This is a genomic window from Methylobacterium sp. SD274 (genome assembly GCF_017355285.1).
In the GTDB taxonomy this organism is placed as follows: Bacteria; Pseudomonadota; Alphaproteobacteria; order Rhizobiales; family Beijerinckiaceae; genus Methylobacterium.
In genome coordinates this window covers 1-115,343 of the sequence record NZ_JADIJP010000004.1, presented here as the reverse complement: position 1 = coordinate 115,343, position 115,343 = coordinate 1, and the positions used below count along the sequence as shown (strand labels likewise).

At 66.2% G+C, this 115,343-nt stretch carries 89 protein-coding genes, 3 tRNA genes and 2 pseudogenes (1 of these 94 running past the window's edge); 44 read left to right on the top strand and 50 right to left on the bottom strand.

Annotated elements, in window-relative coordinates:
- The 4 genes from IPV08_RS05510 to IPV08_RS05495 form a co-directional block, all read left to right on the top strand.
- Window positions 1-532: the final stretch of a Wadjet anti-phage system protein JetA family protein gene (locus IPV08_RS05510; protein WP_207411088.1), read on the top strand. The gene continues 893 nt to the left of window position 1, outside the view; only the last 532 of its 1,425 coding nucleotides appear in the window; the start codon falls outside the window, past its left edge; its stop codon occupies window positions 530-532.
- Between the two features lie 175 nt (window positions 533-707).
- Window positions 708-977: a hypothetical protein gene (locus tag IPV08_RS05505; RefSeq protein ID WP_056422735.1), complete on the top strand. Its 270-nt coding sequence runs from the start codon at window positions 708-710 to the stop codon at window positions 975-977.
- An 84-nt stretch (window positions 978-1,061) separates the two neighbouring features.
- Complete coding sequence (locus IPV08_RS05500) at window positions 1,062-1,697, top strand: DUF4194 domain-containing protein (protein WP_207411087.1); 636 nt, start codon at window positions 1,062-1,064, stop codon at window positions 1,695-1,697.
- 181 nt (window positions 1,698-1,878) lie between these two features.
- On the top strand, window positions 1,879-5,334 hold the full coding sequence (locus IPV08_RS05495) for an SbcC/MukB-like Walker B domain-containing protein (RefSeq protein ID WP_207411086.1): 3,456 nt from the start codon (window positions 1,879-1,881) through the stop codon (window positions 5,332-5,334).
- 152 nt (window positions 5,335-5,486) lie between these two features.
- Here the strand turns inward: IPV08_RS05495 and IPV08_RS05490 are convergent, their stop codons facing one another.
- From IPV08_RS05490 to IPV08_RS05465, 6 genes are all read right to left on the bottom strand, one after another.
- Window positions 5,487-6,425 carry an ABC transporter ATP-binding protein gene (locus IPV08_RS05490; protein WP_207411085.1) on the bottom strand — a complete coding sequence of 313 codons (939 nt, stop codon included), beginning with the start codon at window positions 6,423-6,425 and terminating at the stop codon, window positions 5,487-5,489.
- A 25-nt stretch (window positions 6,426-6,450) separates the two neighbouring features.
- The gene (locus IPV08_RS05485; RefSeq protein ID WP_056423304.1) at window positions 6,451-6,720 is read right to left on the bottom strand and encodes a hypothetical protein; all 270 of its coding nucleotides are present in this window, start codon (window positions 6,718-6,720) and stop codon (window positions 6,451-6,453) included.
- 178 nt (window positions 6,721-6,898) lie between these two features.
- Window positions 6,899-8,617, bottom strand: coding sequence for a SpoIIE family protein phosphatase (locus tag IPV08_RS05480; protein ID WP_207411084.1), 1,719 nt, complete (start codon window positions 8,615-8,617; stop codon window positions 6,899-6,901).
- Complete coding sequence (locus tag IPV08_RS05475; protein ID WP_246747812.1) at window positions 8,614-9,471, bottom strand: GGDEF domain-containing protein; 858 nt, start codon at window positions 9,469-9,471, stop codon at window positions 8,614-8,616. The genes IPV08_RS05480 and IPV08_RS05475 overlap by 4 nt, the downstream gene beginning before the upstream one ends.
- A 5-nt stretch (window positions 9,472-9,476) precedes the next feature.
- A complete protein-coding gene (locus IPV08_RS05470) occupies window positions 9,477-9,872 on the bottom strand; it encodes a DUF1987 domain-containing protein (protein WP_056422718.1) in 396 nt (131 codons plus the stop codon).
- A 13-nt stretch (window positions 9,873-9,885) separates the two neighbouring features.
- Complete coding sequence (locus IPV08_RS05465; RefSeq protein WP_056422713.1) at window positions 9,886-10,437, bottom strand: SiaB family protein kinase; 552 nt, start codon at window positions 10,435-10,437, stop codon at window positions 9,886-9,888.
- Between the two features lie 340 nt (window positions 10,438-10,777).
- Between IPV08_RS05465 and IPV08_RS05460 the strand changes: the two genes are divergently transcribed.
- From IPV08_RS05460 to IPV08_RS05435, 6 genes are all read left to right on the top strand, one after another.
- Window positions 10,778-11,851 carry an HD domain-containing phosphohydrolase gene (locus tag IPV08_RS05460; protein WP_348646079.1) on the top strand — a complete coding sequence of 358 codons (1,074 nt, stop codon included), beginning with the start codon at window positions 10,778-10,780 and terminating at the stop codon, window positions 11,849-11,851.
- Window positions 11,852-12,152: 301 nt separating this feature from the next.
- Complete coding sequence (msuE, locus tag IPV08_RS05455) at window positions 12,153-12,776, top strand: FMN reductase (protein ID WP_207411081.1); 624 nt, start codon at window positions 12,153-12,155, stop codon at window positions 12,774-12,776.
- A 96-nt stretch (window positions 12,777-12,872) separates the two neighbouring features.
- Window positions 12,873-13,661, top strand: a complete 789-nt coding sequence (ssuC, locus tag IPV08_RS05450; RefSeq protein ID WP_207411080.1) for an aliphatic sulfonate ABC transporter permease SsuC — start codon at window positions 12,873-12,875, stop codon at window positions 13,659-13,661.
- Window positions 13,662-13,714: 53 nt separating this feature from the next.
- On the top strand, window positions 13,715-14,560 hold the full coding sequence (locus tag IPV08_RS05445; protein WP_207411079.1) for an ATP-binding cassette domain-containing protein: 846 nt from the start codon (window positions 13,715-13,717) through the stop codon (window positions 14,558-14,560).
- A gap of 46 nt (window positions 14,561-14,606) precedes the next feature.
- The gene (gene ssuD, locus IPV08_RS05440; protein WP_056422701.1) at window positions 14,607-15,770 is read left to right on the top strand and encodes an FMNH2-dependent alkanesulfonate monooxygenase; all 1,164 of its coding nucleotides are present in this window, start codon (window positions 14,607-14,609) and stop codon (window positions 15,768-15,770) included.
- Window positions 15,771-16,022: 252 nt separating this feature from the next.
- Entirely contained in the window at window positions 16,023-16,997 is a 975-nt protein-coding gene (locus tag IPV08_RS05435) for a sulfonate ABC transporter substrate-binding protein (protein WP_207411078.1), read from the top strand.
- Here IPV08_RS05435 and IPV08_RS05430 read toward each other — a convergent pair.
- From IPV08_RS05430 to IPV08_RS05415, 4 genes are all read right to left on the bottom strand, one after another.
- Window positions 16,960-17,721, bottom strand: coding sequence for a hypothetical protein (locus IPV08_RS05430; protein WP_207411077.1), 762 nt, complete (start codon window positions 17,719-17,721; stop codon window positions 16,960-16,962). The two genes, IPV08_RS05435 and IPV08_RS05430, sit on opposite strands and share 38 nt — an antisense overlap.
- Before the next feature lie 179 nt (window positions 17,722-17,900).
- The gene (locus IPV08_RS05425; protein ID WP_207411076.1) at window positions 17,901-18,935 is read right to left on the bottom strand and encodes a GGDEF domain-containing protein; all 1,035 of its coding nucleotides are present in this window, start codon (window positions 18,933-18,935) and stop codon (window positions 17,901-17,903) included.
- A 334-nt stretch (window positions 18,936-19,269) separates the two neighbouring features.
- Window positions 19,270-21,474, bottom strand: a complete 2,205-nt coding sequence (gene pbpC / locus IPV08_RS05420; RefSeq protein ID WP_207411075.1) for a penicillin-binding protein 1C — start codon at window positions 21,472-21,474, stop codon at window positions 19,270-19,272.
- Between the two features lie 4 nt (window positions 21,475-21,478).
- The gene (locus IPV08_RS05415) at window positions 21,479-26,719 is read right to left on the bottom strand and encodes an alpha-2-macroglobulin (RefSeq protein ID WP_246747823.1); all 5,241 of its coding nucleotides are present in this window, start codon (window positions 26,717-26,719) and stop codon (window positions 21,479-21,481) included.
- Window positions 26,720-26,998: 279 nt separating this feature from the next.
- Here IPV08_RS05415 and IPV08_RS05410 point away from each other — a divergent pair, with 279 nt between their 5' ends.
- Window positions 26,999-28,423: a serine protease gene (locus IPV08_RS05410; RefSeq protein ID WP_207411074.1), complete on the top strand. Its 1,425-nt coding sequence runs from the start codon at window positions 26,999-27,001 to the stop codon at window positions 28,421-28,423.
- A gap of 66 nt (window positions 28,424-28,489) precedes the next feature.
- Here IPV08_RS05410 and IPV08_RS05405 read toward each other — a convergent pair whose 3' ends face one another.
- Window positions 28,490-28,645 (bottom strand): hypothetical protein, encoded by a 156-nt coding sequence (locus IPV08_RS05405; RefSeq protein ID WP_018046049.1) that lies wholly within the window; start codon window positions 28,643-28,645, stop codon window positions 28,490-28,492.
- A gap of 188 nt (window positions 28,646-28,833) precedes the next feature.
- Entirely contained in the window at window positions 28,834-29,883 is a 1,050-nt protein-coding gene (locus IPV08_RS05400) for a cysteine synthase A (protein WP_207411073.1), read from the bottom strand.
- 189 nt (window positions 29,884-30,072) lie between these two features.
- Between IPV08_RS05400 and IPV08_RS05395 the strand changes: the two genes are divergently transcribed.
- The 5 genes from IPV08_RS05395 to IPV08_RS05375 all read left to right on the top strand — a co-directional run bounded on the left by IPV08_RS05395 (window position 30,073) and on the right by IPV08_RS05375 (window position 31,731).
- Window positions 30,073-30,149: transfer RNA gene (locus IPV08_RS05395), tRNA-Arg, on the top strand.
- 272 nt (window positions 30,150-30,421) lie between these two features.
- The gene (locus tag IPV08_RS05390) at window positions 30,422-30,670 is read left to right on the top strand and encodes a hypothetical protein (protein WP_056423291.1); all 249 of its coding nucleotides are present in this window, start codon (window positions 30,422-30,424) and stop codon (window positions 30,668-30,670) included.
- 95 nt (window positions 30,671-30,765) lie between these two features.
- The gene (locus IPV08_RS05385) at window positions 30,766-31,053 is read left to right on the top strand and encodes a hypothetical protein (RefSeq protein WP_207411072.1); all 288 of its coding nucleotides are present in this window, start codon (window positions 30,766-30,768) and stop codon (window positions 31,051-31,053) included.
- A 76-nt stretch (window positions 31,054-31,129) separates the two neighbouring features.
- Window positions 31,130-31,465 carry a hypothetical protein gene (locus IPV08_RS05380; protein ID WP_207411071.1) on the top strand — a complete coding sequence of 112 codons (336 nt, stop codon included), beginning with the start codon at window positions 31,130-31,132 and terminating at the stop codon, window positions 31,463-31,465.
- A gap of 77 nt (window positions 31,466-31,542) precedes the next feature.
- Window positions 31,543-31,731, top strand: a complete 189-nt coding sequence (locus IPV08_RS05375; protein ID WP_207411070.1) for an Rmf/CrpP family protein — start codon at window positions 31,543-31,545, stop codon at window positions 31,729-31,731.
- Between the two features lie 71 nt (window positions 31,732-31,802).
- Here IPV08_RS05375 and IPV08_RS05370 read toward each other — a convergent pair whose 3' ends face one another.
- The gene (locus IPV08_RS05370) at window positions 31,803-32,054 is read right to left on the bottom strand and encodes a hypothetical protein (RefSeq protein WP_311276877.1); all 252 of its coding nucleotides are present in this window, start codon (window positions 32,052-32,054) and stop codon (window positions 31,803-31,805) included.
- 236 nt (window positions 32,055-32,290) lie between these two features.
- Between IPV08_RS05370 and IPV08_RS05365 the strand changes: the two genes are divergently transcribed.
- The 4 genes from IPV08_RS05365 (at window position 32,291) to IPV08_RS05350 (ending at window position 38,064) form a co-directional block, all read left to right on the top strand.
- The gene (locus IPV08_RS05365; protein WP_207411069.1) at window positions 32,291-32,953 is read left to right on the top strand and encodes an HAD family hydrolase; all 663 of its coding nucleotides are present in this window, start codon (window positions 32,291-32,293) and stop codon (window positions 32,951-32,953) included.
- Between the two features lie 140 nt (window positions 32,954-33,093).
- Window positions 33,094-33,546 carry an anaerobic typically selenocysteine-containing protein gene (locus tag IPV08_RS05360; RefSeq protein ID WP_156467635.1) on the top strand — a complete coding sequence of 151 codons (453 nt, stop codon included), beginning with the start codon at window positions 33,094-33,096 and terminating at the stop codon, window positions 33,544-33,546.
- Between the two features lie 231 nt (window positions 33,547-33,777).
- Window positions 33,778-35,592 carry a M10 family metallopeptidase gene (locus IPV08_RS05355; RefSeq protein WP_207411068.1) on the top strand — a complete coding sequence of 605 codons (1,815 nt, stop codon included), beginning with the start codon at window positions 33,778-33,780 and terminating at the stop codon, window positions 35,590-35,592.
- A 558-nt stretch (window positions 35,593-36,150) separates the two neighbouring features.
- Window positions 36,151-38,064, top strand: coding sequence for a methyl-accepting chemotaxis protein (locus IPV08_RS05350; RefSeq protein ID WP_348646078.1), 1,914 nt, complete (start codon window positions 36,151-36,153; stop codon window positions 38,062-38,064).
- Window positions 38,065-38,186: 122 nt separating this feature from the next.
- Here the strand turns inward: IPV08_RS05350 and IPV08_RS05345 are convergent, their stop codons facing one another.
- Window positions 38,187-41,942, bottom strand: a complete 3,756-nt coding sequence (locus IPV08_RS05345) for an AAA family ATPase (protein WP_207411066.1) — start codon at window positions 41,940-41,942, stop codon at window positions 38,187-38,189.
- A gap of 844 nt (window positions 41,943-42,786) precedes the next feature.
- On the opposite strand from IPV08_RS05345, the gene IPV08_RS05340 reads away from it, so the two are divergent.
- From IPV08_RS05340 to IPV08_RS05320, 5 genes are all read left to right on the top strand, one after another.
- A complete protein-coding gene (locus tag IPV08_RS05340; protein ID WP_207411065.1) occupies window positions 42,787-45,753 on the top strand; it encodes a calcium-binding protein in 2,967 nt (988 codons plus the stop codon).
- 775 nt (window positions 45,754-46,528) lie between these two features.
- Window positions 46,529-50,059: a PAS domain S-box protein gene (locus IPV08_RS05335; protein WP_207411064.1), complete on the top strand. Its 3,531-nt coding sequence runs from the start codon at window positions 46,529-46,531 to the stop codon at window positions 50,057-50,059.
- A gap of 207 nt (window positions 50,060-50,266) precedes the next feature.
- On the top strand, window positions 50,267-51,664 hold the full coding sequence (locus tag IPV08_RS05330) for a calcium-binding protein (protein ID WP_207411063.1): 1,398 nt from the start codon (window positions 50,267-50,269) through the stop codon (window positions 51,662-51,664).
- A gap of 513 nt (window positions 51,665-52,177) precedes the next feature.
- Window positions 52,178-53,422 carry a calcium-binding protein gene (locus IPV08_RS05325; RefSeq protein WP_246747811.1) on the top strand — a complete coding sequence of 415 codons (1,245 nt, stop codon included), beginning with the start codon at window positions 52,178-52,180 and terminating at the stop codon, window positions 53,420-53,422.
- Between the two features lie 354 nt (window positions 53,423-53,776).
- Complete coding sequence (locus tag IPV08_RS05320) at window positions 53,777-55,177, top strand: calcium-binding protein (RefSeq protein WP_207411061.1); 1,401 nt, start codon at window positions 53,777-53,779, stop codon at window positions 55,175-55,177.
- Window positions 55,178-55,249: 72 nt separating this feature from the next.
- Here IPV08_RS05320 and IPV08_RS05315 read toward each other — a convergent pair whose 3' ends face one another.
- The 3 genes from IPV08_RS05315 to IPV08_RS05305 form a co-directional block, all read right to left on the bottom strand.
- Entirely contained in the window at window positions 55,250-56,230 is a 981-nt protein-coding gene (locus IPV08_RS05315; RefSeq protein ID WP_207411060.1) for a catalase family peroxidase, read from the bottom strand.
- A 245-nt stretch (window positions 56,231-56,475) separates the two neighbouring features.
- Complete coding sequence (locus tag IPV08_RS05310; RefSeq protein WP_207411059.1) at window positions 56,476-57,702, bottom strand: exonuclease SbcCD subunit D C-terminal domain-containing protein; 1,227 nt, start codon at window positions 57,700-57,702, stop codon at window positions 56,476-56,478.
- Window positions 57,703-57,811: 109 nt separating this feature from the next.
- On the bottom strand, window positions 57,812-58,204 hold the full coding sequence (locus IPV08_RS05305) for a hypothetical protein (protein ID WP_207411181.1): 393 nt from the start codon (window positions 58,202-58,204) through the stop codon (window positions 57,812-57,814).
- A 297-nt stretch (window positions 58,205-58,501) separates the two neighbouring features.
- On the opposite strand from IPV08_RS05305, the gene IPV08_RS05300 reads away from it, so the two are divergent.
- Window positions 58,502-59,437 carry a L,D-transpeptidase gene (locus tag IPV08_RS05300; RefSeq protein ID WP_056422644.1) on the top strand — a complete coding sequence of 312 codons (936 nt, stop codon included), beginning with the start codon at window positions 58,502-58,504 and terminating at the stop codon, window positions 59,435-59,437.
- Window positions 59,438-59,638: 201 nt separating this feature from the next.
- Window positions 59,639-60,175 carry a DNA starvation/stationary phase protection protein gene (locus IPV08_RS05295; RefSeq protein ID WP_056422641.1) on the top strand — a complete coding sequence of 179 codons (537 nt, stop codon included), beginning with the start codon at window positions 59,639-59,641 and terminating at the stop codon, window positions 60,173-60,175.
- 101 nt (window positions 60,176-60,276) lie between these two features.
- On the opposite strand, the gene IPV08_RS05290 is transcribed toward IPV08_RS05295, so the two are convergent.
- The 8 genes from IPV08_RS05290 to IPV08_RS05255 all read right to left on the bottom strand — a co-directional run bounded on the left by IPV08_RS05290 (window position 60,277) and on the right by IPV08_RS05255 (window position 67,345).
- Window positions 60,277-60,474 (bottom strand): hypothetical protein, encoded by a 198-nt coding sequence (locus tag IPV08_RS05290; RefSeq protein ID WP_056422637.1) that lies wholly within the window; start codon window positions 60,472-60,474, stop codon window positions 60,277-60,279.
- 357 nt (window positions 60,475-60,831) lie between these two features.
- Entirely contained in the window at window positions 60,832-61,194 is a 363-nt protein-coding gene (locus IPV08_RS05285; RefSeq protein ID WP_280136526.1) for a DUF6481 family protein, read from the bottom strand.
- A gap of 176 nt (window positions 61,195-61,370) precedes the next feature.
- Complete coding sequence (locus IPV08_RS05280) at window positions 61,371-61,580, bottom strand: cold-shock protein (RefSeq protein ID WP_056423281.1); 210 nt, start codon at window positions 61,578-61,580, stop codon at window positions 61,371-61,373.
- Window positions 61,581-61,856: 276 nt separating this feature from the next.
- Window positions 61,857-63,140 (bottom strand): cation:proton antiporter, encoded by a 1,284-nt coding sequence (locus IPV08_RS05275; RefSeq protein WP_207411058.1) that lies wholly within the window; start codon window positions 63,138-63,140, stop codon window positions 61,857-61,859.
- 123 nt (window positions 63,141-63,263) lie between these two features.
- Window positions 63,264-64,295 carry a Gfo/Idh/MocA family oxidoreductase gene (locus IPV08_RS25035; RefSeq protein WP_348646077.1) on the bottom strand — a complete coding sequence of 344 codons (1,032 nt, stop codon included), beginning with the start codon at window positions 64,293-64,295 and terminating at the stop codon, window positions 63,264-63,266.
- Between the two features lie 97 nt (window positions 64,296-64,392).
- Window positions 64,393-65,568 carry an ABC transporter permease gene (locus tag IPV08_RS05265; protein WP_207411057.1) on the bottom strand — a complete coding sequence of 392 codons (1,176 nt, stop codon included), beginning with the start codon at window positions 65,566-65,568 and terminating at the stop codon, window positions 64,393-64,395.
- 25 nt (window positions 65,569-65,593) lie between these two features.
- Window positions 65,594-66,079 carry a DUF4112 domain-containing protein gene (locus IPV08_RS05260; RefSeq protein ID WP_056422622.1) on the bottom strand — a complete coding sequence of 162 codons (486 nt, stop codon included), beginning with the start codon at window positions 66,077-66,079 and terminating at the stop codon, window positions 65,594-65,596.
- Window positions 66,080-66,175: 96 nt separating this feature from the next.
- A complete protein-coding gene (locus IPV08_RS05255; RefSeq protein ID WP_207411056.1) occupies window positions 66,176-67,345 on the bottom strand; it encodes an aminotransferase in 1,170 nt (389 codons plus the stop codon).
- A gap of 389 nt (window positions 67,346-67,734) precedes the next feature.
- Between IPV08_RS05255 and IPV08_RS05250 the strand changes: the two genes are divergently transcribed.
- The 3 genes from IPV08_RS05250 to IPV08_RS05240 all read left to right on the top strand — a co-directional run bounded on the left by IPV08_RS05250 (window position 67,735) and on the right by IPV08_RS05240 (window position 72,858).
- Window positions 67,735-67,875: a hypothetical protein gene (locus IPV08_RS05250; RefSeq protein WP_200919012.1), complete on the top strand. Its 141-nt coding sequence runs from the start codon at window positions 67,735-67,737 to the stop codon at window positions 67,873-67,875.
- A 272-nt stretch (window positions 67,876-68,147) separates the two neighbouring features.
- Window positions 68,148-69,563, top strand: coding sequence for an MdtA/MuxA family multidrug efflux RND transporter periplasmic adaptor subunit (locus IPV08_RS05245; protein WP_207411055.1), 1,416 nt, complete (start codon window positions 68,148-68,150; stop codon window positions 69,561-69,563).
- 181 nt (window positions 69,564-69,744) lie between these two features.
- Window positions 69,745-72,858 carry an MdtB/MuxB family multidrug efflux RND transporter permease subunit gene (locus IPV08_RS05240; RefSeq protein ID WP_207411054.1) on the top strand — a complete coding sequence of 1,038 codons (3,114 nt, stop codon included), beginning with the start codon at window positions 69,745-69,747 and terminating at the stop codon, window positions 72,856-72,858.
- Window positions 72,859-73,178: 320 nt separating this feature from the next.
- Here the strand turns inward: IPV08_RS05240 and IPV08_RS05235 are convergent, their stop codons facing one another.
- The gene (locus IPV08_RS05235) at window positions 73,179-73,556 is read right to left on the bottom strand and encodes a DUF559 domain-containing protein (RefSeq protein ID WP_207411053.1); all 378 of its coding nucleotides are present in this window, start codon (window positions 73,554-73,556) and stop codon (window positions 73,179-73,181) included.
- A gap of 476 nt (window positions 73,557-74,032) precedes the next feature.
- Here IPV08_RS05235 and IPV08_RS05230 point away from each other — a divergent pair, with 476 nt between their 5' ends.
- Together IPV08_RS05230 and IPV08_RS05225 are read left to right on the top strand one after the other, a co-directional pair.
- Complete coding sequence (locus IPV08_RS05230) at window positions 74,033-77,305, top strand: efflux RND transporter permease subunit (RefSeq protein WP_207411052.1); 3,273 nt, start codon at window positions 74,033-74,035, stop codon at window positions 77,303-77,305.
- A 281-nt stretch (window positions 77,306-77,586) separates the two neighbouring features.
- Window positions 77,587-79,023 (top strand): efflux transporter outer membrane subunit, encoded by a 1,437-nt coding sequence (locus IPV08_RS05225; protein ID WP_246747819.1) that lies wholly within the window; start codon window positions 77,587-77,589, stop codon window positions 79,021-79,023.
- An 87-nt stretch (window positions 79,024-79,110) separates the two neighbouring features.
- Here IPV08_RS05225 and IPV08_RS24895 read toward each other — a convergent pair whose 3' ends face one another.
- Window positions 79,111-80,607 carry an endo alpha-1,4 polygalactosaminidase gene (locus IPV08_RS24895; RefSeq protein ID WP_281435315.1) on the bottom strand — a complete coding sequence of 499 codons (1,497 nt, stop codon included), beginning with the start codon at window positions 80,605-80,607 and terminating at the stop codon, window positions 79,111-79,113.
- A gap of 274 nt (window positions 80,608-80,881) precedes the next feature.
- On the opposite strand from IPV08_RS24895, the gene zwf reads away from it, so the two are divergent.
- Complete coding sequence (gene zwf, locus IPV08_RS05215; protein ID WP_207411050.1) at window positions 80,882-82,405, top strand: glucose-6-phosphate dehydrogenase; 1,524 nt, start codon at window positions 80,882-80,884, stop codon at window positions 82,403-82,405.
- A 240-nt stretch (window positions 82,406-82,645) separates the two neighbouring features.
- Here the strand turns inward: zwf and IPV08_RS05210 are convergent, their stop codons facing one another.
- The 3 genes from IPV08_RS05210 to IPV08_RS05200 form a co-directional block, all read right to left on the bottom strand.
- On the bottom strand, window positions 82,646-83,425 hold the full coding sequence (locus tag IPV08_RS05210) for a restriction endonuclease (RefSeq protein WP_207411049.1): 780 nt from the start codon (window positions 83,423-83,425) through the stop codon (window positions 82,646-82,648).
- A gap of 804 nt (window positions 83,426-84,229) precedes the next feature.
- Complete coding sequence (locus IPV08_RS05205) at window positions 84,230-84,724, bottom strand: MucR family transcriptional regulator (RefSeq protein WP_056422588.1); 495 nt, start codon at window positions 84,722-84,724, stop codon at window positions 84,230-84,232.
- Window positions 84,725-85,288: 564 nt separating this feature from the next.
- Complete coding sequence (locus IPV08_RS05200) at window positions 85,289-85,951, bottom strand: class II aldolase/adducin family protein (protein WP_056422585.1); 663 nt, start codon at window positions 85,949-85,951, stop codon at window positions 85,289-85,291.
- A 99-nt stretch (window positions 85,952-86,050) separates the two neighbouring features.
- On the opposite strand from IPV08_RS05200, the gene IPV08_RS05195 reads away from it, so the two are divergent.
- Window positions 86,051-88,663 carry a bifunctional acetate--CoA ligase family protein/GNAT family N-acetyltransferase gene (locus IPV08_RS05195; protein ID WP_207411048.1) on the top strand — a complete coding sequence of 871 codons (2,613 nt, stop codon included), beginning with the start codon at window positions 86,051-86,053 and terminating at the stop codon, window positions 88,661-88,663.
- A 16-nt stretch (window positions 88,664-88,679) separates the two neighbouring features.
- On the opposite strand, the gene IPV08_RS05190 is transcribed toward IPV08_RS05195, so the two are convergent.
- From IPV08_RS05190 to IPV08_RS05175, 4 genes are all read right to left on the bottom strand, one after another.
- The gene (locus IPV08_RS05190; RefSeq protein WP_246747810.1) at window positions 88,680-89,408 is read right to left on the bottom strand and encodes an ABC transporter permease; all 729 of its coding nucleotides are present in this window, start codon (window positions 89,406-89,408) and stop codon (window positions 88,680-88,682) included.
- A 221-nt stretch (window positions 89,409-89,629) separates the two neighbouring features.
- Entirely contained in the window at window positions 89,630-90,985 is a 1,356-nt protein-coding gene (locus tag IPV08_RS05185) for a hypothetical protein (RefSeq protein ID WP_207411046.1), read from the bottom strand.
- A 344-nt stretch (window positions 90,986-91,329) separates the two neighbouring features.
- Window positions 91,330-91,686 (bottom strand): hypothetical protein, encoded by a 357-nt coding sequence (locus tag IPV08_RS05180; RefSeq protein WP_207411045.1) that lies wholly within the window; start codon window positions 91,684-91,686, stop codon window positions 91,330-91,332.
- 169 nt (window positions 91,687-91,855) lie between these two features.
- Window positions 91,856-92,341, bottom strand: coding sequence for an SRPBCC family protein (locus IPV08_RS05175; RefSeq protein ID WP_056422573.1), 486 nt, complete (start codon window positions 92,339-92,341; stop codon window positions 91,856-91,858).
- Between the two features lie 511 nt (window positions 92,342-92,852).
- Here IPV08_RS05175 and IPV08_RS05170 point away from each other — a divergent pair.
- The 3 genes from IPV08_RS05170 to IPV08_RS05160 all read left to right on the top strand — a co-directional run bounded on the left by IPV08_RS05170 (window position 92,853) and on the right by IPV08_RS05160 (window position 95,414).
- Window positions 92,853-94,427 (top strand): 2-isopropylmalate synthase, encoded by a 1,575-nt coding sequence (locus IPV08_RS05170; protein WP_210348223.1) that lies wholly within the window; start codon window positions 92,853-92,855, stop codon window positions 94,425-94,427.
- A 103-nt stretch (window positions 94,428-94,530) separates the two neighbouring features.
- A tRNA-Lys gene (locus IPV08_RS05165) sits at window positions 94,531-94,606 on the top strand.
- A gap of 241 nt (window positions 94,607-94,847) precedes the next feature.
- Complete coding sequence (locus IPV08_RS05160) at window positions 94,848-95,414, top strand: metallophosphoesterase (RefSeq protein WP_207411044.1); 567 nt, start codon at window positions 94,848-94,850, stop codon at window positions 95,412-95,414.
- A 90-nt stretch (window positions 95,415-95,504) separates the two neighbouring features.
- On the opposite strand, the gene IPV08_RS05155 is transcribed toward IPV08_RS05160, so the two are convergent.
- The gene (locus IPV08_RS05155) at window positions 95,505-95,849 is read right to left on the bottom strand and encodes a hypothetical protein (protein ID WP_207411043.1); all 345 of its coding nucleotides are present in this window, start codon (window positions 95,847-95,849) and stop codon (window positions 95,505-95,507) included.
- A 145-nt stretch (window positions 95,850-95,994) separates the two neighbouring features.
- On the opposite strand from IPV08_RS05155, the gene IPV08_RS05150 reads away from it, so the two are divergent.
- Together IPV08_RS05150 and IPV08_RS24455 are read left to right on the top strand one after the other, a co-directional pair.
- The gene (locus IPV08_RS05150) at window positions 95,995-96,441 is read left to right on the top strand and encodes a hypothetical protein (RefSeq protein WP_246747809.1); all 447 of its coding nucleotides are present in this window, start codon (window positions 95,995-95,997) and stop codon (window positions 96,439-96,441) included.
- A gap of 312 nt (window positions 96,442-96,753) precedes the next feature.
- A pseudogene (locus IPV08_RS24455) lies at window positions 96,754-96,929 on the top strand (IS630 family transposase); the annotation flags it as partial.
- 387 nt (window positions 96,930-97,316) lie between these two features.
- Here the strand turns inward: IPV08_RS24455 and IPV08_RS05145 are convergent.
- From IPV08_RS05145 to IPV08_RS05100, 10 genes are all read right to left on the bottom strand, one after another.
- The gene (locus IPV08_RS05145) at window positions 97,317-97,553 is read right to left on the bottom strand and encodes a DUF2171 domain-containing protein (RefSeq protein WP_056422565.1); all 237 of its coding nucleotides are present in this window, start codon (window positions 97,551-97,553) and stop codon (window positions 97,317-97,319) included.
- A 12-nt stretch (window positions 97,554-97,565) separates the two neighbouring features.
- Window positions 97,566-98,120, bottom strand: coding sequence for a ferritin-like domain-containing protein (locus IPV08_RS05140; RefSeq protein ID WP_056422562.1), 555 nt, complete (start codon window positions 98,118-98,120; stop codon window positions 97,566-97,568).
- A 213-nt stretch (window positions 98,121-98,333) separates the two neighbouring features.
- Window positions 98,334-99,236, bottom strand: a complete 903-nt coding sequence (locus IPV08_RS05135) for an NAD(P)H-hydrate dehydratase (RefSeq protein WP_207411042.1) — start codon at window positions 99,234-99,236, stop codon at window positions 98,334-98,336.
- Window positions 99,236-100,000 (bottom strand): histidine phosphatase family protein, encoded by a 765-nt coding sequence (locus IPV08_RS05130; RefSeq protein WP_207411041.1) that lies wholly within the window; start codon window positions 99,998-100,000, stop codon window positions 99,236-99,238. The genes IPV08_RS05135 and IPV08_RS05130 overlap by 1 nt, the downstream gene beginning before the upstream one ends.
- Before the next feature lie 289 nt (window positions 100,001-100,289).
- Entirely contained in the window at window positions 100,290-100,502 is a 213-nt protein-coding gene (locus tag IPV08_RS05125) for a hypothetical protein (RefSeq protein WP_056422550.1), read from the bottom strand.
- A 454-nt stretch (window positions 100,503-100,956) separates the two neighbouring features.
- Window positions 100,957-103,311, bottom strand: coding sequence for a calcium-binding protein (locus tag IPV08_RS05120; protein ID WP_207411040.1), 2,355 nt, complete (start codon window positions 103,309-103,311; stop codon window positions 100,957-100,959).
- Between the two features lie 856 nt (window positions 103,312-104,167).
- Entirely contained in the window at window positions 104,168-104,644 is a 477-nt protein-coding gene (locus tag IPV08_RS05115; RefSeq protein ID WP_207411039.1) for a RidA family protein, read from the bottom strand.
- Window positions 104,645-104,660: 16 nt separating this feature from the next.
- Window positions 104,661-105,731 carry a tryptophan 7-halogenase gene (locus tag IPV08_RS05110; protein ID WP_207411038.1) on the bottom strand — a complete coding sequence of 357 codons (1,071 nt, stop codon included), beginning with the start codon at window positions 105,729-105,731 and terminating at the stop codon, window positions 104,661-104,663.
- Window positions 105,732-105,742: 11 nt separating this feature from the next.
- Window positions 105,743-107,707 carry a CTQ-dependent glycine oxidase GoxA gene (goxA, locus tag IPV08_RS05105; protein ID WP_207411037.1) on the bottom strand — a complete coding sequence of 655 codons (1,965 nt, stop codon included), beginning with the start codon at window positions 107,705-107,707 and terminating at the stop codon, window positions 105,743-105,745.
- Window positions 107,708-107,991: 284 nt separating this feature from the next.
- Complete coding sequence (locus tag IPV08_RS05100; RefSeq protein ID WP_207411036.1) at window positions 107,992-108,435, bottom strand: hypothetical protein; 444 nt, start codon at window positions 108,433-108,435, stop codon at window positions 107,992-107,994.
- Between the two features lie 53 nt (window positions 108,436-108,488).
- On the opposite strand from IPV08_RS05100, the gene IPV08_RS05095 reads away from it, so the two are divergent.
- The 3 genes from IPV08_RS05095 to IPV08_RS05085 all read left to right on the top strand — a co-directional run bounded on the left by IPV08_RS05095 (window position 108,489) and on the right by IPV08_RS05085 (window position 111,643).
- Complete coding sequence (locus IPV08_RS05095; RefSeq protein ID WP_207411035.1) at window positions 108,489-108,764, top strand: hypothetical protein; 276 nt, start codon at window positions 108,489-108,491, stop codon at window positions 108,762-108,764.
- 525 nt (window positions 108,765-109,289) lie between these two features.
- A complete protein-coding gene (locus tag IPV08_RS05090) occupies window positions 109,290-110,642 on the top strand; it encodes a DnaB-like helicase C-terminal domain-containing protein (protein WP_207411034.1) in 1,353 nt (450 codons plus the stop codon).
- A gap of 924 nt (window positions 110,643-111,566) precedes the next feature.
- A tRNA-Met gene (locus tag IPV08_RS05085) sits at window positions 111,567-111,643 on the top strand.
- Here the strand turns inward: IPV08_RS05085 and IPV08_RS05080 are convergent.
- Window positions 111,644-112,018, bottom strand: a complete 375-nt coding sequence (locus IPV08_RS05080) for a helix-turn-helix transcriptional regulator (RefSeq protein ID WP_207411033.1) — start codon at window positions 112,016-112,018, stop codon at window positions 111,644-111,646.
- Window positions 112,019-112,042: 24 nt separating this feature from the next.
- Complete coding sequence (locus IPV08_RS05075) at window positions 112,043-112,228, bottom strand: type II toxin-antitoxin system RelE/ParE family toxin (protein ID WP_348646082.1); 186 nt, start codon at window positions 112,226-112,228, stop codon at window positions 112,043-112,045.
- 322 nt (window positions 112,229-112,550) lie between these two features.
- Between IPV08_RS05075 and IPV08_RS05070 the strand changes: the two genes are divergently transcribed.
- On the top strand, window positions 112,551-112,739 hold the full coding sequence (locus tag IPV08_RS05070) for a hypothetical protein (RefSeq protein ID WP_246747808.1): 189 nt from the start codon (window positions 112,551-112,553) through the stop codon (window positions 112,737-112,739).
- Window positions 112,740-112,850: 111 nt separating this feature from the next.
- On the opposite strand, the gene IPV08_RS05065 is transcribed toward IPV08_RS05070, so the two are convergent.
- The 3 genes from IPV08_RS05065 to IPV08_RS05055 all read right to left on the bottom strand — a co-directional run bounded on the left by IPV08_RS05065 (window position 112,851) and on the right by IPV08_RS05055 (window position 114,732).
- Window positions 112,851-113,057 carry a hypothetical protein gene (locus IPV08_RS05065; protein WP_207411031.1) on the bottom strand — a complete coding sequence of 69 codons (207 nt, stop codon included), beginning with the start codon at window positions 113,055-113,057 and terminating at the stop codon, window positions 112,851-112,853.
- A 274-nt stretch (window positions 113,058-113,331) separates the two neighbouring features.
- A complete protein-coding gene (locus IPV08_RS05060) occupies window positions 113,332-113,781 on the bottom strand; it encodes a hypothetical protein (protein WP_207411030.1) in 450 nt (149 codons plus the stop codon).
- Between the two features lie 411 nt (window positions 113,782-114,192).
- Entirely contained in the window at window positions 114,193-114,732 is a 540-nt protein-coding gene (locus tag IPV08_RS05055) for a hypothetical protein (protein WP_207411029.1), read from the bottom strand.
- Window positions 114,733-115,121: 389 nt separating this feature from the next.
- Here IPV08_RS05055 and IPV08_RS05050 point away from each other — a divergent pair.
- A pseudogene (locus tag IPV08_RS05050) lies at window positions 115,122-115,343 on the top strand (hypothetical protein); the annotation flags it as partial.

Below are 115,343 nucleotides of genomic sequence, written 5' to 3'. Positions count from 1 at the left end.
CGATTCCGACCGGATCGAGCGCACGGCGGCGGCGCTACGGGCGGTGGGGGCTGCCGAATGGTCGGATTCGGCGCCCCTCGCCCAGGTCTCGCTGCTACGTCCGCCGATCGGGGAGCCGCATTTCTATACGCCCCGGATGAGGCGGGCAGCGATCCTGTCCGAGCCGCTGCCGGAGATCCATCTCGACCCGGCGATCGAGGCCTTCATCCTGGCCAAGGACGCCTTCCGCCAGCGGGTGATGGTGACGCCCGAGCGCGTCATCGCCTTCGTCGAGCGCAAGCTCGGGACGAACCCCGCCATCCGCGGATCCGAGATCGTCGTGGCGGATGTGGACGAGTTCGTGGTGTTCCAGCGTCTACGCGAGATCGACGTGCTGTTCGACGGGCTCCTCAACGATCGCTACCGCCTCACCCGTGTCGCGGGCCGTGTCTCCAACGGCTGGCTCGATTGTCCGGATTTCATGGTGGAGCGGTCGTCCCCGCCCCCAACACGCGGGCCAGCGAGCGCGGGCGAACGGCGACCGCGGAGATAAGACCCCGCGCGTCGTCCCGTACGGTGGGGAGGACCGAATGTTTGCGTGCATTGCACAATTGTCGTGACAGACGAGATGTCATCACAAACGTGTCAATGCCCTTGGCAGACTTGAAGAGTCGGATCATCCTCTTGGTATACCCGCATCAAAGCGGGACTGGTAAGGAGGTTAACCCATGAGTACCGGCAAGTGCTTGATCAAATCCGCCTGGATCGCCGTCGAGGTGGGGAAGGAGCGAACCGAGAGGGTTCTCGTCGTCGAGACCTACATCGCCGTCAGCCCGCTGGAGCGGAATTTCGACGGTGACCGTTATTCCAAGGTAGTGGAGGAGGTGCAGCGCGTGCTCTCCCAGAACCCCTCCATCGACCGTGCCTCGATCCTGAGCATGCATCGCGACACGGAATGCCTGTCGTTGTTCAAGGCCTCCCCGGCGAAGGCCGCGTGAGAAGAGGGTTTTGTGTCGCGACGGCGATCCGAGTAACGAGGCGGGGTGACGGGGCACCGTGTCCCGCTCGACCGGACCGTCTGAATGATCGAGGCCTTCCGCGCCATCGTCGATGGCGACGAGCCACCGCCTCCGGGTGCCCGTGCACCGTCCGAGGAGGATCTCATCCGCGCGCTTCAAGTCGTGCTGAAGAGCCAGTGCCTCTATGCCGATACGCCCGGTATCGGCCGGTCTTACGAGATCGCCCGGTATTACGCGCCGTTCTTCAAAAGCTATTTTGCCTGTCTCGGCTACTCGTTCGAGGTCTCGCCCCGCGACCAGATGGTGTTCCTGCGCGTGCCCGCCGACGGCGTACGCCATGACGGGCAGGCCGAGCGCCTGCGCAAGGACGAGACCCTCGTGCTGCTGGCCCTGCGCCTCGCCTATGAGGAAGGCCTTCGGGAACACCGCGTCACCACTGACGGTGTCGTGGAATGCACCACCGACGACATCGCCGAATCGATCCGCACCGCCGCCCGCAGCGAGGCGCCGGAAGAAGCGCGCCTCACGGAGATCCTGCGCCTTTTCGCCCGCAAGGGTGCCCTTCGCCTGGGCGAGCGCGACAAGGTCGAGAAAATCACGCCGTTGATGATCCTTCCCGGTGTCTCGGTGCTCTCGCCCGATTCCTGGATGGAGCAGGTCCGCGCCTGGGCAGCGGCGCGAATGGACGATGACGGCTGAGCCCGATCAAGGGCGGCATCCACATCGGGGTTAAGATTTCACATGAAACATGCGTGGCAGGGCTCGAAGCCCCGACGTCGCCCCCTGTGAAAAAGAGGACGATGGGACCGTCGACTTGCATCGTCGGGCCGCCCCGTCCATGCCGTGGCTCCGTCATTTCCATCGAGGACTTGCCCGCCCGGTGTATCGGCTCACCGACATCGCCCTCTCGAATTGGTACCTGATCCGCCGCGAACAGATCCGGATCCGGGGAGCGGCTGCCTTGGTGGGGCCGACGGGGGCCGGCAAGTCGACGATCTTCGACGCTGTCGGCACCGTGCTCGCCGGCAACAACGCCAGCCGCCTCGCACTCAACGCGTCTGCCTCGGGGCGCAGCGCCCGCACGGTCCGCGATTACTGCCTCGGCTGGATCAGCGACCCCGCCGAGGGCGGTCGTCCCACCCGCGAGGCCTGCGAGACCCTCATCGTCCTCGTCTTCGAGAACGAAACCACCGGACGCGTCGTCTCCGTCGGTCTCGCGCTCGCGGCCCGGGCCGAGGACAGTCGCGAGACCACCCTCTCGCGCTTCATCGCGGTCGGACACCGGTTCGAGATCGCCGATTACGTTCGCGAGACCGCCGAGGGCAGCTACGTGGCGCCCTGGCCGGAGATCGCAAAGGATCTCCGCATCCGGGCGGACAGGTTCGAGGAGTTCCGCTCATCGGGCGAGCGTTTCACCGCCGACGTCCTGGCGCTGATGCGCGAGGGCGCGCCGAGCCCCGAGCCGCGCCACTTCCTGCGTACGTTCTCCAACGCCGTGGCCTTCAAGCCGATCTTCGATTCCTCCGCCTTCGTGCGCTCATTCGTCCTCGAACCCGAGCCTCTGGACGTCGCGCGCATCCGCCAGTCGGTGGAGAACTGGCGCCGTCTCCTGGAGACCATCGAGGAATTGGAGCGCCGGCTCTCCCATCTCGGCCGAATCCTCAAGCGCTACGAAACCTGGGCGGAAGCCAGCCTCTCGGCCACCCTCGACGAGTTACGAGCGGCCGGCGCCGACCTGCGCCGCCGCATCCTCGACTACAGCCAGGCCCGCTCTCGCCTCGGCGACGTGGCGGAACGCCTGCGCATCGCCCGCGAGAGCGTGAGCACCAGCCAGGGTTTCGTGCGCGAGATCGACGGCGAGATCGCGGGCAAGAAAGCGATGCTGGCCGGGAGCCAGGGGGAGGGGCGGCTCGCCGCCTCCAATGCCGGCCTCGCCATGCTGGCGCGCGACAAGCGCGACCTCGCCACCCGCGTCGCCGATCTGGTGGGGCTGGTGCAGGAGGCGGGCAAGCTCAACGTCGTCTTCTCCGAGATCCAGCGCATCGATCCGGAATCGGCGCGGATCGTGGCCGCCTGCTCGCGCTCCGGCCTGCGCCGCGATGCGCCCCCCGAGGAATCGCTTCGCTCGGACGGACAACTCGGCCCCCTTCTCACGGCCCTCGCTTCCCTCTCCGACATCGCCACCCCCCTCGATACCGCTGCCGAGGACATGGCCCTGCGTGCCCGCGCCCAGGAGAAGGAGGCGCATGCCCTCTCGGCCGAAGTCGGCAGCGGGCGCGCGGGCGGCGCGCGCCTCTCCTCGGACACGGCCGCTTTCCGCGACGAACTCGCCCGGCTCGGGATCGAGGCGACGCCGATCTGCGAACTCGCCGAGATCACCGATCCGAAATGGGGACCGGCTCTGGAGGGCCTGCTCGGAGGCGCTCGCGAAGCTCTCGTCGTCGAACCGGACCGGCTGAATGAGGCCTTCGCCCATCTCGAAGCCCGCAAGAGCCAGTTCTATCGCTGCCTGCTGGTGAAGACGACGGACACCGCGCGCCGCCGGGGCGGGCGCGACGACGAAGGGCCGATCTCGCTGATCGAGACTCGCGATCCCCATGCCCAGGCGTTTCTCGCGGCCCGGCTCGGCGGCTACGATCTCGCCCCCAACGACGCGGCCTTGGCCCATATGAGCCGCGCCGTGGCGCCGAGCGGCCGCTCGACCTCCGGCATGGCCTATTCCGTAGTGCGGCCGGTTCAACTGATGATGACCCGTGGCAGCCGCGGTCCCACGGCGGAGAGCCGGCAGAACCTGGAACACGCGGTCAATGCGGCACGGCGCCTGCGCGGCGCGGCCGGCGTGCTGCGCGAGGCCGCCCGCATTGCCGCCATGCTGCGGGTCCGACTCGCCGACGCCAATCTCGACATCGTCTCCCTGCGCCAGGAGGCTGACGCGATGGAGGGACGGCGACGCAGCCTCACCACCGAGCGCGAAGCCGTGGAGAAGGCCGATACCGGCGCGCTGGAGGCCGAGATCAAGGAGCTCGCCAAGGAGCGATCGGCCTATCTCACCGAACTCGTTCAGGTGCTGGAGCCGAAGCGCGACGCGCTGCTCGGCGAGGAAGCGGGCCTGAAGGCGAAGGTCGCCACCGCGCGGGAGGCGATCCGCGCCGCGCTTCAGGCAAGGCGCGGCGCCCATGCCCGCTGGATCGCGGGGGATTCCGTGCGCATCCGTCTCGTCCGGCCGGACGGGTTCGATCCGCTGGCGGTGGCCAAGGCGCGGGCCGACGCGGCGGGCCTCGAATCCAAGGAGTTGGCGGCTTTGGCCAATGCGGCGCGCGGCGTCGCCCGCGAGGCGATGGAGACGGCGCGCACGCAAGGCCGTGCCGCAGAGCGCGATCTCGCCGAATACTGCGTTCAGTGGCGCATCGAGAACCCCCTGGGTAACGGTGATGCTCCGGCCTCCTTCGGCTTTTCCTGGGTCGCCCGCGCCCATGACGAGGTGGCGGGCCACGAGCTGCGGCGCTACCGCGACCAGGCCGTGCGCGCGGAGAGCGAGATGCGCCGCCTCATGACCGAGGACCTACTGACTCGCCTCGCCGACAAGTTCGAGCGGGTCCGGACCCGACTCGATGCCCTGAACGAACGCCTCTCGACCCAGACCTTCACCGGCCAGACCTACGCCTTCGAGGCCACCGTCGATCGTCGCTACGCCGCCGTGCATGCCCTCGCCACCGAGGTGGCGCGTTCGGCCGACGCAGCGCAGGCGATCCTGCCGGGGGAGGGCGAGGACGTACCCCCGGGGCCGCTCGCTGCCGCGATCGAGGAGATCACCGCCCTGATCGCCGGGGACGAGAGCGCGGCGCGGCTTGCCGATTACCGCAATTACTTCGTCTACGAGATCGGCATGCGCGACAAGGCGGGTAACCGCACCACCATGTCGAACCGAGCCTTGCGTGGCTCGGGAGGCGAGGCGCAGGCGCCGTTCTACGTCGCCATCGCCGCGTCACTCGCCTCGGCCTACTATCCCGGCGACCGGCCCGGCGACGAGAATCCCGGCCTCGGACTCTGTCTCCTCGACGAGGCCTTCTCGAAACTCGACGTGCGCAACTCCCAGGCTTTGGTGGACCTCTACCAAGCCTGGGGATTACAGCTTCTCATCGCGGCGCCCGAGGACAAGCGCACCACGCTCACCGAAGTGATGGACACCATCGTCACTGTCTACAAGAGCCCGGATCTGACTTCGGTCCGGATCGAGGCCGAGCATCCGCTCGAGACGGCTAAGCGCGCGCTCGCCGCCATCAACCCGGAACGCCAGGGTATCGAGCGATTCCAGGTCTCCGACGCGGCGGAGTGAGGGGCGTGGCCGGAGGCACCTCCTCACCGTCGCTTTGGCTTCGCCTCTGGCGCACCGAAGGCCCGACGGGGTGCCTTCGGGTCCTTTCCCCGTAGGCGGGGAGAGGGGAAAGGGTGCCGGATGCGATGCGCTTTGCTGTGACGAAGGCGCGATCAGACCTGACGCGAGGCAGCGTCTCGGATCGCGGCAAGAGTCAGGATGGCGGGGGCATCGCTCCCGGTTACCGCGAGGTGATCGGCGCCGCTGGATAGGAGCAGCGCCAGGGCGTCCTTCAACGACGTTTCCGCGGTGACGCCCGGCGCATCGCCCGGATCGCCCGGAACCGCGATCGCGCCCGCTTGGCTCAGGGCCAACCGGCGCAAAGCCCGGTCTTCACCGACGAAGCTCTCCACGAATCGGTCGGCTGGGGCTGCGAGCAGGCGGTCCGGCGTGTCGGCCTGGACGATCCGGCCCTCCCGCATGAGCACGACGCGGTCGCCCATCCGCATCGCCTCGTCGATATCGTGGGTGACGATGATCACGGTCTTCTTGAGCCGGCGCAGGATCTCGCCGACCTCTTCCTGAAGCCGGTCGCGGGCGACAGGGTCCACGGCGCCGAAGGGTTCGTCCATGAGGAGCACGTCAGGGTCCGCCGCCAGGGCGCGGGCGACGCCGACGCGCTGGCGCTGGCCGCCTGACAATTCGTCGGGCCGTCGCTGGCGATACGCGTCCGGGTCGAGGCCGACGAGGTCGAGCATCTCGTCCACCCGATCTGCGATCCGGGCGCGTGTCCAGCCCAGGAGGCGGGGCACGGTGGCGACGTTCTCGGCGACATTCCGGTGCGGGAACAGACCGATGCCCTGAAGCACGTAACCGATACCACGGCGCAGCCGCACCGGCTCGACCTCCGCCACGTCGCGTCCGTCGAGGAGGACACGTCCGGCATCCGGCTCCACCAGACGGTTGACCATGCGCAACGTCGTGGACTTGCCGCAGCCGGAGGGACCGATGAGGACGCAGGTCGTCCCGGCGGCGATGTCGAGGTCGATCCCGTCGACGGCGGGCCGCTCTGCGCCGGCAAAGCGGCGCGAGACGCCCTCGAACCGGATCATCGACCGAGCCTCGCGGTCTCTGGCGTCAGCAGCCGAGGCAGATCGAGCCCATGGTGGTCCGCATCTTCCGGTCCCAAGCCTTGTCGCGCGCTGCGGATATCTTCTGGGCCTTGAGCATGTCGGCTTCGGTGGAGGCCCGATTGAAGGTGGAGCCCGGCGGCTTGGTCACGCCCATGGCAGTGGTCATGCGCTTCGGCGCAGGCTGCTGTGAAATGTTCGAGGGCTGCGCCTGAACGGGCACGGCGACGAGCAGGCCCAGACAGACGGACGCGGCAAGGAAGCGTGTCATGATCAATCTCGACTTTTGAAACATATAATGACGCAGTAGCAGGCCGCGGATACCAGCGTTCCCGGTCCGCCATGCTTGGTCCGCCATGACGGCAAGGTTATGGCTTTCCGAGGCGGTCTACTGACGACAGCGCAGACAGTGCCGAATCCTCACGCGGTCTTGCGTGTGCCAGCGCACCGGTCGATCACCGGTTGTCCTCAGCGGCGTCAGGCGAGGTGGGACGTATCGGCCGGAACGCGACCAGGGTCATGTCGTCCCGGCGGCTTTCGAGCCCCCGATAGGCAACGAGCTCAGCCTCGAGAATGCTGATCTGCCGGCGGAGTTCCTCGTCGCGGCTGCGAACGAGAATATCCGACACGCCACGATGCCCGAGGAGCCGGCGTTGCGCGCCGGGGGGGGCCATCTGGTCGGTGAGGCCGTCGGTCATCAGGTAGAAGGTGTCGCCCGGCGCCACGTCCAGAATGATGTCCTCGGTCGTGAACCGGGTGCTCCCGTGCCGTGGGTAGCCGAGCCCGTGCCGCGCGCCCTTGATCCGGGCGAGGCCCGCTTCCGTGATGCTGGTGAGCGCCAGTCCGGCGCCGGCGAAGCTCAGCCTTCGTGCCGCGGGGTCCCAGATGCACACGCCGCAATCGAGCCCATCGTCGGATTCCGCACCGCGCCCGTCCTGGCGCAACTGGACGCGGACCATCTCGTCGAGGGCCGTCAGGATCTCGGCGGGCGAGCGCAGGCCGCGCTCGTGCAGCAGCCGGTCGAGCGCGGTGGCGACGATGAGGGTGATGAAGGCGCCCGGCACCCCGTGGCCGGTGCAATCGGCCACCGCGACGATGCTGAGGTCGTCGAGGCGTTCCAGCCAGAAATAGTCGCCGCCGACTTGATGCAGCGGCTCCCACAGAACGGCGACGTCAATGCCGGCGCCGGCCAGTGCCGCCCGGTCGGGCAGGACGGAGGTCTGGATCCGGCGGGCGTAGCCAATGCTCTCCATCACCTGATTGTTGGCGTCCGCGAGCTTGGCATGAGCCTGTTCGAGCTCGGCGAGAAGCTGCTTCGCCTCGTCGCCGGCGCGCAGGCCCTCTACCATACGGTTGAAGGCCGAGGAGATGACGTCGATCTCGTTGCTGGCCCGGACGGCACCGTCGAACTCCACCAACGACCAGCGTTTGTGCTCGACCTCGCGCATGGCGAGCAGCAGCCGCTTCAAGGGGGCGAGGACGTGTTTGCGGACATTGGCATGGAGGGTCAGCACGAAGGCGAGCATCAGGATGAGGGTCGCCCCCAACGCCAGGAGCGTCTGTTGCTCGGCGTTGCGGCGCAGGGCTTCGGTGGACAATCCCAGCGTCAGTCGCCCCGCGGATTCTGCGCGCCCCGCCACCGTGACGGTGCTGGAGGCGCGGATGAGTTCGAGGCCCCGACCGGCCGGTATCTCGCCGACGGACATCACCAGCCCGCCTGCCGCGTTCCAGGCGCGCACGAACTGGAAGGCCGGATCGAGGGTGAGGGCCTGGATCTGCGCTGTGAAGACGTCCGGGCGCTCGCTCCAATCGGGGCGGGCGATGGAATGGGCGGTCAGAGTGACGAGGAGGTTCGCCCGTTCGGTATAGAGCCTGAGGCTGTCGGTGTAGTTCACCCAGGCGATGCCGATCTGCGTCGCCAGCACGACGATGGCGATCACCGGGTAGATCCGCAGGAACAGGGTGTGGGCCAGACTGTCGAGGTCGCGTCCCTGCGCAGAGCCGCGCAGCGCCCCAGGCCGCATCGTGCCGGGCGCGGATGCCGAGGCGTCGGCGAAACCGGCGAGTTCCCGGAAGTCGTCGCCGCTAAGGGGACCGCCGCCCCTCAAGGAGCGCTTGCGGGGGGGAGAACCCATGGCGGGCGATGCCACCTCGGCCCCCGGATCGGAGGTCATGGCGGCGAGACGGTCCGGATCGAGCTGCGGAACGAGCGGACGCAGCCGCGTCCGGCATGTTTGGCGGCGTAAAGCGCGGCATCGGCCCGGCCGAGCGTCTGTTCGAAGGTCTCGGTTCCCTCGATGGCCGCGACGCCGATGCTGACGGAGAGTGCCAGCGGTCCGCCGGGCCATTCCACGCCGGTCTCGTCGACGAGACGGCACAAGTCCTCGGCGACCACGAGCCCGGCATCGGGTTCGATCTCGGTGAGCAGGATCGCGAATTCCTCGCCGCCCATGCGGCCGATCACGTCCACCTTGCGCAGCCGCTTGCGACAGGTCTCGACGAAGCAGATGAGGGCCGCGTCCCCGGCGGCATGGCCGAACTCGTCGTTGAGGCGCTTGAACCGGTCGAGATCCGCCATGAGAAGGCAGGCCGGAACCCGGTCGCGTTCGTATCTCAGCCATTCACGCCGGCTGATTTCCATGAAGCGGCGACGGTTCACCGCGCCGGTGAGATCGTCGGTATCGGCCAGGCTCCTCAGCTTGGCTTCGAGACGGGTCCGATTCTCGATTTCGCCGGACAGCGCCTCGTTGAGGGCCTGGAGGTCGCGTTGCTGCTCCGCGAGGCGGCGGTTCGCCCTCTGCAGGTCGAACTGCATCCGGTCACTCAACCTCACGAGGCGGCGCTGCTCGTCATAGCTGCGGCGGTAGGCCTCGGCGAGTTGCTGAACGCCGCCCGCGACCTGCGCGAGGCCCGCCAGCATCCCGTTGGTCTTCACCAGGACCGCTTCTTCGGTGTCGTAAAGACTGAACGCTTCGCCGACGGCGGGTGGATCGCCGATCTGCGCAACGATCTCAGGCTTGGTCTTCATCCGCATCAGTGCCCCGTCTGCGCGGTCTCGACGAGATCGAACCGTGCGTGGGTGAAGTCCGACGCGAAATCCTCCCCGGCCTCGGCGATGGTCTCGTCCCCCTCGGCATGGAGCCAGCGGATGGTGACGCTACGGCCTGCCTCGGCGGCGTCCTCGAGAGGCATGAACAGGTTCATCAGGCCCTTCGCGCTCGAAGAGTTGAAATAGACGAGGGCGACTTCGAACACGATCGGATCCGTGCTCGATGCGGCGAGGTAGGTCCGCAAGGCCTGGAGCAGGGGGCCGAAGAAGGCCGCGGCATCCTCCGGGTACGATTCACCGGCCAGCCTGAAACGGCCGGCGGCGAAGTCGAAATCCACCTCGGGGGATCGGGGGGTGGCTGGAATCTGAATCCGGTCCATTGCTGGGGCGCCGTCAGATGAAGGCTTTGAGGCAGAACAGACTGCGCTCGCTGCCAAGGTCGTGAAATTCGAACTCGACCGGTGCGCTCGACCGGCGGGCGATCTCGATCAGCCCGATGCTGCCGCCCAGACTGCCTTCATCGGGGGCCTGGCGTAACTTTTCGCGGTAGAAACGCTTGAGTTCTTCGCTCGACATGCCGGCAATATGGTCCAATCGCTCGCGCAGGATAGCGGCATCGGCCTTGGGAATCTCGTTGCCGCACACGACGAAGAAATGTCCGTTCTCGACGCCCACAACGATCATTCCCGCGCTGATCATACCGCCGGAGGCCCGGTCCGTGGGAAGTTTGTCGGCCGAATACCGGATGATGTTCTGGGCCTGCTCGACGAAGATCGAGAACACCCGCTTGGCGATGGTGGCGTCCGTCTCACCCTGGATCATCCGAAGCTTCAGGACTTCCCCGAGCGAGAACAGGACATTCTCCGAAAGGTCGCCGCCGAACGAAAGGATGATGCCGTTGCGCTTCGACGTCTCGAAAAAGGATTTGAAATCCTGCGCGAGCAATGCGTCCTCCCTGGACAAGGCGGATGGTGATGCCGGAGCGGCGTCCAAGCACACGATCCGGAAGCATTAGCTCCAAAGCGTCTACGGAGAGTTATCGCTCCGGCGCTAGCCCGAGAGAAGCACAATTCGTTCCACCCGATTAACCACGGTGTGCCGGGCCAGGGTCCGTCATGATCCGGAAGGGGGACTTCCCAATTCCGAAGTCTTGTCGTCAAGTCATGAGCCGTTGAGCCGACCGGTCGAGAGAAACAATTTATAGGGATTTGACACTGTAGAAGTCGCGGGTGCGCGTTGGCGTGGGCACGAATCCAGACCTCGTCGGTCTGAAGTGGATCGGATCGTGACGCAAGAGAAGTCCGTCCTCATCGTATCGGATCGGCCGGACCGGGTAAGGCTGCTGGCGCGCGCCATCACCACGATTCTCCCTTGCCGCAGCGTCCTCGGCGACCAGTCGATACCCGCCATCCTCCCCGTCGTCGCAGTCATCGACATGGACCCTCGGGAAGGCGTGGCGGCAGCCTGGGCGACCCGCCTCCTCATGTTGCGCGTGCCCTGCCTCGTCCTCACCGGTTCGCCTGCCGACATCCCGCACAAGGCGAATCCGGCCCTGCGCATCGCCGCGGCCGATACGCCGCGCCCAACCATCCTCTCCCTCCTCCTCAGCCTGATCGACGCCGGCCGGAAGATGCGGACACGGTGCGACGGCGAGAACGCCGCTGTGGAAGCGAAGGCGCATCGCGCCTGTTCGGTCGTGGCGGGCATGTTCCATGCGGCGCAATTCGATCAGTCGATCTCGGCCGACGAGGTCGATGCCGGCACAGACGTCATTCTGGAAGCCGTCTCGGAGGGTGGGATCCGTGCGTGGCTCGACGTGCTCGGACGCTACGACGAGTTGCTCTATCAGCATTCTCTCAGCGTCGCCGGGTTCGCCGCGGCCTTCGGCTTCCACCTCGGGATTCCGCGGGCCGACCGGAAGCGCCTGACCAAGGCCGCGCTGCTGCACGATATCGGCAAGGCCAAGATCCCCCTCGCCATCCTCAACAAGCCCGGCGCGCTGACCTCGGACGAACTGGCCATCATGCGGACTCACGCCGCCGCCGGCGCCGACATGCTCACCGGGCAGGAAGGGTTCGATCAAGCGATGCTCGATGTGGTCAGGCATCACCATGAGATGCTCGACGGCAGCGGTTACCCGTCCGGCCTCACCGGCGATGCGATTTCCGATCTCGTCCGCCTCGTGACGATCTGCGACATCCACTCCGCCCTCACCGAACGGCGCGCCTATCGCAAGCCGCTCCCGCATGCCGAAGCCCATGCCATCATGCTCGGGATGACGGGCAAGCTCGACATGCCGCTCCTGCGGGCCTTCCTGCCCATCGTCAGGCTCTCGACCCCCGACGACGCCCTGGTCTAGGGATTACCGCGTTCGGTTTACCGAACCCGGACCCGTTTGCGGGACCCGTTCACTTGGATCGATGTCGCAGGACGGCCGCAATTTTTGCAAGAAAGTTCTAGTTCAAAAGTTTTATCTCTTCGTGTGAGATCTAAGCGAAGACCCATCTCCCTCGCCTTGTTCTTTTAAAAGCACGTTTCGTTGACCCGGATCGTCGCTGCGATCACAGTTCGGCAACGATGCCGGGGCGCATTCGACGATCGGACGGAACGTTCTGATCGATGCCCCCGGCACATTCCCGAACCCGATCGGTAGGCGCTCGATGTCTCTACAAGGCAGCTCTTTCTCAGGCCCGCTCCCCCGCATCGTCGGCTTCAGCGCCAATCTCCAGCGTCCCTCCAAGACGCGGGCGCTCGTCGAAGCGGTGGCCGAGGCGACCGGTGCGCGGCTCCGCGCCGATATCCGCCTGTTCGACGTCGTCGATGCCGGGACCGGCCTCGGCGCGGCCTGGTCGCGCGATCAGCTTTCGCTGCCGGCCCGGCGTATCCTGGAGGCGATCGAGAACGCCGATGCGCTCATCGTCGGGACGCCGGTCTACAAGGGCGCCTATACCGGCCTGTTCAAACACCTGTTCGACTTCGTCGATCCGGCGGCTCTCGTGGGCAAGCCCGTCGTGCTGTCGGCCACGGGCGGAGGCGCGCGTCACGCCCTCGTCGTCGAGCATTCCCTTCGGCCTCTCTTCGGCTTCTTCAGCGCGCAGACCGTCCCGACCTCCGTCTATGGCAGCGACGCGGATTTCGCCGACGGAATTCTCGTCGACGAGGGCGTGCGGGGCCGCGTTTCCGATGCCGCGTCCCAGCTCGCTGCGCTGCTCGGCGCACGGGCGAAGCCCTCGGCTTCGTTCGAGGCCGCGCCGGCCGCCGCCTTCGCCGCTCCGAACCGATAGCCCGCTCGGACGACCGGGGGCGCCGGCCGGGCGATGCGCCCGACGGCGCCGAGATCGGCGCCTCCTACAGAGCCTCAGTCAATAAGGGCTGGACACATGTCACGGCAGACAACCATCGGTTCCGACATCCTCGGCCGCCTGACACCCTGGCTCGTGCCGGTGGCGATCATCGCCGGCTGGCAGGCGGCGGCCTCGACCGGCCTCGTTTCCACCCGCTTCATGCCCGCGCCCTCGGACGTGATCGCCGCGGGCTGGCAGGCGAGCAAGACCGGTGAGCTTTGGGCCAATCTCTGGATCAGCTTCCTGCGGGCGGCCGTCGGCTTCCTCATCGGTGGCAGCATCGGCTTCGCCCTCGGTCTCGCCAACGGCCTGTCGCAGCTCTCCGAGAAGCTCACCGACACGACCCTGCAGATGGTGCGCAACATCCCGCACCTGTCGCTGATCCCCCTGGTCATTCTCTGGTTCGGCATCGACGAGGAGGCCAAGCTCTTCCTTGTGGCCATCGGCGTATTCTTCCCGATCTACGCCAACACCCTGCACGGCATCCGCTCGGTGGATCCGCAACTGGTGGAGATGGGCCGGGTCTACGGCATGTCGCCCACGACCCTGTTCCTTCGGGTGGTCCTGCCCGGTGCGCTGCCTTCGATCTTCGTCGGCCTGCGCTACGCGCTCGGCATCATGTGGCTCACGCTCATCGTCGCCGAGACGATCTCGGCCTCGTCCGGCCTCGGCTACATGGCGATGCAGGCGCGTGAGTTCATGCTGGTGGACGTGGTGGTGCTGGCCATCGTCATCTACGCTCTCCTCGGCAAGATCGCCGACACCCTGACCCGGCTGCTGGAGCGTTCGTTCCTCGCCTGGAACCCGGCCTACCGGAACATCTGAGGGCATCGACCCGACATGCCCCTGTTCTTCGATCAACCCTACGGACGACGTCCATGACCGCCTCCACCCTGCTTCGGGCGTCCGACGCCCCTCTCGCGCCGCCCCGCGAGGTGCCCGTCGCTCCCCCGCTTCGCCAGTCCACGCGCCCTGCGCCGACCGCAGGCACAGGGGTCGCCGTCACCCTGCGCGGCCTGGCGAAATCCTTCGACGGTCATCAGGTGATCGAGGGGCTCGACCTGCACATCCCGGCGGGCCAGTTCGTGGCCATCGTCGGCCGTTCGGGTTGCGGCAAAAGCACCTTGCTGCGCCTGATTCTCGGGCTCGAACAGCCGAGCGCCGGGCGGATCGACCTGGAGAACCCGGGGGCGCGCTCGGCCACCAAGCGCATCATGTTCCAAGAGCCGCGCCTGCTGCCCTGGGCCCGGGTCGCCGACAACGTCGCCGTGGGGCTCGGCGGGGCCGGGCGACGCCAGGAACGGCGCGAGCGAGCGGCGGCCGTGCTGGCCGAGGTCGGCCTCACCGACAAGGCCGGCAACTGGCCGGCGACCCTCTCCGGCGGCCAGCGCCAGCGCGTCGCCCTGGCGCGCGCCCTCGTCAGCCGGCCGGGCCTGCTCGCCCTCGACGAGCCTCTCGGTGCACTGGACGCCCTGACGCGCATCGACATGCAGGACATGATCGAGCGGATCTGGCGCAACCAGGGCTTCACCGCCATCCTCGTCACCCACGACGTCGCCGAGGCGGCAGCCATGGCCGACCGCATCCTCGTGGTGGAAGAGGGCCGCGTCGCCCTCGACCTGACCGTGGACGTGCCCCGCCCGCGCCGGCGCGGCGACCCCGAACTCGCGCGGCTGGAAGGCCGTATCCTCGACCATCTGCTGAAGGACCGTGCCCCGGTCTGATCCCCGGACGCGCGCGATCCCACCGGCACAACACCAGGAGCATCCCATGACCGCAGAGACCGACGTCCTCTGGTTCCTTCCCACCCATGGCGACGGCCGCTACCTCGGCGCGCAGGAAGGCGCCCGCGACGTGTCGCTGGCCTATCTCCGCCAGATCGCGCAGGCCGCGGACGAGCTCGGCTATTACGGCGTGCTGCTGCCCACCGGCCGTTCCTGCGAGGATTCCTGGGTCATCGCCTCGGCTCTCGCGGCGCTGACGAAGCGCCTGCGTTTCCTCGTGGCGGTGCGTCCCGGCCTGCAGGAACCGTCCATGGCCGCCCGCATGGCCGCGACCCTGGACCGGATCTCGGACGGGCGCCTCCTCATCAACGTCGTCACCGGCGGCGACCCGGTGGAGCTGCGGGGCGACGGCGTCTTCCTCGACCATGACGAGCGCTACGTTGTCACCGACGAGTTCCTGCATGTCTGGCGCGGGCTGATGTCCGGCGAGACGGTGAATTACGAAGGCAAGCATCTCAAGGTGGAGGACGGCCGGCTCATCTTCCCGCCGGTCCAGAAACCCTATCCACCGCTGTATTTCGGCGGCTCCTCGCCGGCCGGCATCGAAGTCGCGGCCGAGCATTGCGAAGTCTACCTGACCTGGGGCGAGCCTCCGGCGGGCGTCGCCGAGAAGATCGCCAAGGCGAAGGAAGCCGCCGACCGCAAGGGCAAGACCTTCTCCTACGGCATCCGCCTCCACGTCATCGTCCGCGAGACCGAGGGCGAAGCCTGGGCGGCGGCCGAGAACCTGATCTCGCGCCTCGACGACGAGACCATCGCGCGGGCGCAGGCCACTCTCAAGCGCCAGGATTCCGTGGGCCAGAGCCGGATGATGGCGCTCCATGGCGGCGACCGCACAAAGCTCGAAGTCTCGCCCAACCTCTGGGCCGGCGTCGGCCTCGTGCGCGGCGGCGCCGGCACGGCGCTCGTCGGCTCGGCCGATCAGGTGGCGGACCGGATGAAGGAGTACATCGACCTCGGCATCGATCGCTTCATCCTCTCCGGCTACCCGCATCTGGAAGAAGCCTACCGCTTTGCCGAACTCGTCTTCCCGAAGCTGCCGCTTCGCGCCACCACCGGCGTTCCCCCGAGCAACGCCCGCAACAACGGCCCGTTCGGCGAAGTCATCGCCAACGACATCGTGCCCAGCCGCCGCATCGCGGCGCATTGAGGGAGAGCATCGCCTCTCCCCGCTCGCGGGGACAGGGCTGCGGCGACCCCGTCGTCGGCGCGGCGAGGCGGCAGCCGATGGTGAGGGGCTGACGCCGAAGGAGGTTCCTCCGGTGAGTCCCCCTCACCCTCGTTCCGGCTTCGCCTCCACTCACCGGATGACCGACAAGGTGCATCCGGTCCTATCCCCGCCCGCGGGGAGCGGCGGCGCTCTCACCGGACACCTGTTCCAAACGCTGTACGAGGACATTCCATGCCCCGTTCCACCGCGCGCACCCTCTCCCCGCCTCGGCAGACGACCCTCGCCTTCCTCACCGCCCTCGCATTCCTGATCCTCGGCACGCTGCTGGCGCGCGCCGAGGACAAGGTCATCCGCATCGGCTACCAGAAATACGGCACGCTGGTCCTGCTGAAGGGCAAGGGCCTGCTGGAGAAGAAGCTGGCGCCGCTCGGCTACCGGGTGAGCTGGGCCGAGTTCCCCTCGGGGCCGCCACTGCTGGAGGCGTTGAATGCCGGGGCCATCGATCTCGGCTCGGCCGGGGAGGCGCCGCCGATCTTCGGGCAGGCCAACAACCCGGATTTCCTCTACGTCGCCCACGAGCCGGCGGCTCCCTTGGGCGAGGCGATCCTCGTCGCCAAGGACAGCCCGATCAAGACCGTCGCCGATCTGCGCGGCAAGAAGATCGCCCTGAACAAGGGCTCGAACGTCCATTACTTCCTGGTCGAGGCCTTGGCGAAGGCCGGCGTGCCCTACGAGGCGGTGACGCCGGCCTTCCTGGCGCCCGGCGACGCGGTCGCGGCCTTCTCGCGCGGCGCCGTCGATGCCTGGGTGATCTGGGACCCCTTCCTCGCCTCGGGCGAGCGGGCCACCGGCGCGCGGACTCTCGTCAATGGGACCGACATCGTGCCGAACCGGCAGTTCTACCTGTCGACCCGCCCATTCTCCGACGCCAACAAGGAGGCGCTCGATACCACCCTCGCGGCTATCGGCGAGATCGACGCCTGGGCCAAGGACAATACCGACGCGGTGGCAGGCGAACTGGCCCCCGCCATCGGCATCCCGGCGCCGATCCTCACAATCGCCCTCAAGCGCCTGACCTACGGCGTGACCCCGCTGGACGCGGCCGTCATCGCCGACCAGCAGAAGGTGGCCGACACGTTCCACCGCCTCGGCCTGCTGCCCAAGCCCATCACGGTCTCCGACGCAGTGCGGAAATCCGGGAGCTGATGGGGCTCAACCGCCCGGCCGGCGCCGGCATGAGCCGGCGCAGGACGAGGTGGGTCGTCCCGCACAGGACGAGGGGGATGACGACGAGAAGGCTCGCGAACCAGGCCCAGGCCGGCATCATCGTCTGGGCGACGGCGTCGCTCATGCCCCAGACGTAGTTGATGTTGACGGGGTCCAGCCCGGCATCGGGGCGCGGACCGGGCATCAGGAAGAAGCACACGAACAGCACCGCGACGGCGAGGCCGGACCATGCCGCCCAGGCACGCCGGTCATAGCCGAGGCGCCAGACCAGGTAGACGAGCAGGAACGGCAGCCAGCCGTGGAACAGCGAGAGCCCGCGCAGGAACAGCGGGTTCTCGGCCTTGAACATGTAGGCGGTCATGCCGGTAAGCGACACGCCGCCGAGTTCGGCGAGAAAATCCACCACCCAGAGCAACTGGGGTGCCAGGATGCCCACCGTCGGCATGGAGACCAGGAGCGGGCTCTCCCGCCAGATCCCCACCAGGGTGAGCAGCAGGGCGACGTCGCAGAAATAGAGGAAGTTGGTCGGCCCGTACCAACTCCAGTAGACGGGCACGAGCACCGCCATGAAGGCCGTATAGGCGAGCTTGAGGGCCAGCGGCAGGCGTTGTGCGCTCGCCGGTTCGAGAGAGGCGGCGGCGTCGGCCAGGGTCGCTTCCGCGACCGCGAGGGGATCGGTCGCCGGGACCATGCTACCGCTCATGTCCGATCCTCATTCATGTCCGCCGCCCCTTCGTCCGTCGAATCGATCGGCCGCTTCAAAGCTTGGCCCAGGCGGAGGACACACGAATTCGCGCGCCTTCGGCGTGACGCGCCGCACGCGAGGGGCGTCATTGCTGAGGGCCGGCTTCGCATGCGAGCCGCGATGAGCCTTCACGGCGGTCAGGCCGCGGCGCGGTCGCGTCCCGACGCCTTGGCCTCGTAGAGGGCCTCGTCGGCCCGCGCGATCGCCCGGATGAGCGACGTTTCCCCCGCCGCGACCATGCTCACCCCCATGCTGGCGGTCCAAGTCGGCAGGTCCGGCAGCGCCCGGAAGGCACGTCGTAGATCGTCCGCGAAGGCGAGGGCGGTCTCGCGGGCGGTGTCGGCGAGAACGACGATGAACTCGTCGCCACCCAGGCGCACGAAAAGGTCCCGGCCCGAAAGGCGGCGCATGGTGCAGGTGGCCAGGGCGACCAGCACCGCGTCGCCCGCCGCATGGCCGTAACGGTCGTTGATGGACTTGAAGTGATCGACATCGATGGCGATCACCGCCGTGTCCAGGGCGACGATAGCCGGCGAATCCGCCGTGAGGCCGGCGCGATTGAGGGCGCCCGTCAACGTATCATGCAGGGCGAGACGGCGAAGAACTGCTTGCGCCCGTTCGCCCGGCATCGAGATGAGGCCGAGATTGAGGATGGGGAGCAGGATCTGGTCCGCCAGCAGTGGCACCAGGGCCACGGCATAGGGGATCTCACTGTGGTTCGTCAGGATGACCAGCGTGAGCAGATAAGCGGGGATGTATCCGAGGAGCGCCAGTCCGGCGATGCGGCGCCCTCCCATGACGTCGCCGCGCCGGCCGCTCACGAGAACCGAGCCGATCGCCAGCATGACGACCGCCAAACCCAGGATGCCGCCCATCTGCGCGGCCGTCCGGTCCAGCAGAAGGGCGGGGCCGAGATATCCGAGGCCGGGCAGCAGGATCAGGGGGATCGCCCAGGGGCGACGCTTTGGCAGACCGTCGAACCGGTCCACACCGGTGAGGACCAGGAGAGAGGAAGCGCCGAGCAGCGCGTGCAGGACCGCGATCGCAACCGGATGATCGCCCACCACTCCGAAGCCGATCATGATCGCCGCGTAGATTCCGGAACTTGCCGCCCAGTCGAGCAGGAAAGATTGTCCGGTCCGGTTGCGCCACAACGTCAGATAGACCGTCATGAAAGCAACGCTTATCAGCGTGCTGCATAGACTAAGGGTCGGCACGTCGGGAATCGGAAACATGAAGGCGACTTCGTAGCGGCACGGACCGAAACTGTCTTAACGGCAAAGCCTTAAGAGCGCATCACCGAAGGATCCGGTCCAGCTGAATCCTGGCGACAACTGTCGCGAGGTTGGTGTGATGTGATAAATACCGGCGCTCTGCTCGTGGCGATTGAGCGAAGGCAATCCATCGCCGGTGCACTAAGTCGTCGCGAAGCATCGTTGCTCGTCGAGCGCGTGTAAGCCTTTCGCGCGACTTTCAAGGTCGCGCCACGACCCGCCGGGTCGGCGGTCACTCCAGCCTCACCACCACGCTGTCGCTGGCACCCGACGCGTCCATCACCGAGATCCTGGCGAAGCCCGCGCCGTCCGGTGACCATTCCGATTGGCGCCGGGCGCTCTCGGCGACGGGCAGGCTGTTGACCATCCAGGTGAGGGGCGGCACCCCGCCGAGCGCCTTCAGGGCGAGGCTCGGCGCGGGGCCGGGCTCTGCGAGGCCGAGATCGATGCGGGCGCCATCCGGCGGGTAGGCGATCTTGAGGGCCGAGCCCAGGGCCGCCGACAGGGTCTTGGGCACGTCCTTGCGGATGTGGCGCAGGGGCGGCGGCAGGCCGGCGGTGGTGGTCACCAGGGCGTCGCGGGGCATCGGCACGGAATCGGGCTCGCCGCCGAAGCGCGAGAACGCGTCGAACAGGATCGGCGCGGCCACCGCCCGCCCGACGAGACCCGGCACGGCGTTGCCGTCCGGCCGCCCGACCCAGACCGCGATGGTGACGCGCCGGTCGAACCCCACCGCCAAAGCATCACGATAGCCGTAGGATGTGCCGGTCTTGAACGCGATCCGGTTGGGCAGCGCGTTCTCCGGCGGCGGCGCACCGCGCAGGGTATCGGCGACGTACCAGGCCGCCACCGGTTCGGTGACGCGCAACTCCGGCGGGGGCGATGCGGCCGGCCCGTCGAGGCGGCGGATCAGGTCGGGCACCGAGCCTCCACGGGCGAGGCCGGAGAACAGCCGCGCGAGGTCGGTGAGGGTGATGCCGAGGCCGCCCAGAGCCACCGGCAGGCCGGGTGCCGTGTCGCGCGGCAGGTCGATCCGCGCTCCCGCGCCGCGCAGGCGGGCGACGAAGCGGGCGGCGCCCACCGCCTCCAGCAGGTCCACCGCCGGCACGTTCAGGGAGAGCTGGAGCGCGCGCCGCGCCGTGACGGTGCCCTGGTAGCTGAGGTCGAAATTCTCCGGCGCGTAGGAGCCGGCAAAGCGCACCGGCCGGTCGTCGAGAAGGGTCTCGGGATGGGCGATGCCGTTCTCGAAGGCCAGCGCGTAGATGAACGGCTTCAGGGCCGAGCCGGGCGAGCGGATCGCCCCCGTCATGTCGATGGCACCGGAGCGGCTGGCGTCGAGATAGCCGGCGCTCCCTACCTGCGCGATCACCGCGCCGGTGCGGTTATCGATGGCGAGGATCGCCGCCGAGATGTCCGGCCCGATGGCCGCGGCGCGCTCGGCGGCCAGCCGTTCGAGGCTCGCCTGCAGCCGCCCGTCGAGGGAGAGGCGCTGGACCCGCGCGGCGGGATCGGCGGCCACGGCCGCTTCTGCCGCATGGGCCGCCAGCATCGGGAAGGGCTTTCGCTGGTCCGGCACCGGTTCTGCCTTGGCGGCCTTCGCCTCGGCGGGCGTGATGATTCCGCGCGCGGCGGCGATGTCGAGCACCCTGTCGCGCGCCTGCCGGGCGCGGGCGGGGTAGCGATCCGGCCGGCGCGCCTCGGGCGCCTGCGGCAGGCCGACGAGGAGGGCTGATTCGGCGAAGGAGAGCCGGGCGGGCTCGCGCCCGAAATAGGCGAAGCTCGCTGCCCGCAAGCCCTCCACCGGGCCGCCATAGGGGGCGAGCGCGAGATAGAGGTCGAGCACGCCGTCCTTCCCCAACCGGCGTTCCAGCTGGACCGCCCGCACCATCTGCCGAAGCTTTGCGCTGAGCGAGCGCTCGGGGCGCGGCTCCACGAGGCGAGCTACCTGCATCGACAGCGTGGAGCCCCCGGAAACGATTCTGCCGTGGCGGAGCCATTGCCAGGCGGCGCGCAGGGTCGCGGCGGGGTCGATGCCGGGATGGTCGGCAAAGCGCCGGTCCTCGTAGGCCTTCAGCATGGCGAGCATGCGCGGATCGACGTCCGCCCCCATGACCGGCAGCCGCCAGCGCCCGTCGGCGGTGGCGAAGGGGCGCAGGAGATGGCGGTCCCGGTCGAGGATGACGGTTGATCGGAGGCTCGCCTGGGTCAGGTCGAGGGGCGGGAGGGTCGCGACGAAGCGCCAGAGGGCGAGGGCGGGGAGGAGGATGAGGAGGGCGATCACGCCGCCGGAAACCCTCCCCCCCTTGCGGGGGAGGGTGCCTGCGGAGCAGGCGGGAGAGGGGGCGACCTCTCCGGAACTGGCGCTCCCCTCTCCCGACCCACTTCGTGGGCCACCCTCCCCCGCAAAGGGGGGAGGGGAGGGGATGTCGCGTTCCATGAGCCTACTTCGCGCTCACCTCGACCGAACCGAAGGCGGTGCGGCCGAAGCGTTCGGGGCGGTACATGTCCTCGATGGTGGCGCCGGGATGGACATAGGTGCCGGGTGAGACCGCCCGCACGGTGTAGGCCACGGTGAAGAAGGCGGATTGCTCGGGGCTGCGCTCGTAGGCCGCCACGAAACGATCGTCTCGGAACTCGGTGCTCACCGGCTGCACGTCCGACTTGGCGAAAGCGAGCCCCGCCAGGGCATCGGAATCGAGGAGCTTCGGATTGTCGATCTCCAGCCCGGCGGGCAGGCGGTCCACCAGCAGGAGGCGGCCGGCGCTGGCCTTGGCCTCGGCCACCTTAAGCACCACCACGAGGCGGTCGTTCTGGCGAACTCCTTGCGTGAGATCCACCACCGTGCCGTCGAGGCGATGATAGGTTCGCTCGATGGAGTAACCCCGTGATTCCGCCGGCTCCGGCGCGATGGGATTGCCCGACACGCTCACCACAGTCTGGGCGGCGCCCGTCCCGTCATTGGTGATGGTGACGGGCCTCGCGTCGAGGGCGGGGGCGCGGTAGAGCCGCGAGACCGGGCCCGATTGCCGCGTGCCGTCGACGCTGAAGCTCAACGCTTCCGCGTCCTTGGCGAGCCCCTCGGCGGCAAGCACCATCCAGGCATTCTCCTGGGTGCTGGTGAGGCGTCCGCTGGCCCGCTCCTGGGTGATGACCTGACCCAACGGCCGGATCGTCTCGCGGGCGAGGCCCGTCTCGGCGGCGAGAGCGAGAAGGCCGGCCCCGTCGCGCAGGCGCGAGCCGTAATCGGCGCGATAGGTCGAGGTGTCGCGCGCGGATCCGAGCGCGGTCACCGCCGACTCGAACGCCTTGGCCGCGCGGCCCCGGTCGCCGAGGAGGGCGAGAGCCGCCGCGATCTGGCCGCGTCCGAGGGGGGTCGCGAACTCACCGAGCTTGGTGTCGGCGAGGTAGCGCAAGTCGCCCATCACCGGGCGCCCGTTCCGGGCCAGCACGTAGGCGGCGTAGGCGATGTCCATGCCGCCGTCACGCACCTCCGTGGTGTTGGCTACGGTGTTGCGCAGGCGGTCGAGGGCATTGGCGAAGGCGGTCTGCGGCACCGCGAATCCGCGTTCACGGGCGCGGGTCAGGAAGTCGGTGACGTAGGCGTTGAGCCAGACGTCGCTCGACCCCCCGACGCTCCACAGGCCGAAATCGCCCGAAGCGTCCTGGCGCGAGAGCACGCGGTCGATGGCCTCGCGCACCCGCTCGTCCACTTTGTCGTCGATGCCGAGCCTGTCGAGGGAGGCGAGCTTGTTGACGTAGAGGAGCGGCATCGCCCGGCTCACCGTCTGTTCCGAGCAGCCATAGGGATAGCGGTCCAGTGCCTGGAGCAGGGCGGGCACGTCGAGGGCGGCGAGCGAGGAGGCCGTCACCGAGACCGAGCCGGTGCCGGGGAGGATGTCGGCGAGGAGGTCGCCCGTCACCTGCATGGTGGCGCCGGGTTCGAGGGAACTCACCGAGCGGCGGACCAGCGCGCCGGTGCCGGGGCCGATATTCAGCGAGAAGCTCTGGCCGACGGTGCCGGTAATGCCGGGGCCGGAGAGGTTCACGTCGAGCCGCGACAGGCCGGGGCCGGCGGCGGTGATCGGGATCACCAGGGAGCCCTTGGCGCCGGCCTCCAGCTTCATGGTGCTGTGGACCGCGCCGGCCGAGACCAGGACCGGGCCGGTGAGGTCGAGATCCACGGTATAATCGCCGGCCTGTCCCTCGACATTGTCGATGGCAATGAAGAAGCGCGAGCGGTCGCCGACATTGAGGAAGCGCGGCAGGGTACCGGTGAGCACGACGGGATCTCGGATGATCACGTCGGCCTGCGCGGAGCCGACCTTCGCTCTGCTCCAGGCGGTCACCATCACCCGGCCGGTGCCGTTGAAGGCGGGCAGGGGAAAGTCGACGCTGGCCCGGCCATCGGGGCCGACGCGGACCACACCGGAATAGAGCGCCAGCGGCGCCTGGGTCGGCGGAGAATCGGAGAGTTCCGCCGCGCCGCCGTCACCGCCCGAGCGGATCGCGCCGAGCGTGCCCTGCATGCCGTCGATCAGGTATCCGTAGAGGTCGCGGATCTCCGGTCCCAGCGCCTTCTGGCCGAAGAAATAGCCGAAGGGATTGGGCGATTCGTAGCGGGTGAGGTTGAGGATGCCGACATCGACCAGGGCCACGCTGATCCGTGCTTCCTCGCCGGAGGAGAGACCGGCGAGCTGGATCGGCAGGGTCAGGGTTTCGCGGGGCCGCGTGGTCACAGGCGCCCCTACGGTCACGGCGAGGCTGCGCTTGTCGGTATCCACCGAGAACCAGGCGAGGCCCAGTGCCCGGCCCGGCAGGCGCTTGGCCGCCTGGTCGAGCGGACGGTAGGCGGTGGCGACGAGATAGGCGCCCGACCCCCATTCCGCCTTCACGGGAATATCCACGGTGGTCCCGCTGTCCGACACCGTGACGTCGAGGATGTCGTGGACCTTGTCGCTCACCACGGCGAGGGTGGCCGTGCCCTTGAAGCGCGGCTGGAGACGGGCCCTCAGGGTCTCACCGGCGGCATAGCTCGGCTTGTCGAGCTTCAGGTCGAGGAGATCGGGCACGTCCGCGGTCTCGGATCCGCCCCAGCCCACGGTGAAGGTGACGCTGACCGTGGCCTCGGGCCGGCCGGCGACCAGGGCTTCGAGGCGGTAGGTGCCGAAGCTGACCGTGGAACTGACCCGGCCCGGCGCGTCGGCGGCGAGGTCGAGCCGCCCGTCGGCGATGCGCCGCGTCGAGGTCACCGGCTCGAACGACCAGCGCCCGCCTTCGCGGTACCATTGGTAGTTCCGGTCGACCTTGGACAGGGTCCAGGCGACGCCGTTCTGTGGGATTTTCCGTCCGTCGGGGCTCGCCATGACCACGTCGAACGTGGCGACACCGCCTTCCGGGAGGTCGCCCGAAAAATTCTTGCGGATGGCGAGGACGGGGCCGGAAGGCAGGATCGGCAGGGTGACGCTTCGGCTCAGCGCCCGTCCGCCCGGCTCGCCGACCTGCAGCGTGATCTTCGCCTCGATGGGGCGCGGAGCGCTGAGTGCCTGGACCGGCACCGTCACGGTCGCCGATCCCTTGGCGTCCGTGGTGGCCTTGGCCTCGATCTCGGCCGAGGTCGCCTCCACCTTCTCGTCGTCGAGGCCGATGGAGAACCCGTCGAGCCCCTTGATCCCGCTCGTCGCGGCGGCCTGGACCAGGACCGTGCCCGACACGTCGAGGCCCGAGCCCGGCGCGCCGTAGAGATAGCGCGCGGCGACGTCGATGGTCGCAGGCTCGCCCTTCGTCAGGGTCGGGCTCTTCGGGGTGAGGGTGACCTCCAGGCGCTCGGGGACGTAATCCTCGACGAGGAACGTTGCCTCGCCGACAGGCGGCGCCTTCGCATCGGTATAGGCGGCGATCCGCCAGGTGCCGTGCATCGCGCCCGGCATCAGGGCGAGGGGCAGGGCACGGCCGCCGAGGCCGGCATCGGCGACCTGGACGCGGCGATACTCGACCCCGTCCGGACGCTTCACCACCAGGGTGAGGGGAAGGTTCGGCACGGCGATGCCGGCGGCGTCGCGCAGCAAGGCCGTAACTTGAACGGTCTCGCCGGAGCGATAGACACCGCGCTCGGGGAAGACATAGGCCTCCACCGCACCCGGCTGCGGACGGCCCTTCACGCCCCGGTCGGTGAGATCGAAGGCGCTCTGAGAGAAGTCGAGGAAGCCGTAATCGTCGCCGAGTTGGGCGACGACGAGGCCGGGGGCGATCCCGCCCTCGCCCCGCGCGAGGCCCGGATCGAAGGCGACGTGGCCCTGGCCGTCGGTCTTCTTCGTGGCCAGCACCTCGTTGTTGCGGGCCACGAGGCGGATCTCGGCGCCGGGCACCGTCTTCGCGCTGGCGAGCGAGCGGGCGAAGACGTGGATGCCGTCGCGGCCCTTGAAGGCGGTGAGCCCGAGATCCGAGACGACGAACCATTGCGTCGCCTGGGCCTCGTAGCCGCCATCCTCATCTGTCGAGGCGGCGACGCCGCTGGCCTGGGCCAGCATGATGTAGATGCCGGGCTCCAGCTTGCCGACCGCCTGCAGCACCGGAAAGGCGGTGATAGCCTCGTGATTCAGTTCGGCCTTGGCCGTGTCGAGGGTACCCTTCCAGACGCGCATGCCCTTCTGATCGGCGATGGTCTTCGCGGTCATGCCACTGAGCTGACCGAGGAACTCCTCCGAGCGCAGGGACGGCAGCAGGCCACGGTCGCCGACGCGTAGCACCTCCACATCGATTTTCGGCGCGTTGACCGAGACCAGCGGTACGCCGGCCTGTCCGGTGCGCGGCAGGACGTAGTTGCGCCCGGTGAAGCGCACCTGGGGCGAGCGGTCCCGCACGTAGACTTCGTAATCGGCCGATTTCAGCAGGGCCTCGCCCACGGAGGCCGGGATGCCCGAGCGCAGCACGAAGGCGTAGCGCTCGCCATGCTTCAGCCCGTCGACGCAGATCTGCTGGCCGCTGCCGGTGACGGCGGCGTTGGAGGCGCCCGAGACGGCGACGAAGGGCGTGAAATCGGTCTTCGGGGCCAGGCTCTCGGAGAACTGGAAGCAGACGCGCGGGGCGGCGGCGTCGGAATCGACCTTGTAGTCGAGGATGCGGAAGCCGTGCTCAGCGCGCAGACCCTCATAGGTTTCGCGCACCGTGGCATCGTCGGCGAGCGCGAGGCTGGCGCGGTAGGCCTCGAGCGAGGGCCGCCATTCGGATTCATCGGCATAGACCTCGCCCAGCGTCGCCAGGGCCTCTGCCTCGGCAGCGGCACCGCGCGCCTTCAGATAGGCCTGATAGGCGGCGGCCCGAGCCTGGCCGCGCAGGCGCTGGCGGAAGGAGTAGTCCCCGGTCTGGTCATCATTGCCCACCGTGCTCGCAGCGCGAGCATAGGCGATCCAGTTCTGCGGGTCGCCCGCATCGGCGGCAATGGCCCCGGCGAGGGGCTTGAGGGCATCGGCCGGCTTCTCGGCCTCCACCAGGGCCTCACCCTCGGCGCGCAGCTTGGCCGCCGGTTTGGCGGGACCGGGGGCGGCCTCCGACCGCAACGTCGCCTCGAGACGGAATCCGTCACTGGCCAGCGCGTCACGCTGAAAAGCCTTGGGTAATGGCGCTGGTTTCGGGGGTGCGATCCGCGCCACCGGACGGTCGGGCGCCTGGGCGAGAGCCGGCATCGCGACCAGACCGCCGAGCGCCAGAGTACCGGCGAGAACGCTTCTGGCAAAGACGGTTATGGAAAAATGGGCGGTCGCGCGCCCGAGCCTGGTTGATCCCGACATCGCCCACCTCGTCTTCGGCGGCATCCGATCCCCCCTCGGTGCCGCGCCGGACCCTAGCACCTCGCGCGCGCGCCGCAATGACGCGCTCGCTCTGACGATCGGCTGGAAATCCGGCGATCCCTCTGTCACACCTTCGCAAACGGCATCGGCACAGGCCATCGGGGAGCGTGGACCATGACGCAGCGCGCGCGATTCGCAGGGGTTGCGGCGGCTCTGGCCCTCCTCGTCCTGCCGGTTCAGGCGCAAGGCCCCGCCCAGGCGCCTGCCCGTGCGGCACCGGCGGCCGACCCCGCTTTCGAGGCGGCGAAGGCGGCTTTCGAGCCCCTGCCGGAGGCGGAGAGGAAGGGCCTGCAGGACGCCCTGGTCTGGACCGGCGACTATAACAGCGTGATCACCGGCACCTTCGGGCGACGCACCTACGACGCCTTGCTCTCCTACCAGAGGCGCGCCGGACACCCCGCACCCGGATTCCCCGACGCGGGGATGCGGGCGGCGATGCTCGCCGCGGGTGATGCCGCCCGGAAGGCGGCGCGCTTCACCGTGAAGCCCGATCCGGCGAGCGGCGTCATGATCGGCGTGCCTGAGCGGCTGCTCGCCAAGCGCAGCCCTCAGGCCGGCGGAACCCGCTGGCAAAGCGGGGATGGCCGCGTCACCCTCGACACCAAATCCTTCGCCCCGGAGGAGACCAGTCTCGATGCCCTATTCGCCCGCATCACCGCGCCGGGCGCCGACCGCAAGGTCACCTACAAGATCAAGCGACCGGATTTCCTCGTGGTCACCGGCGAGACGGCGACGGGCAAATCCTACATCCGCTATGCCGCCGCCCCGGGGGGAGTTCGCGGCTTCACCATCGGCTACGACAAGGCCCTCGGGCTGGATGTAGACCGCTTGGTCATCGCCGTCGCCAACAGCTTCGTACCGTTCCCGGAGACGGCCGATGCCGCTCCTGCCCAGGTAGCGGTCAAGCCCGGTGGGACACTCGACAGGTCCACGCCGGCTCTGGCGGTGAAAGCCCTGCCGCCTCTGGTCCGCGCCGCTGTGACGACAGGCATCGGCCTCGTCGTCGCCCCGGGGCGTGTCCTGACAAGCTCCTCGGTCCTGGAGACCTGTGCGGCACCACGGATCGCCGGCGCGGCAGCACGCATCGTCAAGGTGGATTCAGGCCGCGGTCTGGCACTTCTCGAAGGGACCGGCGCGAAGGGCCGCGTTGCCACCCTGGCCGCGAAAGGGAGCGCGTTGACGCCGGGCGATGCGCTCGTGGTCCTGGGGGCCGATGGGGGAGGGGGGATCGCCGTCTCGTCGGGCCAAGCCGCCGGGGATCGGCTCTCCGCGCCGCTTCAGCCCGGATCGTCGGGGGCCATCGTGCTCGACCGGGACGGAGCATTGGCGGGCCTCGTTTCCCGCTATCCATCGTCGCCCCGTCTCGTCGCCGGTGTGGCGCCGCCAATGAGCTACCCGATGGTCGATGGCCGCGTGGCCTTCGCGTTCCTGGCCGAGAACGGCATCTCGCCGGGGGCGGCCAGCGGCGGATCGGGTTCCACCCTCGGCGCGGTCGCCTCCAGGGTGGCTGACTCGGTGGTCGGCCTCACCTGTCCATAAGGATCGCGTTGTCCCGGATGCATGACCTGCGGGGCGCCGGAACGCCCCGCAGGTCCGGTCGTGCGGTCAGAGGCGTCCCGTGACCAGAAGCACGATCAGGATGATGATGAGGATACCGCCCAGACCGAAGCTCTGCCCGCGATAAGCGCCGCCACCGAGGAAGTTGCCGCCGCCGAGGACGGCGAGGATCAGAATGATGAGCAGGATGGTGGTCAGGGTCATGGGAAAGAAACTCCGGTCACGCCCAACCAACATTGCTTGAGCTTGACCGGTGCAACGTCCATCCGCCGATTCCGTTCAACGCGACCGCGTCACGATGATGCAGATTGATGACGGTGTTGCAGGAAAGTCGATTTCAGCCCCAGCCGCACGGTCGGACGGTCACGAGACGCACCCGTCGCCGTCCGGTATCAGGCCCGCCAGTCGGGGAGATCGCCCGCCGTTTCCGTGAGCCAGGCCGGCACCGGTAACCCGCGCTCGGTGAGGAAAGCCGGGTTGAACAGCTTCGATGCGTAGCGCGCCGCCCCGTCGCAGAGAATGGTCGCGATGGTGTGGCCGGGGCCGAGAACCCGCGCGAGCCGGATCGCGCCGGCGACGTTGATCCCCGATGAGCCGCCCAGGCTGAGTCCTTCCTCGCGCATCAGCCCGAACACGATGTCCAGGGCCTCCGTGTCGGAGATGCGGAAGGAATGGTCCGGCCGGAACCCTTCGAGATTGGCGGTCACCCGGCCCTGGCCGATCCCTTCGGTGATCGATGAGCCTTCGGCCTTCAGCGTGCCGGTGGTGTAATAGGCATGTAGCGCCGATCCCTCTGGATCGGCGAGCGCGACGGTGATTCCGGGCTTAAGCGCCCGCAAGGCCTGGGCGGTGCCGGCGAGGGTGCCCCCCGTTCCGGCGGCGCAGACGAAACCGTCGATCCGCCCCTCCGTCGCGGCGAAGAGCTCGGGGCCGGTCGTCTCCACATGCGCCTGGCGGTTGGCGACGTTATCGAACTGGTTGGCGAAGAAGGCGCCGGCCGGTTCGGTGGCAGCGAGGCGCTCGGCGAGCCGGCGCGCCACATGCACGTAATTGTCCGGGTTGGAGAACGGCACGGCCGGGACCTCGACGAGGCGGGCGCCGGCGAGGCGCAGCGTCTCCTTCTTCTCGGCCGATTGCGTCTCCGGGATGACGATGACCGTGCGGTAGCCGCGGACCGAGGCGACGAGGGCGAGCCCGATGCCGGTATTACCCGCCGTCCCCTCGACGATGGTGCCGCCCGGCCGGATCGACCCGCGCCGCTCCGCATCCGCGACGATGGACAGGGCCGCCCGGTCCTTCACCGACAGTCCGGGATTGAGGAACTCGGCCTTGCCGAGGATGGTGCAGCCGGTGAGGTCCGACGCCCTGCGCAGGTGGATCAGCGGCGTTCCGCCGATGGCGGCGAGGACATCGCCGGAGAGGGAAGGGGTGCGCGTGGTCATGACGGGTCGGGCGTCTCCTGCGATGTGAGGAGCAACGAGCATGACCGACACGGCGTCCCGCGACCACCCACGATCACGCGGATCGCAGAAAGGTACGCCTATCGGTCGAGAAGGGGTTGCCAAGCTGAAAAGGAGATTCTAGACACCCCCACCGACGGCGGAGCGCACAACTCTCCCCCGGTCAGGTCGGCGCCCGTAGCTCAGCTGGATAGAGCACCAGACTACGAATCTGGGGGTCAGAGGTTCGAATCCTTTCGGGCGCGCCAACACTTAGCTAGGTTTCCAGTCTAGCCTGAAACTGCCAGGAGCCATGCCACGGGTAACACCGCGAGCGCCCTGGGAAGTTCACCCTACCCTATCTCGTTCTTGATCCTGCTTCATCGTTCAAGCGACTGACTCGCTGTCCAATCGATTCGGGCGTGGCCTTCCGTGCTGCGCCGTTCGGGACGGATGAAACCAAGGCTATTCTGACGCTTTGATCGATTACGATCCGCCATGGGTTGGCGATCGTTGGCGAACGAAGCCGAAGGAGGGAAGGGTGCCGAGACGTGTCGCGGAGCTGAGGGGAGATCCGGCATTCGGTCAGGCCGTGCATGCGGTGCGGGGAGCCGCGAGCGTCTTGAGCGGACGTGCCGTTACGCAGGAGGAAGCGGAGCTGCTGGTGAGCTTCGCACTTGCCGCCTATGCGAATGCGGGCGGTCTGACCGAGCCCAGCCTGAGCCGCCTTTCGCAATTCTCGAACACGCTGCCGCCCGAGGAGAAGTTCGAGACCCTGCTGAAACACTGATGTCGTTTCGAGACTTGTCGAGCCAAGCGACAGAGGCCGGCTCTCGTCAAAGAGCCACCTCGCAAGATCCGATCTCCAACATCAGGACGCTTTCCGTGCAGGATACACCCGAAGCCGATAAGGCCGCGCGCGACATCGCGGAGAATGTTCTGGCTGCCTATGTCAGGCAGGTGAATTCGCGGATTCACCCGGGCGTCGAGCAGACGCTCGTCACGCGTCTGGCCGAGGCCATCCGTCCCCGGCTGGATGCTTCGGCGGAAGACCTTGTTGCGATCGCCAATGCGGTACTCGACGATGTCGAGTTGACCGCCCCCGAGATGCGCGGACCCAGGATGACATCCCTGAACCCGATCGACAGATCCGTCACGGCGGCTTTGCGCTGACGGTCGGCGCAGCCGGCGAGAAGCGTCCCGCGCGTGGGGGCATGGGTCGAGCACCTGACGGGGGAGACCATCTGCCATGAGCCGGAGCCGGGATACCTCCTCCACCGCTCTGGATGTGGTTGGCCGGCTGTCGGAAGTTTCTCGGCTCGCGGGCCAGCTGGCAGACCGTGTCCTCAGCGCCCAGATCGCCAGTCAACCCATTCCCGAAGCGCAGATCCATGCGCTGCTCGATGCCGCCATCATCCTCGATGCCTATGCGATGAAGCTGCCACCGCTGCTCGAGCAGATGATCGGCAAGGTCGAGGATAACGAGAGGGACAATCCGGCGGCGGGTTGCAAGGCCGATGGTGCGGGGGTGGACGCCGAGCGCCAGGCTTGGCCGTCGCCCCACTCCGAGGGGACAAAGGGCTGAGAGAACCCTTTGGTCGCGGGATCATCGACCGGTTTGTCCGAGTTGATCGATCACACCCATAGCACGGAGGCAGTTCCATGGCCGACATCCGTCATTCGCGCCCCGACCCTATCGAGCAGGGCGCGCAGGCCCGCATCCATGGTCATCCCAAGGATGCATGTCCCTATCCTCGCGATAGCGAGGAGCGTTTATCCTGGATGGAAGGGTATGACGGCACGCCGCGCGAGGAAGAGCCGGTCCGGCCATCGTACGAAAGGCGTCTTTGAGCGGAAGCCGGGCGCGGCCCATCGCGTGAGAGAACGAAGGGCCGCGTCTGTAAACAAAGCGCGATGAACGGTCAGGCCGCCGTCCGCGCCTCGTAATAGAACGCGGCAATTTCATCGATCAAATCGCGCTTCTGCTCATCGATTAGATCCGAGAGGATGTCGTCACCTTCCCGGTCGATGGCCGATAACAGGCGGATGTCGGGGAAAACTCCCTCGAACGTCACCAGCACTTCCGCCTGGGCGTAGGGATCATGGGGGTCGAGACAGTGATGGCTCATCATTGGGCAAACGGCGCTCACTTCGGTCAAGAACGAAAATGCCATACACGCGGTCCGCCCAGGATAATATATAGCATGATAATGCTTATTTGCGCATCGGGGCGGCACGCCGCCACGCTCTGACCCATTTTGGAGGGGAGCGGCGGCGCGTCGGATACCGCAACGCGGCCCCCGTTTCGACCGCAACGCGACCCCCCCTTCGACCGCCATCCATCGGTCCTTGGCCTCGGTCCGGCGGAACGGCGCATCCTCCCGATGGTTGTCGGCGCGGAGGGCCACCAATGCGCGCAGTGATTTTCGATATCGACGGGACGCTGCTCGACAGTGTCGACCTGCATGCCCAGGCCTGGGTCGATGCCTTCGCCCATTTCGGGGTGGAGACCGATCCCGCTCTGGTCCGGCGCCAGATCGGCAAGGGCGGCGACGAGCTGATGCCGGTCTTCCTGCCGCCGGATCGCGTCGCTCGCGAGGGCGAGACGATCGAGGCTTACCGCTCCGACCTGTTCAAGCGCGAGTACCTGGATCGGGTGCGGCCGTTCCCCGGGGTGAGAGCTTTGTTCGAGCGGATCAGGGCAGCGGATCTACGGATCGCCCTGGGGTCCTCGGGCAAGAAGGACGAAGTCGAGCATTATCAGGAGTTGCTCGGCATCGCCGACCTCGTCGACGTCGTTACGTCTTCGGATGATGTGGAGCGCTCCAAGCCCCATCCCGACATCTTCGAATCGGCCCTGAAGAAACTCGCGCCCCTCGAACCTCGATCGATCGTCGTGGTCGGCGATACGCCCTACGATGCGGAGGCCGCGGCCAAAGCCGGTCTCTCGACGATCGGCGTCCTCTGTGGCGGCTTCCCCGCTGCGGACCTGTCGAAGGCCGGCTGCATCGCGATCTATCGAGACCCGCAGGATCTGCTCGCCGGTTTCGATCGCTCTCCCCTCGTCGCCTGACATCGCCCCATCGGTCCGACACTCCGTCGGAGCGCAGGTCAGGGGCTCGCTTCGTCGCAGCCTGGAACAGGGGCGAGTGGTCGTTCTTATCAGAATGACGCTGCGCACCGCCTGGATGCGAAGTAACGGAGCTAATAAAGATGATGACGATTCGTCGAAGCCTTGCCGTAGCGGCGGCCGTACTCATTGCGGGTCCGGCTTATTCCCAAAGCAAGCCTCTGGCGCCACCGGCAACCGATGCGATGCCGCCGGTCGAGCTGACGGTTGCACTCGAGAATGGAAAGCCCGTCTGCAGTCCGGCCGAGTTGCGGCTGCCCGCCGACACGAATGTGGAGCTTCATATCGTCAGCACGGCGAACGCGCCTGTAACGATCACCGCCGAGGGACAGTTCGAGAACGCCAAGGTGCTGCACGCGGATGGCGACCTCGTCCACGTCATGAGCGAGAAGGGCTACACCGTGAAGCAGAACGGCAAGGGCGTGCTGCGGTTGCGGACCATGAAGGCGGGCGAGACCGCCTATGGCTGCACCAGCACCCGTAATGCCGATGCCCCCTTCGTCGGCAAGCTGATCCTGACGCCACCCGCCGGATGACCAGATGGCGCTCCGGCTCAAAGCCGGGCGCCGTCATCCTCTTGGCCGGCTGCCCTGCCCCCGGCAACTCTTCGGAGATCAGCCTGTCCGGCCACCATTCTCAGTGTCGTTAAGCTATGTCTTAACCGGAAAGCCTCAAGAACCCAGTCTTGAGCGCTGTCGATGCGAGCCATCGCCCTGACCGGCCATCACGGCGCGAACAATCATGCTCGATTGTGAAGGCGCGAGACAATGGCCGTACCGGGTTCAGCACCAGCCAGCCGCAGCGACGGCAAGACCGCCCTGCTGTATCAATTCAAAGATCGCGACGGGACGTACCATTTCGCCGGGGAGGACCATATCGACGGGGTCCTGATCGGCGCGAAATGGACGATCGGCACGCTGACCTACAGCTTTCCCGCGAGCGGGAGCTTCTACGAAGGGTCCGGTTACGAGGAAAATCCGGGTCAGTTCGGAGACCCCCTCTACCACCAGGCCTTCAATCCGCAGCAGCAGGAGGCGACGCGCTACACCCTCGACCTCGTGGCTTCCTACACCAACCTGAATTTCCAGGAGATCACCGAGACCGCCACGACCCATGCCGAGCTGCGCTTCAGCCAGACCTTCTGGAAAGAGGAGGGCTCGGCCCATGCCAACTTCCCGTCGAGCAATCTCCAAGCCGGGGATGTCTGGTTCGGAACCTACTCCGACCAGCCGTTCTACAGCGTTCCGGCGATCGGAAACTGGGGCCAGGCAACGAACATGCACGAGATCGGGCATGCGCTCGGCCTGAAGCATGGCCATCAGGATTATACCTACGTCCCCCTGAATGGCGACCTCGGTCTCGCCGGTAGCCCGCCCCGCTACGGCACGGCGGCGCTTCCCCTGGAGAAGGACGGGCAGGATTGGTCGCTGATGACCTACCGGTCCGACCCGACCAATTTCGATCATCCGTTCGAAGGCGAGGGGTTCAACCAGCCTCAGACCTACATGCAGGACGACATCGCCGCCCTGCAATTCCTCTACGGCGCCAATTTCGGGACCCAGAGTGGCAACACGACCTATCGCTGGGACACCAAGACCGGCGAGATGTCCATCGACGGCATCGGCCAGGGTGCTCCCACCGCCAACAAGATCTCCATGACCGTCTGGGACGGCAACGGTCGGGACACCTACGATCTCTCCAATTATGCGACCGCCCTCGACGTGGATCTCCGCCCGGGGGCTTTCTCGACCTTCTCCACCGCGCAGCTCGTCAACCACCAAGCCTATAGCGGCGGCGACGCGATCGCGGTCGGCAACGTCGCCAACGCGCTCCTGCACCAGGGCGATCTCCGCTCCCTGATCGAGAACGCCATCGGCGGCCGGGGGCATGACCGGATCGTCGGCAACACGGCCGATAACCGCCTCGACGGTGGCCTCTCGTCCGACAAGATGTTCGGCCTGACCGGGAACGACACCTACCTCGTCGATGACGGGCGCGACGTGGTGGTGGAGTGGGCCGGCCAGGGAACCGACTACGTGCGGAGCAGCGTCTCCTACGCGCTCGGCGAGAATGTCGAGCACCTGATCCTCATCGGCAATGCCGCGACGAAGGCCACCGGCAACGATGGGGCGAATGCGCTGCGCGGCAATGCGGGCGACAATGCCCTCAATGGCGGGTCCGGACACGACCGGCTCTACGGCAATGACGGCGCTGACACGCTCCTCGGCGGCCTGGGCAACGACCGGCTCGAAGGCGGCGCCGGCAACGACAGGCTCTATGGCGGTTGGGGCAACGACGTTCTCATCGGCGACCGGGGCGACAACGTCCTGATCGGCGGGCGCGGAGACGATCAGTTCTTCCTCGGCGCGGGAGCCAACCGCTCGGTTCTCGACATCCATTCGGGACACGACACGCTGTTCGATTTCAGCGCCTCGAGCGGTGACCGGATCGATCTCTCCGGGCAGAGCTATGCCGTCGGGCGATCCTCCGACGGCTATGCCCTGCTCACCCTGTCGGGCGGCGGTACGGTCGAGCTCGACCATATCCGAGTCTCGCAGGTCGATTCGGGTTTCTTCGTCTGAGAACAGACCTCGCTGAGTCTGACTCATCGAGGCCTGCCCGCGCGACGGCGCGGGGGCGGTCGTGCGCCGGATCTCACTCATCCTGACCTATGGGTCGGGGTCGGTGAGACCGGGTATGAGGCCGTTCATGCCGCATGGTCCGCTTGCAAACCCCATCTCGCCATGGCGGCCGATTGCCCTCCAGCCCGGTCACTCGGCCGCCGACGCTTGTCCAAGGGGCTCTCAGGGAAAGGCGGCCGATTTCTCGCTGCTCTTCCACAACGATCGACAAAAGCCCCACAATGCCGGGTGAGACCTGTTCGCTCTCTTCAGTCTGCAAACAAGCCGATGACTATTGCTGAATGTTAGCCGCCACATAAAGTAAGAATTAATTAATACTTAAGCTTCGTGGGCGATATCGCGCTTGCACATGCAAATGGAAGGCGCAGTCTTCCATGGGTAAGACGGCAACGAATAGGCTATATAATGCTACTTAACAGGGCCGTGAAAGCAGCGACCTCTCGCAATACTCTCTTCGGAGGATTTTCCGGCGTCGCTTCCAAAGCGACGGCGTCGATCGTGATCTCCCTGTTCCTGGTCCTGATCTGCCTGTCGCTATACTTGTTCACGAGCCAGTCTCAGGAAGTCGAGAGGGCGGTCAGGCTGAGCGCGACCAATCTCGGAAACGCCGCGTCCCGGAACGTCAGCAATTGGCTGATCGGCAAATCCGACTTGGCGGAAATGGCCACCCAGCAGATCGTCAAGGGAATGGACGACCGTCAGATCGACAAGGTTCTGGGATCGCCGGCCATGACCAAGTCGTTCATTCTCAGTTCCTTCGGGGACGTCCGGGGGAATTACACGAAGATCCCGAAGGGCCCCATCAGGCCAGGATACGATGCACGCGAGCGTCCTTGGTTCAAGGCTGCGGTCGAAGCCGGGGGCGTCGCCATGACGGACCCCTATATTGCCGCCAGCACCCAGGAAATGACCATCACGATTTCAGCGCCGGTCTATGACGAGACGAAGGAGCTGTTCGGCGTGATCGGCAACGACTTCAGTGTCGATGTCCTTTCGAAGATGATCAACGAGGTCGATATCGGTGGTTTCGGCTACGCCTACCTGGTCTCGAAGACCGGTAAGATCCTCGTCCATTCAAAGGCCGAGCTCCTCGGAAAGCCGCTTTCCGACTTGGTCTCCGGACCCCTTCCGCCGATCGGACCGGCTTTCACGGAGGTGACGGAGGAGGGCCGTTCTACACTCATGACCTTCGTTCGCGTGCCCAACCTGCCGCCCGCGATGGAATGGTACGTTGCCTTGTCGATCGATCAGGCCAAGGCGTTCGCCCCCGTCCAGCGCCTCAAGTTCGTGATGATCGTCGCAACGCTCTCGGCCCTGGTCATCATGGCCCTCGTCGTCAGCCAGCTCCTGTCACGCACGGTCGCCCGTCCGCTGGGAAGTCTCGTGAAGGTTCTGGAGCACATGTCCGCCGGTCACATCGACACCGAGATCAAGGCCGCCGCCCGGAACGACGAGATCGGCGCGGTCGGGAGAGCGGTGGAGGGCATCAAGACGATGGTCGGCCAGAAAGCCGCCGACGTGGCCGACCGTGATCGGATCGCCAAGGAAGCCGCTCTCCGGGAGCGCCAGAGCACGATGATGGCGATGGCCGACGATTTCGAGAGGTCCTTCAGCAGTGTCATCGGGCTCGTCGCCTCGTCGGCCACGGAGCTTCAGGCCACGGCCCAGACGATGACATCGGCCGCCAGGCAGACGGCCGGTCGGTCGACCACCGTGGCGGCGGCGGCCGAGGAGGCGGCGACCAACGTCAACACCGTCGCGGCCGCGGCCGAGGAACTGGGATCGTCCGTGCAGGAGATCGGGCGTCAGGTCGATGGCTCCGCCAATCTCGCGCAATCCGCCGTGTCCGAGGCCAGCGAGACACGCCGTCTCGTGGAGGAACTGAGCGGCAGCGTCGCGCGCATCGACGCGGTGGTCGAGATGATCTCGATGATCGCGAGCCAGACGAACCTGCTCGCCCTCAACGCCACCATCGAAGCGGCGCGGGCCGGGGAAGCGGGACGCGGATTTGCCGTCGTCGCCGCCGAGGTCAAGGAACTCGCCAACCAGACGGCCCAGGCCACCAAGGAGATCTCCGGGCAGATCGCGCGTGTCCAGGGCTCCACCGAGCAGACGGTCCATGCGATCGGCGAGATCGCAGGCCGCCTCCAGGAGATCAATGGTGTCGCGACCGCCATCGCTTCCGCGGTGGAAGAGCAGGGGGCGGCGACCCAGGAGATCGTGCGGAACGTGGCCGAAGCGGCCGCCGGAACGAAGGAGGTGACCTACAACATCTCCGGCGTGGCAGGCGCCGCCGAGGAAACGGAAGCCGCCGCCGCCCAGGTGCTCGTCTCGGCGTCCGAACTCTCGCGTCACTCCGAGTATCTCTCGAGCGAGGTCGGCCGCTTCCTGGCGACCGTGCGGGCCGCCTGACCCCGAGGGCAACACGTCGTCGGGTTTGGACGGACGAAAATGGAAGGGGTGGGACGCCACGGGACGGCGTCCCACCCCTCGTGCCCTTGGAGGAAGCCGGACGGCGCCGGCCAGACCCGGCCTCACCCCGCCCCAGCCTCCACGACACTCACCACGCTGCGGCCGTTGCCGCGTTTCTCCACCCGGACCTGCACGGCGATGCGCTCGATCATCGCCGCCACATGGGTGATGACGCCGACCTTGCGGCCGCGGCCCTGGAGCGTCTCCAGGGCGTCCACGGCGAGGTCGAGGGTCTCGGCGTCGAGGGAGCCGAAGCCTTCGTCGATGAAGAGCGTGTCGACGAAGGAATCGCGGCCCTCCAGGCCCGACAAGGCGAGGGCGAGGGCGAGGGAAACGAGGAAGCGCTCGCCGCCCGACAGGCTGCGGGTGGCGCGCACCTCCTCGCCCATGTCCCGGTCGACCACGTGGAGGGAGAGGTTGGCCGGGTCGCCGCGCACCAGCCGGTAGCGCGGGCTCAAGGCCAGCAGGTGCTCGTTGGCGAGCCGGACCAGGTGCTCCAGCGTCACCCCTTGCGCGAAGAGGCGGAACTTGATGCCGCTGGCCGAGCCCACGGCGTCGTTCACCGCCTCCCAGACAGAGAAGTCGGCGCGTGCCTCGGTGATCGCCGCCTCCAGCCCCGCCGCGCGCAGGCGCGCCGCGTCGTCCCGTTCGAGATCGGCCGTGATGGCGCCGAGACCCTGTTGATGGGCGGTGATCGTCTCGCCGAGGCCGGACGCCGCCGCTTGCGTGGCGGGACCGTCGATCTCGGGCGCGTCGAGCAGGTTTGCGAGGTCGGCCCGCCGCGTCGCGAGGGCGGTCTCCGCTTCGCGGGCTTCCGCCATGCGCGCATCCACGGCGAGGCGCAGGGAGGAGCGGATCTCCGGCGCGAGGGCGAGGGCCTCCCGCACGGCCTCGACGCCGCGCGGGGCGCAGGCGGCCGTGAAGACGGCATCGGCCTCCTCGCGCAGCCGCCGGGCCGCGTCGCGGGAAGAGGTCCCGTGCTCGGCCGCCGTCACCGCCGAGGCGAGGGCGGCGAGGGCGGCGGCGCGGGCCTCCTCCGCCCGTTTCAACGCATCGCGGGCGAGCTTGCGCGCGTCGTTGGTCCGGGTCCGATGCAGGCCGGTCTCCTCGCCGCCGAGGAGGGGCGCCCGTTCGGCCCGCAGCTCGGCGAGCTTTTCGGAACGGGCCAGCGCCTGGCGTCCGGCCGCGTCCGCGGCGGCACGGGTGAAGCCCAGGGCCTCGACCGCGCCGGCACGACGCGACGCGAGGGCCTGGACCTCCCGGTCGAGCTCTTCGCGCTGCCGGTCGAGGGCGCGGTGCGCGGCGGCGATCTCGGCCACGCGCCTGGCCGCGCCGGCCCCGTCCCGGTCGAGATCGGCCAGCGACAGGCCGGCGCCCGCCAGATAGGGCGCGATCTCGCGGCCGAGGGAGTCGAGCCGCTCCGTATGGCCCGAAACGCGGACCGTCCCGCCGTTGGCGGTGAGTTCGGCCAGACGCAGGGCCTCGCGCTCGGCGACGCAGGCCAATTCCGCCGCCTCGATCTCCCGGCCCCCGGCCTCGATCCGCGTCGCGACGGCGTCGATCTCGCCGCGCAATGTCCCGGCCCGCTCCAGCGCGGCCAGCAGCGGCTCGCGTGCGACCTTGAGGGCGTCGATCAGGCCCGTGAGCATGGACACCGCCTCGGCATCGAGCCTTGTCGGGACATGTCCGCCGACCGCCGCATCGCCATGGGTGGCGAGGAGGTGCGGGTGGAGAAGCGCATAGGCGGCGTTGGCGCGGTCCAGCGTCTCGATGGCGGCTGCCGCTGCCTGCTCGGTATTGCTCAACCTCGCGCTAGCGGCGGCGCGTGCCGACGCTGCCTCCGCCTGGGATTGTCCGGCGGCGGCGATGGCCGCATCCTGCTCCGCGCGCTGCGCCTTCAACGCCGCCGCGACCCGCCCGAGCCCATCCTGATCCTGGTCCCGGGCATGCGGATGATCGGTGGCGCCGCAGACCGGGCAGGGCTGATCCTCGATCAGCAGGCTGCGCAGATGCGCGGCCTGCTGCGAGACGGCCTCCTCGGCCAGCTCCGCCAGAGGGGCGACGGCCTTTCGCAGCTCGACCGCGCGGGCCTGCCGGGCGGCGGCCTCTTCGCTGGCCAACCTCGCGGATTCGAGGGCCAACCTCGCGGATTCCGCCTCTGTCCTGGCCCGTTCGAGGGCGAGGGACGCCTCCGCGTGGCTGCGCGCGAGGGGCAGCGCCTCGCGCAGCTGCTCGGCGAGCCGGTCGATCGTGCCCGAGCGCGCCCGTGCCGAGGCTTCGCCGACCTGTTCGAGCTCGGTGCTCAGCGCTGCCCGGCGCTCGGCTGCTTGCGTCCGCGCCGCCTTCGCCCGCGCGATCGCCCCGTCCCCCGTGGCGATCGATGCCGAGAGGCGGGAGGCCTCGTCCGTGGCCTTGCGGAGATCGGCCTTGGCCTGGGCCAGTTCCGCGCCGAGGCTCGCGCGCTTGGCAAAGAGCTGCTCGGCCTCGTTCGTCCGTTGGGCGAGAAAAGCCCCGCCCGTATCGGCCGCGAACCGGGCGGCGACGTCGCTGCGCGCGGACGCCGCCGCCGCGTGACTGGCATCCAGATGGGCCAGCGCCGTCTGTGCCTCCAGAGCCTTCGCCTTGGCGGCGTCGGCCGCCTCGGCGGCAAGGGCGGATTCGGTGGCGGCCTCGCCGATCCGGGTGTCGAGTTCGGCCGCCCGGGTCCAGACCGGCCCCAGCGCCTTGAACCCGGCTTCCGACGCCTCGTCCGCCTTGGCGGCCTCGTCATGAGCCACCCGCGCGGCTTCGGCCCGCGCTTCGGCCTCGCCGCGCGTCGTCAGGGCCAGTGCCAGGGCGGCTTCGGCGGCGGCGAGATCCCGCTCTGCCCGAGCCGCATTTCTCGCCGGCTCGCGAAGGGGCTCGACCGCGTCGAGCTCAGCCAGGCGGAGGCTGTCGGGCCGATGGATGTCCAGGGCCTCGCGCGCCAGGGCGAGGCGGGCTTCGGCCGCCGCCACCTGACCCCGTGTGTCGGCGATGCGCCGCGCATGGGCCAGCGCCGCGTTCAGCTCCGCCAGACGGCCGGACAACTCCGCCACCTCGGCGAGGAGCCGCGCCCGCTCGGCGTGTTTCTCCGCCCGCGCCGCCTCGTCGAGGAGGCCGAGGGCGTCGCGATGAGCCTCCAACTCCTTCACCTTGGCGCGCTCCGCCTCGGTGCCGGCATGAACCCGTTTCGAGATCTCGGAATAGATCGCCGTGCCGGTGATCTTCTCCAAGAGTTCCGCGCGCTCGCCCTCGGCAGCCAGGAGGAACGCGTCGAACTCGCCCTGGGCCAGCAGGACGGTGCGGCGGAACTGGTCGAAGGTGAGGTCGGTGAGGTCGCAGATCGCCGCGTCGACGAGGCCGGCCTTGCTGTCGCCGACGGAGCTCCCGTCCGCCAGCCGGGTGAGGGAGCGCGTCTTGTTCTGGAGACGGCCATTGGCCTTGCCGCGCGCTCGGTAGACCGACCATCGCGCGCAGTAGCTCTGCCCGTCCCGGCCGATGAAATCGACCTCGGCGAAACCCTCCGTCGCCCCCCGCCTCAGGATCGCCCGCTCGTCGCCGATGGTGATGGGATCGCCGCCGGGATCGGGCGCGCGCTCGCGGCCGCTCGTGGCGACACGCGGATAGCGCCCGTAGAGCGCGAGGCAGAGGGCGTCGAGGATGGTCGACTTGCCCGCCCCCGTCTCGCCGGTGATGGCGAAGATCCCGGTGGCGCCGATGGGGCCGCCGGACAGGTCGACGGAGAAGGGAGCCGCCAGGCTCGCGAGATTTTCGCCGCGTATCGCCAGGATGCGCAAGGGTCGTGGCCTCGTCTCAAGAAGTCAGGGGGATGCGCGGAAGGATGTCATAGCCCAGGATGACGGGCGGACGAGGGTGATGCAGACGCCGCGCAACGATGTCCACACGCGGCGGGATGGCGGCAAGGCTTCGACTTTGGGTTAATGGGATTTGGCAGGAGACTGAACAAGCCACGTCGTCATACTGGGGCCGCATCGCGGAGCCCGGAATCCAGAGCCGCTCCGTGGGCTCGATAGGGCACGCCCGGCGGATCTGGCTCGCACGCCTCTGGCGCGGCCCTCCGGGTCCGGGCTCGCTTTCGGCGCTCCGGAATGACGGCGGGGGTGTCAAGATCGGTGTGTACGGTCCCGCAGATCGGATGGCATCGACCCGCATTCGGAGCCCCTGGGATGGCGGGCGCCCAGAGTCGCTCGTCTTGACTGCGCTCCCTCTGAGAACGCCGGGCGGAAACGAGCGGTCTCTTCGGAGGAGATAAAGAGATCGAAGAGTGCGGCATCTGCCTCGTGCCGCGCTTGGAAGCTCTTCGGCGCCTGTCATGAGGCCACATCTCACGACCTTATCGCTGACGACCCGTCCGCAATCCACCCAAGCCAGCCGTAGAACGGACAGACAGGTCCCGTCCCAACACCGCCGTGAGAAGCAGTTTTGTCGGGCTCGAAAGCCGACATAGGAACATGCCTCCGCCAATCCTAAGGGAGGCTGGAGTGTGACATCGCGCCACAAACGATGCGATGAGACGCTACGCCAAGACTTCCGAGCGCAACAGTAGAATCCCTTCATATGCGTCTGTCGCGCATCGTGCTAATGCCCCTTGAAATATTTAATTAAGAGGGGGGAAATACAATGGCTAACTCGGTAAGCAAAGGGCTGAGGTTCGAATATTTCGACGCGGCCTTGAACGTTGCAAATCTAGCCGTCAACTTGGTCTCGCTGATTCCTGGTGTCGAACTCCCTAAAGAATTGACCCAGCTCTTCGGTGGTGCAGACACGGATCCGACCGTGGAACGCCTGGATGAAATGAGCGAGCAGCTCGATCAGATCGTCGAGCTGAACAAAAAGGTACTTGCGGCAGTCGATGAAGTTAGAAACGATATCGATCGAAATATTCTATCAAATATCAAGTCCGACGTAAGCGATGCTAAAACTTACGTCCATCAGTACCTAACAACAAGCGATCCTGAACTGGCAAACAGCTACCTGTTTGAGGCGGAAAGACTCTCGACATCTGCGGTCACACGGGCAAAGAACTATCTTTTGGATAGCAATGCCGATGCCGCCATTGCCGTTCCGGCGCTGCTATCCGCAATTACCACTCGAATTGCCGTCATTCGCGAGATCGGCGATGGGGCAACGTCCAGCGCACAATATAAAGAGACATTGCAGACGGCAATTGAATCGCTGTCCACGGGTATCGAAAAGTTCGAAGAGTCCGCTCAGAACAATATGCCGGCGAAGCTCGATGTGTATGAGAGGCAATCCGGTGATTTCACGCAAGTATGGATCAGGGTTTCCTACGAGCCGGCGTCCGGATCGATTTTTCAGGCTGAAATATTCGCAGGGGACAAGGGGACTGCATCAGTACAGCAGATGCTCGATGCGACAACCCTCATTTACGCCAATGGATCTCAATCCCTAAGAGAAGTGACTGATTATAGTGCCATCAAGGACCTATACATAAGGCGCGCACCTGTAGAGCAAACAACAAAACCGAATTTTTTGACTGATTTCAATAAATTAGAAGAAGATACCTTCAATAATTATTTCAGAGAAGCAAGAGGCATTGAAAAGCTCGAAAAATCTGCCGCTGCCCTGCTGAGCTTGACGCAAGGTCAGCATATCAAGGGTACGAACAACGACGACACCAATATTCGGGCTGATTCGAGCCTCGATGTGATCACCACCAAATGGGGTGAGAAGTTGCTCGCCCCTCACACACTGGAGGGCCTGAAAGGCAACGACACCCTCTTCGGCGGCCAAGGCGGCGACACGCTCCGGGGCGGCGGCGGCGGGATCGTCTACAGCGCAGAGGGCGACGGCAACGATACCCTTCACGGCAACGGCGGCGACGACATCCTGATCGGCGGCACGGGCAACGACCGGCTCGACGGCGGCGTCGGCGACGACCGTATGGACGGCGGCGACGGCGTCGACATCGCGAGCTACAAATCGGCGAAGGCCGGCGTGATCGTGTCCCTCGATGAGCAGGACTGGCAGGCGGTCGTCCCAGAAAAGACGATCGTGTTTCAACCAGACCCTTTCCCCTCCGAGGGGGGAGTCATCATCACCCCCCCTCCCATCATAACAACGATCCCGGCGGAAAAAGACCGCCTCCTGAACATCGAGAACCTCGAAGGCAGCGAGTTCAGCGATCGGCTCACGGGTGACGAAGGGAAAAACGTCATCTTCGGTTTGGCCGGCAACGACATCGTCAACGGGGGTAGGGGCGCGGACCGGATGGCGGGCGGCGTCGGCAACGACACCTACGTGGTCGACAACGCCGGGGATGTCGTCGTCGAGGCGGCCAATGCCGGCACCGACACTGTCCGCTCGTCCGTCAGCGTCACGTTAGCGGCCAATGTCGAGAACCTGACACTCACCGGCACCGCCGCCATCAACGGCACCGGTAACGCGCTGGCCAACACGATCCTGGGCAATGGCGGCGCCAACATCCTCGACGGCAAGGCTGGAGCCGACACGCTTCAGGGGCTCGGCGGCAACGATATCTACTATGTCGACACTGCCGGCGACCGCGTGTTCGAGGTGGCGGGTGGGGGTACCGACCGGGTGCTGACGAGCATCAGCTACGTGCTCGGAGCCGGTCAGGAGATCGAGCGGCTCGACACGACGAGTGCGGCCGGCACCACCGCGATCAAGCTCAGCGGCAACGAACTTGCCAACACCCTGGTGGGCAATGCGGGTGCCAACACCCTCGACGGTGGCGCTGGCGCTGACCTGCTCTATGGCCGCGCCGGCAACGACACCTACCTCGTCGACACTGCGGGCGACCGCGTGTTCGAGGTGGCGGATGGCGGCACCGACCGGGTGTTGACGAGCATCAGCTACGTGCTCGGAGCCGGTCAGGAGATCGAGCGGCTCGGCACGACGAGTGAGGCCGGCACCACCGCGATCAAGCTCAGCGGCAACGAACTTGCCAATACCCTGGTGGGCAATGCGGGTGCCAACACCCTCGACGGTGGCGCTGGCGCTGACCTGCTCTATGGCCGCGCCGGCAACGACACCTACCTCGTCGACACTGCGGGCGACCGCGTGTTCGAGGTGGCGGATGGCGGCACCGACCGGGTGCTGACGAGCATCAGCTACACGCTCGGAGCCGGTCAGGAGATCGAGCGGCTCGGCACGACGAGTGCGGCCGGCACCACCGCGATCAATCTCAGTGGCAACGAACTTGCCAACACCCTGGTGGGCAATGCGGGTGCCAACACCCTCAACGGTGGCGCTGGCGCTGATCTACTCTATGGCCGCGCCGGCAACGACACCTTCGTGTTCTCGACGGCCTTAGGTTCGAGCAACATCGACCGCCTCACCGATTTCGCGGCGGCGGATGACACGATCCAGTTGGCGCGGGACGTGTTCACCGCCCTCTCGGCGGGTGGCCTCGCGTCGAGCGCCTTCAAGGATCTCGGCAATACCGGCGCCGTGGTCGATGGCACCGACCGCATCCTCTACAACCACGACACCGGTGCGCTCTCCTACGACGCCGATGGTAGCGGCACGGCCAAGACGGCCATCCAGTTCGCCGTCATCGACACCAAGGTCACGCTGACCCACGTCGACTTCCTGGTGGCGTAAGCCCGTGACACGCCCTGGCCGGACACTTTGCGTTCGGCCAGGGCTTCTTGATTCTCAAAGCTCTGGGCCACCTACGCAAGATATCGCCGTGGGTGGTCTGCCAGCACGTTGCACGCCCCTCATAGGAAGGGTCGCCGCCGGCCGGGATGGGTTCTCCGCTCTCGAGCCCTCACAAGCATTTGGCCGTCTTGTCACGGCACCTCACCTCAGGCGTGGTGTAGCACGCGGCGCGAGCCCTAGCGGATCGGCGGACAGGGGACGTTGCAGAACGTCTGGACGTAGCTGGGCGAGACGTGAGGACCTCATCGGGGTCGGCTCCTCAGATCGGTGCCGGCGTCTCCCGCTCATTGATCTAAGCTTTCAAGTGGGAGTCCGACGAAGCCTTGGATGATGCCCGCCAAGGGCGTTCCTCGCCCAAAAGCAGACTGGCGAAAATCCACCCTTCCCGGACGTTGAGCGATGGGGACCAAGCGTCGAATTTCCACCACTCGGAATCGGAACGGGAGCCTGGGGGCGATCTTTCAGGACGACCTTTCAAACGGAGATACTGACCGGCAGGCGCCGCGACTTTGACATCGGACACCGGCTCGTGTCATCGGGCCGCGATGACGATGCGAGACCTTCCCCCCGGTGAAGGCCCCCTTGGCACGGGCTCCGGCGGGGAACGGCGGGTCGACCTTGGCCGTTGGCAGAGGCACCGCTTCTGTGCGGGCGCGCGATCCGATCCCGCATCGGGCCATCCTGCATCGAGCATGGCGACGAAGGAAGGGTGGCAGTGAGTGTCCTCGTGAACGGCGGCGAGTGCGGCGCGCTGATCGAGGCCGCGGATTGGTCTGCGACGCCCCTCGGACCCTTCGAGTCCTGGCCTGTTTCCCTCCGCACGCTGACGGCGATGATGGTCGCCTCGCGCCAGCCCATGTTCATCACCTGGGGGCCGTCGCGGATCGTCCTCTACAACGACGCCTATGCGCTGCTGCTCGGCCACAAGCACCCGGACGCGATGGGGCGTCCCATCGCGGAGGTCTGGTCGGAGATCTGGAGCGACCTCGCGCCCATCGTCGCCGATGCCTATGCGGGACTCTCCATCCAGATGGACGATGTCTCCTTCGTCATGGAACGCAACGGCTTTCCTGAGGAGACGCATTTCGCCTTCTCCTACACGCCGGTGCGGGAAGAGGACGGCTCCGTCGCGGGTTTCTTCTGCGCCTGCACCGAGACGACCGGCCGGGTCGGCGCCGAGACCCGGCTGCGCGAGAGCGAGGCCGAGGTGCGGGGCGTCCTCGACGGGATGGGCGAGGGTTTCCTCCTGCTCGACCGCGATTTCCGTGTCCGCCGCATCAACGCCGAGGGCCTGCGCCTCGACGGGCGCCCCTCCGAGGCGATCCTCGGCCGTCACCTCCTCGACGTGTGGCCGGATGCCGAGCGGATGCCGACCTGGCCGCTCTACCGCCGCGCCATGGCCGAGCGGGCCTCGGCCGAACTCACCTACCGCCATACTTCGACGCAGCAGGACATCTGGATCGAGGTGCGGGTCTACCCGTCGGGAAGCGGACTCTCGGTCTTCTACCGCGACATCAGCGAGCGCAGAGCGTCCGAAGAGGCCCTACGCGAACGTGAGGAGCGCCTGCGCCTCGTGATGGAGGGCGCGCGCGACCACGTCGTCTTCACCATGAACCCGCAGGGCGTCATCACGAGCTGGTCGGCCGGCGCCGTCGAGGTTCTCGGCTGGAGCGTCGCCGATGCGCTCGGCCGTCACGGTTCGATGATCTTCACGCAGGAGGACCGGGCGAAGGGGATCGATGCCGGGGAGATCTCCAGGGCCGTCGAGACCGGCCGCGCCGATGCCGAGCGCTGGCACCGGCGTTCGGACGGGACGCGCGTGTTCCTCGCCGGCTCCCTCCACCGGCTGCCGCCGGACCTGCAGGGCCGCTCGCCCGGCTTCCTTCGGATCGCCCGGGACGAGACCCAGCGCAGGGCGCAGGCCGAAGCGCTGACGGAGAGCGAGGCGCGGTTCCGCAACATGGCGGACCACGCCCCCGTGATGATGTGGGTCACGATTCCGGACGGGTCCTGCATCTATCTGAACCGGCGCTGGTACGAGTTCACCGGGCAGACCGAGGCGGAGGCCCTCGGCCTCGGCTGGACCAAGGCGACGCATCCCGACGACGAGGGGCTGGCGGCGGACACCTTCCTGTCCGCCAATGCTTCGCATGAGCCCTTCCGGGTCGAGTATCGCCTGCGCCGGGCCGACGGCACCTATCGCTGGGCCATCGATGCGGCGACCCCGCGCTTCGGCACGGAGGGCGAATTCCTCGGCTATGTCGGCTCGGTCATCGACATCGACGAGCGCCGGGAGGCGGAGGAGCGCCTGCGCCAGAGCGAAGGGCGTTTCCAGGCCATCGCCGATTCCATCGACCATATGGTGTGGTCGACCCTGCCGGACGGGCACCACGATTACTTCAATCAACGCTGGTACGACTATACCGGCGTCCCGGCGGGTTCCACCGACGGCGCGGGCTGGAACGGCCTCTTCCACCCCGACGACCAGGACAAGGCCTGGACGGTCTGGCGCCATAGCCTGGAGACGGGCGAGCCCTACCATATCGAGTATCGCCTGCGGCACCGGTCGGGCCAGTACCGCTGGGTGCTGGGGCGGGCGCAGCCCGTGCGCGACACAGGCGGCCGGATCGTGCGCTGGTTCGGCACCTGCACCGAGATCCAGGACATCGTCGAGGCGCGCGACGTGCTGGCCCGCTCGCGGGCGGAGCTCGAACGCGAGATCGCCGAGCGCATCCAGGAACGCGTGCGGATCTGGACGCTGATCCCCGACCTGCTGATGTCGGGCACCCTGGGCGGCCAGTTCCTCAGCGTGAACCCGGCCTGGAGCAAGATGCTCGGCTACGACGAGGCGACCCTGCTGGCGACGCCGTTCTGGCAGATCATCCACCCCGATTTCCTCGATGTCAGCGCCGGTGTCGTCGAGGCGATGCGCCAGGGCCGCACCATGCGGCACCAGAACCAGATCCGCACGGCGGCCGGCGAGTATCGCTGGTTCGATTGGGTCAGCGCGCCGGTGGGCGACGTTTTCTACGCGGTGGCGCGCGACATCACCGAGGAGAAGGCCCGCGAGGCCGCTCTCGCCCAGACCCAGGAGGCCCTGCGTCAATCGCAGAAGATGGAGGCGGTGGGCCAGCTCACCGGCGGCATCGCCCACGACTTCAACAACCTGCTCACCGGCATTTCGGGCAGTCTCGAATTGCTGCAGACCCGCATGGCGCAGGGGCGGCTGACCGAACTCGACCGCTACATCAACGCGGCGCAGGGCGCCTCGCGCCGGGCGGCGGCCCTGACCCACCGGCTGCTCGCCTTCTCGCGTCGCCAGACGCTGGACCCGAAGCCCACCAACGTGAACGGCCTGGTCTCGGGAATGGAGGAACTGATCCGCCGCACGGTCGGGCCGGCGGTGACGATCGAGGTGGTCGGCGCAGCGGGCCTGTGGCCGGCTTTGGTGGACCCCAACCAGCTCGAGAACGCGCTGCTGAACCTCTGCATCAACGCGCGCGACGCCATGCCGGATGGCGGCCGCCTCACCATCGAGACCGCCAACAAGTGGCTCGACGGGCACGCCGCCCGCGAACGCAACCTCGAACCCGGCCAGTATCTCTCCCTCTGCGTCAGCGACAACGGCACCGGCATGACGCCGGAGGTGATCGCCCGCGCCTTCGATCCGTTCTTCACGACGAAGCCGCTGGGCGAGGGGACCGGCCTCGGCCTGTCGATGATCTACGGTTTCGTGCGGCAATCGGGCGGCGAGGTGCGGATCTATTCCGAACTCGGCGAGGGCACGACCATGTGCCTCTACCTGCCGCGCCATTACGGCGAAGCCTCCGAGGTGGACGAGGCCGGCGCCTTCGCCGCCGCGCCGCGCGCGCAACGGGGCGAGACCGTGCTCATCGTCGACGACGAGCCCACCGTGCGCATGCTCGTGACCGAGGTCCTCGAAGAGCTCGGCTACACCGCCATCGAGGCGGCCGACGGCGCCTCCGGCCTCAAGGTGCTGCAATCGGACGTGCGCATCGACCTCCTCGTCACCGATGTCGGCCTGCCCGGCGGCATGAACGGCCGCCAGATGGCCGACGCGGCGCGGGTGGCGCGGCCCGACCTCAAGATCCTGTTCATCACCGGCTATGCCGAGAACGCCGTGGTCGGCAACGGGCATCTCGAGCCCGGCATGCAGGTGCTGACCAAGCCCTTCGTGATGGAAGCGCTGGCCGGCCGGATCAAGGACATGATCGCCTCCGGGTAGGGCTGAATTCGGCACCCGAACCCTCGTCTCCCTTCGGAGCGGCCCGGCGGGGGGCGGCGTTCTTCACCCGCCCACAGGGAGGAGAGTCTTTGGCTCAAAAGGTGTTTATCTAGCTGTTTTCAGATAAAGACATAACTGTATTTTAAATAGCGGAGTCATATTGGAGCAGAGCGGTTTTAGCACGAACCTGTTCTGTAGGGGCTCAAGATGGCGCAATTTCGTTATACGGCGAACGGTAATTATGACTTCGACAAATCCGAGTTAAAATATCAAGATTCAATCAACACGGAAGCCAGGACGCTTGATTTCGGCCCAGGATCGGCGGTTTCAGGGTATGGCCAATATGGAGACGAGTTTATCTACTTGATAGATGGCCCGGAATTCGAGGCGGTATTCCGTTCCTCCGGCGTGACGATCCAGGAAGTCGGCCTCTACGGCGATTCCAGCGACTTCGACTACGTCACGCGGGTCACTGGTGGAAATTTCGGGGATGTGTTTCGCACGGGCGACGGCGACGACGTCCTGAACGGCGAAGGCGGCAACGATGTGCTGGAGGGCGGTCGCGGCGCCAACGCCTTCGACGGCGGCACGGGCACGAACACGCTGAGCTACGAGCATTTCGATACGCCCGGCGGCTCGTTCGGAATGATTGTCGACTTGTCGATCGGCCAAGCCAGCGATTGGTCAACTGGCACGGCCGTCAAAGATACGTTCTCGAATATCTCAAATGTTCGAGGATCGCTGTATAAAGATGGTATAACCGGCGACAGTAACGGCAACGTCATAGAAGGCGGTGCGGGTGATGACGAAATGATCGGCGGTGGTGGCCTCGATACTCTGAGCTATGCGCATTCGAGCGAGAGCGTGAATGTCGATCTTGATCGAGAATTTGGTATCGGAGGCGACGCGGAGGATGATCAATTTACATCGTTCGAGAACATCCTCGGCAGTACGTTCGGCGATGCCCTCTACGGAGATGGAAGCGCCAATACGCTGAACGGCAATGGTGGTAGTGACGAATTGTACGGACGGGGTGGCGACGATCGCCTCGTCCTCAGCAGCTCGCCCGCGAAGGTGCAGGGCGACGAGGGAACGGACCTGCTCTTCATCCTCACGGGCAACCTTGTCGAGCTCACCGAGCTTTCGTTCACCAGCTCTGCCAGTATCGAGAAGGTCTACGTCCGCAACCAGGCAGCTCTCGACATGACGGGTGTCGATGTCGGCACGAAGATCTATTCGCAGAGCCAGGCCAACGGTTTCTCCATCATCATTGGCACGGACAGTGCCGACCGCATCGTGGCCGGAAAGGGCGGCGACACCCTCAACGGCGGTCAGGGTGGCGATGCCCTCTTCGCCGGCGCGGGAGCCAACGTCTTCATCTTCGCCTCGGGTGATGGCCGCGATGTCATCCGCAGGTTCGAGGCGGGCAGCGACGTCATCGACGTCAGCATGCTCGCGAGCAGCATGGATGGGCTGAAGATCGGATCTTTCCACGGCGAGGCCAACACGATCATCACGTTCACGGGCGATTCCGGACCGTCCGACAAGATCATCCTGCTCGGCGTAACTGCCGATTCCGTGACGGAAGGCAGCTTCGTCTTCTAAGGTCTGCACCCTCCTCCGGCCTGCCCGGTCGCGCGATCCCAGCAGCGCGACCGGGCGATCGTCTATGCCGAGCACCGTGGTCGGCAACGGTCCTCTGGCATGCGGGTGCCGGCCGGCCGCATTGAGGACATGATCCCCTCCGGGCGGGGCTTAAGGACGGCATCCGGCCCTCGCCCCCTTCGATGCAGCCCGGCGCGAGGGTCGCGCCGCTCGTCACCCGCCCGCAGGGAGGAAAGTCTTTGGCTCGAAAAGACTTTATCCGGCTATTTTCAGAAAAAGCCATGTTTGTATTTTAAATAGGTGTGTCATATTGAATAAGGGCGGGTTTAGCACGAATCTATTCTGCGGGGATTAAAGATGGCTCAATTTTGTTATACGTCGAACGGCAGCTACAACCTCAAAAACTCCGAGTTAAAATATCAACAGCCAATCACCACGGAAGCTAGGACGCTCGACTTTGGTCCTGGATCGGCAGTGCAAGGGTATGATTTTTTTGGAGACGAATTTATATACTTGATCGATGGTCCGGAATTAGTAGCGCATGCCCTTCCCTTCAACCTGACGACCCGGTCTGCCGGTCTCTATGGCGATTCCAGCGACTTCGATTACGTCACGCGGATCACTGGCGGAAATTTCGGGGATGTGTTTCGCACCGGCGACGGTGACGACGCCCTGAATGGCGGCGGCGGCAACGATGTGCTGGAGGGCGGTCGCGGCAGAAACACCTTCGATGGCGGCACGGGTACGAACACGCTGAGCTACGAGCATTTCGATGCGCCCAGCTTCGACGATTCGTATGGTGTGGGCATCGACATGGTGAGCGGCACGGCCAACGATGGCACTGACAGCATCGTCTTGGATACATTCTCGAATATTTCTAACATTCGCGGCACGCACTATGCCGACACCATTGAAGGCGACGCGGCAAACAACGTCATCGAAGGCGGTGCAGGCGTAGACGATATGATCGGTGGCAATGGTATCGATACGTTGAGCTTCAAACATTCGAGTGCTGGCGTGATTGTTGATCTCCGAGAAGGTGACGGCTTCGGCGGTGACGCGGAGGGAGATACATACGAATTGTTCGAGAACATCCTCGGCAGTACGTCCAATGATGTGCTTTACGGAAACGGCGACGCCAACACGCTGAACGGCAATGGCGGTTCCGACGAATTGTATGGCCGGCGTGGCGACGATCGCCTCGTCCTCAGCAGCTCGCCCGCGAAGGTGCAGGGCGACGAGGGAACGGACCTGCTCTTCATTCTCAAGGACAGCACCGTCGAGCTCACCGACGTCTCGTTCACCGGCTTGGCCAGCATCGAGAAGGTCTATGTCCGCGACGGGGCAACCCTCAGCATGTTGGGTGTCGATGTCGGCACGAAGATCTATTCGCAGAGCCTGGCCGATGGCGGCTCCACGATCACCGGCACGGACGGAGCCGACCGCATCGTGGCCGGAAAGGGCGGCGACGACATCACCGGCGGTCAGGGTGGCGATGCCCTCTTCGGCGGCGCGGGCGCCGACACCTTCGTTTTCGCCGCGGGCGATGGCCGCGACGTCATCCGCAAGTTCGACGCGATCAACGACAAGATCGACCTCAGTAGCCTCGACGGCGACACGGATGGCCTGGACGTCCGGTCGTTCCAAGGCGGCGACAGCACGCTCATCACCCTGACCCGCGAATCCGGACCGACCGACAAGATCATCTTGATCGACGTCGCGTTCGGTACCCTGTCGGAGGGTAGCTTCATCCTCTGACGCCCGAACCGTCATCCAGCCTGCCCGGTCGCGTGATCCCAGCGCGACCGGGCTATCGCCTATGCCGAGCACTGTCGTCGGCAACGGTCCTTTGGCATGCGGGTGCTGGCCGGCCGCATCGAGGACACGGTCGCCTCCGGCCGGGGCTGAGGACGGCATCCTGCCCTCGCCCCCCTTCTGTGCGGCCCGGCGCGAGGGTGGCGCCGCTTGTCACCCGCCCGCAGGGGGGGCAGCTTTTGGCTCGGAAGGGCTTTATCCGGCTTTTTCCAGATAAAGCCATAACTGTATTTTAAATGGTAGAGTCATATCGAAGCAGAGCGGTTTTAGCGCGAACCTGTTCTGTGGGTGATCAAGATGGCTCAATTTCGTTATACGTTGAACGGCAACTACGATCCCAAAAATTTCAATATTGGATATCAATCATTAATCAACACGGAGGCCAGGACGCTCGATTTCGGCCCTGGTTCCGTGATTGATGGATATGAAGATTCTGGAACTTCTCTTGTATACTTCTTGGATGGGCCGGGGATTGAATATGAGGACCAGATCTTCCAACTGACGACCCAGATGGCTGGCCTCTACGGCGATTCCAGCGACTTCGATAAAATCACGCGGGTCACCGGCGGGGATTTCGGGGATGTGTTCCGCACGGGCGATGGCGACGACGTCCTGAACGGCGGCGGCGGCAACGATACCCTGGAGGGCGGTCGCGGCGCCAACACCTTCGACGGCGGAGCCGGCACGAACATGCTGAGCTATGAGCATTTCGATGCGCCCAGTTTCGGTGATTCGTATGGTCTGGGCATCGACATGGCACGCGGTACAGCCAACGATGGCCTAGGGACTATCGTCGCGGATACATTCTCGAACATCGCCAACATTCGCGGCTCGCAGTATGGAGACACCATTGACGGCGACTCGGCGAACAATGTCATCGAAGGCGGCGATGGTGCCGACTATCTCACCGGCGGCGGCGGCATCGATACGTTGAGCTACGCGCATTCCGAAACAGGCGTGACCATCGATCTTGAGCAAAGAATTGGATCCGGTGGCGACGCGGAGGGGGATGACCAATGGGGGTTCGAAAGCATCCTCGGCAGCACGACCGATGACGTCCTGTCCGGAAACGGCGACGCCAATACCCTGAATGGCAATGGCGGTTCCGACGAATTGTACGGTCGGGATGGCAACGATCGCCTCGTCATCAGCAGTTCGCCCGTGATGGTGGATGGTGGCGAGGGGACGGACCTGCTCTTCGTCAACAAAGGCAGTGCCGTCGCCCTGACCGACGCTTCGTTCACCGGCTTGGCCAGCATCGAGAAGGTCTATGTCCGCGATGGGGCGGCCCTCAGCATGACGGGCGTCGATATCGGTGCGAAGATCTATTCGCAGAGCCTGGCCGTTGGCGGCTCCACGATCACCGGCACGGACGGCGCCGACCGCATCGTGGCTGGAAAGGGCAGCGACTACATCACCGGCGGCAAGGGCGGCGATTCCCTCTTCGGCGGCGCGGGTGCCGACACCTTCGAGTTCGTCTCGGGCGATGGCCGCGATGTCATCCGCAAGTTCGATGTGACCGAGGATGTGCTCCACATCGGTGTCATCACGGGCAGCATGGATGACGTGAAGATCGGATCGTTCCACGGCGAGGCCAACACGATCATCACCTTCACGGGTGACACCGGAGCCTCGAACAAGATCATCCTGCTCGGCGTCACGGCCGATTCCGTGACGGAAGGCAGCTTCATCTTCTGACGCCCGCGCCGTCCTCCGGCCTGCCCGGTCGCGTGATCCCCTCGCGATCGGGCAGGCGGGTCGAGCGTCTCTCTATTGGGCGCGGCGCGACAACGACACCGCATAGGCCGGCGAGCGAATCGCGAACATCGGGTCGTCGGCCGGGCCGGCGATGCCGGCGGGGAGGTCCACCACCGGATCGAACGTGGCCGCGTCACAGGTGGCGGCGGGCTCGAGAGCCGTGATGGCGAGGGTGCCGAGCTTCGTGCTCTTGCGGCTGTCCTCGGGCCACAAAGCGGTCGGGTCGGCGGTGGGGTCGCCGGCCTCGCCGTGGATCGCCACCAGGGAGAAGGTGGCCGGCCCCTTGGCGAGGCGGTCCTTCAACTCATCGGCATAGAAGCTGTCGGGCTTGGCCTTGAGGTCGTCTTCGCTCAGGCCGAGCTGTCCCGCATCCGCGACGGTCTTCAGCTTCACCACCTGCGCCTCGCCCTTGGCGTTCGTCAGCGTATAGGCATGGACGCCCCAGTAATCGACGCCGGCATAGCTCGCCGGGACCGGGCGGGCGTTGAGCCAGGCCGCCTGTTTCGTGGTCTCCGGATTGGCGGCGGCGAAGGCCTTGACCTTCTCGGCATCGGGTTTGCCGTCGGGCCCGGGCGCGCGGACCGAGACGAAATCGAACAGCTGCTGGGGCGTGCGCGCCGAGAAGACCGGCGCGGAAATGATGACGAGGACGAGGTCGCCCGCCGGGTCGCGCAGGCGCATGGCGAAGCCCCGCGTCACCGGCTTGGCCTTGTCCGACACGTTCGGATTGCTGCCGCCCATCGAGAATCTCGCCGTCACCGGCACGGGCTTGGCGAAATGCGGTGCCTTCGACAGCCCCGCCGCCTCGGCCGAGGGCGTGAACTGCCCGGTGAGGCAGACGCCCTTGGCGCCGCTGGCCCGCACGCCGGGCTTGTTGCCACCGGCCACGAACTGGCCGTTGACGATGGCGGCGGCATCCGCCTCCTCGGCTTGAACCGGAGAGGCGAGGGCGAGCGCCATGGCGCAGCCGGTGGCGACGATCGTAGATTTCATGGCGCTGTTTCCCCCGTCGCCCGGCTCGCATCGGCATGGGCCGGCAAAACTCGATGGCGCACAATCGAATTATAATATGTACAGGGTAACGGCGGCGTGACAAGGACCGGTTCGTCGGGACCGACCCCCCGAGAGCCTGTTTAAGGTGTTTGTCCAAGGCTTCACCTCATCCTGAGGCGCTCGGCTTGGATGATCGACCTTGCCATGGGCATTCGCCGATCAATCCAATCAAATTGCTGACGGATTCAGGCCTCGGCCTCGGCCCGGACCCGGTGGAACACCTCCAGATGCCCCGGCTCCGGCGGGGTGCCCCGCACGCGCGCGAAGGCGAGGCGGAAGAGGTCTTCGGGGTCGCGCTCGGACAGGCGCACGAGCGGCGCCGCGTCGACGGCCTCCGCGACCGGATCGGCCGCCGCCGTCACGCGGGTATCGACGATGCGGACGGGGAAGCCTTCGGCGATCCGGTCCACCTCCGCGCGGTGGCCCGGCCCCAGCCCCTCGCGGGCGAGGCGGACCTGGATATAGGGCCGCTCCTCCATCGGCAGGGCCGGGTCGAGGCCCAGCGCCTTGAGATGGTCGCCGAGTTCGGAGAGCCGCATGTCGCCGCGCGGCGGCAGGCGCAGGAACGGAACCGGGCGCGGGATCGGGATGTGTTCCACCCGGGCCGGTCCGTCGCCGAGGGTGACGAGGCTGACCCCATGCGCGTAGGGCTGCTCGGTGGCCGAGAGCGGGATCAGCGAGCCGGAATACCGCACCATTCCGCCGCCGATGGTCTGGGCCTTGTGGAGATGGCCCAGCGCCACGTAATCGGCCTCCACCGGGAACACGTCGGGCGGCACGGCGTGTTCTCCCCCCACCAGGATGCGGCGCTCGGCCCCCTCCGATTCGGTTCCCCCGGCCACGTGCAGATGCCCGGTGAGGAGAAGCGGCAGGCCGGAGAGATGCGGGGCCGCCGCCTCCATCACCTGGGCGTAAAGGGCCCGCACGGCCCGGACGATGGGGGAGCCCTCCTCCCGGCGCATCTGCGGCAGGCAGGCGGCGGTGGGGTAGGACACGGCCAGGATCTGGGCCGCCACATCGCCGTTCCTGAGGATCGGAACGAGATGACGCTCGATGGACAGGGCGCCGTCGCGGCGGCGGACATTGCCGATGACCCGAACCCCGATGGCCTCGAGGATCGGGCTCGGCGCTTCGAGGCGCCCGGCCGCGTCGTGATTGCCGGCGGTGAGGACGATGGTCATGGAAGGGCGCGCCCGGTGCAGGCGCACCAGCACCTCGTAGAGCAAAGCCTGCGCCTCGCCCGACGGGTTCTGGCTGTCGTAGACGTCGCCCGCCACCACGAGGGCGTCGACCTCGTGGCCGACGACGATGGCTTCGAGATGGGCCAGCGCCCTCGCATGCTCGTGGGTGCGCGAATAGCCGCGCAGTGACTGCCCGATATGCCAGTCGCCCGTATGCAGCACGCGGATCACGTCATCGCCTCCAACTCGCCCGGACATCGTCTGTGCGGCGAGGAGGCCTGTAGCGCGCCGCCGCCACCGGTCCTACCCGGCGGCCCGCCTCGGCTTGTCGCAAAGACGCTTAACGGCAGACGGTCACGTTCTTGACCACCCAGCCTTCGCCCGCCTGCCACAGCTTGCGGCGGCTGCGACCGCAGCGGAGTTCGTCCGGCTCGGCCGATGTCCAGGTGACGCCGGGCGCTTCCGTCGAGGTGGTTTCGGCGGCCTCCTTGGCGAGGGATCCGGTGGCGACGGGCGCAGCCTTCGTCTTCACCGTGTTGGCCTTCACCGTCCGCGACCTTTTGGCGATCTTCGTCCGGGAGGCTCCGGTCTTGGCGGAGTCGACGGCCTTGAGCGCTGTCGACGAGAGGGCGGGCTTCGGACCCGCGAAAGCGGGGTTCTCCCCCGCGAGTGTCAGCCCGAAGGCGAGCGTCAGGACCGACGCGCCGAGGCGTGCGAAAGAAGAGATCGGCACAGGATTCGTCCGTCTTCCAAAGATGTGATGGTGTTGAAATGCAGCGCCTTATGTCGATGCGGACGGATATTTTTGCAATCGCAAGGATCGATGAAATCGGACATCTCCCGCATATTCTCGCGGCATGATGAAAGGTCGGTGGATTCTCCCTTCCCGGACCGTGCCGCCGGTCCGATCGTACCGCAATGCTGATGAGCGACGGCCCGGCGTGACGGCGGCCCCTGGTCTTGCTAAGTCACCGCCCAATCTTGGCTTTAGTCCTCGCGCCCTGGCGAGCGGCCCATCTTTGAGTACCTCATGTCCGAACGCCCCCTCATCGAGCGTCCCACTCTTCCCTTCAGCCGGCGGACCCTGCTGAGCGGCGCCGGCGCGACCCTGGTCCTGGCCGGTTCACCGCTCGCCGCTCTGGCCCAGGTCCGTGGCCGCCTCGCCATCGAATCCGACGACGGATACGGCCCCTATGACGACGACCGTCTCTACCGGGACGAGGCCGGACGGCTCTATCGCCGCCGTGGCGGTCGCTACGAGCCCTATCGCGAGCGCGCCACCGCACCGCGTTTCGAGGACGACCCCGATTCGGATCCCTATGCCGATCCGAACGCCCGCCGCCGTGCCGAGCAGCCGCCGGCGAACCAGGGCAACCCCGTCTCGCGTCCGGTGGACAATGGGCCGATCGACTACGCCCGGGCCTATGCGGCGATCACCGACGAGCCTTTCCCGGTCCATGCCTTCAACTGGCGCAAGGCGAACCCGAACTTCCTTCGCCAGGAGATCGCCTATACGGGCGCGGAGCCTCCGGGCACCATCGTGGTCGATCCGCGCGCGCACCACCTCACCCTGGTCCAGCCCAACGGGCGGGCGCGCCGCTACGGCGTGGGCGTCGGCAAGCAGGGCTTCTCCTGGTCCGGTGTCTCGACGGTGAATTCCAAGCAGATGTGGCCGGATTGGTATCCGCCCAAGGAGATGATCGCGCGGACGCCCAAGCTCGCCCGGTCGGTGACCCAGCTCCAGAGCGGCCTCGGCGTGCCCGGCGGCTCCCGCAACCCGCTCGGCGCACGGGCGCATTACCTCTGGCAGGACAACAAGGACACGCTCTACCGGATCCACGGCACCCTGGAGCCCGAATCCATCGGTCTCAGCGTCTCGTCCGGCTGCATCCGCATGATCAACCAGGACGTGATCGACCTCTACGGCCGCGTCGAGATCGGCACGCGGGTCGTCGTGCTGACCTGAATCCGGTCGTTGCCGGCGGGCGCCGCCCGCCGGATTACACCCCGGCGCCGGCATTCGGGGCCGTATGAGTGTCACGACAGCGCGAGCGTCACCGTGCCGGGCCCGGGAATCGGAACTTCCCTCGCCTCTCTGGCTTCTTCCCGTCACAGGGTGTGCGCTGAGCGCCGCCCACGATCGGAATTCAACCGGAGTTATGACGTCATGGCAAAGAGTTTGAGCGGGCGTACGCGCGTCGATGGGGATCGCCTGAACACCCCGACCGATCTCGCCCCCGAGGCGACGAAGAAGATCGCCGAGGGCCTGACCGTGCTGCTGTCGGACCTCTTCGCCTTGTACGTGAAGACGAAGAACTTCCACTGGCACGTGAGCGGCCCGAACTTTCGCGACTATCACCTGATGCTCGACGAGCAGTCGCAGCAGATCTTCGCCATCATCGACGATGTCGGCGAGCGCGCCCGCAAGATCGGCGGCACGACCCTGCGGTCGCTCGGTCAGGCCTCGCGGCTGTCCCGCGTCGAGGACAACGACGCCGAGTATGTCAGCCCCCTCGAAATGCTGGCCGAGCTGCGCGACGACAACAAGACTCTCACCGCCAACATGCGTGAGCTCCACGAGGTGACGGACGAGGCCAAGGACGTCTCCACCACCAGCCTGCTGGAAGAGTGGATCAACCAGTCCGAAGAGCGGACATGGTTCCTCTACGAGGCGACCCGCAATGCCACCGAGGGCGGCCACTAATCCTCACCGTCTCCGTATCGAGACATGAAAAAGGCCCCGCATCGAAGGATGCGGGGCCTTTTTCCGGTCGTCTCCAGCAGGTGGCCGGAGCGGCGACAGCCTCACAAGGCGAGGGTGATCTCGCCTTCGCGGACGGCGCGCTCGGCTCCGCCGGCCTTGATCCGGTAGAACGGCTCGCCGGTCTGGTCCTCGGGAACGAGGCGGACGATCTCGAAGACGTCGGTCGGATCGGCCTTGAGGTCGGCATAGCCGATGCGCTCGCGGCGCACGCGCTGCCCGAGCTTGAATTTATGGGCCATGAGATATGCCTTTCTGAGCGGACGCAAACGGTTCTGCGTCCTCGGACGGGTATTCGTGGTCGCGCGTCGCCTTGCCGGAAGGCACAGGACCGAACATCGGCCTGCCTTGCGGAAAAGGACGAGATGGGCGGCAACCCCGTCCGGAGATGCCACCCTGCGCTCGAACCCACACGAAGGACCGAGCCAACCCATTGACCGTCGCTGCCCCGATCATGCCGGAGCGGCCACGACATCGCAGCCGGACAGCGCCATCATCGAACGTCATGTTCGGTAAAGCCGTCCGGTAGTTCGTTCCGAAACATCGGCTCTCGCAGGGCGGAATCCGCCGCGAGGCCGGAGACTTCGGAGGCGAATGCCTTACTTGCGCGCCTTCGCCTTGCGGGCGGCGTAGCGGGCATCGCGCTGCTGCTTTTGCTCGATGCGAGCGGCGGCGGCGAGGGCGATCTTCTCTTCGGCGACGCGGGCCGCTTCGATGGCCTGGCGCTCACGCTCGGCCTCGGCCTCGGCGACGGCCTGGGCGGCGGCGGCGGCGCGCTCGGCCTCGCGGGCGGCGACGCGGATCTCGCGCTCACGGGCAATGGCCTCACGCTCGGCCTTGCGGGCGAGAACCGTCGGATCGTCAGCGGCCGGCCGGTCGCGGAAACGCGCCAGGGCGGCCTGACGGGCTTCTTGCGAAGCCTTGAGGCGGTCGGTCATGGAGTTTTCGTTGAATTGGCTCACACAGAATCCTGGTCTGGGAAGCGGCCGGGAACGACCGCGGGACAGTGGACGAGGCTCCGAACCGAACCGGTCGGGAGATGGATAAAAACGCAGGAAGCCGCTCTCCAATGGAGAGCGGCTCCTTGTCCAATGTCAGGCTCTCGTAGGAGCCTCACATGGCCCATATGCGATATGGTTCAGGCGGCCTGGAGATTGCCGGCGGACTGCTTGCCGCTGCGCTTGTCGGTTTCCATTTCGTAGGAGACCTTCTGGCCTTCGGCGAGACCACGCATTCCTGCGCGCTCGACAGCGGAGATGTGCACGAACACATCGTTGCCGCCGTTATCCGGCTGGATGAAGCCGAAGCCCTTTTGCTCGTTGAACCACTTAACAGTACCGACAGCCATCATAATCCTTCGCCCTTGCGGGCATCATAGTTCGGAGGTCCGCACGAAGATGTACGGCCTTCTCCGTTGTCTCGATTCGCACCCGACTTCCGCTCTGCGAAAGCTCTTTGGCTCACACAGATGAAAATCTGATCACGCTTCGATCTCTGTTATGTACTCTCAATGGCGGGATTTAGCAAATGCCATGAAAAACTTGGGTTTTATTTTCGAGCACGGAGGGAAATTTCCGCCGGTGCCCAGTCAATACGGGCGCTGATTTCGCTCTGCCGAGAGGCCTCATTCGGCCGGGGAGGAGCCCAGCGGCAGGTCCATCTGGGCGCTCTCGGTATCGCGCCCGCTGCGGCGGTCGAGAAAGCCGAGGATCGGCGAGACGCTTACCCCGTGCAGGACGATGGAGAGCAGGATGGTCAATCCCGCGGTGCTCCAGAGCAGGCTCGCTCCCTCGAAGGCCGCATGGCCGGAGGCGTAGGCGAGATAATAGATCGTGCCGAGCCCCCTGATCCCGAAGATGCTGATCACCGCGCGTTCGGCGGCGGGCTGATCGTGCCCGAGGAGGCTGATCCAGCCGCAGAGCGGCCGGACCACGAAGATGACCAGAAGCGCGAAGGCGACGCCGGCCCAGGTGAGGTCGCGCAGGAGTCCGCCGCCGATGGCGAGTCCGAAGCCGACGAGAAGAATCATCATCGTCAGGCGCTCGAACGCCTCGGCCGACCCGTGCAGCGCGTGATGGTAATCGTGGCCGTGGTCGGACCAGCGCATGGCCAGCGCCGCGACGAAGACGCCGATGAAGCCGTAGCCATGCACGGCCTCCACGGCCGCATAGGTCAGGCAGGTGATGCCGAGAGCGACGAAACCGTCGCCCGTCCGCGAGAGCCGTGCCCGGTTCGGCAGGTGGAAGGTCAGCCAGCCGAAGCCCCGTCCGATCGCGGCACCCAGCGCGACGCCGGCCAGGATCTTCCACACCAGCGAGACGCCGACCCATTCGGTCCACCCGGCGGCGCTCAGGCCGTTCGCGGCCACGAGGGCGATGGCGAGGTGAACGAAGGGGAAGGCGAGCCCGTCATTGAGCCCGGCCTCCGAGGTGAGGCCGAACCGCATGTCGTCCTCGACGCCCTGTGACGGCGGGCCGACCTGGACCTCGGAGGCGAGGACCGGATCGGTCGGCGCGAGGGCGGCGGCGATCAGGAGGGACGAGGCGAGGCCGAGGGCGAGGAGATGCGAGGCCAGGAACCCGAGGATCAGGATCGTCAGCGGCATGGCGAAGGCGAGGAGGCGCCATGTCACCATCCAGCTTTTCCAGCCGACCCTGCGGTCGAGCTTCAGCCCGGCCCCCATCAGCGAGATGATGACGACGAATTCGCTGACCTTCTCGATCAGGCGCAGATGCTGCTGGGGCCGGGGGGAGAAGTCGGCGATTCCGGGGATCAGCGAGAGGCCGGCCCCGATCGCGACGCAGCAGATCGGCAGCGACAGCGGCAGCTGCCGAAGCACCATCGGCAGCCAGGCGGTGAGGAGCACGAGGGCGCCAAAGCCCCCGAGCATGATGACATAGGCGTCCATAACCCGCGATTCGTCCCTGTACGCTCTTCGCCGGAATCACCACGACCCATACGCAAGACCGATTGTTCACCTTCAGCATGTCGTATGGGAGCGACGCCGTTGCGGGCCGCTCCCGATTCATCCTCAGCGCGTGCCCGACCGCATCGTCATGTCGGGGTTGAGATCGACCCATTGGCGCGTCTCCGCCGCCCGGTAGAGCGCCTCGATCAGGCGGACGTCGCGCAGGCCCATCTCGCCCGGCGTCCGCAGCTCTCCGCCCTCGGCGACGATCTGCGAGAGGTGGTCGATCTCGCCGGTGAATTGCACCGCATCGCCCTCGGCCGTCAGCACTTCGTCGGCCCGCTTGGCGTCGCTGACGACGAGCCGGTTGCCCTGGTAGGCGGTGCCGGGATCGAGGGTCGCCACGCCCTTGTCGCCCCAGATGTCGATCCGCTTCTTGTCGGAGCTGTAGCCCGACGAGACCGTGGCGCGCCGGCCCGAGGGAAAGACCAGCTGCGCCGTGAACACGTCCTCGACCTGCCCGAAACGCGGATCGCCTTCCGGCGAGTGCATCGAGGCCGAGACCGAGGACGGGCTCTCGCCGAAAAACCATTGCAGGCCGTTGAGGCCGTAGATGCCGATATCCACGAGGGAGCCGCCGCCGGCCACGGCCTTCAGCATGCGCCACTGGTCGCGCGGCCGCGACGGCTCCAGGGGGCGGTGGTGGTCGGAGGAGGCGAAGCGGACGTCGCCGAACTCGCCCTTGTCCATCATCGCCTTGGCGCGCAGGTTATGCGGCTCCCAATGGACCCTGTAGGCGATCATCAGGCGGCGGTCGGCGGCCTTGGCGGCGTCGATCATCCGCTGGCAATCGGCGGAATTGGTGGCCATCGGCTTTTCGCAGAGAACGTGCTTGCCCGCCTCCAGCGCCTTGATGGTCAGGTCGGCATGGGTGGAGTTCGGCGTCACGATGTAGACGGCCGCAATGTCCTTGTTGTCGGCCATCTTCCCCATCGTGCCGTAATCGTAGATCCCCCCGGCCTCGACGCCGTAGCGGGCCGCGACGGCTTTGGCCTTGTCAGGATTGCCCGAGACGAGGGCCACGGTCTTCGAGCGGCGGGCCCGTTCCAGAGCGGGCAGAACCTGGGCCTGCGTGAAATCGCCGAGGCCGACCACGGCCCAGCCGAGATGCTTGTCGCGCGAGACCCGCCGAGATGGGTCTCGCGCGACAGGCGGTTTTTACTGGGACGTGGTTGTTACTTGAACGCGGTTGTTACTTGAACGTCTTGCGGGGGTCGAAAGCGTCACGGACGGCTTCGCCGGCGAAGATGAGTAGGCTCAGCATCACCGCCACCACGAAGAAGCCGGTCAGCCCGAGCCAGGGAGCCTGGATGTTGTCCTTGCCCTGCGCCAGCAACTCACCGAGGGAGGCCGAGCCGGGAGGCAGGCCGAAGCCGAGGAAGTCGAGGGAGGTCAGCGTGCCGATCGAGCCGTTGAGGATGAACGGCATGAAGGTCAGCGTCGCCACCATGGCGTTGGGCAGGAGATGCCGGCTCATGATGCGGATGTTGGAGAGGCCGAGCGCACGGGCGGCCCGGACATATTCGAAATTGCGCGCCCGCAGGAACTCGGCGCGCACCACGCCGACCAGGGCTACCCAGGAGAACAGCAGCAGGATGCCCAGCAGCACGAAGAAGCCCGGCGCGATGAAGGCCGAGATGATGATGATGAGATAGAGGGTCGGGATGCCGCTCCAGACCTCGATGAAGCGTTGCAGGGTCAGATCGACCCAGCCGCCGAAATAGCCCTGCACCGCCCCGGCGATCACGCCGATCACCGAGGAGACGATGGCCAGGATGAGCCCGAACAGCACCGAGATGCGAAAGCCGTAGATGACGCGGGCCAGCACGTCGCGGGTGGTGTTGTCGGTGCCGAGCCAGTGCATCTCCAGGCCCTTGCACCCCTCCCGGCCCGTGGTCTCCGCGCCATTCTGCTTCGCAGCCGCCTGGCATTGCTCGTCCGTGAGCATCCAGGTGGGCGGCGAGGGCGAGGGGGTCGGCAGCCCGTCGATGATCGTGTCGTAGGAATAGGGAATCGGCGGCCAGACCGCCCAGCCGTGATCGGCGATCTCTTTCCGCGTCTCCGCAGAGCGGTAGTTCGGCCGCGCATAGAACCCGCCGAACTTCTCGTCCGGATAGTCGATCAGGACGGGAAACAGGATCTCGCCCTTGTACGAGACCACCAAGGGCCGGTCGTTGGCGATGAATTCGGCGAACAGGCTCAAGCTGAACAGGCCGACGAAGATCACGAAGGACCAGAAGCCGAGGCGGTTGCGCCGGAAATTCGAGAGCCGCCGCCGGTTCAGCGGCGACAGCCCCCGTGCCGTCGGCACGAGGGGAGGCGGAGCGGCAACGGGGACGGCTTCCGCGGGGCGGGCGATCTCGTTCATGAGACCGCCCCTATTGGATTGTGCGTCAGCCGTCGAGACGGACGGCCGTTCCCTCGATCTCGTTGGGGCGCAGGCCGCCGGTCTTCTCGAGGTGGCGGCGCAGCAGGCGCACGTTGCGACGATTGGCCTTGAACGCGGCATCGAAGATGTCGCCGGCCAGTGGGACGGCACCGATCACCCCGTCGAAGGCCACGTTCATGGCCATGCGGGCGAGCAGCCATTTCGGCGCGCCGAGGCGACGTGCCTCGTAGACGATGTAGGAGGCGAGCAGCATGCCCGCCGCATCGCCGATGATCGGAACGAGGCCGACGACGGCGTCCAGCCCCACCCGCCGGTTGATGCCGGGGATCACGAACGCCGAGTCCATGATGTGGGCGAACTGCTCCAGCCGCAGCAGCGCGGCCTCCCGGCTGTCGGGCTCGGCGCGGAAGCGTGTGGCGGTCCCATCGCGCCGGCCGAAGGCGCCGTTGGGCAATTCGCGAGTGGCGAAGACGGCGTCGTTGAAGGCCATGGCGGGGCTCCGGGGGATGCGCGTCGTGGTCATGATGCAGGATGTGGCCCTGCCCGGCGCCGTCCGCAAGCGGCGGAAGCCCGAGACCTTTCGGCCTCACGCGGCCCGCCCCCGCATCAAACCCGCGAGACGGTCCAGGGCCGCGTCGAGGGTCGCATCCTGCTTGGCGAAACACAGCCTGACGAGGTTGCGCACGGCCCCCTGCGCATAGAAGGCGCTGATGGGAATCGCCGCCACCCCGTGCTCCCGCACGAGATGCTGGCAGAAGGCGACGTCGTCCGCGCAGCCGAGGCGCGGCCCCAGCTCGCCGATGTCGATGGTGAGGAAGTAGGTCGCCTGCGACGGCAGCACGGAGAAGCCGAGGCCTGTGAGTCCGGCGCTCAGCCGGTCGCGCGAGCGGGCGAACCGGGCGCGCATCTCGAGGAAATAGGCCTCGTCCTTGGAAAGCCCGTAGGCCACCGCCTCCTGCAGGTTCGGCGGTGTGGTGAAGGTGAGGAACTGGTGCGCCTTCGAGACCACCTTGAGCAGGGGCGGCGCCGCCATGACGAACCCGACCTTCCAGCCGGTGAGGCTGAAGATCTTGCCGGCCGAGCCGATCTTCACGGTTCGGTCCCGCATGCCGTCGAACCCGATCAGCGGGCGATGGGGCCGCCCATCGAAGGTCACGTGCTCCCAGACCTCGTCGCAGATGGCGGTCACGTCGAATCGCTCACAGAACCTCGCCAGCAACGCGAGATCCTGTTCCTCGAACATCGTCGCGGTCGGGTTCAGCGGGTTGTTGAGAACGACGACGCGGGTGCGCTCCGAGAAGGCCTCCTCTAGCGCCCCTTCGTCGAGGCGGAAATGCGGGGGCCGCAGGGTGACGAAGCGCGGGATGCCGCCGGCCTGCCGGACGATGGGCAGGTAGGCGTCGTACATGGGCTCGAACAGCACGACCTCGTCGCCGGGCGAGACCAGGGCGAGCAGGCTCGCGGCCAGGGCCTCGGTGGCGCCCGACGTCACCATCACCTCGGTGTCGGGATCGAGAGCGAGTGCCTGATGGCGCTCGTAATGGGCGGCGATGGCGCGGCGAAGCACCGGCAAACCCATCATCGGCGGGTATTGGTTGTAGCCGTTGCGCAGGGCATCGGCGGCCTTCTCGCGCACATCCGCCGGCCCGGGATCGTCCGGGAAACCCTGTCCGAGATTGATCGCCCCGAGCTCGCGCGCCAGCACCGACATCACGTCGAACACGGTATTGGGGAGGTCGGCGAAAACAGGGTTCATCCGGGAAACGCTCATGGGCGATAAACTGAAGCTGACGTCGTCCGCCTCCCTCGGTAGCATGGGCGTTTCGGGCCGGAAATCGTGCTTTTGGGAACGTGCGCGATCGCACGCCCCTCCGCCCGTAATCCCGGACCGCGCCTGACGATTGTTGACATTCATCAGGCGTAACGTAGGTTCTGGCCATGGCCGGAGCGGTCGCCGCTCAACAGGAACACCGCCCCCTCGTTTCGGTTGGGCGACGTACCGCTCCGGTCCTTCCCAAGAAGCCGATCCCCCCAAGGATTGAAGTCGTCGCTCCGGCTCGGGGCGGCGGCTTTTTCCGCGGTTCGCTTGTGCTTCGACGGTCCTCCGGGGTAGCGACCTCGTATCGGATCACGAGGACGACCGCGTTGAGTACCCGCGCCTGCTGCGCCCTTGCCTTCCTCATCGCCCTGGCGGGAGCAGGATTGCGCCTCGCCATGCCGGTGACGCCGCCGGACGCGGCCTACCACGCGGTGGTCGAGGCCTACCCGTCGAAGCCACTCCCCTGAAGGCTTCGGCCGATCCGCCGCCGGAACGTCGGAAACAACCCGGAAACTTCCGCGCCGCACTGGCGTCGCAATAATCCGGCATGTCCGGCCGCGATGCTGAGCGATCGATCGACGGGTAAGACCCACCGGCAACCCAGCGCGGCTCCCGGCACCGTCCCGGATCGGCGCCCCGCTGCGCGGTGGTCGCGCCCCCTGTTCCCTCGGGACTCACGTCGCCATTTCGTCCAGACTGCGCGGTGCCGTTCGGGAGCGATCGGCTGGATTGTCGAGGCATGAACGAACAATCGCCCATCCGGACCGAAACGGCCCGGGAATTCAGACCGGACACCCCGGCGCCGACGCGCCGGCGAAGCCGTGTGGGAACATGGTTGATCCTCCTCCTCGCGGGGGCGGGAGCGGCCGGCTACAGATTCTATCTCGCGCCCAAGCTCGCGCCCAAGACGGAGAGCACGGCCGACGGCGCGCCCGCCCGCGGCAAGGGCGCCCGTGGACGTCCGGGCGACATGCCACAGGCGGTCGGGGTCGCCACGGTCTCCACCGGCGAGATCCCGGTGGTGCTGTCGGGCCTCGGCACGGTGACGCCGCTCGCCACCGTGACGATCCAGTCGCAGATCAGCGGCTATCTCACGGAGATCGGCTTCCGCGAGGGGCAGACCGTGAAGAAGGGCGATTTCCTCGCCCAGATCGATCCGCGCATCTACGAGGCCCAGCTCGCCCAGTACCAGGGACAGCTCGCCCGCGATCAGGCGCTGCTGCAGAATTCGAAGCTCGACCTCGCCCGTTTCCAGCGCCTCAGCCTGCAGGATTCGATCTCCAAGCAGAACGTGGACACGCAAGCGGCCCTGGTGAAGCAGAACGAGGGCACGGTCGCCATCGACCAGGCCCAGGTCGACCAGCAGAAGCTCAACATCGCCTATACGCGCATCGTCTCGCCCGTGGAGGGCCGCGTCGGCCTGCGCCAGATCGACCAGGGCAATTACGTCACCGCCGCCTCCACCAACATCGTGGTGGTGACGCAGCTGCATCCGATCTCCGTGGTCTTCACGCTGCCCGAGGACGACGTGGCGCGCGTCATGCGCCGCCTGCGCTCGGGGGCGAAGCTCACGGTAACGGCCTATGACCGGGGCGATGCCAATGTGCTCGCCACTGGCACCCTCGACACGGTGGACAACCAGATCGACACCACCACCGGCACGGTGAAGCTGCGCGCGCTGTTCGACAACAAGGACGAGAGCCTGTTCCCGAACCAGTTCGTGAACGCCAAGCTCACCGTGGATACGGTGCGGGATACGCCCATCGTCCCCACCGCCGCGATCCTGCGCGGCACGCCCGGCGCCTATGTCTACCTGCTCGACAGCGACGACAAGGTCGTGGTCCGGCCGATCACCGTCGGCGAGGCCGATGGCACGCGCAGTGCCGTCACCAAGGGGCTGGCGGTCGGCGACCGGGTGGTGGTCGATGGGACCGACCGCCTGCGCGACGGCGCCAAGGTCCGCGTCACCGAGGGCGGCAAGGGGCAGCCGGCGGCACCCGGCGAACCTGCGGCGCCCGGCCAAGCCGCACCTGGCCAAGCCGCACCTGCAACCGACGCCCCGGCCACGACATCGACGCCCGCCGTCGGGACACCTCCCGAAAACCCGCCGCAGAAGCGCGAGCGCCGCAGAGAGCGGCCGGCGGTGCAGCCGTGATGGTCACTCTCGACGCCGTTTCTCCCTCCCCCCTCTGCGGGGGAGGGTGCCTGCGGAGCAGGCGGGAGAGGGGACGACCTCTCCGGACAGCGCGCTCCCCTCTCCCGACCCACTTCGTGGGCCACCCTCCCCCGCAGCGGGGGGAGGGGAGGGGCGGCGCGCCCGTCATGGCCTTTACCCCATGAACCCGTCCCGCATCTTCATCCTACGTCCTGTCGCCACCACGCTGTTCATGCTGGCGATCCTGCTCGTCGGCATGGTGTCGTACCTGAACCTGCCGGTCTCGGCCCTGCCGTCGGTGGAGTACCCGACGATCCAGGTGCAGACCTTCTATCCCGGCGCCAGCCCCGAGGTGATGACCTCGGCGGTGACGGCGCCGCTGGAACGGCAATTCGGCCAGCTCGCCAACCTCAACCAGATGACCTCGCAGAGTTCTGCGGGCGCGTCGGTGATCACGCTTCAGTTCAGCCTGGATCTCGGCCTCGACATCGCGGAGCAGCAGGTCCAGGCGGCCATCAATGCGGCGGGCAACCTGCTGCCCTCCGACCTGCCGGCGCCACCCATCTACGCCAAGGTCAACCCGGCCGACGCGCCGATCCTGACCCTGGCCCTGACCTCGACGACGATGCCGCTGACCGAGGTGCGCGATCTGGCCGAGACGCGGCTCGCCCAGAAGATCAGCCAGGTCTCCGGCGTCGGCCTCGTCAGCATGGGCGGCGGTCAGCGGCCGGCGGTGCGCGTGCGCTTCAACTCGCGGGCGCTGGCCGCCTACGGCCTCAACATCGACGACCTGCGCACCACCATCACCAACCTCAACGTCAATACGCCGAAGGGCACGATCGACGGGCCGACCCAATCCTACGCCATCAACGCCAACGACCAGATCCGCGATCCGAAGGCCTACGAGCAGGCGATCATCGCCTACAAGAACGGCTCGGCGGTGCGGCTCTCGGATGTAGCCGACGTGGTCAACGGCCCGGAGAACACCAAGCTCGGCGCCTGGATGGACGAGACGCCCGCCGTCATCCTCAACATCCAGCGCCAGCCCGGTGCGAACGTCATCGCCACCGTCGACAAGATCAAGGCGCTGCTGCCCCAGCTGCAGGGGACGCTGCCCGCCGCGATCACGGTGACGCCGCTCACCGACCGCACCACCACCATCCGCGCCTCGGTCCACGACGTGCAGGTGGAACTGGCGCTCGCCATCGGCCTCGTGGTGCTGGTGATCTTCCTGTTTTTGCGCAGCCTGTCCGCGACCCTGATCCCGAGCCTGTCGGTGCCGCTCTCGCTCATCGGCGCGCTCTCGATCATGGATCTCTACGGGTTCTCCCTCGACAACCTGTCCCTGATGGCGCTCACCATCGCCACCGGCTTCGTCGTCGACGACGCCATCGTGGTCATCGAGAACATCGCCCGCCACGTGGAGGAGGGCGATTCGCCGATGGAGGCGGCCCTGAAGGGCAGCCGCGAGATCGGCTTCACCATCATCTCCCTCACGGTCTCGCTCATCGCGGTGCTGATTCCGCTCCTGTTCATGGGCGACGTGGTGGGGCGCCTGTTCCACGAATTCGCCATTACGCTCGCCGCCACCATCGTGATCTCGGCGGTGGTCTCGCTCACCCTCGTGCCGATGCTGTGCGCCCGCCTGCTCAAGCATGCCCCGGAGGCGGAGCGCCGCGAGGGATTCATCGCGCGGGCCGGCCGTAGGGCAATGGACGGGGTAATCTCCGGCTACGGGCGGATGCTGCGCGTCGTGCTCAACCACCAGGGCCTGACCCTGGTGGTCACCCTCGGCACCATCGCGCTCACCGCCTACCTGTTCGTGGTCATCCCCAAGGGCTTCTTCCCGGTCCAGGATACCGGCGTCATCCAGGGCGTGACCCAGGCCGACCAGACCGTCTCCTATGCCGAGATGGCCGACCGCCAGCAGCAACTCGCCCGGATCGTCCTGCAGGACCCCGATGTGGCGAGCCTGTCCTCCTTCATCGGCGTCGACGGGCAGAACGTGACGCTGAATTCCGGACGGTTCCTCATCAACCTGAAGCCGCATGAGGGCCGCGCCACCGATGCCAGCGCGATCATCCGCCGCCTGAAGGAAGCGACGCGCGGGGTCGCCGGCATCCGGCTCTACATGCAGCCGGTGCAGGACCTCACCATCGATACGGCGGTGAGCGCGACGCAGTATCAGGTGATCCTGGAGAACCCGAACCTCTCGGAATTCGAGACCTGGGTGCCGCGCTTCGTCCAGGCGCTGCAGCGCTCGCCGCTGCTGTCGGACGTGGCGAGCGACCTCCAGGGCAACGGGTTGGCGGCCTACATCACCATCGACCGGCCCACCGCCGGCCGCTACGGCATCACCCCCGCCACCGTGGACAACGCGCTCTACGACGCCTTCGGCCAGCGCATCGTCTCGACGATCTTCACCCAGTCGAACCAGTATCGGGTGATCCTCGAGGCCGACCCGGACCTGCACAAGACCCTCGACAGCCTGAACGGCATCTTCCTGCCCTCCTCCACGGCGGCCTCGGGCCAGGTGCCGCTTTCGGCGGTGGCGCGGATCAGCGAGCGCCGGGCGCCGCTTCTCATCAGCCATCTCGGACAGTTCCCGGCCACCACCGTCTCGTTCAACCTCGCCGAAGGCGCGGCGCTGGGCGATGCGGTGCAGACGATCGAGGCGGCGCGGAAGGAGATCGACCTGCCGCCGAGCTTCCGCGTGGTGCCGCAGGGCTCGGTCTTCGCCTTCCAATCGGCGCTCTCGAACCAGCTCTTCCTGGTGATCGCCGCCATCGTCACCGTCTACATCGTGCTCGGCGTGCTCTACGAGAGCTTCGTCCATCCGATCACGATCCTCTCGACCCTGCCCTCGGCGGGGATCGGCGCCCTCGTCGGGCTGATGCTCTTCGGCATGCCGCTGGACATCATCGGCGTCATCGGCATCGTGCTGCTCATCGGCATCGTGAAGAAGAACGCGATCATGATGATCGACTTCGCGCTCCAGGCCGAGCGCGAGGAGGGCATGGCCCCGCGCGACGCGATCTACGAGGCCTGCCTGCTGCGTTTCCGCCCGATCCTGATGACGACGCTGGCCGCCCTGTTCGCGGCGGTGCCGCTCATTCTCGGCACCGGCGTCGGTTCCGAACTGCGCCAGCCGCTCGGCATCGTCATCGCCGGCGGCCTCATCGTTTCCCAGGTGCTGACCCTGTTCACCACCCCGGTGATCTACCTCGCCTTCGACCGCCTGGAGCGCCGGTTCAAGCGCGGCGGCGGCGCGAAGGCGGCGGGGGTGACGCCGTGAGCTGGGACCTTGCCGCCGCACGGAAGTGGCCCAATCCTGAGCCGCATCGCCTTCTCTCCTGGAGAGGGACCGGATTCCCGCATTCGCTCGACGGCTATTCCCTTTATCGAAGAGGGTTTGACATCAGGCGCGACGGGCTCCCTCTCCTGGAAGGAGAGGGCTGGGGTGAGGTGCGTGGACTCCCCGAAAAGGTCGCACACCTCACCCTGTCCCTCTCCGTCCAGGAGAGGGGACCCGCGCTGCCCGCGAGTGGTCTGAACGGCTTAATCGTAGCTGTTCGGGAGAGAGCTGGTGTGAGGTATGAGACGCCTCCGGCAAGCTCATGCCTGACCCGCGGGAGAGGGGCAAAATGCCGACGGTCCCTCGTCGCACAAGTTGATCGCCGCCAGGATGCTCTCCAGGACACCATCGAGATTCTCGCGGATATCGACATTCCGGAACCGGATCACCTGAAAGCCTGCCATTTCAATGATGCGCGTTCGTTCTGCGTCGCGAGCGAGCGCAGCGGGACTGCCGTGTGTCGCGCCGTCGACCTCCACAACCAGCTTGGCTCTCAGGCACGCGAAATCGACGACGAAACGACCGACGGGATGCTGGCGACGGAATTTGAAGCCACTCAACTGAGCCCCGCGCAACGCACGCCAGAGCTTGGCTTCCGCGCTCGTCTGTGCCCATCGCAGAGCGGTGGCACGGCTCACGGAATTCTCCTGCGGCCATCACGGTTCGAGGCGCCGCGCCGGCGGGGTCTAATCGGCACGGTCTCTCCGCGCAGCATAACTCAGACTTGGCAGAACGGAGCCCTCGCGACCCCTTCGGAGGTTTCACACACCTCACCCTGTCCCTCTCCTTCCAGGAGAGGGGACCCGCGCCCGGTGCGGCGGCGGTGCCAAGGCCGCCGGGGTGATGTCGTGAGAATCGCTCGCATCCCCTCTCCCCGCACGCGGGGAGAGGGCCGCGTCTCCCCCTCGTCGGGGAGCGCGGCGAGGCAACAGCCGATGGTGAGGGGGCGATTCCGGAGGAGCCTCATCCGGCGATGCCCCCTCACCCTCGCTCCGGCTGCGCCTTCGCTTGCCAGGGGGACGACAAGGTCCCCCTGGCCCTCTCCCCGCCCTGCGGGGAGAGGGGACTGCGCACATCCGTCTTGGCCGTTGTCCTCGGTCACGGCTCCCCGCCCATGAACGTCTCCGAGCCGTTCATCCGCCGTCCGGTCGCCACGACGCTGCTCACCATCGGGGTGCTGCTGGCGGGGATCTTTGCGTTCTTCAAGCTGCCGGTGGCGCCGCTGCCGCAGGTGGATTTCCCCGTCATCCTGGTCCAGGCGCAGATGGCCGGGGCCTCGCCCGAGACCATGGCGACGACGGTGGCGGCCCCCTTGGAGCGGCGGCTCGGCATCATCGCCGATGTGGGCGAGATGACTTCCACCAGTTCCGTCGGGACGGTGCGGATCGTCCTGATGTTCAATCTCAACCGCGACATCGACGGGGCCGCCCGCGACGTGCAGGCGGCGATCAACGCCGCACGGGCCGACCTGCCCACCGCCCTGCGCTCGAACCCGACCTATCGCAAGTTCAACCCGGCCGATGCGCCGATCCTGATCCTCGGGCTCACCTCGAACACCCTGTCGCCGGGCCAGCTCTACGATTCCGCCGCCACGGTGGTGCAGCAGAAGATGTCCCAGCTCCCCGGGGTTGGGAATGTCGATATCGGCGGCTCGTCGCTCCCGGCGGTGCGGGTCGAACTCGATCCCACCGCCCTCTACAATTACGGGATCGGGCTCGAAGGGGTGCGTGCCGCGATCGCCTCGGCCAATGCCAATTCCCCGAAAGGCGCAATCGAGACCGACACCCGCCATTACCAGCTCTACGCCAACGACCAGGGCCGGGTGGCGGCGGATTATCGCGACATCGTCGTGGCCTACCGCAACGGGGCGGGCGTGCGCCTCACCGATGTGGGCAAGGTCGAGGATTCGGTGGAGGACAAGCGCAACCTCGGCCTCGTGAACGGCCGGCCGGGCGTGATCCTGTTCATCTACAAGCAGCCCGGCTCCAACGTGGTCGACACGATCAAGGCGGTGAAGGCGGCGCTGCCGCAGGTCCAGGCCGCGCTGCCGGGAGATATCGACCTCACCGTCACGGGCGACCGCAGCGCCACGATCCGTGCCTCCCTCGCCGAGACCGAGGAGACCTTGATCATCGCGGTCGTCCTCGTCATCGGCGTGGTCTTCGCCTTCCTGCGCTCCGGCCGGGCGACCCTGATCCCGGCCGTGGCCGTGCCGATCTCGATCATCGGCACCTTCTCGGCCATGTACCTGCTGGATTACAGCCTCGACATCCTGTCGCTGATGGCCCTCATCATCGCGACGGGCTTCGTGGTGGACGACGCCATCGTCGTCCTGGAGAACATCCAGCGCCATATCGAGCTCGGCAAGCCGAGGGTGGAGGCCGCCCTCACCGGGTCGAAGGAGGTCGGCTTCACCGTCATCTCCATGACCCTGTCGTTGATCGCGGTGTTCATCCCGATCCTGCTGATGGGCGGCATCGTCGGGCGGCTGTTCGAGGAATTCGCCGTCACCCTGTCCCTGGCGATCCTGATCTCGCTGGTCCTCTCGCTCACCACCACGCCGATGATGTGCGCGCTCCTGCTCAAGCGCGAAAGCGTGCCGGAGGGAGAGGCGCCGCGCCGCCCCAACTTCCTGATCAGGGGGCTGGAAGGCGCCTTCGAGGGAACGCTGCGCGCTTATGAGCGGACCCTGCGGATCGCCCTCGCTCATCGCCGCCTGGTGCTGCTCACGCTGTTCGCGACGATCGGGCTCAACGTCTATCTCTACATCATCGTCCCCAAGGGATTCTTCCCCGAGCAGGATACCGGGCAGATGATGGGCGGCATCCAGGCCGACCAGCGCATCTCGTTCCAGGCGATGAAGCAGAAGCTGGAACAGGCGACCGCCATCGTGCAGGCCGATCCGGCGGTGGACAGCGTCGTCGGCTTCACCGGCGGGCGCGCCACCAACTCGGCCAACGTCTTCGTCGGACTGAAGCCACGGGGCGAGCGCGCCTCGATCACCGAGGTGATGACCCGGCTGCGCCCCAAGCTGGCGCAGGTGGCGGGCGCCCGGCTGTTCCTGTTCCCGCGCCAGGACCTGCGCATGGGCGGGCGCCAGAGCTTCGCGCAGTACCAGTACACCCTCCAGGGCGACACGGCCGACGAACTCTATGCGGCGGCCCCCCGGCTCGTGGAGGCGCTGCAGAAGAATCCGGTCTTCGCCGATGTCACCTCGGACCAGCAGGAGGGCGGGCTGGAGAGCCGCCTCGTCATCGACCGGGCCACCGCCTATCGCTACGGCATCACGCCGGACAAGATCGACAACACGCTCTACGACGCCTTCGGCCAGCGGCAGGTCTCGACGATCTACAACCCGCTCAACCAGTACCACGTCGTGATGGAGATCGCGCCGCGCTACCTGCAGAGCCCGGAGACGTTGAAGACCGTCTTCGTCTCGACATCGGGCGGCAAGGCGCGCGGCTCGGCCATCACCAACGCGGTGGCCGGGACGGTGGCGGGGGCCGCGACGACGGGGACGACAGCCTCCACCATCGCCGCCGATTCCGCCCGCAACGCCGCCTCCAACGCCATCGCGGGCGGGGCGGGGGCCTCGTCCAGCGCACCCGTTTCGAGCGCCAAGGAGACGATGATCCCGCTCTCGGCCTTCGCCCGGGTCGAGACCGCGAATGCGCCCGTGCAGGTGAGCCACCAGGGCCTGTTCGTGGCGACCACGCTCTCGTTCAACCTGGCGCCGGGCAAGAGCCTCTCGGACGCCACCGCCGCCATCGAAGAGGCCGAGGCTCAGCTGCGCCTGCCGGCGACGATCCACGGAGAATTCGCAGGCGCCGCCAAGACCTTCCAGGCCTCGTCCTCGCGCCAGCCGCTGCTGATCCTGGCGGCTTTGCTGGCCGTCTACACGATCCTCGGAATCCTCTACGAGAGCTTCGTCCATCCGGTGACGATCCTCTCGACGCTGCCCTCGGCCGGCATCGGCGCGCTGCTGGCGCTCCTCGTCTCCGGCACGGAATTCACCATCATCGCGCTGATCGCGGTGTTCCTGCTCATCGGGATCGTGAAGAAGAACGCGATCATGATGATCGACGTGGCGCTCGATGCCGAGCGCACGCGCGGGGCCACACCGAAGGATGCGATCTTCGAGGCCTGCCTCTTGCGCTTCCGGCCGATCATGATGACAACGCTGGCGGCCCTGCTCGGCGCCCTGCCGCTCATCCTCGCCGGGGGCGAGGGGTCGGAAATGCGCCGCCCCCTGGGCATCGCCATCGCCGGCGGCCTGATCGTGAGCCAGCTCCTGACCCTCTACACCACACCCGTCGTCTATCTCTATCTCGACCGCCTCCGCCGGCGGAAGCCAACGCCCGGCGTTTCGGTGAGCCCGGCCGAATGAGCGGGCGTGACCGGACGATGCGACCCGCGCGTAGCAACCCTCCCCCCACGGACCCCGGGCTTGCCCGAGATCCGTCTTTGGCTGGCCAAGTCGGGCAGGCCCGACTTGGTGCGGGGGAGGGTGCCTGCGGAGCAGGCGGGAGAGGGGCCGACCTCTCCGGTCAGGGCGCTCCCCTCTCCCGACCCTCGCTGACGCGAGGGCCACCCTCCCCCGCAAAGGGGGGAGGGAAGGGGCGTTGGTGCCTGCCCGTCCTCGCCCTCGCCGCAACCCTCTCCGGCTGCATGGTCGGGCCCGATTACTCCCGCCCCTCCGTGGAGACGCCGCTCGCGTTCAAGCAGGGGGGGATGCGCGAGGACAGCGTGGCCCATGTCGCCACGCGGAAGGGCTGGCGCGCGGTGCAGCCCAATGACGGGGCCGAGCGCGGCGATTGGTGGCGCGTGTTCCGCGACCCCGCCCTCGACCGGCTGATCCGCCTCGTCGACGTGGACAACCAGAACCTGCGCGTCTCCCTGGCCTCCTACGATCAGGCGCGCGGCCTCGTCGCCCAGGCGCGCTCGGCGCTCTACCCCACCGTCATCGGCGCGCCGACGATCACGCGCTCGCGCACGCTCGGCACCGAGCGCACCTCGGTCTCGCTCCAGGCCCAGGCCTCGTGGGAGCTCGACCTGTTCGGCCGCATCCGGCGCAACATCGAGAGCGAGGTCGCCAATGCCCAGGCGAGCGCGGCGGATCTGGCGGCCGTGCGCCTGGCGATCCAGTCCGAGGTCGCCACCAACTATTTCAGCCTGCGCTACCAGGATTCCCTGCAGCGCCTGCTGAACGAGACGGTGGAGGCCTATAAGAAGAGCCTCGCCATCACCGAGAACCAGTACAATGCCGGCGTGGCGGCCCGTTCCGACGTGATCACGGCGCAGACGCAGGTACAGTCGACCCAGGCCCAGGCCATTGCGGTAGGCCTGCAGCGCGCGACTTTCGAACACGCCATCGCGACGCTGATCGGGCGTCCGCCCTCCGAATTGTCCCTGCCGAAGGGAAGCCTGCCGAAGACGCCGCCCGCGGTCCCGGTGGGCATTCCCTCCGCCCTACTGGAGCGGCGGCCGGACATCGCGCAGGCCGAGCGCAGCGTCCAGTCCCAGAGCGAGCAGATCGGCGTCGCCGTGGCGGCCTTCTACCCGACCCTGGTCCTCTCGGGCTCGGGCGGCGTCTCGGGGCTGACTAGCAACGGCGTCTTCTCGGCGGCCAACCAGGTCTGGTCGGTGGCCGCGGCCGGCAGCGAGACCCTGCTCGATGGCGGCGCCCGCACCGCCGCCGTGCAGATCGCGAGAGCCGCCTACGACGCCACGGTGGCGACCTACCGCCAGACCGTGCTCACCGCCTTCGCCGAGGTGGAGAACGGCTTGGCCGGCGTGCGCATCCTCGCCCGCCAGCAGGCGGCGCAGGAGGAGGCGGTGGCCTCGGCCCGCCGCGCCGTGGAGATCACCCTCAACGAGTACCGGGCGGGTACCCAGAACTTCACCACCGTCATCACCGCCCAGGCGTTGGAACTGAACAACGAAGTGACCGCCCTGCAGGTGCGGCTCAACCGCTTCACCACGGCGGTGACCCTCATCCGGGCGCTGGGCGGCGGCTGGGACGTGCGCAGCCTGCCGACCCCCGACGAACTCAAGGGCGACCGCCTGCCGATCGACCGGGGCCAAGCCGTCCGCACGGACGAATAAGTCCGTCCGCACGGACGAGTGAGCCGTCCGCTGCGGGCGGATGGCGAGGGATTGCACGGGCGGTGACGGTGCGCGGCGCCGCGCGGATCAGGCGATGATGAGGAAGTCGGAGGCGGCGAGGGCCGTCTCCTTGGTGAGATGCGCGAACAGGATGGGTTTGTAGGTCGCCCCCGAACCGTCCCGGTCGAAGAAGAGATCGCCCGTCGCCGTGTCGTAGAGGATGCGGTCGTCCGCCTCAGATGCTTGGCTACCGATGGCGAAGGCGCCCTTGGCGAGCCGGCCGGTGGCAAGCCCGAGGAAGACGTCGTCGTCCAGCTTGACGGTGTCGTCGGCCCGCGAAAAGTCGGTGATCCGATCGACGTTCTTCCGGGCATCGAGGGCGGTGGCGAACACGAAGACGTCGTCGCCCGCCCCGCCCTTCAGGCGATCCTTCCCGGCGCCGCCGAAAAGCGTGTCGTTGCCGTCGCCCCCGAACAGCCTGTCGTTTCCCGCCCAGCCGAGGAGCCGGTCGGCGCCCGCCCTCCCGTCGATCCTGTCGTTGCCGGCGAGCCCGTCGATCCGGTCGGCGAGGACGCTGCCCCGCAGGATGTCGGCCTTGCCCGTCGGCAGGATGTAGGCCGGGTCGCCGTCATGGGTGCCGACCAGTCGGTCGAGGCCGCGCGTCGGCGCGGCGAAGGGGATGAAACCGTCGGCGAGGGCCAGGGCATCGAACTCCGCCACGCGCGCATCACCATTGACGTAATCGACGGAGAAGACCGGCTTTCCGTTGCCGAGGAAATCCTGCTTCAGGATCTCGATCGTCTCGGCATCGGGCCTGAGCGGATTGTTCTCGTCGCGTGCGCCGCGATAATAGAGGTCTTCCACCGCGATCCCGCCGATGACGTCGAGATAGGCTTCCCTGCGCGCGGTGTCGTTGCCGAGATCGTTGAGGATCCAGGCGCCGTTCTGCGGGATGACGAAGAAGTCGGGGTTGGTCTCGCGGGCATGTTCCGTGAGCGCGACGACGAAATCGACCATGCGCTGCGCGGCCTGCTTCACCGAGACGGGGTCGCCGGCCTGCCGGTCCTTGGCGGCGACTTCCGTGCCCCAGAAATAGTAGCCGTCGACGATGTCGAGATAGGCGGCGTCGAAACCCGCCGCGACGATGGCGTCGACATCGCCCGTTCGCGCGTCGTTGAAGAGGAGGTCCTGCCACTCCTCGTCCCAGAAGCGCACCTTGCGCGATTCCGGCCAGTCGGGATTGAGCGGCCCGAGCCAATCGGGCGCCCGCGCGTCGAGATCGCCCCCCGCCAGTCCCGTCTCGGTCCAGCCGGGCTGCCAGTAATCGCGAAAGTCGGACGCCTCGCCGATGGAGATGTACGAGACGACCACGGAACGTCCGCCCATCCCGTCCTTCATGCGCGTGACGTCATCGGCCGAGAACCGCAGGGCGTTGGTGCCGTCGCGGGAGGAATCGATGACGAGGAGGTCGTGGGTCGCCGAGGCGAGCAGGTCCCGGTCGAGGGGCGCGCCATCGCGTCCTTGCAGTTCGTATCCCCAGGTCTCGACCGCGACGGTCCCGGTGGAGGTCCTGAAGGTGGCCATGGGTCGATCGGTCCTCGCATCCGGCTTCGTCGCGGCGAGCGTCCCGCCGGGCATGGCGGGCGTTCGGCCTCTCTATGGGGTCGCGAGCCCTTAACGGAGGCTTCGATCGGTCCGGCGTTTTCGATGCAAGCGATGCGTCCGATGTCGGCCGCCGGGCACGGGCCATGTTCCGCCACCACGGCAGCGTGATCGCTGCTATGCACCATGGATCGGAACGGCACGGCGCAAATCCGGTTTGACCCGCGTCGCCGATCCATCCCGGAGTATCCGTCCCATGAGCCGATCCGACGTCCCAGCGAGCGACGGCAAGCAGAAGCTCGCCAGTTCCGAGGTCGAGACCGCCCCGCCCTGCACCCTGGTGATCTTCGGGGCGGCCGGCGACCTGACGAAGCGCCTGCTGATGCCGGCCCTCTACAATCTCGCCGCCGGCGGGCTGCTCTCCGAGGGGCTGAAGATCGTCGGTATCGATCATAACGACCGGACGAGCGAGGGTTGGCGCGACGACCTCTCGCAGACGATGCAGTCCTTCACCCAGGACCGAACCTCCGAATTCCACCCGGATTCCATCGACCCCCATCACTGGGGCTTCATCCGTGAGCGCCTGACCTTCACGAAGGGGGATTTCGAGGCGGCGGAGACCTATCGGCGGCTCGCCCAGGACATCGGCGGCAACGCGATCTTCTACCTGGCCGTGTCCGCGCGCTTCTTCGGCCCGGTGGTGGACCATCTCGGTGCCGCGGGCCTGCTGAAGGAGGGGGAGGGCGCCTTCCGCCGCGTGGTGATCGAGAAGCCCTTCGGCACCGATCTCGCCTCGGCGCGCGCCCTTAACGCCCGCATCCTGAACCAGGCCGACGAGAGTCAGGTGTTCCGCATCGATCACTTCCTCGGCAAGGAGACGGTGCAGAGCATCCTGGCGCTGCGCTTCGCCAATGCCATGCTGGAGCCGATCTGGAACGCCCACCACATCGACCACGTGCAGATCACCGCCGCCGAGACCATCGGCGTCGAGCAGCGTGGCGGCTTCTACGAACCCACCGGCGCGCTGCGCGACATGGTGCCGAACCACCTCTTCCAGCTTCTGTCCATGGTGGCGATGGAGCCGCCCGGCAGTTTCGATGCGGAGGAGATCCGCAACGAGAAGGCGCGGCTCGAGGAAGCCGTGCGGCCGGTGACGCCGGATCAGGCGGTGCGCGGCCAGTACGCCTCCGGTGAGGAGCACGGGCATGCGGTGCGGGGCTACCGCGAGGAGGCCGATGTCTCGGCCGATTCCCGCACCGAGACCTATGCGGCCCTGAAGCTCTCCATCGATAACCCGCGCTGGTCCGGCGTGCCGTTCTACCTGCGTACGGGCAAGCGTCTGGCCGGCCGCCTCACCGAGATCGCCGTGCATTTCAAGCCGCCGAGTCACGGCCTGTTCGCCGGCACCGATCTCGCGCCGAACATCATGCGTGTGCATATCGACCCGGACCAGGGCTTGAGCACCCAGTGGAACACGAAGCGGCCGGGGCCGGACATGCATCTCGGCGCGGTCACCTCGTCCGTGCGGTTCGGCGATTTCTTCACCGAAGCGCCGAGCGTCGGCTACGAGACCCTGATCTACGATTGCATGATCGGCGACCCGACCCTGTTCCAGCGGGCCGACGCCATCGAAGCGGGCTGGGCCGCCGTCGATCCCCTGATCCGGGCCTGGGGCGACGCCCCGGTGGAGCTCTATGCGTCGGGCAGCAACGGACCGGCGGGGGCGGATGCTCTGCTTGCCTGCGACGGGCGGGCTTGGCTGCCTCTCGCGGAGGGGTGAGGCTCGCGCGTCTGGGCCTGTTTGAGGTGTTTTTCCCAAGGCTTCCCCTCATCCTGAGGTGCCGCGTAGCGGCCTCGAAGGAGGCTTCCAGGGATCGCGCGACCACTGGAAGTCTCCCTCAAAGCCCCTTGCTGAAGCAAAAGGCACCTCAGGAAGAGGTGGTCGGCTTGGGAAAAAATGGACCTTGGCGGATGGCCGATTTTGGCATGCGCCGCCGCTGAGAAGTCCGATGAACGGCTCTCAGGCCGGCTCGGCGTCGAGCCGCCGGGATCTGCGGATGGGCGCGAGCGTGCGCAGGGCGTCGTGATGCAGGAGAAGAACGCCGGTGGCGCCCGACAGCCTGCGCGCGGCGGGGGTGAAGCCGGCATTGGAGACGACGGCCGCCATATCTGCCTGCCAGTAGCGCGCCGCCGCCGAGGCCTCCTGCACCGCCGCGTTGCCCACGGGCTTGGTGTAGCGCTTGCACTGGAGGACGAGGCGGATGCCTGAGCGCTCGGCGACCACGTCGGCCCCCTGGTCGCCGCTGGCCTTCGTCGGGCGCGCCGACCATCCCGCCTCGCGCAGCGCCTCGGCGCAGAAACGCTCGTAGGCGATGCCGTCTTCCGGGGCCTCGTCCTCGTCCGGCAGAGCGACGGACAGGGCAACGTCGTCGATGATGTCGAGGACGATCGGCCAGCGGGTGTCGGCGAGGTCGGTGAAGCCCTTGGCATCGAGATGCGGCAGGATCGTCCGCTCGGCGAAGTAATCCCGTTCGCGCAGCCAGCCATCGTCGATCCGGTTGCCGTAGGCATCCTCGAAACATTCCTGGCGGCGGCGCAGGGCGAGGGTCTCGGCATGGGCGCGCGCGAGCCGGCGCACCGTCCGCCTGAAGCGCCGGGGCCTGTCGAGGCGATGCAGCAGGATCAGGCAGAGACAGAGGCCGGTCGCCGCCAGGGCGGGGAGTCCGAACCAGAAGGCCAGGCCCCCACCCAGGAGGGTGGTCCAGAACAGGCGCGCGACAAGGCTCGATCGACCGGACATGCGCACCCTTTCCCGCTGCCAACGCGCCCCCATCGGCCGCGCCCTCTTTCGGAGAATGCCGGGAGGGTCTTGCGACGGGCCTAACGTCGGCTCACGCCAGAAAAACCGCCTGCTCCGATAGTGCTGTGTTGCGCGAGACGAAATCGGATGTCGTCAATCGACATCAGGCAACAATGATGGGATTCATCACCCTGGATTGGATCGAATTCATTCACATTGAAGCGTATTTGCCAAGGAAACGCACAAGATGGATGAAGTTACCGTGCGAACTGGGGGATTATTTATTATTTTGCATGCAGATTGGCCCCAAAGAGTCCCGGGACAGGAAAGCGCAAGCGTTCCATCGGAGATATCATCGGTCGCTCCGTGATCGCGACCGATGATATCTGTGTAGTTTTCTTGTGGATGAGGATGCCATTGGGCCGTGTGCCGGCCCCGACCGCGCCGAGCACATCCGTTTGGCGTCCCGAACGAGTAATCCGCTCACGGCGGCTCCATCGATGCGGCACACCTATCGTCCGCTCGTCAGAGAGCGGGGCACCACTCGCCTTCTCAAACGAGAGAGCCTCTGATTCCGCGACGAAGCTCGATGAAGCGTTCGCAAGCCTGAAACGATAGATCAAAAACGCGTAGAGCTACATCCGACATGACTGTGTCAAATCGAATGCAGCTCTCCGTGTTCGTCCTACCGTGCATGCTTTAGACGAGGCGATTGTCCGCGTCGTCTCATCCTGCTTCAGATCCAGGCCTTCGTTGTGTCACGCTCTTTCTAGTCAAAGCGGCATCCGCTTCGGCGGAGAGGCTTTAGGAGGCCAGAGCCGCGCGGGGGCGACGGCCGCGCGGTGCGGGAGAGGTCGGGGCTTCGGCGGCGGGAGGCTTTACGCGGGTCTTCCGGCGCTGCTGGCCCAGACCCATGTTCTTCGCCAGTTCCGACCGTGCGGCTGCGTAGTTCGGGGCAACCATCGGATAGTCGCTCGGAAGGCTCCATTTCGCCCGATACTCGTCAGGCGTCATGGAATAGCGGGTCCGAAGGTGACGCTTCAGCGATTTGAACTTCTTGCCGTCTTCGAGACAGATGATGAAGTCCGGCGTGATCGAACGCTTGATGGATACGGCCGGCGTCAACGGCTCGAATTTCTCCGGCGAAGCGGCCGCCGTCAGGTTGCTCAGGGTCGCATGGATCGATGCGATCAGCGCTGCGATATCCGAAACAGGTACGGAATTGTTGCTCACGAATGCCGAGACGATGTCGGCGGTAAGCTCAATGTAATCCGTTACAACGTCGTTCTCGAGTTCCACGCTCACCCCCGGAAGTAGGACAGTTTTAGACCGGCCCAAGGCACCGATCGATGCGGGCGGAAGGGTCTTGTCATCAACATGAGTTGACTAGGCAGTTCGTAGGGCAGCCATTAACAAAGCGCAAGAGGCTATGGCAAGACCACATCCTTAATGAAAACTGGAATGAAGCTTCGGGTCTGTTGGGGGAGCTTCAAGCACCGCAGAATTGGCTGATGTTACCGGGAGGGAGAGGATTTTTTTTATCCCCTCAGCTCTGAAAAAAATTGCAGGCGACCATAGAAACGGCAATTTATTTGTTGAATTGGAACCTTGCTGCCCAGGTCTGAGCTATTTTAGGTCAGTTTCGCAACTTTGAATGTAGGCTTCCGAAATAAACTACACGCTTTGTAAGAATGTCTAAGCGTCCGTCGAATCGGCCGCCGAAACAGCCTCCCGTTGCGCAGGAGAAGAAAAGTTTTTCTGGGAATCTGCTGCCGAAAGACCGTTCAAGCCGTAGATGAGGGGCGATGCAGTCGGTTCTACGTAATCATCGCACCCGGTTCCGTCCGACAGAGTCGGATGTTCTCACGGCGCTACGTCCCGGCTTCGCGGTCCATAGCTTTCGAACCGCCTGACGGTTCGGGCGATCTCGGCATCCGACAGTATGATTGGTTTGCCCACCTGCAGCGCGGCTGCATATTGTCGGCATAGTGCTTCCATCTCTACCGCCAGCCACAACGCTTTCGTGACGTTGCTGCCGATGGCGATCATGCCATGGTTGGCCAGCAGGCAACCAAGGCGATCCTCCAGGGCCGCGACGGCCGCGACAGAGAGCTCTTCCGTACCGTAGGGCGCGTAGGGTGCGCAGCGTATAGTCGGGCCGCCCGCCGCCGCGATCATGTAATGGACGGCGGGAATCTCTTGTCCGCACATGGCAAAGGCGGTGCAATAGGTCGGGTGGGCATGCACGACGGCGCCGATCTCGGGTCGCCGCTGCAGGATATCGCGATGAAAGCGCCATTCGGAAGAAGGGGCGAGGGCATGGTCATGACCGCCCGCCATGGTCATCGGCACGATGTCCTCCGGCCGCAGGTCGTCGGCCGGGATGCCGGAGGGCGTCATGAGAAAGCCGTCGCGATAGCGTACGGAGACGTTTCCGGCGGTGCCCTGGCTCAGTCCCAGTGAGATCAGGGACCGCATCGCCTCGACGATGGCGCAGGAAATCTCGTAAGCTTCTGGTTCTGACATGTGGTTCCCCGAGTCGCGAGAGACCCATGCCCTATACCGTGCCGGTCGGCGTGATGTCGCATTCCGCAGCGCCGGCCTGATCGAAGGTCACGCCAGTTCATGAGCACCTATCGCTTCGAGGCGTTGCTGGCGCCACGGGCGATCGCGGTCGTCGGCCTCGGCCGGGGCGCGCTCGGCCAAGCCGTGGTCGGCAATCTGGAGAAGGCCGGGTTCGCCGGCCCGGTTCATCTCGTCGGCGAAGCGGGCCTTCCCACCCTCGACGACCTGGATGACACGCCGGATCTCGTCGTGATCGTCGCGGAGGCCGCGTCGGTGGAAGGCTGGGTCGAGAAGGCGGGCCTGCGGGGTGTCGCCGTGGCCGCCATTCTCACGTCCGGCCTGTCGCAGGACCTCTGCGAGGCGGTGCGCAACCGTGCGAGGCAATGGGGCATGCGCCTCCTCGGCCCCAACAGCATGGGGCTGATCGTGCCGCGTGCCCAACTGGATGCCAGTCTGTTCGCGGCGGCGCCGAAAGCCGGCGATCTCGCCCTCATCTCGCAATCGGGCACGGTGGCCGCCGGCATCGTCGCCTGGGCCGCGCATCGCGATGTCGGGTTCTCGGCTATCCTGTCCCTCGGCGCCGCCTGCGACATCGACATCGCCGATTGCCTCGACCATTTCGCCGCGGACATCCATACCCGCGCGATCCTGCTGTCGCTGAACGTGATTCCCAATGCGCGCAAGTTCATGTCGGCCGCCCGCGCGGCGGCGCGCGCCAAACCCGTCCTGGTGCTGCGCACGGGGCGCCACGAGGCGCCCCTGCGCCACACGGTGACCCATACCGGCGCCCTCGCCCGGCCGGATGCCGTCTACGAGGCGGCGTTCCGGCGGGCGGGGTTGCTCAGCGTCGACGGGCTCGACGCCATGTTCTCGGCGGTGGAGACGCTGGGCCGGCAGCGCCCCTTCCCCGGCCAGCGCCTCGCCATCCTGGGGAATGGCGAGGGCATCGGCGCGCTCGCCGCCGACAGGCTCGCGGACCGGGGCGGCACGCTGGCCGCGGCGGGACTCGGCGGCAATCCCGCCGATCTCGGCGTCGAGGCGGATGCGCAGGCCTATGCCGACGCCCTTGGGCCCCTTCTCGCCGACCCGGCCAACGACGCCGTGCTGGCGATCCACGTGCCGACGGCCCGCTCCGACAGCGCCGGTGTCGCCTCGGCCATCGCCGACACGGTCAGTGCCGCCCGGCGCAGGGGCGGGCGACGCAAGCCTGTCTTCGCTGTGACGGTGGGCGACGATGGGGAGGCCGGGGCCGTGCTCGCCGCCGCCGGCATCCCGCGTTTCGCCACCGATGCCGATGCCGTGGAAGGCTTCATGCATCTGGTCCGCTACCGCGAGGCGCAGGACGACCTGATGCGCACGCCGGATTCTCTGCCGCGGGAATTCTCGCCCGATGTCGAGGCCGCCCGCGCCATCGTGGCGGCCGCCATTGAGGCGGGGGAGATCTGGCTCGATCCCCTCGCCGTGGCGGGCCTCCTGGCCGCCTACCGGATCGACAGCGTGCCGCTCACGCTCGCTCCCGATGTCGATGCCGCCGCGGCGGCTGCTTGGCCCATCATCGCCGAGGGCGGCGCGGTGGCGCTGAAGGTGGTCTCACCGGACATCGTCCACAAATCCGATGTCGGCGGGGTGCGCCTGGACCTCACCAGCGAGGCCGATGTCCGCACCGCCGCCGCCGACATCCTCACCCGGGCCCGGCGGCAGCGGCCGGATGCGCGGATCATGGGGTTCGCGGTCCAGCCCATGGTGCGCAAGGGTAAGCGCCGCGAGCTCATCGCCGGCCTCGCCGAGGATCCCGTCTTCGGCCCCGTCGTGGTGTTCGGGCGGGGCGGCGTCGCCGTGGAGGTCATCGACGACCGGGCGCTCAGCCTGCCGCCCCTCGATCTCCGGCTCGCCAGCGAACTCATCGACCGTACGCGGGTGGCGCGGCGGCTTGCCGCCTATCGCGACGTGCCCGCAGTGGACCGGAGGGCGCTCGGCCTCGTCCTGGTCAAGCTCGCCCAACTCTCGGCCGACCTGCCGGAGGTGCGCGAACTCGACATCAATCCCCTGCTCGCCGATGCCAATGGCGTGCTGGCCCTGGATGCCCGCGTGATGATCGGCCCCGCCCCGGAACGGCGCGGCGGCACCCGGAACCCGCGCTTCGCCATCCGCCCCTATCCGGTGGAATGGGAGCGCAATCTCGTGCTGAAGGGCGAGCGGGTCACCGTGCGCCCGGTGCGGCCAGAAGATGAGGGGCTGTTCAAGAGCTTCTTCGAGCAGGTCAGCGCCGAAGATCTGCGCCTGCGCTTCTTCATGCCCGTGCGCGACTTCAACCATGCCTTCCTGGCTCGGCTGACACAGCTCGACTATGCCCGCGCCATCGCCTTCGTCGCCATCGACGCGGAGACGGCGTCGATGCTCGGCGCGGTCCGCCTGCACGCGGATGCGAACCATGAGAGCGGCGAATACGCCATCCTGGTCCGCAGCGATCGCAAGGGCACCGGCCTCGGCTTCGCGCTGATGCAGTTGATGATCGACTGGGCGAGGGCGGAGGGCCTGAAGCGCATCGAGGGCACGGTCCTTCGGGAGAACCGCCCCATGCTGGCCGTATGCCGCAACCTCGGCTTCTCGGCCCACCCGGACAAGGATGACGGCACTGTGATGAAGGTGAGCCTAGCGCTCGATGTGCCGTAGCCAAAGACTAATCGAATCAGTCTTTGGCTTTATTGGTGTAGAACAGGATTCCGACGAAGATCATGCCGGCGCACCATTTGGTGAGATAGACGGCATCGAAGCTGGCATGAGGATAGTTCGGGTAGAATCCGACGCGGAACAGCTCGATCACATGCGAGAGCGGATTCCAGGAATAGATCGTCCGCACGGGCTCCGGTGTCAGGTCGACGGTCTTGAACGCGCCGCTGAACATCATCATCGGACGGCTCAGGAAGCCATAGATTCTGCCCCAGCCCGGAAAATACGACTGGATGGTCGAATTGACGAGCGCCATTCCGAAGGCCAGAAAGCCGACTGCGGTCAGGCTCAGGAGGCAGTTTTCGGGAGCCCAGGGCATGGCCTCTCGTATCCCGTATACATAGAGCGACGAGAAGAACAGGGCCATTAGCATGAAGTTTTGAATCTGATGGATGAAGAATCTCGATAGTAGAAAATCGAACGGCTTGACGAAGTAATACTCTTTCGCTCGCGACTTCTGTGAGCGAATACCGCGCGCGCAACGGCGAAAGATGTAGAACGGGAAGACGCCGGTCCCCATAAACAGAAGCACCGAAGGTCCGAAGGGAGGCTCCTTTCCGAAGAGATAGATTCGCAATCCCGCAATCATCACAACGAGGATGACTGGCTCGATGAAGAGGATGACGCCCAGCGCCGGGTGATAATTGCGGAAGCGAACCCAGAAATCACGGACGATCAACGCCGTCATGATCGTCAGCCATGGCCGTGCCCTCTGCTTGGAGGGGGCGGCCGGAAGGACGATCGAGGAATTTGCCATCGTTCAGTCGTGATCCAGGGATGCCGGGAGACGTGGAGTGGCGGGTTGCGGGACCGGCCCCCGAGCACCCCATGCCGGGGGGGGCGCGTCACGAGGCCGAAATTGTGTCCGAGACCGAGCCGGCGGCCATGACGATCGAAGGTCGACCTTGCTCAGGCGCGGCCGTTCACGACCGAGCGCACGGCGAGCAGGCCGATGAACCAGATCGCTGCCAGGATGAAGGCTCCCAGCGCCATCGACAGGAATACCCGTGGTCCGCCGGCGCTTTCGGGCATGGCCGGGCGAACGTAGGGCGTGAGATAGAGATGCTGGGCGGCTGCGCTGGCCCGTGCGCGGTCGAGGGATTGCAGGGAGGTGAGCAGGATCGCCTGCGCATATTGCCGGTCCATGTCGAGGGCCTCGAACCGGGCGACGACGCCGGCCAGGACGTTGCGGCCGGAGCGGCTGCCCGAAACCTCGCGCTCGACGGAAGCCAGCTGCTCGCGCGCGGCCTGGACGCGGGACTTGAGGGCCACGACCGACGGCGCCGACTCGCTGAGATTCTGCCTCCGGATCGTGTCGTAATCGGCCTCCAGCTGCGACACCGATCCGCGCAGGGTGCCAATGAGCTGGGTGTTGCCCGAGACGACACTGGGAATCGGATCGATCACCCCCTCCTTCTCACGGAATTCGGCCATGGCGGCGCGGGCCTTGTCGAGGCCAGCCTTGGCCCGCACGACCTCCTGCTCGGCGAACTTGACGGCATCCTCCTCGGCACGCTTGGCGATCTTGTTGACGAGGTTCTCCGACAGCGTGACGAGCTGGTTGGCGATGGTGAGGGCATCGTCGGGCCGGAACGCCTTGATTTCGACGGAGGCGAGCCCGGTGAGCGGATCGAAATTCGCCCAGACCATCTTGTTCCAATATCGTACCAAGTGCTCTGCCGACCGGCTCTTGTCGAACCGGTTCGGCCAATCGATCTCGGGACGGCTGTAGATCTCGCGGATGTCGACGTTCTGAGACAGCTCGTCGACCACCTGACGGCTCTTGAGATAGTCGATCACGACGAAGTTTTGCGCGGTGCCGCCGCTGGCAGGCCCACCGTGGCCGCCCATGGCGCTGGCGACCGCAGCTGCGGTCGTACCCCCGCTGCCGCCGCCGCCGAGGGGGCCGGCCGACGGGGTTACCTCGGTCACGGAGAACCGGAACTCGGCGAAGTATTGAGGCGTTGCGAGGAACAGAAAATACAGTCCGAGCAGGCACAGCGGCAGAAGCACGACGATGCCAAAGCTGATCAGCGTATGGCTCCAGCTGTGATCGGGCTGCGGCATGGGGACGAGGGAAAACGTCTCGTCTTCCCCGCCGTCGAGCGCCAGCTCGCCGTCTCGCCGGGGAACCATCTCGCGGTCGTCGTTCACCGCCAGTTCGTTGGCCCGGGCCCGCTCTTCCTTGGCCAGCGCGTCTTTAGTCTCGATCGCGGTCACGTTCGCGGTCGGCAAGCGCGTGATGTTGTTGGGCGCTGAGCTCATGCGTCGCGGGGCCTGTCACCAAAATTTGTCGTCCCTGACAGTAGGTCATTTCCCGGCCCTTTTATGGCGGCGCAGCAGGGAAGTGGCACGTGTGGCTTTCAAGTCGCCGGACGAGAGCTTGCAAGTGATCGCCGGGAAAGGCAGGTATTTCCAGCAGTATTCTGCTGGATAGAGCGGCTCTGGCGCATGTCCTGAGCACGTCTCCCATCGCGCCGCGCCATTTTCCGGTGGGGCGCCGTCACGCCTTCGTGATGAGGTCCGGGCGCCCCGCGGCCAGCGGTCACGTTAGATCAGGACATGCACATCCGAAGGGCGAAGCGCAACGAACGACGACCCGCTTCGGTTTACGGGTAGCCGTAACGCGCCTTGGCGGCGGCAAGCAGTCCGATGGCCTCACGGTCCTGCCCGGCATTGCAGGCCTCGGAAGCGCGGGCGAGGTCGGCCGAGAAGCGCGCGCCCACCGGCGGGTTGAGGTTGCCGGTCGCGACATCGCTGTCGACCACGGCCTGGGTGCGGGCGATGCTGGGACCGCAGCCCGAGCCCGTCGGCGAGGGGGCTGGGGCGGCAGCGACCGTGGCGGCAATGGGTGCCACTGCCGCTTTGGGGGAAGGACCGGATGCACTGCAGGCGCCGAGCGCAGCGGCAAGGAAGGTGACCAGCGTCAGGCCGGCGCGTCGTGGTAGCACCAGGTTCTCGGTCACGGAGCTATTCCTTCACGTTCCGGCGCGACGGGCCGGCGCAGCGTGGCCGCTGCGCCGGAATCTCGCTCTTCGGGCAAGTTCTTGCCCTGACGCAACCCGCTGGTCAATCGCTGGGCCTGGGCTCCGGCGACGATCCCATGTCGTCATATTCCAGTCTCGTGTCAGCGGGTCATTTCGCCTTCTCGGCGATCGCCGCGAGACCGGATTCGTAGATCCCCGTGATGGCATCGGCCGCGACCGTATCCGGGACGCCCTTCGCCTTGAAGGTTCCCGTCCACGTCACCGTCGAGCCGGACCCTTTCGGGCTCACCGCGAGGGTGGAGGAGTAATCGGAGACCGGCAGGGGGCTCTCGACGATGGCGTAGGTGTAGCGCATCGCCGTGTCATCGCGTGCCGTCTGCGATTCGACGATGGCGCCGCCACCCTTGAGGCTGAGGGTGCGCAGCATCGTGCTTCCCTTGGAGGAGGGCTCGCATTTGGCGATGGCCGGGTGCCAGGTGCCGATGCCGCAGAAATCGCCGATCGTCGACCAGACCTTGGCCGGCGGAGCCGCGATGTCGATGCTCTTGGTGAGGTCGATGGCGAAGCCCGGAGCGGTGCCGGCGATGAGGACCAGACCCGGCAGAGCGAGGCGACGCATGAAGGTGCGCGACATGAGAGAGGGGTTTCCTTCCGGTTGATTTATAAGCGCGGATGGGTCCGCGCCTTGCCACCGTGCAAAGAGCAGCGAGCGGATAGGGGTAAGGCTGGTCGCGCACCGGGCCGGGGCAATGGCTCCGAGTCAAGCCCACGAAGATTTGACACCGGTCGGGGCGGTCGCAGTGCGATCCTTGTCAACGGAAGCGCCGGGGTTTACGTAGCCGCCTGACCGCGTGCTTCGCGCGCCTGTCACGCCATTCGGGAGAGACGAGCCTTGGCCACCGCCGGCTCCACGCAGGACATCGCCGACGCTGCCTTCACGGCCGCGCGCGGTTCTGCGCGCCCTGGTGCTCTTTCCTCCGGCCTTCTCCTCCTTATCCGCCCCTGAGGGCCGGCCGGGCGCCTGCGCCTGGGCACTCAGGGGATCGTTTCGCGGCCGTGACTCCGAAAAGTCCGGTCGAGCCGATCGATGGGTTTAAAAGGCGCCGCGTCCCGAAGCGACCGCGCCTCCGACAGGACGACACGCCATGACCGACATCATCGCCCCAACCGCGGCCTCTCCGAAGGACAGGGTCCTCATCTTCGACACCACCCTGCGCGACGGCGAGCAATGCCCCGGCGCCACCATGACCCTGGACGAGAAGCTCGCCGTCGCCGAACTCCTCGACGCGATGGGGGTCGACATCATCGAGGCCGGCTTCCCCATCGCCTCGATCGGCGATTTCGAGGCCGTCTCCGAGATCGCCCGCCGCTCGAAGCGCGCCACCATCGCCGGCCTCGCCCGCGCCATTCCCGCCGATATCGCGCGGGCCGGCGAAGCCGTCCGCCTCGCCCGGCGCGGCCGCATCCATACCTTCGTCTCGACCTCGCCCATCCACCTCGCCCACCAGATGCGCAAATCCCAGGACGAGGTGATCGAGATCATCCTCAAGACCGTGGCGCAGGCCCGCGACCTCGTGGAGGACGTGGAATGGTCGGCCATGGACGCGACGCGTACGCCGATCGACTACCTGTGCCGCTGCGTCGAGGCGGCGATCCGCTCGGGCGCGACCACGATCAACCTGCCCGACACCGTGGGCTACGCGACCCCGGACGAATACCGCAGCATGTTCCGCCAGGTGCGCGAGCGGGTGCCGAATGCCGACAAGGCGATCTTCTCGGTGCATTGCCATGACGATCTCGGCCTCGCCATCGCCAACTCCCTGGCCGGTGTCGAGGGCGGCGCCCGGCAGGTGGAGTGCACGGTGAACGGGATCGGCGAGCGCGCGGGCAACGCCGCGCTCGAGGAGATCGTCATGGCGATCCGCACCCGTGGCGACGTGATGCCCTACGAGACCGGCATCGAGACCACGATGCTCACCCGCGCCTCGAAGCTCGTCTCCCACGCGACGAACTTCCCCGTGCAGTACAACAAGGCCATCGTCGGCCGGAACGCCTTCGCGCATGAAAGCGGCATCCACCAGGACGGCATGCTCAAGCATACCGAGACCTACGAGATCATGACCCCGGCCTCCGTCGGCGTCGCCAAGACCTCCCTGGTCATGGGCAAGCATTCGGGCCGCGCGGCCTTCCGCTCGAAGCTGGAGGAGCTCGGCCTGCATCTCGCCGACAATCAGCTGCAGGACGTGTTCGACCGGTTCAAGGCGCTCGCCGACCGCAAGAAGCACGTCTACGACGAGGATATCGAGGCCCTGGTCGATCAGAACCTCGCCACGGCCCATGACCGCATCCGCCTGGTCTCGCTCTCGGTCATCGCGGGGACGCGAGGCCCCCAGCGCGCGACGATGAAGCTCGCCATCGACGACCGCATCGTCACCGAGGAGGCCGACGGCAATGGCCCCGTGGACGCGGTGTTCAACGCGATCCAGGCCCTGGTCCCGCATGAGGCGCAGCTCGAACTCTACAAGGTCGACGCCGTGACCGAGGGCACCGACGCCCAGGCCGAGGTCTCCGTCCGGCTCAAGGCCGGCGATCGTAGTGTCACGGCGCGGGGCGCCGATCCCGACACGCTCGTGGCCTCGGCCCGCGCCTATCTCTCGGCCCTGAACAAGCTCTCGGCGACGGCGGTCCGCCTCCACGCCCAGCACGCCGCATCGGTTTAGCCGGGAAAATGAAGCCCCGGGGGTGGACACCCTCCGGGGCCTTTGCTATCAGCCCCCTCGTCGCAGCGGGTTTTGGTGGCCGCCGCGATTGCCGCAAGGCAATGGGTGCATAGCTCAGTTGGTAGAGCAGCTGACTCTTAATCAGCGGGTCCAAGGTTCGAACCCTTGTGCACCCACCAAATATCTCAATGACGTAGCTGCTGGTTGCTGGCTTCCTGAAAAGCCCTGGCAAGCATATGGCTACTAGTTCATTGTAGCGACCCCCCTTATGTTTCGAAGCTGGTGTTGAGCGAACGGAAACGCGTGAGCGCGGTGAGTTCGTACCACCCTACAATTTTTCGAGTCGGGTCGATCCAAGCCGAGTCGGATGAGTTTGAATGGCAGGTCGCTGCCTGAAGCATGCGGCGCCGTCGGATCCGTATGGCTACTTTCTTCACCTCAGACACCCATTTCGGGGATGCTCACATCCTGCGTCAGCGTGGAGGGGCGTTCGGATCACTCGATGATCACGACGCGGCTCTGATCGAGGGTTGGAACGACGTTGTCGGCACGGACGACGACGTCTGGCATCTCGGCGATTTCGCAGCCGGAGCGAGCCGGGGGCGCTGCGCGGAGATCTTCGAGGCCCTGAGAGGCCGAAAGCGACTGATCCGCGGCAATCACGACACCAATCGGGTTCTTGAATTGCCGTGGGTGAAACCGCCGCAGGAAACTGCGCGGATCATTGTAAGCGATGCCGACGGCACGGAATGGCGGCTGTTTCTCGCACATTACGCGCATCGCGCCTGGCCCGGCCTGTGGCGCGGGACGCGCCATCTGTATGGCCACACACATGGTTCACTGCCCGACACCCGCTTCTCATGCGATGTCGGCGTCGATGCATGGGGCTACCGACCCGTCGGTGTCGGCGAACTCATAACCCGCCAGAACCAGGCTCACGCTGTCCCGGAAGAACTTCAACGGCAGAATGAGACTCGGACCATATGATCAGCCCCGACGCTGACGTCTCGGCGCGAAAAATCCACCTGTGTCTCCGCACTGAGGCACCGCGTTTGCGGATATGGCAGCCGCCGAGGGTCAGGCCGTCGGCGTAAGGTCGTCGGTCGACCACGTCTCGTGAACGCCGCCGACATCGACCTCGTAGGCTTCGCCGAGGTTCCAGACGCCGACGATGGCTCCGACCCGACCGTCAGGCAGTCGGACGAGGTCGAGCTTTATGAATGGGGAAAGGGTCATGGCACGGCTCCTCTCTCCATCAAACGGCGCGCAGGCGTATTCGATCCGGACCAAGCTCCACGACAGCGGCGGAACGGCAATCGCCTGCCCCGCCGATACCATGACGGCAAGCGTGAGTGATTTCGCCCCAACCCGATTCGGCCAATCGGGATCGGGACCTTCAACCTCTTTCAGCGTGGCGTTCATCGATGGCGACCTCGTCGTACATCCACGACCGACCGGTGCCCCTTCGTAAGCAAGCATTAACGCTGAGCGGGCATTCTCTCTTACTCAATCGATCAGCCGTTCGGACCATTCAGGTCCGCCCAGTTGAGATGGGAGTCAAACGGCCATGCCTCGCATGCTCGAACTGCTACGCTGGAAACTCCAGCTGCTTTTTGCTTGGACGCCGACACGTACTGTCGCGCTCAATCTGATCCTGGGAGTTTACGCTCTGGCAGGATGGGGTGCATTCGCGAATAAAGCTTCGCTCAACCGTGATCTGACGAATCAGGTCAGCCTCTTGCAGACAGAGCGGAACGGGTTGGTCGACCGGCAAAAAGAGCTGGAGCAGGCAAACGGCGACCTCTTGCGGGAATGGCAAGGTAAGCTCGCCTCTGCTCGAGAGGAACTCAGCCAAGCCGTTTCGGCTCGCGACGCAGCCAAAGGCCAGCTTGCCAGCTCTCAGCGCGCAGCTGCCGCTTCCAGGAAGCGCGTCGAGCAGGCTCGGGATCGGGTATCGGAGACAGGCAGCATCAAACCGGCGGAGCCGTCGAAGAAGGCTGCGGTCAAGCCGTAGGATCGCCTGGCCTGTCTGCCTTTGGTGTCCCGAGCCCTGACACGTGCTGTCTCCATCGGGCACCGAGGCTCGGCTCGTCGCGTTGAGCCAACGCAACCGTGTCTATCTACGAGCAGGTCACGGCCTTGAAAGGCCACGCGACGGTGAGCTTGAAGGCAAGGAAACGGTCGAGGTGACGCAACCCGTTCGGCACGCATTGCTTGCGTGCTGGAGAGCGGAGGCGAATACCGTGTGTTGCGGAGGGTCGAACCATTTGCCGGTTGCTCCGATCAGCCGACCGAGTCCGCGTTCATTAGCCTGATCCTCGATACGCCGCTCCTAGACGGACCGATCACCGGGATCTGCTTCCGCCGCTATGTCGAAGAGACCTTGGTGCCGACCTTGAAGCACGGTGACACGGTCGTGCTCGACAACCTGACCGCCCACAAGGTCAGCGGCAGTGGCGCGACCATTGGGCGGCAAGCGCCCGTCTGCTCTACTTGCCGGCCTAATCGCCCGAACCGAAGGACCGCACGGCCAGGACAGCAATCCGGACGGTGAGGTGCATCATCCCGCCACCCTGAATGGCGTGTGTGCAGAATTCGCCAGCGAACAGTTCCTTATCGCGACGGCCATGCGCGTCGAAGGTGACCTTGCGTTGTGAGCACCTCCCAAACGGCGGAGGCACTGAGGCCATTACCCAGCCCGGCGTTCACGGAGCCCGCAACGGCACCTTGGTCCCGAGGTTGTCCACCGAGGGGCAGGAAACCCTGCGCCTCCCTCTCCCTCGCGGATCTCTTCACCGGTGGGCTTCCCGCCCCGAAATGTTCCCTGATCGAAACGAAAAGGGGTTGCCGTGATGGCAACCCCTTCGAACGTCTGTCGGAGACCCGGCCTTATTCCGCCGTGCCCCATTCGTCCTTGGCTTGGGCGGTGGTTCGGTTCAGCTTCACCGTGCCGTCCTCCACCGTGTCGATGGAGTCGACATGGATGAAGTGGTGCTGACCCTTGGCCTCGGGATCGGTCCTGGTGAGCTTGATGCGCTGCCCATCGAGATGATCCACCGTGCCAACATGCCCGCCATCCGAACCGATGACCGGCATATGGTCCTGGATCTTGCTGGGATCGACCATGATCGGAACTCCTTATTCGGCCTTGGCCTTGGCGCCCTTCTTCCGGGGGGGCGCCTCGTCCTCGGCCGGAGCCTCGTCCGACCCTTCGACATTGATGCTCTGTGCGATCTGCGTCAGGAGCTCGTCGGTCTTCTTCTCCTCCTGAAGGGTCTCGTCGAGGAGCTTGGCGGCATCTTCGTAGCCGAGCTGGCTCGCCCAGGTCTTCAGGGTGCCGTAGCGCGCGATTTCGTAGTGCTCGACGGCCTGGGCGCAGCCGATCAGGACCGCATCCGCCGCCGGGCTGCCGCCGAAATCCTCGAGATCTTCTTCCATCTCGGCGGTCAGGCCCTGCATGGCCTCACAGGTCTTCGAGCGCGCGGACTTGCCGATGATCTCGAACACCTGCTGGAGGCGCTCGACCTGCACGGCGCTTTCCTCGGCATGGGTCTCGAACGCCTGACGCAACTCGTCGTGCTCGGCGGCCTTGGCCGACTTCTTCAGAGCGCGAACGGATTGCCTCTCAGCGTAATAGACGTCCTTGAGCGTCTCGTAGAACGCATCGTGCAAGGTTTTCTGCTTGGCGGCCATAGATACCATCCCACTTTGTCGAATGTCTTATTTGATACCGACGCGTCGCAGCGCTGTCCGTCTCCTATGAACGCTCGCGTTGCCTTGCGGGTCCCAAAAAAGAAACGTCGGGATTTCGGGGAAAACTATGAAGAGCGCTGCCGTGCGGGGAACCTTTCGCCGCCAGCCTAGCTCCCCCGCCGACGCCCGGTCGAGCCACGCCGGTGGTTGGCTTCAAGGCGCCGTGGCAGAATCGTCCGCTGCCTCCTGAAGCAGTCCGGGGGCGAGGCCGGAGATCTCCCGCGCGAGGAAACCCAGCGGGCCGATATCGGCGGCAAGGCGATGTCCCGCTTCGCCGTGCAGATAGACCCCCCAGAGGGCCGCGGTGAGGGGAGCGGCTCCTCGGGCGAGGAGCCCGACCACGAGACCCGCCAGGGCATCGCCGGAACCGGACGTCGCCAAGCCGATGCCGCCGCCCTCGTAGAACCAGTGCGCGCCCTGCGGATCCACGATCCAGGTCTTGGCACCTTTCATCACCACGACGACCTGTAGCGAAGCCGCTGCGTCGACGGCCGCGCGCAACGGATCGGCCTCGATCTCATCCCGGCTGCGATCCAGCAACTGGGCCATCTCACCGGCATGGGGCGTGATGACGGCCCGGCTTCCGAAAGCGCGGATGTCGGCCGCGTGGGCACCGAGCCCACAGATGGCAGCGGCATCGAGGATGAAGGCGGCGGACGAGTGCTGCTTCAGCAAAGCCATCGTCAGAGCGGTTGTTTCCTGGTCCTCGACCATGCCGGGTCCGATCAGGATGGCAACGCAGCCCTTCGTCACCGCCAGCAGCCGATCGAGGGCGCCCTGGGCCTCGACGCCGCCCGATGGCGTTTCCGGCAGGCCGACGACCATGGCTTCGGGAATCGCGAGGGCCAGGGGGATGGCCACGCTGCGGACGGTGGCGATCTTCAGCTTGCCCGCGCCGGCCCTGAGAGCCGCGACCCCTGCCAGGAGGGCGGCCCCGGGCACTTCCGTGGAGCCGCCGAGGACGAAGGCGCTGCCGCGTTCGTCCTTGCTGCCCTCATGGGGGATGGGAAGCCGAAGCGTCCGGAGCCGGGCGAGGGTGAGGCTCTGCGTTTCCATTACCGGGCCGCCACGTTCGCGTCGGGTTCGGAGGTGACGGGTGCGCCCGCCTCGAACAGGGGCGCCACGAAATTGTAGCGTTCCAGCCTCAGCTTACCCGTCGTCTTCTCCTCAGGTTGAAAGCTGTATTCCGTGACGGAGCAGTTCACGACGTCGCCAGCGGCATCGATGGTGAGAATCTCCGCCTCGGTCATTTCCTCCAGCAGATAGCGCAGGCATAGAACCACGACCTGATGCGCGACGATGAGGACGCGCTTCTCGCCGTGATGCAGGGACACCGTGTCGAGCGCGCTCCTGAGACGCAGGATGACGTCGCACCAGCTCTCGCCGGATGGTGGCCGGTGATAGAATTTACCCAGGCGCCGGCGCATCTCGGCCTGTTCGGGATGCAGCTGTTCGACGCCCGAGCGGGTCAGGCGGTCGAGGATGCCGAGCTCCTTCTCGCGGAGCCGCTCATCGACGAGATCCTCCGGCGCCTCATGCGCCAAGCCGCTTGCGGCGCGGATGCGGGATGCGGTCTGCCGCGCCCGCCTATAGGGCGAAGTCAGCACCGTCTCCGGCCGCTCATCTGGGGGGAACGTCGCGAACCATCGGCCCAGCGCGTCGGCCTGTTCCTCGCCCCGTCGGCTCAAGGGGACGTCGACGTCGCGCTCGGCGATATCGATCCGCGCGCGATTGGCCCCATGCGCGGCCTCGCTCGCGACGTTGCCGGCGCTCTCGCCGTGGCGAACGATCCAGATACGGTTCGGCCAGCATTGTCCCATTCGCGGATCCTATTCCGATGTCGTTGCCTAACGTCCGCGATATCCTCCGGGTTCGGCAATGCTCGCTCTGTCTCTGTGACGCGACCCCAGGAATTCGGGTGGAATAGACTGCGTCGACTTGTCGGAACCGCTGCCTTGATGACGCTTCATGACGGAAACAGAGACAAGAAAAGCCGCATGGCGCTCGGCCTGCACATGATCGAACCTTGTTTGGGCCCGTGGTCGCCTCGGGTTCCGAAACGGCAAGCCGCGTGTGGGCCTTGCCGTCGAGAGCCCGGGTTCGGAAACCCTATGGTTCTTCATCGGGAAGGGGGATCGACGATCCGGGCACCGTCCGTTCCATGGCGTTCAGGCTGCCGGCGAGGGCGTGAGCGGCATCACGGCACAATCCGACCTGTCGAATGCCGTCCACCATGGCGGGCTCCAGGGTCTTCGTGTCGTAGACCGTCCAGCCGCCGAGTTCCGGGGCGATGGCGTAGACGGCATGTTCGTTGTCGTTCACGGCACGCCTCGCTTCCAGGGAGAGAGGAGGGGGCGCGGAGGCCGGGTTCCCGCCTCCTCGCCGGTGGCGACGGAACCGTGCGCAGGCAGCGCCCTTTCCCGGTTCGCCAACGGCCGAGTGCGTCGCGGGTTGCGGAGCGACGAAAAAACCCGCCTCGGCTCACGCCGGGCGGGTAAAGTTTTGCTCATAGGAAGGCTCCTCACGAGGAGCACTCACACCATGTGCCTTCTGGTATACCAGCGTCAAGCGCAGAATGCCGAAGATTACCGGGATCCGACATCGCTGTGTCTCGGGAAAACGGAGCGGGATCATCTCATGATCGACATCGATGCCGGCGACGATTGTAATCGTACACCTGTTCTCTGGAGCGCGATGACGCTCCGAGATCGTTGAAAAAGGACGGGGAGCCACCGGCCCCTCGCCCTTCCCTGGTCATTCTCGGAGGCTCGGACCGTCAGACGATGAAGGATCCGCTGTCGAGGACATGATGGCCTTGGAGGATGACGGCGAAGTCCGCCCCTCCATCGCCGTTGGTGTCACCCTGTATCAGGGTGTTGCCGCCACCGAACTTCATTCGCAGTTCACCCGCCTCGCCCGAGAAGGCATCGGTTCCAACGAAGTCGAAGCTCTGGTTTCCGTCCTGCGCGCCGTTCGCGTCAATCGCGCTCAGGTCGATGCGGTCGCCGGCGGCGAAATCGAAGTCCTTGATGATGTCGCGTCCGCCGACAGCGACGTCACTGTCGGTCACGTCCTTGAAGACGAACGTGTCGGCTCCGGTACGGCCATAGAGGAGGTCGCGACCATCGCCACCGTAGATCTCGTTGTCGCCGGCATTGCCGTAGATCTGGTTGTTGCCGGCATTGCCGTTGGCTATGAGATCCGCGGTTCCACTGAGAACCATCTTCTCGGTGTTGGCTTCCATCGTGTGGCTGACGGTCGAGCGGATCGTGTCGAAACCTTTGCCCGGCTGCTCGGTGGCGCGATCCCCAGCATTGTCGATGACGTAGGTGTCGTTGCCGGTGCCCCCGCGCATGGTGTCGGCGCCGCTGCCTCCGAGCAGGGTGTCGTTGCCGCCGTTACCTGTCAGCACGTCGTCGCCAGCACCGCCGCTCAGACGGTTGCTGCCGTCGTTGCCGGTGATGTCATTGTCGAGGGCATTGCCAGTGCCGCTGACGTTGCGAGAGCCCGTCAGCACGAGGTTCTCGACATTTCCGGAGAGGCTGTAGGTCACCGAGGAGTAGACCGTGTCGTTGCCCTCGCCCAGGAGCTCCACGATCTTATCGCCGACCCTGTCAACGAAGTAGGTGTCGTCGCCGAGACCGCCATGCATTGTGTCGTTGCCGGTTCCACCGTCGAGAATGTCGGCTCCGCCCTTGCCGAACAGGATGTCGTTGCCGCCGCCACCATTGAGCACGTTGTCCCCGCCGGTGCCGAAGATGGCGTTGTTCAGAGTGTTGCCCGTCCCGTCGAGATCCCCGGCTCCCGTCAGTACGAGCCGCTCCACATTGGCCCCAAGGGTGTAGTCGATCGAGGAGCGAACGGTATCGTTGCCTTCTTGGGTCAACTCGATGACTCGATCGCCGGCATCGTCGACCACGTAGGTGTCGCTGCCGGTGCCCCCGCGCATCGTGTCCGCGCCGGCCCCCCCGACAAGGGTGTCGTTGCCCGCGCGTCCAGATAGCGTGTCGTCGCCGCTGCCCCCGTCGAGACGATTGTCACCGGTATTGCCGGTCAGGCCGTCGGCGCCGCCGGTTCCGGTAGCGTCGATGGCGCCGGATCCGGTGAGAATGACGTTCTCGACATTGGCGCCGAGGCTGTAGGTCACCGAGGAGCGGACGGTGTCGTTGCCCTCGTCGGCGGCCTCGATGACCTGATCGCCCGTGGAATCCACGACGTAGACGTCGTCACCGGCCCCGCCACGCATGATGTCGTCGCCGGTGCCACCGATGAGGACGTCGTCGCCGCCGCGTGCGGTGAGGCGGTCGTTGCCGCCTGCGCCATCGAGACGGTTGTCCCCACCATTGCCGACGATGCTGTTGTCGAGGCTGTTGCCCGTCCCGTCGATGGACCCGGTGCCGGTGAGGACGAGGTTCTCGACGTTGTCGGGAAGCGTATAGGTCACCGAGGAGCGAACGGTGTCCTCGCCTTCGTCGGCATCCTCCACCACGGTGTCGCCGGCCGAATCGACGATGTAGGTATCGTCGCCGCGGCCACCGATCATGGTGTCGTTTCCGGCCCCCCCATTGAGGGTATCCCCACCGATGCCGCCTCGCAGCGTGTCGTTGCCGTCGCCGCCCGTCTGGGTGCCACCGGCATCGATGACGATGTCGATGAGATCGGGCGTGGCGTCGAGGTTGAGCCCGACCAGGGAGACGGTCTCGTCCAGGGTTCCGAGGAGGAGATCCACGGTCTCGCCCACGAGATCCGTGGCGAGGTTCACAACGTTCGAGAGAATGCCGGCATTGGTTTCCGTCCCGAGGTCGACCGGCTGGAATGGCAGGTCGAGCGTCGCCAGGACCGTATCGCCGAGCTTCACCTCGACGCCGTCATAGCCGCCGCTGGCCGATACCGTCCCCGTAGAGAGGCCAGTCGAGGCTTCGATCTCCCAATTGCCGGTATAATTGTACGTGAGTCCGTTCGCTTCGACGGTGAGAACCTCGAACGTATCCGTGCGGTTGCCGCCGAGGAGGAGGTCGCCGACACTGTCGATCAGACCCGTGAACGTGACGCTGTCGGCATCGCCGAGATTGGGCAGGAAGAAATCGCGGACGTCGAAACCGGTATTGGTAAGAATCGATACGGTTGCCATAATATTCTCCAACCCAAGGGACTGTGACCAGCTGGTTAGTTTGAAGACCATGCTCGATCGCTTGGCATGGGCAGGCTTGTCGCCTGGGCAGATAAGCTTCACCTACCCCGATACCGTTCCGCGAAAGACTGGGTTCCGCAATTGATATCTGGGATATGTAGGATAGGGTACTTAATGAAATATTTAATCAGTCATGATGACTTTGATGGATTGGATGGCATGGTCATCGATTGATGCAACGCAGCATAGATGAGGTGCATAGCGATAAAATATTGTATCGGCTAACGTATTCGAGCCGACCAATACGTGGTTCGGCTGCGTATGAGCTATTCGATAGCCCGGTCTGGATCGCTCTATGGCCGGGATGGGCGTTTTCCGCTCCGGACCGACTTGAGGCTTGGCCTTGATGACATGCGAGAGGGGCGTGATCGAACAGTCTCACACCCCGCTGCGTTGCGTGCCTATGTCGGCAGATCGGCTTCGTCGCGGACCGCGAAACCCGTGGGCAACCGTCCCTCGACGAGCGCATCGGCAGGATGCCGGTCAGGTCGGGGCACGCACCGTCGGCGACAGAGATTGTCTCGATGGCATCGAAGTTCAGTTTGCCGGCAGACTTGGATGTGTCCTTGCCCTGCAAGAACGGCGTATCGCCCTCCTTGGCACCGACGTCTTCGCCACTCCGTCCATGCGGCCGAGAGCGCTCACCGCCGAAGTGGATGCCGGTTCGGCGAAAATGAGCACGGTAAACAAAAGCGCGGAGCTGCACCCGACCCAAACTGGTCGGGCGCAGCTCCAGCGTTCTCATGAGCTTGATCGAAAGGTTCGACCGCGCCTTACGGCCACCGCCGGAATGTCGTCATTTGACGATGGGTCGGTAGAAGGTGCCGTCGATCTCGGCGATGTCGTTCTGGTCGAGGCGGGGAACCTCGAGAACGGTGCGGGGTGGATATGGACCGTCACCCCAGATGTCTTTCTGTACTTTGTTGACGATCGGACGCAGCCGGGCGACGTCCGTGACGAACACCGTCAGGCGAACGGCATCGGACTTCGTTGCACCCGCCACCGCGGCGGCGGCGAGCATGTTGTCGAACATGCGGCGGATGCGGGCCTCCTCGCCCTCGATGAGTTCGCCGGTGGTCCGGTCGACACCGCGCATCCCGCCGATGAACACGAAATCTCCCGCCCGTGCGCCGATGCTCCAGGTGCCGCTGGGGGTGATCGTCTCTGCGTTCGGAGCGAGGATCTCGACGCGGCGTGTCTCGTCGGCGCAAGCCGCGACGGGAACGAGCACCGCGAGAAGCGCGGTGAGCAGGGAGCGAAAAACGGGTCTCATGGAATCATCCTCGGATTCAGGGGAAAGCATGCCGGCGGGACCAGAAGGGAGCGTCGGTAAAGCGTCGCTCGGCGGCGTAGAGGGTCCGCTGCCCGGAGAGGTGATGCGCGATGCCTTCGAGAAAGGCGCGCTCGTAGGCGAGTGCCGGAGCCGGATCGTCGGCGATGAGGGCCAGCGCGGCGTCCGCGGCCTGGATGCCGCTCCAGAGCGCCGTCGCGAGACCGTTCGCCCCGAGCGGATCGAGGGAGGCCGCCGCATCGCCCGAGCGCAGGACACGCCCCTCGACCAAGTGGGTCGGCACGATCGAGGCCGCCGGCGCAACTTGGGGAGACAGCGAGGCACAGGCGGTGTCGAGGTCCAGGCTCTCCAGGCGGGCGGCGATGGCGATGGTTTCCCTGGCCGCATCCGCCCAGAGCTTGCCATCCTTCGCCGCCCCTGCGGGCAGAAGATCGGAATCGGTGAACAGGCCGATCATCATGCGCCGGCCCGGCATCGGCGCCATGTACCACCAGCCCGGCTCCACCGCCTCCACCAGGGTCGCGGCGGCAAGCTCGGCATCATCGGGCACGTCGTGCACCTGATAGGCGCAGACGAGCCGGTCGAGGCGCCGCCGGTGTGCGGTCGGTCCAGCCGAGAGCGCGGCCCGGCCGCTCGCATCGATCACCGCCGCCGCATCGAGCCATTGCCCGTCGGCCAAACCGATGCGGACGCCGCGGGGAAGATGCTCCAGGCCGACCACGGCCTCCGCCAGGCGCTCGATCCCGCTTTCAGCCAGAGACGCCGCCATCCGTCCTTCGAGGAGGGAGCGGTCGATATGGGCGCCGTGCTCGTGCCCGGCCGCCCTGCGCAGGGCGCTGTCACCCCAGATCGAGAAGCGTCCTTGACTGGCCATGGCGGTGCCGCCGTCGATCAGGGCGGACCAGCCGAGCCCGTCCAGAAACGAAGCTGCCGTGGCGGAGAGCGTTTCCCCGCGGCTCGGCACGACGCGATTCGGCGCGACGAGAACGGGAGAATGTCCGGCGACGACGAGTCGCCGGACTGCGGACAGGCCGGCGACTCCCGCCCCGACGACCACGATACGGTCCACGCGCCGCGCGCTCAGCGGCGGGGGAACGGGGCTGCGATGTCCATGGAGCCGCGCTGGGTCTCCACGTAGATCACCTCCGGAACGCCGGTCAGGCCCTTGGGGCCGGGGCGGCGGACGAGGACACCCATGCGGGTCCACAGCTCGATCATACGGCGCAGGCCATCGGTGTAGCCCGCCTCCACGTGAAGCCCGATACCGGCCGCGCCCCGCGCCCAAGGCACCCGCGCATGGTAGAAGCGCAAACGCTCCTCGTCGCTGAGATCGGTGCGCATGACGTGCTCGTAGAAAGTCTCCGGCAGGACATCCACCGGCAGCAGCGCGGGCCACCAGACCGGGGTGGGGAAGCCCGAGGCTGTCAGAACCGCCTGACAGCTGAAAGCGTCGCCCTGCCACGGCACACCCATCCAGCGGGTCAGGTCGCCGGGGGCCTGCGGGCCGATGGGAGCCCCTTCGCGCGGCTTGGCGGGATTGCCCGCGAACACGTTGGTGGCATTGAGCTGCAGGCCGAGATCCTGGATCAGGCCCGGTCGATCCGAGATCTTGATGCGGAAGGGCAGCTTCGTCTCGTCACGGCCGCGATAGAGGGCGGCATGACGGATCGGCCACGTGATCTCGACCCCGGGGTGGAAGGCTCCCCCCGAGCAGGCATCGAGCGCGGCGCGGGTGAGGGCCTCCGGCCGGAGGGCGAGCGGCAGGTCGTCGAGGCGCGTGACGGAATCGGCGGCCGCGTCTTCGTAATCGTCGGCGAATTTTCCATCCGCCCAGAGTTCGAGCTGACGGTACTGGGTCGGCGTGAGGGTGAGCCAGGTGCGCTGGCTCTCCGGGTAATTCACCCCGTCGCCCAGCATGATCGGCATGGCGGCGGCCCGCTGGTCCTCGCCGCCCGGACGGCGGAAGGCCTGGAGAACGTTCTGCCGCATCGCGCGGCCCTCTTCATGGGGACGCGCCAGCTTGGCGATGAGCGCCGGACTGGAGAGGTCGCCGATCTGGTTCCAGGCCGCGCCGAGGAACGAGGACGTGGCCACCCATTGCATGGTGCCGGCCCGGCGCAGGATCGGCAGCACGTCGCGCCGGAACGAGACGGTATCGGAGGGGGCCTTCAGATGGCCGAGCTCGACCATCGCTTCGCGGGCGGCGTCGTAGAGGGTGACGATGGGTTCGAGCTGGGGCGCGAATTTCGGACCGCAGCAGACGATCCAGGCCGGTTCGCAGGGTACGGAGGCGCCGTCGATCTCGACCCTGGCCTGTACCCAGCCGTCGCACCAATCGTCGTGCCAGCCGTCGTTGTTGGTGAAGTCGCGCACCGGGTTCTGCGGCAGGGCCGTGCGCGAGATGCCGTTGGCGGCAAAGACCAGCAGGCGGCCGTTGCCGTCGGTGCGCAGGTGGCCGAGATCGACATCGAGGGTGTTCCAGAACCGACCCTGCATGCGGCAGGCCGGATCCTTGCCCGCCGCATTGGCGGAGATGCCGCCGATCTCGACGATGCCGGGGTCGATCACCAGGAGATCGTCGCGCCGGTCGGCCAGGACCAGGGGGTTGCGCTGGGTGCCGGGAATGCCGGGCGCCGCCGGCCCCTGATCGAGCGCGTTGATGAACCCGTACCAGGCCGCCTTGGTGTTGGCCACGTGGACGCTCCAGCGGACGCCCTTGGACGCGTCGAGTTCGCGCACCACGCGGCCTTCCTCGTCGTAGCCATAGAGGCGGAACCGCTGAACCTGCTTCTTGATGCGGCCTTTGGAATCCTTGAAGCCGCCCTCCGGCTCGTCGAGGAGGCCCGGCACCTCGGGTGCGGGAAACCAGGCTTCGGAATTGCCGACCCGGGAAAAGCCGATCGCCGGATGTATGGCGACCCGCGCGATCCGGGCTCCCGCGGGCGCTGCTGCCGGCGCCTGGTGCGGTGATACGGCGGCCTTCGCGACAGACGAGGAGGCCAAGCCAAGGGCGGACGCCCCGATGAGGAAATCCCGACGTTTCAAGGCACTATCTCGCTTATACGAACGACAGACACGTCTCGACCGGTCTGTGTCTCGTCTGGGGCATAGCGCAGATGCCCTTAACATTGAGTTGCCTCTGCTTGTCCTGAAGCTCCTCTAGACTCAGGCCCGAGAGTCCCTTGTTGGGCTATCCAAGTATCGGTCCTGGCTGCTGTTTCCTGACCATGGAGCGATGCAGCAACGGTCGAAGCTCGCGCTCGATCTTGTCCTTCTCCACGTGGACATGTTCAGGATCGGGGTGGAGGGCGCAGCCGGCGAAGGCGGGGCTACCGTCGACGAGCATCTCGGGGATCTCCCTGCCTAGCGATGGTGGCGAGGCTCATCACGGCGCGTCCCCACGCGCCCATCTCGACGGTCCAGGCGTCCTCCGTCATAGCGCCCGTATTCTCGGGCTGATCGAGCCAAGCCAGTCTCGCTAGAAGAGCGTCGCAGGCAGACGAAAGGTCTGAAGCCGTATCATCGGTCAGCGTGGTGTGAGGCGAGACCGGTGCACCTGCCTTGTGGGCTTCCTGCGGATGCAATGAAGCGCCTTCGCCCAGGAATGGCGATCGGGCAATCAGGCTGGTGACGGCCTGATGATCGTCGTCGATTGGCACATCCTGATGCTCGAAATACTCGACGGCGAAGCGCGCCAGCTCGCGGCATCCGGCCGCCGTCAGCGGCACGGTCTGAAGCACGACGCCGCGGCAGTACTCGACCAGATCGAGCAAGGCATTGGTCGTCGCCTCCTCTAACCGCTTCCGACCTCGCCCGGATGGTCGGCATGAGCCTCAAAGAATGCCGGAAGTCTCTCGCAACTCTGGCGCTGCACGGCATCTACTCGGTCACGGCAGACGGAACGATCTACAGCCGGAGAATGGTCCGGGACAATACCAAAGCATTGAAAGATAAGGAGAATGGCAAAAGAGGGGGTAACCCCGGCCTTAACCAGGGGGTTAACCCCCCGGATAAGGGGGAGGATAAAGCCCAGAATCCAGAATCCAGAAGCCAGAATCCAGATAGAAGAGGAGGGTGGTACTACCGTTCAGCCTCTTCCTGAAAACCTGAGCCTGACACTCGCGCCGCCGCTTCGCGATCGTCGCCGGGGGCGAAACGATATTTTTTCGAGAGTGGCATCATCCGGCTCAACGAGCCCGACTTCTGAAAATGGGAAGCCGCGTTCCCCAGCATCAACCTTCGAGCCGAGCTGACGGGCCTGACCGGGTGGGCCGGCGCCCAGACGAGCTGGTTCTTCGCCGTGCCAGGGGCACTGGCCAAGCGAGATCGGGAGGCGCGGCTCGCGGTCGAGCGCTTCAGGGCCGATGCCGAGGCCAAGGCAAACGCGCCCAAGCCGAGGCCTTGCGGCTACGTGCCGTGAGATCGGTCGATGAGATCCTTCGCGAATTCGGGATCGTCCTGCGGTCGACATCCCCCGGCCGGCACTACGCGATCTGCCCTCGATGCTCGGTCAGCGCCAAGCACGCCGCTAACCGTCGACGCCGTTCCCTGGGCGTCACGATCGACGCCGGTGGCGTCGGGTTTCGGTGCCTCAACTGCGATCTGAGCGGCGGGAAGTATTTCAGCGATGAGCCTCAACCCAATGGCAATCGCCTGGCTCGAAAGCCGGGCCCTCGACAGCGAGACCGCCTCACGTTTGGGGATCTACAGCGCCAAGCGCGCTCAGGGTGGCGATCCGGTTCCTGATGCCTCCGGCAACATCCTGGTCTTCCCGTACATCGACGGCGGCGAGGAAGTGAACGCCAAGTACCGGGGGCGGGACACTGCCGGCAGGAAACGGTTCTGGCAGCGTGCCGGTGCTCGAAAGACGTTCTTCAACGTCGCCGTCCTCGACGACCCGGCGGTTCAGAACGGTCAGGCGCCGGTGGTCATCACCGAGGGCGAGCTCGACACCGTCGCCGCCGTTCAGTCCGGTCATCCTTTCAGCGTCTCCGTTCCCGACGGCGCCCCTCCGGCCCGTGACGAGCAGGATAACCTCGTAGAGGTGCCAGACAATGCCGACGACGTGGTGCCCGAACACGACGACAAGTACCGCTACGTCTTCAACAACTGGGACCGCCTGAAGCGGGTGAAGCGGTTCGTCCTTGCCGTCGACAACGATGAGCCGGGCCGCCGCCTCGGACAGGAACTGGCCCGCCGGCTCGGCCGCTCCCGTTGCTGCCTCGTCAGCTATCCAGCCGAGCCCTGCGTGGCGGATGCAGACGGCGTGCTCCGGCCGGTGAAGGATCTGAACGAGGTGCTCCAGCACTTCGGGGCCGACGCCGTCATGGCCTGCATCGAACAGGCGAAGCCCTTCCCGGTGAAAGGCCTCTACAAGCTCTCCGACTTTCCGGAGAGTCCTCCCCTCCTTGCCCTGACCACCGGATTCCGCGAACTCGACCATCACATGCGGCTCTACCGCGGAGCCTTCGTGGTGGTCAGCGGCCTTCCTGGCGGCGGCAAGACCGCCCTGATGACCCAGATCGCGATGAATATGGCGACGGGGCACAACTGGCGGATCGCCATCGCCTCCTCCGAGATGCATGTCCGGCCAATCCTGGAGAACATGCTGCTCGGCTTCATGCTTCAGAAGCCGCGCAACCTCTGGACCAAACCTGAATGCGATGGGTGCCGCCGGTTCATCGATGAGCACTTCGTCTTCATCGCCCTTGCTCCAGACGACGAGGACACCGAGGCTGACGTTCAGTGGGTGATCGATAGGGCTGCCGACGCCGTGGTCCGCGAGGGCATCTCCATGCTCCTCCTCGAGCCGATCGGGATCAAGATCGGTCAGGGCGTGATGGTGATCGACGGGCCGTTCGCCTCGTTCCCTGCCACTGTGGAGCGGATCCTGCCGGATGATCGAATTGCCGTGTCAGTTTCTCTGTTTGGGCGGGCCTCTCCCATCGAATTGAACATTGCGCAAGTCCAGCCGTTGTAGTAACTCAAGCTTCTGAACAATCACCGCTGTACTCTCCCGACATGGGATCGATGTTAAGCCGCGACGGAGACGGGTGAGGCCGCTTCTCCACTTTGGAGGTTGGTTCAATTTAACTGACCCCATTGGAGTACTACTTGAAAGCTTGAGGCCAAGGGCGCGAAATGCCCTCGGCGTTGAAGTTGGGAATGCTCAGCGTGCTCTGGCAGTCTTTCCAGCACGCTGCAATTGCGGAAGCGGTTCGGGTGGCGGTGCGTTTCGGCCATCGCTAGTCGGACCGCACAGACCGCCGAGGGCGAGCGATCCGGTTCCAGCTGCCTTTAGCGCAGCGTCTGCCTGCTCACATGAGACCCAGTCTGGCCGCTTGCCCAGCATGTAGTCGACCCGGTCCCAGAAAAGGCGATAGAGCGGCACACTCGCCATCTGTCCTTCGTACGGGGTCGTAGAGTAACCTCCGGTGGCAACGCCTGCTTCGGACACTGTGATGGCAGCCTTAACGGCCTTTCCGTCCGGCTCTGTCTGGAATTCCCATTTCTCGCGCCCATTGCTTGCGGCAAGAACTGCGTAGATTACGTAGCGCCGAACGCCGGTAAAGCCGGTCAGCGTATCTCGGAACTCAAAGTCCGTAGGATCGGACACTTGAAGTACGGTTCGAGCGGCCTCAACCACACGCTCCCGCGACTCGCCTGAGTAGGTTCTCACGCCTTCTGCAAGGAAATCGCTACGGTCCCGTACCTGGTGTGATACGCAGCCGCTAACACTCGCCGCGACTAGCGCAGCGGCCACAAGAGTTCGCCCGGTCATGACGTTCCCCAATGCCGCGTGCATTGGCGGCAAGCGGTTGTGCCGGTACCGCGAATGCTACGCAAGACTTGGAAACTGCCGCGCGATGCGTAGCTGTGAACTGTTGCACGGAAACTTCATCGACGTGGCGTAGCGCAGTCCGGCAGCGAGCCAGACTCATAACCTGGAGGTCCTCGGTTCGAATCCGAGCGCCGCAACCATCATCCGACTAAGTCGTCGATCGTCAGCGATAGCGCATCGGCAATCTTCCGAAGGGTGTCCACGGTGCCCTCGCGCTTCCCCGTTTCGATCTGAGATAGGAACGGCTTCGCGATCCCGGCCTTCTCGGCAAGCTGCTTCGCTGACAGGCCACGATGCTCGCGCCAAACGCGGACGCGGTTCTCGCCATCAAGAAGGCGGTCTACGATATCGGAGGGGATGAGTTCCTCCTCACCAGAGGCAAGACGCTTCTCAATGCGGTCAAATGCAGCGTTGTCGGCCGCATCCTTGGCTGCAGCGATAAGGGCGGCATATTCGGCCTCAGGGATGAGCACGAGGCGTTCCCCCGCAGGGGTGACGATGGTCTGGGCGTTCATGGCGTCTCTCCCATCCAAGGTCGTCTAGTCATAAGCTCCCACTCTCGGAGCAACCCTCAGAACGGCGACGACCTCGCCGTTCTCGTTGAAGAGGACGCGCCAGTCTCCAACGCGAAGACGCAGGCGGTTCTCGTGGCCTTGCAGCGTCTTGACGTTGTTCGCTAGCGACTCGGGGTCCTCGGCGTACTGTTTCACCTTCGCGCGGATCAGCTTGGAGACGTTGGCCGGCGTCCGGCTCAGCGTCTTGATCGCTTACTTGGTAATAGGTAATCTGGCGCATGCTGATTATGTAGCACTTTGCTATCGATTGAACAATAGCAAAGTGCTAACACACGTCCACGAGGCCTAGCATGTAAGGCAGGTCTGACCGTGTCTCGCGTGGTCAAAGGGCTGGCGGCCATCGGAGGTGCAACGGTTCAGCCCAAGTCAGAGTTCTTGACTTCGACCCCAGCATCTGGGGTCGAGGGAGCAGAACATGATCGGACGTTTTGGGTTGAGCCTCATAATAGGGACCGCTGCGGCCAGTGCCGCGATGGCCGCACCGATGTCCGCTGAGGACAAGGCCGCTTTACAGATGCAATGCGCTGGCGACTTCACGACCTTCTGCGCCGGCATGCCGCCCGAGGATGGTCCCGAGACGCAGGCCTGCTTCCAAAAGAACATGTCGAAGCTGTCGCCGGGATGCCAGAACGCGATTCAGGCCTACAAAAAGAAGGGCTGACCTGGCCGGCAGGCGAACCTACGCTTCCTCTATCCGTCCTTCGGAAGCAGGCATCGTTTGATCACCGGTTGACGTCATCCAGGGAGGGCACTGAGCTCCGGGGTTCCGCTACTAGGCACGCTTCCTACTCATGCCACCGGACATGCCCTCGCAGCAGCAGCTGCCCTTCTTGGCCTTCATTCCGCTATGGCCCATCGCCATCGAGCCTTTGCCGCACATCGGTGCCTTACCCTTGGCTCCGCCGCAGCAATCCATTGCCAGCGCTGGGGCCGAGCCCATCACGACCATGGCAGCAGCTATCAGAATCAGCTTCTTCATGGAATTCTCCTCCTCGTTGATCCCTGGCTTACCAGCCCATGCAGCGTTGGCGGAAGGGGTCCATTCACGCGAGAAGTCTTGCTCCAGGCCATACCACATTCATCATCCATCCCTGGCTATGGGCTGACATGCGCCTCAGACCTGGGGGGCTCATAAGTTTGGAGCAACTTCTGCGCCCGCGCCCCCAACCATCGCACTGAACAGATTTTTCCGAATGGGGGGTTAACCTTCTCCGGTTCTAGATCGACAACTCGTTCATGAGCCATTCTTATTCTCATAATGCATGAGGGTGGATCTTCACGTGCAACGAGCCGTGCTTATACCTCTCAACGGATATCGTCCCTCTGGTTGTCGGAAATGTAGCTTGTAGGTTTGGCAAGCAAATCTGCGGTATAGAGGCTACAGCGCCCTCAGCGTGCTCTAATGGTTCTAAGAAGCCCGCAGCTTTTTCAATTGGAATGGGTTCAACTTGGGGTTCAAACTCGCTCGAATTGAGTAAGTTTCGGCAAACCGACAGTGTGTCCGGGATATCAAGAATTACAGAGATCCCTATGCCATCTTCTACGTAGGTAGTAGGTTCTTTTCCTGCAATATATGTCGATCTATAAATGAAAACGCTTTCGGTTTCGAAGGATACTAAGAGCCCACAGCATAAGAATGCTAGCGTTCCGTCGGACTGCTCAATGATGTTGGCACCGTAGATCGTGAAATTCGATTGCATCATGCGTAGCTCCTCACGTCAGTCTGTACCACGATCATCGCGAGGCGCTCCATGTTCGGCAGGTTCAACCGTCGACGTGAAGATGAGCAGAAGCGGCTACGAGAGGCAGAGGATCGCGCCCGCCGCGCGTCCTACGACAACGACACGAGTGGCGCTGGCGGCGGGTATCCCTGGCCCCTCGGCATCTCAGGCGCCGGCGGGCACAGCGCCCACCCTATCGATAGCTTGTCCTGCCGCTCCACGTCGTCAGATAGTGGCTCGTTGTCCAGCGACGGCTGCTCGTGCGGTGGTGGCGACTGAGCAGTGGCCCGCCTCACCACCCTCAAGCCTCGCCTAGGAACCCTAAACACCCGCACGGCGATTCCGGTACCTGCTGTGTGGCGAAGCCAGAGAAAGACGGGCGGCAGATCGACCTCATAAACCTCCAGGATATGAGGAAAGCCAGCTGGCCCATTTTGTCTTCAGGACGGCCACGCGCGTCCAGTCAGAGGGGAAAAGGTCAAAGCCGCCATCGTATGGCGCAAAGATCTCCCCCGTGGCTCTGGCCATCCAAACCTCATGAGCTGTTTGCCCTTCGGCAATCGCCATAAGTGACGTGTCGTGTGCACCTGAACGCCATTCGGTCAAGCTGACCTCGCTACGCAATATGCCGAGATCCTCATCATCATCGTCATACACCCACTCCAAGGTAGGCTCGCCCTCAGCAGCTTTCGCTCCGAACCAATAATAAGACGCGATCATCCAGCAAGATGCGCCCTCGCCAAGCACCTCGGCCGCAAGAATATATGCTCGGGCGAGTATCGTCGCGCGTTCGGCTGCATCCTCGGCATAGCGCTTGGATTCAGGAAGAGCATGAAATCGGACCCAGGGAATTGGTCTGGCCCTCAGAAGCCATCCTGTTGGCTCTTGGTTTGGATGGAACCGTGACCAGTCCGCCCGGAACTGCTCGTTCATCGTTTTGGGATCAGATCGCATCGCTTCCTCCCGTCCATTAAGCCTCGCATCAAGACACCGGATGAGCGAGCTGCGGAATGATTGAGCCTCACCGCTCGCCATCTATGCGGCCTTCCTTCAGGCGCTAACCCGATGCGCCCTAGCGAATTGCGCGGCGATAGCCGCGAGGTAGGCTCCAAGGCCAACGGGCAAGATCGAGGCGAAGATGCCGATGGTGCCGTAGACAGCGGCTCCCCCAATAACCCAGACCAGTAGGGCCAACCAAACCGCGCCGATCCGAGCGGCGGGGACCCTGTGGCCTCCAACCCTATACGGGTGGTCGGGGCCCCCAATGTTTCTAGCGCCAGGGTCCGAAAACCCGGTAACGCAGGGTAACGGGTAACGGTCGCATGGCAGATCCCGCGACGCCGCAGTTCATGACCCAGGCGGAGTTCTCCCGCCGGCGCGGCGTATCGAAGAAGACCGTTACCGACTGGAAGCAGAGAGACCTGCTCAAGTTCAACGACGCCGGTCTCGTTGACGTCGAGACATCGGAATGGGAGCTCGACCAGCGCCCGGCCGTTTACCGCGGAGGGGTTGCACACCGGCCGATCCGGGCTGTCGTCAAGGAC

What these genes read in the sequence shown, in the direction of transcription:
- IPV08_RS05505 (WP_056422735.1), top strand. Translation starts at nt 708, where the DNA reads ATGAGTACCGGCAAGTGCTTGATCAAATCCGCCTGGATCGCCGTCGAG.
- IPV08_RS05500 (WP_207411087.1), top strand. Translation starts at nt 1,062, where the DNA reads ATGATCGAGGCCTTCCGCGCCATCGTCGATGGCGACGAGCCACCGCCT.
- IPV08_RS05490 (WP_207411085.1), bottom strand. Translation starts at nt 6,425, where the DNA reads ATGATCCGGTTCGAGGGCGTCTCGCGCCGCTTTGCCGGCGCAGAGCGG.
- IPV08_RS05480 (WP_207411084.1), bottom strand. Translation starts at nt 8,617, where the DNA reads ATGACCTCCGATCCGGGGGCCGAGGTGGCATCGCCCGCCATGGGTTCT.
- IPV08_RS05475 (WP_246747812.1), bottom strand. Translation starts at nt 9,471, where the DNA reads ATGAAGACCAAGCCTGAGATCGTTGCGCAGATCGGCGATCCACCCGCC.
- IPV08_RS05470 (WP_056422718.1), bottom strand. Translation starts at nt 9,872, where the DNA reads ATGGACCGGATTCAGATTCCAGCCACCCCCCGATCCCCCGAGGTGGAT.
- msuE (WP_207411081.1), top strand. Translation starts at nt 12,153, where the DNA reads ATGTCTCTACAAGGCAGCTCTTTCTCAGGCCCGCTCCCCCGCATCGTC.
- ssuC (WP_207411080.1), top strand. Translation starts at nt 12,873, where the DNA reads ATGTCACGGCAGACAACCATCGGTTCCGACATCCTCGGCCGCCTGACA.
- IPV08_RS05445 (WP_207411079.1), top strand. Translation starts at nt 13,715, where the DNA reads ATGACCGCCTCCACCCTGCTTCGGGCGTCCGACGCCCCTCTCGCGCCG.
- ssuD (WP_056422701.1), top strand. Translation starts at nt 14,607, where the DNA reads ATGACCGCAGAGACCGACGTCCTCTGGTTCCTTCCCACCCATGGCGAC.
- IPV08_RS05435 (WP_207411078.1), top strand. Translation starts at nt 16,023, where the DNA reads ATGCCCCGTTCCACCGCGCGCACCCTCTCCCCGCCTCGGCAGACGACC.
- IPV08_RS05430 (WP_207411077.1), bottom strand. Translation starts at nt 17,721, where the DNA reads ATGAGCGGTAGCATGGTCCCGGCGACCGATCCCCTCGCGGTCGCGGAA.
- IPV08_RS05425 (WP_207411076.1), bottom strand. Translation starts at nt 18,935, where the DNA reads ATGACGGTCTATCTGACGTTGTGGCGCAACCGGACCGGACAATCTTTC.
- pbpC (WP_207411075.1), bottom strand. Translation starts at nt 21,474, where the DNA reads ATGGAACGCGACATCCCCTCCCCTCCCCCCTTTGCGGGGGAGGGTGGC.
- IPV08_RS05415 (WP_246747823.1), bottom strand. Translation starts at nt 26,719, where the DNA reads ATGCCGGCTCTCGCCCAGGCGCCCGACCGTCCGGTGGCGCGGATCGCA.
- IPV08_RS05410 (WP_207411074.1), top strand. Translation starts at nt 26,999, where the DNA reads ATGACGCAGCGCGCGCGATTCGCAGGGGTTGCGGCGGCTCTGGCCCTC.
- IPV08_RS05405 (WP_018046049.1), bottom strand. Translation starts at nt 28,645, where the DNA reads ATGACCCTGACCACCATCCTGCTCATCATTCTGATCCTCGCCGTCCTC.
- IPV08_RS05400 (WP_207411073.1), bottom strand. Translation starts at nt 29,883, where the DNA reads ATGACCACGCGCACCCCTTCCCTCTCCGGCGATGTCCTCGCCGCCATC.
- IPV08_RS05380 (WP_207411071.1), top strand. Translation starts at nt 31,130, where the DNA reads ATGAGCCGGAGCCGGGATACCTCCTCCACCGCTCTGGATGTGGTTGGC.
- IPV08_RS05375 (WP_207411070.1), top strand. Translation starts at nt 31,543, where the DNA reads ATGGCCGACATCCGTCATTCGCGCCCCGACCCTATCGAGCAGGGCGCG.
- IPV08_RS05370 (WP_311276877.1), bottom strand. Translation starts at nt 32,054, where the DNA reads ATGGCATTTTCGTTCTTGACCGAAGTGAGCGCCGTTTGCCCAATGATG.
- IPV08_RS05365 (WP_207411069.1), top strand. Translation starts at nt 32,291, where the DNA reads ATGCGCGCAGTGATTTTCGATATCGACGGGACGCTGCTCGACAGTGTC.
- IPV08_RS05360 (WP_156467635.1), top strand. Translation starts at nt 33,094, where the DNA reads ATGATGACGATTCGTCGAAGCCTTGCCGTAGCGGCGGCCGTACTCATT.
- IPV08_RS05355 (WP_207411068.1), top strand. Translation starts at nt 33,778, where the DNA reads ATGGCCGTACCGGGTTCAGCACCAGCCAGCCGCAGCGACGGCAAGACC.
- IPV08_RS05340 (WP_207411065.1), top strand. Translation starts at nt 42,787, where the DNA reads ATGGCTAACTCGGTAAGCAAAGGGCTGAGGTTCGAATATTTCGACGCG.
- IPV08_RS05330 (WP_207411063.1), top strand. Translation starts at nt 50,267, where the DNA reads ATGGCGCAATTTCGTTATACGGCGAACGGTAATTATGACTTCGACAAA.
- IPV08_RS05320 (WP_207411061.1), top strand. Translation starts at nt 53,777, where the DNA reads ATGGCTCAATTTCGTTATACGTTGAACGGCAACTACGATCCCAAAAAT.
- IPV08_RS05315 (WP_207411060.1), bottom strand. Translation starts at nt 56,230, where the DNA reads ATGAAATCTACGATCGTCGCCACCGGCTGCGCCATGGCGCTCGCCCTC.
- IPV08_RS05300 (WP_056422644.1), top strand. Translation starts at nt 58,502, where the DNA reads ATGTCCGAACGCCCCCTCATCGAGCGTCCCACTCTTCCCTTCAGCCGG.
- IPV08_RS05295 (WP_056422641.1), top strand. Translation starts at nt 59,639, where the DNA reads ATGGCAAAGAGTTTGAGCGGGCGTACGCGCGTCGATGGGGATCGCCTG.
- IPV08_RS05290 (WP_056422637.1), bottom strand. Translation starts at nt 60,474, where the DNA reads ATGGCCCATAAATTCAAGCTCGGGCAGCGCGTGCGCCGCGAGCGCATC.
- IPV08_RS05280 (WP_056423281.1), bottom strand. Translation starts at nt 61,580, where the DNA reads ATGGCTGTCGGTACTGTTAAGTGGTTCAACGAGCAAAAGGGCTTCGGC.
- IPV08_RS05275 (WP_207411058.1), bottom strand. Translation starts at nt 63,140, where the DNA reads ATGGACGCCTATGTCATCATGCTCGGGGGCTTTGGCGCCCTCGTGCTC.
- IPV08_RS05265 (WP_207411057.1), bottom strand. Translation starts at nt 65,568, where the DNA reads ATGAACGAGATCGCCCGCCCCGCGGAAGCCGTCCCCGTTGCCGCTCCG.
- IPV08_RS05260 (WP_056422622.1), bottom strand. Translation starts at nt 66,079, where the DNA reads ATGGCCTTCAACGACGCCGTCTTCGCCACTCGCGAATTGCCCAACGGC.
- IPV08_RS05255 (WP_207411056.1), bottom strand. Translation starts at nt 67,345, where the DNA reads ATGAACCCTGTTTTCGCCGACCTCCCCAATACCGTGTTCGACGTGATG.
- IPV08_RS05245 (WP_207411055.1), top strand. Translation starts at nt 68,148, where the DNA reads ATGAACGAACAATCGCCCATCCGGACCGAAACGGCCCGGGAATTCAGA.
- IPV08_RS05240 (WP_207411054.1), top strand. Translation starts at nt 69,745, where the DNA reads ATGAACCCGTCCCGCATCTTCATCCTACGTCCTGTCGCCACCACGCTG.
- IPV08_RS05230 (WP_207411052.1), top strand. Translation starts at nt 74,033, where the DNA reads ATGAACGTCTCCGAGCCGTTCATCCGCCGTCCGGTCGCCACGACGCTG.
- IPV08_RS05225 (WP_246747819.1), top strand. Translation starts at nt 77,587, where the DNA reads ATGGTCGGGCCCGATTACTCCCGCCCCTCCGTGGAGACGCCGCTCGCG.
- IPV08_RS24895 (WP_281435315.1), bottom strand. Translation starts at nt 80,607, where the DNA reads ATGGCCACCTTCAGGACCTCCACCGGGACCGTCGCGGTCGAGACCTGG.
- zwf (WP_207411050.1), top strand. Translation starts at nt 80,882, where the DNA reads ATGAGCCGATCCGACGTCCCAGCGAGCGACGGCAAGCAGAAGCTCGCC.
- IPV08_RS05210 (WP_207411049.1), bottom strand. Translation starts at nt 83,425, where the DNA reads ATGTCCGGTCGATCGAGCCTTGTCGCGCGCCTGTTCTGGACCACCCTC.
- IPV08_RS05200 (WP_056422585.1), bottom strand. Translation starts at nt 85,951, where the DNA reads ATGTCAGAACCAGAAGCTTACGAGATTTCCTGCGCCATCGTCGAGGCG.
- IPV08_RS05195 (WP_207411048.1), top strand. Translation starts at nt 86,051, where the DNA reads ATGAGCACCTATCGCTTCGAGGCGTTGCTGGCGCCACGGGCGATCGCG.
- IPV08_RS05190 (WP_246747810.1), bottom strand. Translation starts at nt 89,408, where the DNA reads ATGACGGCGTTGATCGTCCGTGATTTCTGGGTTCGCTTCCGCAATTAT.
- IPV08_RS05185 (WP_207411046.1), bottom strand. Translation starts at nt 90,985, where the DNA reads ATGAGCTCAGCGCCCAACAACATCACGCGCTTGCCGACCGCGAACGTG.
- IPV08_RS05175 (WP_056422573.1), bottom strand. Translation starts at nt 92,341, where the DNA reads ATGTCGCGCACCTTCATGCGTCGCCTCGCTCTGCCGGGTCTGGTCCTC.
- IPV08_RS05170 (WP_210348223.1), top strand. Translation starts at nt 92,853, where the DNA reads ATGACCGACATCATCGCCCCAACCGCGGCCTCTCCGAAGGACAGGGTC.
- IPV08_RS05160 (WP_207411044.1), top strand. Translation starts at nt 94,848, where the DNA reads ATGGCTACTTTCTTCACCTCAGACACCCATTTCGGGGATGCTCACATC.
- IPV08_RS05155 (WP_207411043.1), bottom strand. Translation starts at nt 95,849, where the DNA reads ATGAACGCCACGCTGAAAGAGGTTGAAGGTCCCGATCCCGATTGGCCG.
- IPV08_RS05150 (WP_246747809.1), top strand. Translation starts at nt 95,995, where the DNA reads ATGCCTCGCATGCTCGAACTGCTACGCTGGAAACTCCAGCTGCTTTTT.
- IPV08_RS05145 (WP_056422565.1), bottom strand. Translation starts at nt 97,553, where the DNA reads ATGGTCGATCCCAGCAAGATCCAGGACCATATGCCGGTCATCGGTTCG.
- IPV08_RS05140 (WP_056422562.1), bottom strand. Translation starts at nt 98,120, where the DNA reads ATGGCCGCCAAGCAGAAAACCTTGCACGATGCGTTCTACGAGACGCTC.
- IPV08_RS05135 (WP_207411042.1), bottom strand. Translation starts at nt 99,236, where the DNA reads ATGGAAACGCAGAGCCTCACCCTCGCCCGGCTCCGGACGCTTCGGCTT.
- IPV08_RS05130 (WP_207411041.1), bottom strand. Translation starts at nt 100,000, where the DNA reads ATGGGACAATGCTGGCCGAACCGTATCTGGATCGTTCGCCACGGCGAG.
- IPV08_RS05120 (WP_207411040.1), bottom strand. Translation starts at nt 103,311, where the DNA reads ATGGCAACCGTATCGATTCTTACCAATACCGGTTTCGACGTCCGCGAT.
- IPV08_RS05115 (WP_207411039.1), bottom strand. Translation starts at nt 104,644, where the DNA reads ATGAGACCCGTTTTTCGCTCCCTGCTCACCGCGCTTCTCGCGGTGCTC.
- IPV08_RS05095 (WP_207411035.1), top strand. Translation starts at nt 108,489, where the DNA reads ATGAGCCTCAAAGAATGCCGGAAGTCTCTCGCAACTCTGGCGCTGCAC.
- IPV08_RS05090 (WP_207411034.1), top strand. Translation starts at nt 109,290, where the DNA reads ATGAGCCTCAACCCAATGGCAATCGCCTGGCTCGAAAGCCGGGCCCTC.
- IPV08_RS05080 (WP_207411033.1), bottom strand. Translation starts at nt 112,018, where the DNA reads ATGAACGCCCAGACCATCGTCACCCCTGCGGGGGAACGCCTCGTGCTC.
- IPV08_RS05070 (WP_246747808.1), top strand. Translation starts at nt 112,551, where the DNA reads ATGGCCGCACCGATGTCCGCTGAGGACAAGGCCGCTTTACAGATGCAA.
- IPV08_RS05065 (WP_207411031.1), bottom strand. Translation starts at nt 113,057, where the DNA reads ATGAAGAAGCTGATTCTGATAGCTGCTGCCATGGTCGTGATGGGCTCG.
- IPV08_RS05060 (WP_207411030.1), bottom strand. Translation starts at nt 113,781, where the DNA reads ATGATGCAATCGAATTTCACGATCTACGGTGCCAACATCATTGAGCAG.
- IPV08_RS05055 (WP_207411029.1), bottom strand. Translation starts at nt 114,732, where the DNA reads ATGAACGAGCAGTTCCGGGCGGACTGGTCACGGTTCCATCCAAACCAA.